This is a genomic window from Marinobacterium marisflavi (genome assembly GCF_982447095.1).
The window spans coordinates 1311333-1426675 of sequence record NZ_OZ457898.1; the positions used below are offsets into that span (position 1 = coordinate 1311333).

At 51.8% G+C, this 115343-nt stretch carries 113 protein-coding genes (2 of these 113 cut by a window edge); 68 read left to right on the top strand and 45 right to left on the bottom strand.

Features of this window, described 5'->3' with window-relative positions:
• Together AC1WNR_RS06510 and AC1WNR_RS06515 are read left to right on the top strand one after the other, a co-directional pair.
• A protein-coding gene (locus AC1WNR_RS06510; protein ID WP_481643705.1) for a xanthine dehydrogenase family protein molybdopterin-binding subunit crosses the window boundary here: on the top strand, positions 1 to 1996 show its 3' portion. The gene continues 206 nt to the left of window position 1, outside the view; only the last 1996 of its 2202 coding nucleotides appear in the window; its start codon lies beyond the left edge, outside the window; the stop codon is at positions 1994 to 1996.
• Between the two features lie 6 nt (positions 1997 to 2002).
• Positions 2003 to 2356, top strand: coding sequence for a hypothetical protein (locus AC1WNR_RS06515; protein ID WP_481643706.1), 354 nt, complete (start codon positions 2003 to 2005; stop codon positions 2354 to 2356).
• Between the two features lie 192 nt (positions 2357 to 2548).
• Here AC1WNR_RS06515 and AC1WNR_RS06520 read toward each other — a convergent pair whose 3' ends face one another.
• From AC1WNR_RS06520 to puuE, 5 genes are read right to left on the bottom strand one after another with little or no spacing between them, the layout of a single operon-like run.
• Positions 2549 to 3739 carry a urate hydroxylase PuuD gene (locus AC1WNR_RS06520; RefSeq protein ID WP_481643707.1) on the bottom strand — a complete coding sequence of 397 codons (1191 nt, stop codon included), beginning with the start codon at positions 3737 to 3739 and terminating at the stop codon, positions 2549 to 2551.
• A 32-nt stretch (positions 3740 to 3771) separates the two neighbouring features.
• Positions 3772 to 4287, bottom strand: coding sequence for an ureidoglycolate lyase (locus AC1WNR_RS06525; protein ID WP_481643708.1), 516 nt, complete (start codon positions 4285 to 4287; stop codon positions 3772 to 3774).
• A gap of 36 nt (positions 4288 to 4323) precedes the next feature.
• Positions 4324 to 5310 (bottom strand): allantoicase, encoded by a 987-nt coding sequence (gene alc, locus AC1WNR_RS06530; RefSeq protein WP_481643709.1) that lies wholly within the window; start codon positions 5308 to 5310, stop codon positions 4324 to 4326.
• A gap of 15 nt (positions 5311 to 5325) precedes the next feature.
• Positions 5326 to 5841, bottom strand: a complete 516-nt coding sequence (gene uraD / locus AC1WNR_RS06535) for a 2-oxo-4-hydroxy-4-carboxy-5-ureidoimidazoline decarboxylase (RefSeq protein ID WP_481643710.1) — start codon at positions 5839 to 5841, stop codon at positions 5326 to 5328.
• A gap of 1 nt (position 5842) precedes the next feature.
• Entirely contained in the window at positions 5843 to 6751 is a 909-nt protein-coding gene (puuE, locus tag AC1WNR_RS06540; protein WP_481643711.1) for an allantoinase PuuE, read from the bottom strand.
• Between the two features lie 243 nt (positions 6752 to 6994).
• Between puuE and uraH the strand changes: the two genes are divergently transcribed.
• The 3 genes from uraH to AC1WNR_RS06555 all read left to right on the top strand — a co-directional run bounded on the left by uraH (position 6995) and on the right by AC1WNR_RS06555 (position 9613).
• Positions 6995 to 7351 (top strand): hydroxyisourate hydrolase, encoded by a 357-nt coding sequence (uraH, locus tag AC1WNR_RS06545; protein WP_481643712.1) that lies wholly within the window; start codon positions 6995 to 6997, stop codon positions 7349 to 7351.
• Between the two features lie 12 nt (positions 7352 to 7363).
• Complete coding sequence (locus AC1WNR_RS06550; protein ID WP_481643713.1) at positions 7364 to 8068, top strand: GntR family transcriptional regulator; 705 nt, start codon at positions 7364 to 7366, stop codon at positions 8066 to 8068.
• Positions 8069 to 8269: 201 nt separating this feature from the next.
• Positions 8270 to 9613, top strand: a complete 1344-nt coding sequence (locus AC1WNR_RS06555) for a uracil-xanthine permease family protein (protein ID WP_481643714.1) — start codon at positions 8270 to 8272, stop codon at positions 9611 to 9613.
• Between the two features lie 95 nt (positions 9614 to 9708).
• Here the strand turns inward: AC1WNR_RS06555 and AC1WNR_RS06560 are convergent, their stop codons facing one another.
• Complete coding sequence (locus AC1WNR_RS06560; RefSeq protein WP_481643715.1) at positions 9709 to 10671, bottom strand: aldo/keto reductase; 963 nt, start codon at positions 10669 to 10671, stop codon at positions 9709 to 9711.
• 16 nt (positions 10672 to 10687) lie between these two features.
• The gene (locus tag AC1WNR_RS06565; RefSeq protein WP_481643716.1) at positions 10688 to 11506 is read right to left on the bottom strand and encodes an amidohydrolase family protein; all 819 of its coding nucleotides are present in this window, start codon (positions 11504 to 11506) and stop codon (positions 10688 to 10690) included.
• 178 nt (positions 11507 to 11684) lie between these two features.
• Here AC1WNR_RS06565 and AC1WNR_RS06570 point away from each other — a divergent pair, with 178 nt between their 5' ends.
• Genes AC1WNR_RS06570 through AC1WNR_RS06580 form a run of 3 tightly spaced genes read left to right on the top strand, consistent with a single transcriptional unit; the run spans position 11685 to position 13225 of the window.
• On the top strand, positions 11685 to 12617 hold the full coding sequence (locus AC1WNR_RS06570) for a PfkB family carbohydrate kinase (protein WP_481643717.1): 933 nt from the start codon (positions 11685 to 11687) through the stop codon (positions 12615 to 12617).
• A 36-nt stretch (positions 12618 to 12653) separates the two neighbouring features.
• Entirely contained in the window at positions 12654 to 12932 is a 279-nt protein-coding gene (locus AC1WNR_RS06575; RefSeq protein ID WP_481643718.1) for a type II toxin-antitoxin system RelE/ParE family toxin, read from the top strand.
• Positions 12932 to 13225: a HigA family addiction module antitoxin gene (locus tag AC1WNR_RS06580; protein WP_481643719.1), complete on the top strand. Its 294-nt coding sequence runs from the start codon at positions 12932 to 12934 to the stop codon at positions 13223 to 13225. Before AC1WNR_RS06575 ends, AC1WNR_RS06580 begins: the two co-directional genes overlap by 1 nt.
• 225 nt (positions 13226 to 13450) lie before the next feature.
• Here AC1WNR_RS06580 and AC1WNR_RS06585 read toward each other — a convergent pair whose 3' ends face one another.
• On the bottom strand, positions 13451 to 13774 hold the full coding sequence (locus AC1WNR_RS06585; RefSeq protein ID WP_481643720.1) for a hypothetical protein: 324 nt from the start codon (positions 13772 to 13774) through the stop codon (positions 13451 to 13453).
• Positions 13775 to 13824: 50 nt separating this feature from the next.
• Between AC1WNR_RS06585 and AC1WNR_RS06590 the strand changes: the two genes are divergently transcribed.
• The 15 genes from AC1WNR_RS06590 to ureG all read left to right on the top strand — a co-directional run bounded on the left by AC1WNR_RS06590 (position 13825) and on the right by ureG (position 25692).
• Complete coding sequence (locus tag AC1WNR_RS06590; protein WP_481643721.1) at positions 13825 to 13959, top strand: hypothetical protein; 135 nt, start codon at positions 13825 to 13827, stop codon at positions 13957 to 13959.
• A 474-nt stretch (positions 13960 to 14433) separates the two neighbouring features.
• The gene (gene urtA, locus AC1WNR_RS06595; RefSeq protein ID WP_481643722.1) at positions 14434 to 15714 is read left to right on the top strand and encodes an urea ABC transporter substrate-binding protein; all 1281 of its coding nucleotides are present in this window, start codon (positions 14434 to 14436) and stop codon (positions 15712 to 15714) included.
• Between the two features lie 85 nt (positions 15715 to 15799).
• A complete protein-coding gene (gene urtB / locus AC1WNR_RS06600; RefSeq protein ID WP_481643723.1) occupies positions 15800 to 17425 on the top strand; it encodes an urea ABC transporter permease subunit UrtB in 1626 nt (541 codons plus the stop codon).
• Positions 17426 to 17428: 3 nt separating this feature from the next.
• Positions 17429 to 18514, top strand: a complete 1086-nt coding sequence (gene urtC, locus AC1WNR_RS06605) for an urea ABC transporter permease subunit UrtC (RefSeq protein ID WP_481643724.1) — start codon at positions 17429 to 17431, stop codon at positions 18512 to 18514.
• Entirely contained in the window at positions 18511 to 19350 is an 840-nt protein-coding gene (gene urtD / locus AC1WNR_RS06610; RefSeq protein WP_481643725.1) for an urea ABC transporter ATP-binding protein UrtD, read from the top strand. Before urtC ends, urtD begins: the two co-directional genes overlap by 4 nt.
• A 22-nt stretch (positions 19351 to 19372) precedes the next feature.
• Positions 19373 to 20068, top strand: coding sequence for an urea ABC transporter ATP-binding subunit UrtE (gene urtE, locus AC1WNR_RS06615; RefSeq protein ID WP_481643726.1), 696 nt, complete (start codon positions 19373 to 19375; stop codon positions 20066 to 20068).
• Positions 20069 to 20076: 8 nt separating this feature from the next.
• Entirely contained in the window at positions 20077 to 20901 is an 825-nt protein-coding gene (locus AC1WNR_RS06620; protein WP_481643727.1) for an urease accessory protein UreD, read from the top strand.
• A 236-nt stretch (positions 20902 to 21137) separates the two neighbouring features.
• Entirely contained in the window at positions 21138 to 21440 is a 303-nt protein-coding gene (gene ureA / locus AC1WNR_RS06625; protein WP_481643728.1) for an urease subunit gamma, read from the top strand.
• Between the two features lie 95 nt (positions 21441 to 21535).
• Complete coding sequence (locus AC1WNR_RS06630; protein WP_481643729.1) at positions 21536 to 21844, top strand: urease subunit beta; 309 nt, start codon at positions 21536 to 21538, stop codon at positions 21842 to 21844.
• Between the two features lie 10 nt (positions 21845 to 21854).
• Positions 21855 to 23558, top strand: coding sequence for an urease subunit alpha (ureC, locus tag AC1WNR_RS06635; protein ID WP_481643730.1), 1704 nt, complete (start codon positions 21855 to 21857; stop codon positions 23556 to 23558).
• 82 nt (positions 23559 to 23640) lie between these two features.
• Positions 23641 to 23787 (top strand): urease accessory protein UreE N-terminal domain-containing protein, encoded by a 147-nt coding sequence (locus AC1WNR_RS06640; RefSeq protein ID WP_481643731.1) that lies wholly within the window; start codon positions 23641 to 23643, stop codon positions 23785 to 23787.
• Between the two features lie 3 nt (positions 23788 to 23790).
• Positions 23791 to 24129, top strand: coding sequence for an urease accessory protein UreE (locus AC1WNR_RS06645; RefSeq protein ID WP_481645370.1), 339 nt, complete (start codon positions 23791 to 23793; stop codon positions 24127 to 24129).
• A 42-nt stretch (positions 24130 to 24171) separates the two neighbouring features.
• Entirely contained in the window at positions 24172 to 24384 is a 213-nt protein-coding gene (locus AC1WNR_RS06650; protein WP_481643732.1) for a hypothetical protein, read from the top strand.
• Complete coding sequence (locus AC1WNR_RS06655) at positions 24374 to 25033, top strand: urease accessory protein UreF (protein ID WP_481643733.1); 660 nt, start codon at positions 24374 to 24376, stop codon at positions 25031 to 25033. Before AC1WNR_RS06650 ends, AC1WNR_RS06655 begins: the two co-directional genes overlap by 11 nt.
• A gap of 35 nt (positions 25034 to 25068) precedes the next feature.
• Positions 25069 to 25692 (top strand): urease accessory protein UreG, encoded by a 624-nt coding sequence (gene ureG / locus AC1WNR_RS06660; protein WP_481643734.1) that lies wholly within the window; start codon positions 25069 to 25071, stop codon positions 25690 to 25692.
• Positions 25693 to 25805: 113 nt separating this feature from the next.
• Here ureG and msrA read toward each other — a convergent pair whose 3' ends face one another.
• The 6 genes from msrA to AC1WNR_RS06690 all read right to left on the bottom strand — a co-directional run bounded on the left by msrA (position 25806) and on the right by AC1WNR_RS06690 (position 32545).
• Positions 25806 to 26300, bottom strand: a complete 495-nt coding sequence (gene msrA, locus AC1WNR_RS06665; RefSeq protein WP_481643735.1) for a peptide-methionine (S)-S-oxide reductase MsrA — start codon at positions 26298 to 26300, stop codon at positions 25806 to 25808.
• Between the two features lie 23 nt (positions 26301 to 26323).
• Positions 26324 to 27223 carry an AEC family transporter gene (locus AC1WNR_RS06670; RefSeq protein WP_481643736.1) on the bottom strand — a complete coding sequence of 300 codons (900 nt, stop codon included), beginning with the start codon at positions 27221 to 27223 and terminating at the stop codon, positions 26324 to 26326.
• Positions 27224 to 27260: 37 nt separating this feature from the next.
• On the bottom strand, positions 27261 to 27461 hold the full coding sequence (locus AC1WNR_RS06675) for a hypothetical protein (protein WP_481643737.1): 201 nt from the start codon (positions 27459 to 27461) through the stop codon (positions 27261 to 27263).
• Between the two features lie 75 nt (positions 27462 to 27536).
• Positions 27537 to 29801 (bottom strand): ATP-dependent DNA helicase, encoded by a 2265-nt coding sequence (locus tag AC1WNR_RS06680; protein ID WP_481643738.1) that lies wholly within the window; start codon positions 29799 to 29801, stop codon positions 27537 to 27539.
• Between the two features lie 12 nt (positions 29802 to 29813).
• Positions 29814 to 31490 carry a VRR-NUC domain-containing protein gene (locus AC1WNR_RS06685; RefSeq protein ID WP_481643739.1) on the bottom strand — a complete coding sequence of 559 codons (1677 nt, stop codon included), beginning with the start codon at positions 31488 to 31490 and terminating at the stop codon, positions 29814 to 29816.
• Positions 31487 to 32545 (bottom strand): alcohol dehydrogenase family protein, encoded by a 1059-nt coding sequence (locus tag AC1WNR_RS06690; RefSeq protein WP_481643740.1) that lies wholly within the window; start codon positions 32543 to 32545, stop codon positions 31487 to 31489. The genes AC1WNR_RS06685 and AC1WNR_RS06690 overlap by 4 nt, the downstream gene beginning before the upstream one ends.
• A gap of 254 nt (positions 32546 to 32799) precedes the next feature.
• Between AC1WNR_RS06690 and AC1WNR_RS06695 the strand changes: the two genes are divergently transcribed.
• The 3 genes from AC1WNR_RS06695 (at position 32800) to eda (ending at position 37196) form a co-directional block, all read left to right on the top strand.
• Complete coding sequence (locus AC1WNR_RS06695; protein ID WP_481643741.1) at positions 32800 to 34467, top strand: formate--tetrahydrofolate ligase; 1668 nt, start codon at positions 32800 to 32802, stop codon at positions 34465 to 34467.
• 246 nt (positions 34468 to 34713) lie between these two features.
• A complete protein-coding gene (edd, locus tag AC1WNR_RS06700; RefSeq protein ID WP_481645371.1) occupies positions 34714 to 36546 on the top strand; it encodes a phosphogluconate dehydratase in 1833 nt (610 codons plus the stop codon).
• A gap of 14 nt (positions 36547 to 36560) precedes the next feature.
• Positions 36561 to 37196 carry a bifunctional 4-hydroxy-2-oxoglutarate aldolase/2-dehydro-3-deoxy-phosphogluconate aldolase gene (gene eda / locus AC1WNR_RS06705; protein ID WP_481643742.1) on the top strand — a complete coding sequence of 212 codons (636 nt, stop codon included), beginning with the start codon at positions 36561 to 36563 and terminating at the stop codon, positions 37194 to 37196.
• Positions 37197 to 37602: 406 nt separating this feature from the next.
• Here eda and ald read toward each other — a convergent pair whose 3' ends face one another.
• The gene (gene ald / locus AC1WNR_RS06710) at positions 37603 to 38712 is read right to left on the bottom strand and encodes an alanine dehydrogenase (RefSeq protein ID WP_481643743.1); all 1110 of its coding nucleotides are present in this window, start codon (positions 38710 to 38712) and stop codon (positions 37603 to 37605) included.
• Between the two features lie 166 nt (positions 38713 to 38878).
• On the opposite strand from ald, the gene AC1WNR_RS06715 reads away from it, so the two are divergent.
• Positions 38879 to 39337, top strand: coding sequence for an Lrp/AsnC family transcriptional regulator (locus AC1WNR_RS06715; RefSeq protein ID WP_481643744.1), 459 nt, complete (start codon positions 38879 to 38881; stop codon positions 39335 to 39337).
• 20 nt (positions 39338 to 39357) lie between these two features.
• On the opposite strand, the gene AC1WNR_RS06720 is transcribed toward AC1WNR_RS06715, so the two are convergent.
• A complete protein-coding gene (locus AC1WNR_RS06720; RefSeq protein ID WP_481643745.1) occupies positions 39358 to 40209 on the bottom strand; it encodes a D-hexose-6-phosphate mutarotase in 852 nt (283 codons plus the stop codon).
• Between the two features lie 257 nt (positions 40210 to 40466).
• Here AC1WNR_RS06720 and zwf point away from each other — a divergent pair, with 257 nt between their 5' ends.
• Complete coding sequence (zwf, locus tag AC1WNR_RS06725; RefSeq protein ID WP_481643746.1) at positions 40467 to 41942, top strand: glucose-6-phosphate dehydrogenase; 1476 nt, start codon at positions 40467 to 40469, stop codon at positions 41940 to 41942.
• 6 nt (positions 41943 to 41948) lie between these two features.
• The gene (pgl, locus tag AC1WNR_RS06730) at positions 41949 to 42644 is read left to right on the top strand and encodes a 6-phosphogluconolactonase (protein ID WP_481643747.1); all 696 of its coding nucleotides are present in this window, start codon (positions 41949 to 41951) and stop codon (positions 42642 to 42644) included.
• An 85-nt stretch (positions 42645 to 42729) separates the two neighbouring features.
• Here pgl and AC1WNR_RS06735 read toward each other — a convergent pair whose 3' ends face one another.
• From AC1WNR_RS06735 to AC1WNR_RS06750, 4 genes are all read right to left on the bottom strand, one after another.
• Positions 42730 to 43341, bottom strand: a complete 612-nt coding sequence (locus AC1WNR_RS06735; RefSeq protein ID WP_481643748.1) for a transglutaminase-like cysteine peptidase — start codon at positions 43339 to 43341, stop codon at positions 42730 to 42732.
• 89 nt (positions 43342 to 43430) lie between these two features.
• Positions 43431 to 43811 (bottom strand): hypothetical protein, encoded by a 381-nt coding sequence (locus AC1WNR_RS06740; protein WP_481643749.1) that lies wholly within the window; start codon positions 43809 to 43811, stop codon positions 43431 to 43433.
• A 513-nt stretch (positions 43812 to 44324) separates the two neighbouring features.
• A complete protein-coding gene (gene folE, locus AC1WNR_RS06745) occupies positions 44325 to 44864 on the bottom strand; it encodes a GTP cyclohydrolase I FolE (RefSeq protein ID WP_481643750.1) in 540 nt (179 codons plus the stop codon).
• Positions 44865 to 44924: 60 nt separating this feature from the next.
• Positions 44925 to 45491, bottom strand: a complete 567-nt coding sequence (locus tag AC1WNR_RS06750) for a Smr/MutS family protein (protein WP_481643751.1) — start codon at positions 45489 to 45491, stop codon at positions 44925 to 44927.
• A 69-nt stretch (positions 45492 to 45560) separates the two neighbouring features.
• Between AC1WNR_RS06750 and prmB the strand changes: the two genes are divergently transcribed.
• From prmB to AC1WNR_RS06790, 8 genes are all read left to right on the top strand, one after another.
• Complete coding sequence (gene prmB / locus AC1WNR_RS06755; protein ID WP_481643752.1) at positions 45561 to 46478, top strand: 50S ribosomal protein L3 N(5)-glutamine methyltransferase; 918 nt, start codon at positions 45561 to 45563, stop codon at positions 46476 to 46478.
• Positions 46479 to 46689: 211 nt separating this feature from the next.
• A complete protein-coding gene (gene aroC / locus AC1WNR_RS06760; RefSeq protein WP_481643753.1) occupies positions 46690 to 47787 on the top strand; it encodes a chorismate synthase in 1098 nt (365 codons plus the stop codon).
• 202 nt (positions 47788 to 47989) lie between these two features.
• The gene (gene nspC, locus AC1WNR_RS06765) at positions 47990 to 49087 is read left to right on the top strand and encodes a carboxynorspermidine decarboxylase (RefSeq protein ID WP_481643754.1); all 1098 of its coding nucleotides are present in this window, start codon (positions 47990 to 47992) and stop codon (positions 49085 to 49087) included.
• Positions 49088 to 49177: 90 nt separating this feature from the next.
• Entirely contained in the window at positions 49178 to 50419 is a 1242-nt protein-coding gene (locus AC1WNR_RS06770; protein ID WP_481643755.1) for a saccharopine dehydrogenase family protein, read from the top strand.
• A gap of 317 nt (positions 50420 to 50736) precedes the next feature.
• On the top strand, positions 50737 to 51714 hold the full coding sequence (locus tag AC1WNR_RS06775) for an extracellular solute-binding protein (protein ID WP_481645372.1): 978 nt from the start codon (positions 50737 to 50739) through the stop codon (positions 51712 to 51714).
• Positions 51715 to 51769: 55 nt separating this feature from the next.
• Positions 51770 to 52888, top strand: a complete 1119-nt coding sequence (locus AC1WNR_RS06780; protein WP_481643756.1) for an ABC transporter ATP-binding protein — start codon at positions 51770 to 51772, stop codon at positions 52886 to 52888.
• Positions 52885 to 53787, top strand: a complete 903-nt coding sequence (locus AC1WNR_RS06785) for an ABC transporter permease subunit (protein ID WP_481643757.1) — start codon at positions 52885 to 52887, stop codon at positions 53785 to 53787. The genes AC1WNR_RS06780 and AC1WNR_RS06785 overlap by 4 nt, the downstream gene beginning before the upstream one ends.
• Positions 53787 to 54590: an ABC transporter permease subunit gene (locus AC1WNR_RS06790; protein WP_481643758.1), complete on the top strand. Its 804-nt coding sequence runs from the start codon at positions 53787 to 53789 to the stop codon at positions 54588 to 54590. The genes AC1WNR_RS06785 and AC1WNR_RS06790 overlap by 1 nt, the downstream gene beginning before the upstream one ends.
• 44 nt (positions 54591 to 54634) lie before the next feature.
• Here AC1WNR_RS06790 and AC1WNR_RS06795 read toward each other — a convergent pair whose 3' ends face one another.
• A complete protein-coding gene (locus AC1WNR_RS06795) occupies positions 54635 to 55060 on the bottom strand; it encodes a hypothetical protein (RefSeq protein ID WP_481643759.1) in 426 nt (141 codons plus the stop codon).
• A 200-nt stretch (positions 55061 to 55260) separates the two neighbouring features.
• Here AC1WNR_RS06795 and AC1WNR_RS06800 point away from each other — a divergent pair, with 200 nt between their 5' ends.
• From AC1WNR_RS06800 to AC1WNR_RS06810, 3 genes are read left to right on the top strand one after another with little or no spacing between them, the layout of a single operon-like run.
• Positions 55261 to 57576 carry a PAS domain-containing protein gene (locus AC1WNR_RS06800; protein ID WP_481643760.1) on the top strand — a complete coding sequence of 772 codons (2316 nt, stop codon included), beginning with the start codon at positions 55261 to 55263 and terminating at the stop codon, positions 57574 to 57576.
• A 6-nt stretch (positions 57577 to 57582) separates the two neighbouring features.
• Positions 57583 to 58167, top strand: a complete 585-nt coding sequence (locus AC1WNR_RS06805) for a sensor histidine kinase (RefSeq protein WP_481643761.1) — start codon at positions 57583 to 57585, stop codon at positions 58165 to 58167.
• 39 nt (positions 58168 to 58206) lie between these two features.
• Positions 58207 to 58968 carry a TSUP family transporter gene (locus AC1WNR_RS06810; protein ID WP_481643762.1) on the top strand — a complete coding sequence of 254 codons (762 nt, stop codon included), beginning with the start codon at positions 58207 to 58209 and terminating at the stop codon, positions 58966 to 58968.
• Here AC1WNR_RS06810 and alr read toward each other — a convergent pair.
• Positions 58965 to 60044, bottom strand: a complete 1080-nt coding sequence (alr, locus tag AC1WNR_RS06815; protein ID WP_481643763.1) for an alanine racemase — start codon at positions 60042 to 60044, stop codon at positions 58965 to 58967. The two genes, AC1WNR_RS06810 and alr, sit on opposite strands and share 4 nt — an antisense overlap.
• A 378-nt stretch (positions 60045 to 60422) precedes the next feature.
• Between alr and AC1WNR_RS06820 the strand changes: the two genes are divergently transcribed.
• The 4 genes from AC1WNR_RS06820 to phaR all read left to right on the top strand — a co-directional run bounded on the left by AC1WNR_RS06820 (position 60423) and on the right by phaR (position 63881).
• A complete protein-coding gene (locus tag AC1WNR_RS06820; RefSeq protein ID WP_481643764.1) occupies positions 60423 to 61772 on the top strand; it encodes a class II 3-deoxy-7-phosphoheptulonate synthase in 1350 nt (449 codons plus the stop codon).
• Between the two features lie 141 nt (positions 61773 to 61913).
• The gene (locus AC1WNR_RS06825) at positions 61914 to 63068 is read left to right on the top strand and encodes an MFS transporter (RefSeq protein ID WP_481643765.1); all 1155 of its coding nucleotides are present in this window, start codon (positions 61914 to 61916) and stop codon (positions 63066 to 63068) included.
• A 73-nt stretch (positions 63069 to 63141) separates the two neighbouring features.
• Positions 63142 to 63399 carry a DUF6489 family protein gene (locus AC1WNR_RS06830; RefSeq protein ID WP_481643766.1) on the top strand — a complete coding sequence of 86 codons (258 nt, stop codon included), beginning with the start codon at positions 63142 to 63144 and terminating at the stop codon, positions 63397 to 63399.
• Between the two features lie 23 nt (positions 63400 to 63422).
• On the top strand, positions 63423 to 63881 hold the full coding sequence (gene phaR, locus AC1WNR_RS06835) for a polyhydroxyalkanoate synthesis repressor PhaR (RefSeq protein WP_481643767.1): 459 nt from the start codon (positions 63423 to 63425) through the stop codon (positions 63879 to 63881).
• A 308-nt stretch (positions 63882 to 64189) separates the two neighbouring features.
• On the opposite strand, the gene AC1WNR_RS06840 is transcribed toward phaR, so the two are convergent.
• The 4 genes from AC1WNR_RS06840 to AC1WNR_RS06855 form a co-directional block, all read right to left on the bottom strand.
• Positions 64190 to 65215 carry an IS110 family RNA-guided transposase gene (locus tag AC1WNR_RS06840; RefSeq protein ID WP_481642805.1) on the bottom strand — a complete coding sequence of 342 codons (1026 nt, stop codon included), beginning with the start codon at positions 65213 to 65215 and terminating at the stop codon, positions 64190 to 64192.
• Positions 65216 to 65297: 82 nt separating this feature from the next.
• Positions 65298 to 66344 (bottom strand): alpha/beta fold hydrolase, encoded by a 1047-nt coding sequence (locus tag AC1WNR_RS06845; protein WP_481643768.1) that lies wholly within the window; start codon positions 66342 to 66344, stop codon positions 65298 to 65300.
• A gap of 23 nt (positions 66345 to 66367) precedes the next feature.
• Positions 66368 to 67204: a poly(R)-hydroxyalkanoic acid synthase subunit PhaE gene (locus AC1WNR_RS06850; RefSeq protein WP_481643769.1), complete on the bottom strand. Its 837-nt coding sequence runs from the start codon at positions 67202 to 67204 to the stop codon at positions 66368 to 66370.
• 41 nt (positions 67205 to 67245) lie between these two features.
• A complete protein-coding gene (locus tag AC1WNR_RS06855) occupies positions 67246 to 68118 on the bottom strand; it encodes a LysR family transcriptional regulator (RefSeq protein ID WP_481643770.1) in 873 nt (290 codons plus the stop codon).
• A 214-nt stretch (positions 68119 to 68332) separates the two neighbouring features.
• Here AC1WNR_RS06855 and AC1WNR_RS06860 point away from each other — a divergent pair, with 214 nt between their 5' ends.
• Positions 68333 to 70336 (top strand): methyl-accepting chemotaxis protein, encoded by a 2004-nt coding sequence (locus AC1WNR_RS06860; protein WP_481643771.1) that lies wholly within the window; start codon positions 68333 to 68335, stop codon positions 70334 to 70336.
• On the opposite strand, the gene AC1WNR_RS06865 is transcribed toward AC1WNR_RS06860, so the two are convergent.
• From AC1WNR_RS06865 to AC1WNR_RS06880, 4 genes are all read right to left on the bottom strand, one after another.
• Positions 70333 to 70695, bottom strand: coding sequence for a hypothetical protein (locus AC1WNR_RS06865; protein WP_481643772.1), 363 nt, complete (start codon positions 70693 to 70695; stop codon positions 70333 to 70335). The genes AC1WNR_RS06860 and AC1WNR_RS06865 overlap by 4 nt on opposite strands.
• On the bottom strand, positions 70695 to 71618 hold the full coding sequence (locus AC1WNR_RS06870; RefSeq protein ID WP_481643773.1) for a p-hydroxyphenylacetate 3-hydroxylase reductase component: 924 nt from the start codon (positions 71616 to 71618) through the stop codon (positions 70695 to 70697). Before AC1WNR_RS06870 ends, AC1WNR_RS06865 begins: the two co-directional genes overlap by 1 nt.
• A 115-nt stretch (positions 71619 to 71733) precedes the next feature.
• Positions 71734 to 72180, bottom strand: coding sequence for a c-type cytochrome (locus AC1WNR_RS06875; RefSeq protein WP_481643774.1), 447 nt, complete (start codon positions 72178 to 72180; stop codon positions 71734 to 71736).
• Entirely contained in the window at positions 72180 to 72659 is a 480-nt protein-coding gene (locus tag AC1WNR_RS06880) for a c-type cytochrome (protein WP_481643775.1), read from the bottom strand. The genes AC1WNR_RS06875 and AC1WNR_RS06880 overlap by 1 nt, the downstream gene beginning before the upstream one ends.
• Before the next feature lie 65 nt (positions 72660 to 72724).
• Here AC1WNR_RS06880 and AC1WNR_RS06885 point away from each other — a divergent pair, with 65 nt between their 5' ends.
• The gene (locus AC1WNR_RS06885; protein ID WP_481643776.1) at positions 72725 to 72913 is read left to right on the top strand and encodes a heavy-metal-associated domain-containing protein; all 189 of its coding nucleotides are present in this window, start codon (positions 72725 to 72727) and stop codon (positions 72911 to 72913) included.
• 80 nt (positions 72914 to 72993) lie between these two features.
• A complete protein-coding gene (locus AC1WNR_RS06890; RefSeq protein WP_481643777.1) occupies positions 72994 to 73533 on the top strand; it encodes an LOG family protein in 540 nt (179 codons plus the stop codon).
• A gap of 50 nt (positions 73534 to 73583) precedes the next feature.
• Here the strand turns inward: AC1WNR_RS06890 and AC1WNR_RS06895 are convergent, their stop codons facing one another.
• Both AC1WNR_RS06895 and AC1WNR_RS06900 read right to left on the bottom strand, forming a co-directional pair.
• A complete protein-coding gene (locus AC1WNR_RS06895) occupies positions 73584 to 74480 on the bottom strand; it encodes a polysaccharide lyase family 20 protein (protein ID WP_481643778.1) in 897 nt (298 codons plus the stop codon).
• Between the two features lie 142 nt (positions 74481 to 74622).
• Complete coding sequence (locus AC1WNR_RS06900) at positions 74623 to 75510, bottom strand: oxygenase MpaB family protein (protein WP_481643779.1); 888 nt, start codon at positions 75508 to 75510, stop codon at positions 74623 to 74625.
• Positions 75511 to 75591: 81 nt separating this feature from the next.
• Between AC1WNR_RS06900 and kynU the strand changes: the two genes are divergently transcribed.
• The 4 genes from kynU to AC1WNR_RS06920 all read left to right on the top strand — a co-directional run bounded on the left by kynU (position 75592) and on the right by AC1WNR_RS06920 (position 80641).
• On the top strand, positions 75592 to 76836 hold the full coding sequence (gene kynU / locus AC1WNR_RS06905; protein ID WP_481643780.1) for a kynureninase: 1245 nt from the start codon (positions 75592 to 75594) through the stop codon (positions 76834 to 76836).
• Positions 76837 to 76987: 151 nt separating this feature from the next.
• A complete protein-coding gene (gene rfbD, locus AC1WNR_RS06910) occupies positions 76988 to 77869 on the top strand; it encodes a dTDP-4-dehydrorhamnose reductase (RefSeq protein WP_481643781.1) in 882 nt (293 codons plus the stop codon).
• Positions 77870 to 77968: 99 nt separating this feature from the next.
• The gene (locus AC1WNR_RS06915) at positions 77969 to 79426 is read left to right on the top strand and encodes a mannose-1-phosphate guanylyltransferase/mannose-6-phosphate isomerase (RefSeq protein WP_481643782.1); all 1458 of its coding nucleotides are present in this window, start codon (positions 77969 to 77971) and stop codon (positions 79424 to 79426) included.
• A 42-nt stretch (positions 79427 to 79468) separates the two neighbouring features.
• Positions 79469 to 80641, top strand: a complete 1173-nt coding sequence (locus AC1WNR_RS06920; protein WP_481643783.1) for a nucleotide sugar dehydrogenase — start codon at positions 79469 to 79471, stop codon at positions 80639 to 80641.
• Between the two features lie 36 nt (positions 80642 to 80677).
• Here AC1WNR_RS06920 and AC1WNR_RS06925 read toward each other — a convergent pair whose 3' ends face one another.
• A complete protein-coding gene (locus AC1WNR_RS06925) occupies positions 80678 to 81562 on the bottom strand; it encodes a DUF6492 family protein (protein WP_481643784.1) in 885 nt (294 codons plus the stop codon).
• 112 nt (positions 81563 to 81674) lie between these two features.
• Between AC1WNR_RS06925 and AC1WNR_RS06930 the strand changes: the two genes are divergently transcribed.
• From AC1WNR_RS06930 to AC1WNR_RS06955, 6 genes are all read left to right on the top strand, one after another.
• Entirely contained in the window at positions 81675 to 82145 is a 471-nt protein-coding gene (locus AC1WNR_RS06930; protein ID WP_481643785.1) for a hypothetical protein, read from the top strand.
• Positions 82138 to 83070 carry a vWA domain-containing protein gene (locus AC1WNR_RS06935; protein ID WP_481643786.1) on the top strand — a complete coding sequence of 311 codons (933 nt, stop codon included), beginning with the start codon at positions 82138 to 82140 and terminating at the stop codon, positions 83068 to 83070. Before AC1WNR_RS06930 ends, AC1WNR_RS06935 begins: the two co-directional genes overlap by 8 nt.
• Positions 83067 to 85904, top strand: a complete 2838-nt coding sequence (locus tag AC1WNR_RS06940) for an SLBB domain-containing protein (RefSeq protein WP_481643787.1) — start codon at positions 83067 to 83069, stop codon at positions 85902 to 85904. The genes AC1WNR_RS06935 and AC1WNR_RS06940 overlap by 4 nt, the downstream gene beginning before the upstream one ends.
• 10 nt (positions 85905 to 85914) lie before the next feature.
• Positions 85915 to 86868 carry a hypothetical protein gene (locus AC1WNR_RS06945; protein WP_481643788.1) on the top strand — a complete coding sequence of 318 codons (954 nt, stop codon included), beginning with the start codon at positions 85915 to 85917 and terminating at the stop codon, positions 86866 to 86868.
• A 31-nt stretch (positions 86869 to 86899) separates the two neighbouring features.
• Positions 86900 to 88141, top strand: coding sequence for an O-antigen ligase family protein (locus AC1WNR_RS06950; protein ID WP_481643789.1), 1242 nt, complete (start codon positions 86900 to 86902; stop codon positions 88139 to 88141).
• A gap of 92 nt (positions 88142 to 88233) precedes the next feature.
• A complete protein-coding gene (locus AC1WNR_RS06955) occupies positions 88234 to 88875 on the top strand; it encodes a GDSL-type esterase/lipase family protein (RefSeq protein WP_481643790.1) in 642 nt (213 codons plus the stop codon).
• Positions 88876 to 89036: 161 nt separating this feature from the next.
• Here AC1WNR_RS06955 and AC1WNR_RS06960 read toward each other — a convergent pair whose 3' ends face one another.
• The 5 genes from AC1WNR_RS06960 to AC1WNR_RS06980 form a co-directional block, all read right to left on the bottom strand.
• A complete protein-coding gene (locus AC1WNR_RS06960) occupies positions 89037 to 89237 on the bottom strand; it encodes a hypothetical protein (protein WP_481645373.1) in 201 nt (66 codons plus the stop codon).
• Between the two features lie 357 nt (positions 89238 to 89594).
• Positions 89595 to 90626 (bottom strand): glycosyltransferase, encoded by a 1032-nt coding sequence (locus tag AC1WNR_RS06965; protein ID WP_481643791.1) that lies wholly within the window; start codon positions 90624 to 90626, stop codon positions 89595 to 89597.
• A gap of 134 nt (positions 90627 to 90760) precedes the next feature.
• A complete protein-coding gene (locus tag AC1WNR_RS06970; RefSeq protein ID WP_481643792.1) occupies positions 90761 to 91771 on the bottom strand; it encodes an NAD-dependent epimerase in 1011 nt (336 codons plus the stop codon).
• A 34-nt stretch (positions 91772 to 91805) separates the two neighbouring features.
• Positions 91806 to 93092, bottom strand: coding sequence for a lipopolysaccharide biosynthesis protein (locus tag AC1WNR_RS06975; protein WP_481643793.1), 1287 nt, complete (start codon positions 93090 to 93092; stop codon positions 91806 to 91808).
• Positions 93079 to 94293, bottom strand: coding sequence for a glycosyltransferase (locus tag AC1WNR_RS06980; RefSeq protein WP_481643794.1), 1215 nt, complete (start codon positions 94291 to 94293; stop codon positions 93079 to 93081). The genes AC1WNR_RS06975 and AC1WNR_RS06980 overlap by 14 nt, the downstream gene beginning before the upstream one ends.
• 242 nt (positions 94294 to 94535) lie before the next feature.
• Here AC1WNR_RS06980 and AC1WNR_RS06985 point away from each other — a divergent pair, with 242 nt between their 5' ends.
• On the top strand, positions 94536 to 95006 hold the full coding sequence (locus AC1WNR_RS06985) for a hypothetical protein (protein WP_481643795.1): 471 nt from the start codon (positions 94536 to 94538) through the stop codon (positions 95004 to 95006).
• Positions 95007 to 95048: 42 nt separating this feature from the next.
• On the opposite strand, the gene AC1WNR_RS06990 is transcribed toward AC1WNR_RS06985, so the two are convergent.
• Positions 95049 to 96197 carry a WecB/TagA/CpsF family glycosyltransferase gene (locus tag AC1WNR_RS06990; RefSeq protein ID WP_481643796.1) on the bottom strand — a complete coding sequence of 383 codons (1149 nt, stop codon included), beginning with the start codon at positions 96195 to 96197 and terminating at the stop codon, positions 95049 to 95051.
• Between the two features lie 17 nt (positions 96198 to 96214).
• Positions 96215 to 96799: an OmpA family protein gene (locus tag AC1WNR_RS06995; RefSeq protein WP_481643797.1), complete on the bottom strand. Its 585-nt coding sequence runs from the start codon at positions 96797 to 96799 to the stop codon at positions 96215 to 96217.
• Positions 96800 to 96908: 109 nt separating this feature from the next.
• On the opposite strand from AC1WNR_RS06995, the gene AC1WNR_RS07000 reads away from it, so the two are divergent.
• Entirely contained in the window at positions 96909 to 97559 is a 651-nt protein-coding gene (locus tag AC1WNR_RS07000) for an LON peptidase substrate-binding domain-containing protein (RefSeq protein ID WP_481643798.1), read from the top strand.
• A gap of 188 nt (positions 97560 to 97747) precedes the next feature.
• Entirely contained in the window at positions 97748 to 99139 is a 1392-nt protein-coding gene (locus tag AC1WNR_RS07005; protein WP_481643799.1) for an MFS transporter, read from the top strand.
• A 143-nt stretch (positions 99140 to 99282) separates the two neighbouring features.
• Here AC1WNR_RS07005 and AC1WNR_RS07010 read toward each other — a convergent pair whose 3' ends face one another.
• The 5 genes from AC1WNR_RS07010 to AC1WNR_RS07030 all read right to left on the bottom strand — a co-directional run bounded on the left by AC1WNR_RS07010 (position 99283) and on the right by AC1WNR_RS07030 (position 105571).
• Complete coding sequence (locus AC1WNR_RS07010) at positions 99283 to 100890, bottom strand: amino acid ABC transporter ATP-binding/permease protein (protein WP_481643800.1); 1608 nt, start codon at positions 100888 to 100890, stop codon at positions 99283 to 99285.
• Positions 100883 to 102580: a thiol reductant ABC exporter subunit CydD gene (cydD, locus tag AC1WNR_RS07015; protein WP_481643801.1), complete on the bottom strand. Its 1698-nt coding sequence runs from the start codon at positions 102578 to 102580 to the stop codon at positions 100883 to 100885. The genes AC1WNR_RS07010 and cydD overlap by 8 nt, the downstream gene beginning before the upstream one ends.
• 142 nt (positions 102581 to 102722) lie before the next feature.
• Positions 102723 to 102833, bottom strand: a complete 111-nt coding sequence (cydX, locus tag AC1WNR_RS07020) for a cytochrome bd-I oxidase subunit CydX (protein ID WP_481643802.1) — start codon at positions 102831 to 102833, stop codon at positions 102723 to 102725.
• 19 nt (positions 102834 to 102852) lie between these two features.
• Positions 102853 to 103989, bottom strand: a complete 1137-nt coding sequence (cydB, locus tag AC1WNR_RS07025) for a cytochrome d ubiquinol oxidase subunit II (RefSeq protein WP_481643803.1) — start codon at positions 103987 to 103989, stop codon at positions 102853 to 102855.
• The gene (locus AC1WNR_RS07030; RefSeq protein WP_481643804.1) at positions 103982 to 105571 is read right to left on the bottom strand and encodes a cytochrome ubiquinol oxidase subunit I; all 1590 of its coding nucleotides are present in this window, start codon (positions 105569 to 105571) and stop codon (positions 103982 to 103984) included. Before AC1WNR_RS07030 ends, cydB begins: the two co-directional genes overlap by 8 nt.
• A 278-nt stretch (positions 105572 to 105849) precedes the next feature.
• On the opposite strand from AC1WNR_RS07030, the gene AC1WNR_RS07035 reads away from it, so the two are divergent.
• From AC1WNR_RS07035 to AC1WNR_RS07070, 8 genes are all read left to right on the top strand, one after another.
• Positions 105850 to 107457, top strand: a complete 1608-nt coding sequence (locus AC1WNR_RS07035) for an ABC transporter substrate-binding protein (RefSeq protein ID WP_481643805.1) — start codon at positions 105850 to 105852, stop codon at positions 107455 to 107457.
• Positions 107458 to 107678: 221 nt separating this feature from the next.
• On the top strand, positions 107679 to 108752 hold the full coding sequence (locus tag AC1WNR_RS07040; protein WP_481643806.1) for a hypothetical protein: 1074 nt from the start codon (positions 107679 to 107681) through the stop codon (positions 108750 to 108752).
• 26 nt (positions 108753 to 108778) lie between these two features.
• On the top strand, positions 108779 to 109015 hold the full coding sequence (locus AC1WNR_RS07045) for a response regulator (RefSeq protein WP_481643807.1): 237 nt from the start codon (positions 108779 to 108781) through the stop codon (positions 109013 to 109015).
• Positions 109016 to 109023: 8 nt separating this feature from the next.
• Entirely contained in the window at positions 109024 to 111198 is a 2175-nt protein-coding gene (locus AC1WNR_RS07050) for an OsmC domain/YcaO domain-containing protein (protein ID WP_481643808.1), read from the top strand.
• A gap of 36 nt (positions 111199 to 111234) precedes the next feature.
• On the top strand, positions 111235 to 112797 hold the full coding sequence (locus AC1WNR_RS07055; RefSeq protein ID WP_481643809.1) for a DNA recombination protein RmuC: 1563 nt from the start codon (positions 111235 to 111237) through the stop codon (positions 112795 to 112797).
• Positions 112794 to 113471, top strand: coding sequence for a pyrophosphohydrolase domain-containing protein (locus AC1WNR_RS07060; protein ID WP_481643810.1), 678 nt, complete (start codon positions 112794 to 112796; stop codon positions 113469 to 113471). Before AC1WNR_RS07055 ends, AC1WNR_RS07060 begins: the two co-directional genes overlap by 4 nt.
• An 81-nt stretch (positions 113472 to 113552) precedes the next feature.
• Positions 113553 to 113921 (top strand): acyl-CoA thioesterase, encoded by a 369-nt coding sequence (locus AC1WNR_RS07065; protein WP_481645374.1) that lies wholly within the window; start codon positions 113553 to 113555, stop codon positions 113919 to 113921.
• A gap of 113 nt (positions 113922 to 114034) precedes the next feature.
• Positions 114035 to 115343 carry the 5' portion of a putative bifunctional diguanylate cyclase/phosphodiesterase gene (locus AC1WNR_RS07070; RefSeq protein WP_481643811.1) on the top strand. It continues 953 nt past the right edge of the window, so only the first 1309 of its 2262 coding nucleotides appear in the window; it begins with the start codon at positions 114035 to 114037; its stop codon lies off the right edge, out of view.

Genomic DNA, 115343 nt, shown 5'->3' on the forward strand with positions numbered 1-115343 from the left:
GCAGGGGGTTATGACCGGTTTGGCGACTATTATCGGTGAGGAGTTGGATGTGAGTCCGCACAGTATGGAGATCGTCCATTGTGAGGTGCACTCAGATTATGCCAACCCCGCCATGGGTATTCAGGCTACCGGCGGTAGTACGTCGATTAACGCGCACTACATGCCTTTGCGCCAGGTGGGTGCTGATACTCGAGCGCTGATACTCGCGGCAGCAGCGAAGGATCTCAATGCTAGCCTCGGCGAACTTAACACTGAGGATGGGCAGGTTCTGTATCAGGGGCAGACCTACCCCTACGGTCGGTTTATCGCTACGGCAAGCGATATGGATCCGGTCACGGATGCGCCCTTGCGCAGGCAGTCGGAGTTCCGCTATATCGGGCAGTTGAGTCGACGCACAGATGCGTTGGCAAAGGTGACGGGTCAAGCTGACTATGGCTTGGATGCGCGTGTAGAAGGTATGCAGTACGCGGTACTGGTGCGCTCGCCTGTGTTTGGCGCGCAGCTGCTGTCGTACGACGATTCAGCGGTGTTGAAGAGACCCGGTGTCACTGCTGTTGTTGCGATCTCGAATGGCGTCGCAATCATTGCCGACAGTTACTGGCACGCGCGCGATGCCGCGAGTCAGCTTAGCGTTCAATGGGAGGATACACCCCGATCGTCGCTAACAAGCGATCAGCAGCGCTCTGAGTTGATAGCCGCTCTTGATTCAGACGATGAGGCAACAGCTGTTGATGAGGGCGATATCCAGTTAGGCTTTGCTGACGCTCGGGCTCAGATAGAGGGCGAATACTGGACCCCGTATTTGGCGCATGCGCCGATGGAGCCGATGAATGCTCTCGTGCGTCTCGGCGATAATGATGCGGAGATCTGGCTAGGCATTCAGTCCGCTCAGGCGGCGCAGAATTTGGTTAGCCGTGTGTCGGGCATCCCGACAGAGAATATTGTGGTTCACAACCTTTTCTTGGGCGGTGGATTTGGGCGCCGAGGCGTAGCTACACATGTGGTTGAGGCGACCGAGATTGCCATGGCTGTCGGCACCCCTATCAAGCTGATGTGGTCGCGTGAGGATGATATCCAGAGTGGTTTCTACCGACCGGCTTCCATTGCTCGAGTGCGAGCCGCTGTTGATGGTAGTGGGGTGATTAGTGCGTGGGACGTCAAACGTGCCGGCGGAGATATCACACCGGGCACCATCAAGAACCTCTTGCCGGCGATCTTCCCATCGCTGCCAACAGGCCTCGCGAATGGGGTCTCTAGCACCGTTGGTTTTCTGTTCAGTAACCTCTCACCCGATAGCAGCAGTGTTGAAGGATTACATGAGAACTACAACCTTACAAACGTACAGGTCAAGAACAGCAGCATAGATCATGGTGTGCCGGTAACCTTCTGGCGCTCGGTAGGGCATTCCAACAACGCCTTTGTCACTGAGTCAGCGATGGATGAGCTAGCTATAGCCGCCGATCTAGACCCAATAGAACTGCGTCTGAAAAACACAGGGGACAACCCACGGCTCAACAACGTCATTCGCATTGCAGGTGAGCGTATGCGGGAGATGCAGCTGCCGGATGGGCATCATTTGGGATTCGCGTCGCATGGCTCTTTCCTGACTGATGTGGCTCAGGTAGCGCAGGTATCAGTAGAGGCTGGCAAAATTCGGGTGCATAAGGTGCTCTGTGTGGTCGACTGTGGGCTGGCGGTAAACCCCGATATCGTCCGCACACAGATGGAGGGCGGTATCATCTTCGGTTTAACCGCTGCTTTGTACGGCGAACTAACGTTGGAGGCAGGGCGGGTCAAACAGTCGAACTTTCACGATTACTCCATGCTCAGGATTGATGAGGCACCTGAAATCGAGGTGATCATTGTTGATAGTAAAACTGAGCCAACTGGAGTCGGTGAGCCGAGTGTGCCGCCTATCGCGCCTGCTGTCGCAAATGCGGTGTTCCGTGCGACGGGTCAGCGTCTGCGTGATCTACCACTAAGGCTGGCGGTGTAAGCGAAAATGCGTTGGCTGTGGTTCGCCTCGCTGTTATTGCCGTCGGTTGCGGTGGCAAAAGAAGCGGTCTATTTAGACTGCTTCTTAGAGGTGGAGTCCAAGGTGACCGCAGTCTATCGAGTTGCGCTCGATGAGGAGGCTGAGAAAGCCTATCTGCAACAAGAGGGGGGGCTCTTCTACTTTATTGATGAGGTTAGTTTTTCACCTGACCAGATCGATATCTTTATCGGGGAATATCTAAAGCGGCGTTTTACTATCGAGCGGGCGAGCCTTAAGTTCAGTCATGAAATAGAGCACAATGTCGGCGTCCACCGGTCCGATGGTGAGTGCTGGCCGATGGAGGTATCAGAAAGATTGTAGGCATGACGCCGCCAGTGTGCTCCAGAATCTTCTCTTAATCCTTTCGATACCTATGACGCCGCTCTCGCACATCCATGTGCTACGCGGCATAAATACATCCGTGTATAAAAAAGGGCGCCATAAGGCGCCCGAAAAGATGAATGAAAACTCCGTTTCAATCACTGCTACTCGCTGTAACAGCCGCTGCGACCGTTACTTGGAGGTTGCATAGAGATCAAACCATGTGCCGATCTTCGCACGCTCTTCGGGTAACATTCCGGTGATATTGCCCAAGGGCATCGCCTGTGTTGCTACCGACTGAGCATGTATCTGAGCGGCATTAAGTATTACGTCTTCACTACTCTCTAGGATCACTCCGGCGGGTGCCGTACTGAACATGTCTGAGGTTGGGTTGGCTGCATGGCAGCTTGCACAACGCTCAACAACAATCGAGGTCACCTGTTCGAGGGTTACTTCCTCTACCGCAGCGCTATTTGCGGCTGGAACTATTGGAGCAGGCTTGGTGACATAGGCCAAAGCGAACATACCCAGTGCCGCCGCAGGCAAGGTCCAGGCCCAGTTCTGGCTCTGGTGGCGGGTGTTGAAGTAGTGACGCACCAGCACGCTCAGCATTGCGATGGCAAACAGTATCGCCCAGTTCCACTCGCTGCCATAAGTGCTAGGGAAGTGGTTGCTGATCATAATGAAGAGCACGGGCAGAGTGAGGTAGTTGTTATGGCGCGAGCGCAGAAGGGCTTTAGCAGGGGCTTCTGGGTCTGGCTCACGTCCCTCGGTAATTGCGGCTACCAACTTACGCTGACCAGGCATGATTACCCGGAACACGTTACCAACCATCATCGTGCCAGTAATCGCACCGATATGGATGTATGCGGCGCGGCCGCTGAATACTTGTGACAAGGCCCAAGCCGCTGCGACCAGCAAAACCAGCAATACAACGCCGAGCAGAGCGGGGCGTTTACCGAGCGCCGAGTCACACAAAAAGTCATAGATGAACCATCCCGCTACCAGCGAGGCGATACTAATTCCGATACCCTGAAGTGGTGTTAGCTCTGAGCCAGGATCCAGCAGGTAGAGCTGCGCGTTAAGGTAGTAGACGACGCCCAGTAGCAGTACACCGGTGAGCCAGGTTGTGTAGGCCTCCCACTTAAACCAGTGCAGGTGATCCGGCATCTTTTCGGGTGCCAGTTTGTACTTCTGCAGGTGGTAGATACCACCGCCATGAATCGCCCAGAGGTCACCAGACAGCCCCTCTTTGGGGTCTTTGCGGTTGAGGTTGTTTTCGAGCCAAACAAAGTAGAATGAGGCGCCGATCCAGGCGATACCCACAATCATATGTACCCAGCGTACAAGAAGGTTAAGCCATTCGGTGTAGTGCGGATCCATGTCTCTTGGTCCCTCTATTATTCGTTATATTTTTAGTTGTTCAGATACTCGCGGCCATCGAGCGTGAAGGTCTCGCCGTCCGCAAAAAAGTGCTCATCACAGTTCGGGCCTTCACCGGTGCGATCCACAATGAGGTAGTCGCTAGCATCTTCGAGTGCCAATATTGGGTGATGCCACACGCCCATGCCGTAATTCACACCCTGATTGCCATTGGAGATAAATGCACGAATCTCGTTAGCATTGGGTGTACCAGCCGGAGGCGCAACAACGATCAGAAACTTTTGGCGCTGCATCGGGATAAACGCCTGGCTGCCCTGAGGGTGCCGCTCCAGCATGTTGATGGCCAGCGGGTACTCCAAGCGGTTGGCGCGAAAGATGCTGATAATCGCCTTATCGTCAGAGCGGCCCAATTCAACATCCGCTAAACGGTGGTAGCGCTCGGTGGATCCGTTGTTGATCATAAAGTGGTTGCTACCTTCGGTTTCAATCACTTGGCCAAAAGGCGCGAAGGCTTCTTTCGTTAAAGGCTCGACTTTTAATAGCTTCATTATCAGTACCTTAAGTTACCTTTATAATAAACCAGCTTAAAACTTAGGTTTGCCGAACAGGCGCAAACGGCTAACTCCACCGTCAGGGTGGATGTTCAGCTTGATGTGGGTAATCACACCAAACTCTGCCTCAGCTTTAAAGCGTTGGATGCTGTCTGCCTTGAGTTTCTGATTCGGCAGAAGCGTGCGCCAGAAGAGTGACTGGGTGGCAATTTGGTCGGCTGTACCACCGCGCACATAGGCCGCCTGAATATCGCAGCTATCAGGGAAGTTACCTTTGAAGTGAGCGGTATCAATCTCGATCTCATCCACCTCACCTGGACAGCCCAGTGCCAGGATAACCCAGTCGTAACCGGGGCGACGACGGCGCGCTGTCTCCCAACCGTCGCCCATATTCACGCCACGACCCGGGTTGATCAGATTCCCCATCTTGCCGAAGTGCTCATCACTACAGCTGATCGCACAACCGCCATTAAGTGCGGAAACTAGGTCGATGGTTTCATTCTCATCGAGGTTCTCCCAGTCGATAAATGGACGGCCGTAAACACGAAAACGCGCAATACCCCCATCAGGGAAAATATTGAGGCGAACGTGGCTCCAGGGCTGGTTGTTATCAACTTCGAACAGGTGCTCTGAGTCACCCTTGAGGTCAACCGAGGGCAGCAGTGGATACCACTGGGTTTTCTCGTCTGGCTCTTTGTCGAGTGAGTAGCAGACATCGACCGACGCTGACGGTGGGTAGTTACCAGTGAAGAAGTTGGTATTGATCTCCAGCGCTTCAATCATGCCAGGAGCACCCAGTTTAACCACAGCGTAGTCGTAACCTTCAAAACGTTTGCGGCGGGATTCCCAGCCATCCATCCATTTGCCAGCCTCGTCGTACACACCCTCTTTCCAGACAGGTGGTTCGGGGTTGAGCATGCGGTTAACTTCAGCAAACCAATCATCGGTTACATAGATCGCGCGCGCACCTAGGCGGGCATCAGCCAGGTTGACCAGGCGGTTGTATTGCTTCGTAGCCATCGGCTAACTCCTATCTCACATATCTGCCAGGCGGAAGCCGGCGATCTTATTAATCTCTGTCAGCGCGCGAGTGAACTCCTGCTCGGGGCTGTTGTGAATACGCTCTTTAAAGCCGGCGAGTATCGCGTGTTTGTTGCTGCCTTTAACCGCCATAATAAATGGGAAGTTAAAGCGCGCCTTATAGGCTTCGTTGAGTTCGGTGAATTCAGCGTACTCTTCGTCAGTTAGCGTATCGATACCGGCACTGGCCTGCTCATTGGTTGACTCGGCCGTCAGATTACCGGCGCGCGCTGCACGGCCCGCAAGGTCAGGGTGGGCGATGATGACACCCAGCTGTTCATCTTTGCTTGCCGCCAGAAACACTGTAGCCATAGCCGCTTGCAGGGTCTCAATGCTGCTATGTTCTTCGGTTAACCCTTTGTCATAGGTGCGCTCAGCGATCCATGGAGAGTGCTCGTAAATCGCACCAAAGGTCTCGACAAAGGCGTCTCGACTAAGCGCCGCTGGCGCGCCAAACTTGAACTGACTCATATTAATTCTCGCTTTTGTGATGCGCGTGCCAGTGTTTGGCAATATCAATGCGGCGCGCAAACCAGACATCATCGTGCTGCTGCACGTACTCGAGGAAGCGTTTGAGGCCTGCAATGCGCCCCGGGCGACCCAGTAGGCGACAATGCATACCGATCGAGAGCATCTTCGGCGCTTCGGCACCCTCCTCATAAAGGGTATCAAAGCTGTCTTTGAGGTATTGGAAGAACTGCTCACCGTTATTGAATCCCTGTACCTGTGCGAAACGCATATCGTTGGTATCCAAAGTGTAAGGGATTACTAGGTGCTGGCCATTTGGGCCATCAACCCAGTAGGGCAGGTCGTCGGCGTAGGAGTCTGAGTCGTAGAGAAAGCCACCTTCCTCCATTACCAGCTGTCGGGTGTTAGGGGAGTCGCGGCCTGTGTACCAACCTAGGGGTCGGTTACCGGTAACACGCTCGAGAATCTCGATCGCCTCGTGCATATCTTTGCGCTCGGATTCGATATCTGCCTCTTGATAACTGATCCACTTGAGCGCGTGAGAACAGATCTCATGGCCAGCCGCAACGAAAGCTTTGGCAACATCGGGGTGGCGTTCCATCGCGGTAGCTACGGCAAAAATGGTGAGTGGAATATCTTTCTGCTGAAACAGCTTTAGCAGACGCCAGACTCCGGCGCGGCTACCGTACTCATAGATAGACTCCATGCTCATATGACGCTGTCCCGGAAAGGCGACTGCCGATGGCATCTCAGAGAGAAAAGCCTCTGACTCGCTGTCACCATGCAGGATACAACGCTCGCCACCCTCCTCGTAGTTGAGGACAAACGAAAGTGCGATGCGAGCATTGTTGGGCCAGCGAGGGTGAGGCGGATTCTTTCCATATCCAATCAGGTCGCGAGGGTAGTCGCTCATGCAGTTAGCTCCGAGAATTGGTGTAAAACTTACTGAATTGTATACAATCTATCGGCGGTGTAAAGCGATTAAATTTTAACCAAACTCGATTATTGGGCACTGCGTAGCACTATATATGTGGGGTTAATCAGTAGGTCACCACTACTTTAGTGCCGTTTTATTGAACATGCGAAATTTTGTCTTGGGTTTTTGTATACAAATTGGTATACATGTTGTTGGTCAAACTAATGACAGAGAGAGAAAATGTCTGGATATCTGACAACTCACGTACTCGATACCGCCGCTGGCTGCCCTGGAGAGGGAATCGAACTGGTTCTTTACAAAGTGGTTGATGGTCAACTCACCGAACTCAAACGTGCAACAACCAACGATGATGGTCGCGTCGATTCTCCGATACTTTCAACGCAGGAGTTTGCCGTAGGCACCTACGAACTGCATTTCTTTGCCGGTGATTACTTCCGTCGAAGCGGTACGCAGCTAGCTGACCCGGCTTTTCTCGATGAAGTTGTTATCCGCTTCGGCATTGCTGATGCACAGGCCCACTACCATGTGCCTCTGCTGATCTCGCCTTATAGCTACTCAACCTACCGCGGCAGTTGAGGACGTAAAACGGTGAACGCCAAAGCTAAGGGTGCGACTCAAGATCAAAAGATCTACGAGCACATCTTTGATGCCATTCTTGAGCAGCGTCTCGCCCCGGGAACGAAGCTTACTGAAGAGGGGCTCGGTGAGGTCTTTGGCGTCTCCCGCACCATCATTCGTCGCACGCTCTCGCGCCTCACCCATGAGGGGGTAGTGGAGCTGATCCCGAACCGCGGCGCCTATGTCGCCAAACCAGACATCGACTCAGCGCGACAGATTCTCGATGCCCGCCGATTAATCGAACTGGCCCTGGTTGAGCGGGTTGCCGAGCGTGGCCCGCAGGTGAAGCGCGAACTCAAGTTGTTGCGATTACTTATTGACGAAGAGCATGCCAGTTCGGCCCGGGCCGATACGGGTACAGCTATTCGGCTCTCGGGCGAGTTCCACCTTGAGCTAGCGCAGCTGGCAAATAACGAGCCCCTTGCCAATTTTTTGCGCTCATTGGTCTCGCAGACCTCATTGATTATCGCCATGTATCAAACCAGCCAGCAGAGCAACTGCGCGATAGATGAGCACAGCAATCTGTTGGATGCGATAGAGCAGGGCGACAAACTAACCGCGCTCAATCTGATGGCTGAACACCTCGATCATATCGAGGCGCGCCTTGCCCTAGTTCAGAACGAGCAGGAGGTCGATCTGGAGAAAGTCTTTGGCCATTTGAAAGTTAAAGGCTGAGTGCTCTGGCTACCGTGGTAGCTGAGCACCAACAAGTGACATTTGAGACAGTTTGATGCACTCTGAAGGTGCGTGAAAACAACGAATTAATGTACTGGTTTTCATTAAATTAATGTAAATCAGTAACTTAAGAGCGTTGGCAACCTTTTTGCCAATAACAATAAGAAGGTCTCCGTCCAGAGAGACCATTTGGAGGTAGCAATGAGCAATCAAATGACTCCCGAACAGATGCGGGATCCCAACTATACACCGCCTTTGCATGTCGCTATCCCTCTGGGGATTCAACATGTACTGGCGATGTTTATCGCAAACGTAACGCCAGCAATCATTATCGCCGGTGCTGCGGGATTCGGATTTGGATCCAACTCACCTGATTTCCCTAATATGATCTACATGATGCAGATGTGTATGCTCCTCGCGGGTGTCACAACACTGCTTCAGACCATTGGTGCTGGCCCTATCGGTGCGCGTCTGCCTATCGTGCAGGGTACCAGTTTCGCGTTCATCCCCATCATGGTGCCTATCGTTGCCGGTGGCGGCGTTGAAGCGATGGCGATGGTTACCGGTGGTGTCCTCGTAGGTGGCCTGTTCCAGGCTGCGCTGGCTCCATTCATTGGTCGTCTGCGTTTCGCATTGCCTCCACTGGTTACCGGTCTGATCATTCTTATGATTGGCCTGTCACTGCTCAAAGTGGGTATTCAGTATGCTGCCGGTGGTGTACCAGCAATTGGTAAACCAGAGTTCGGCTCACTGGCTAACTGGAGCGTTGCGGGTACCGTGGTTGTCGTGACCATGGCGCTGAAGTTCTACGCACGCGGCATGCTTAGCTCTGCTGCAGTGTTGATTGGTTTGATTGCCGGTTACATCCTTGCCTACACCATGGGTATGGTTAACTTTGGCGGCGTAGAGCGTGCAGCCTCGTTTGCAATGCCAAAACTCTTTCCATTCGGTATCGAGTTTGGTGCTGGCGCAATCATCGGTATTGCGCTGATGTCATTCATCTCGGCTATCGAAACAGTGGGTGACGTATCCGGTATCACCAAAGGCGGTGCGGACCGCGAAGCGACTGATAAAGAGATTCAGGGAGCAACTTACGCAGATGGTCTGGGTACTGCGCTGTCATCTCTGGCTGGTGCACTGCCGAACACCTCGTTCTCGCAGAACGTGGGTTTGATCGCGATGACGCGCGTAATGAGCCGTCATGTGGCCACTTACGGCGCAATCTTCCTGATCATCTGTGGCCTGATCCCTAAAGTGGGTGCCGTTATCTCTACAGTGCCTATCGAAGTGCTTGGCGGTGGTGTAATCGTAATGTTCGGTATGATCGCCTCTTCCGGTATGAAGATGCTGGCGGAAGTGAACTGGAATACGCGTAACATGATGATCTTCGCGATCTCACTGTCACTGGGCCTCGGTCTGATGCAGGTGCCAGAAGCGATGCAGCATATGAGCGGTACGATGAAAGCGCTGTTGGGTACAGGTCTGCTACCAGCAGCTGTCTGTGCCATCGTGCTCAACCTGATTGTGCCTGAGTCGAAAGATTAAGGTCGGTACAGTACAAAACGAAAGGGGCCTGCGGGCCCCTTTTTTGTTTCGTGTGGGAGGGATCTTGGCGCAGCCAAGGTCGCGACGCTAAGAGGTTAGCCCGGATTGTAATCCCGGTTGGCTTCAGGATCGGTAGTGTCATACTCCAGCGCCTCAATCTCTGCCCAGAGTTCAGCCGGGATCTCGACGCTGGCCCACTCGATTGTCTGCGCAACTCGACTAGGTGCAGAAACACCAATAATGGTCGAATCTATCCGCTCATCACGCATGGAGAACTGCAAAGCCACAGCTCCCGGAGCGATGCCGTACTTGGCACAGATCCGCTCAATATTGCGCACACCCGCGAGCGCTTCATCATCAGCAGGCGAGTAGGCAATCTGCGGCATCACAGAAGCGCCTTTGGCTAGCACACCGCCAGCGTAGGGCGCGGCATTTAGCACCGCAATTCCGGCAGATTTAGCGTAGTCAAACAGCTCAGTCGCCGAGCGGTTCAGCAGGGTATAGCGGTTATGATTCAGCACCGCATCGAAGGGAAACGCTTGTGTTAGCGGGAGCATCATATCCAGACGTCCCATCGCCAAACCTGTCGCCTGACAGAGCCCCTCCTCTTTGAAGCGCATCAGGGCCTCGATTGCACCGCCGGTATCCCGAATCTCATCCAGACTGCGGGCATGCTCCGGGTCGTGCAGATGCAGCAGTGGGATAGAGTTCAGATTCAGTGCTTTGAGGCTCCGCTCCAGCGAGCGCTTCGCCTGGTCAGCATCAAAGCGATTCGTTTCTGGGTCACGGTCTAGTTTGGTCGCCAGTACGAAACCTTCGGGCAGACCGCCGCGGGCTTTGATAACCTCGCCGATCCGCTCCTCAGAGCGGCCAAAGCCATAGATACGTGAGCTATCCAGAAAGTTTACCGGACTGTCGAAGATGGCGTTGATGGTCGCAAAAGCGCGCTCGTCGTCGACTGAGTAGCCGTAGGTAGCGGGCATGTCGCCAAGTGCTGAGCCGCCGAAGCATAGCGGGGTGACTTCTAAACCGGTTGTTGCGAGTGTTCTCTTCAGCATTGATTTCTCTTTTTAGTTAAAGCTTGTATGCACGACAGGCGTTACCACCGAAGACCTGTCTTTTGTAGTTTGAATCATCGAAGTACCGCTGTGCTAGGTCGTACCAATCGATGTAGTTGCTGGCCAGATTTAGGACCGGCCAATCACTGCCCCAGATTAAACGATCTGTTCCGAAGCTTGAGATCAGATGATCTATATAGGGCGCCAGGTCTTCAGGTTGCCAATTACTCGCCGCCTCAGTAATCAGCCCCGATAGTTTGCAATAGGCCTCGGTGTTCTTGGCCAGAGCGCTCATATCCTCTGCCCAGGCGTCGAATTCTTTATCAGCGATCCGTGGTTTTGCGCCGTGATCAATCACCACGCGCATGCTTGGGTAGCGTGCTAAGAGCGTCTGTAGGTTGCCTAGATGCTTGGGAAATACCAGTGCATCAAAAGTGAGATCAGCGCCGATGAGGGCTCTGAAGGCTGGGTCAAGCTGGGGTTTGAGCATCCAGTCGATATCTTCGATATCCTGGATCATGGGCCTTAATCCAACTAGATGCGGTGATTTGGCAAGTCGCTCAATATCTTCAACGACATTCGGACTCTCAAAATCGACCCAGCCAACCACGCCCTTGATAAAGCTGTTCTGCTCGGCGAGGCCTATTAGAAATTCGGTTTCAGCAGGGGTTGGCGCGGCCTGTACCAGCACTGTTCCATCAATAGCACAGCGCTCAAGCAGCGGGGTAAGATCCGCTGGCCCGTAGTCCCGATAGAGGACGCCTAGTTCCGGTGTTAACCAACCGTAATCGCCGCGCTCGACCTGCCAGAAGTGTTGGTGGGCATCGATTTTCATAGGGACGGAGGCTCCTGCTTTGGTTAGATGCATTGCTACGTGACGGCTACGTACGGCGCGCGGCACAATGGTCGAACAAACATAACTAGCTTGCTATTGACTGACAATCACCTGTTGGGAAATAGCGCAAAAAGATGCACTATTGGGTTGACTGATATTTTCTCGTTTTAGGATATCGATGCCGACTAAGTCCGTAATCTGTCTAGGCGCTGCAGTGTGGGACACTATCCTGCAGGTTTCAGAACTTCCTTCGGGTGGAGGAAAGATTCTACCGAGTCGAGCCGTTCAGCTTCCTTCAGGTATGGCGACAGCTGCAGCTATCGCTATCGCGCGCTTGGGCAAAGAGCAGGGTATTAGTGTCTCTTTGTGGGGGCGTGTCGGCGACGATGTTAATGGTCAAAGCTATTTGCACGGCCTAAACCTGCAGGGCGTTTCAACCGACTTTGTCAGGCTAGTTCAAGGTGGTCAGACGGCATTTTCAACCATTGTTGTTGACGAGCAAGGCGAGCGATTGGTCTTGCCCTATTATGACCCACAACTCGACGCCTCCGTCGATTGGTTGCCGCTCCATCAGCTAAACGAAGCTAGTGCTGTGCATTGCGACATGCGCTGGCCGCAGGGGAGCAAGGCATTACTTAAGGCGGCTAGACGAGCTGGGGTGCCATCAATCTTAGATGCAGACGTCGCCCCGCTAGAGGATCTGCGCGAGCTAATTCCTCTGGCCGATCACCTGCTGTTTTCGCAACCCGCCTTTGAATTGCTAGAACCGATCGGTTCGCTGAGGGATAACCTACGCGCCTTAGCGAAACGAACTGAGGCAGAGGTTGTAGGCGTCACACTCGGCTCAGAGGGTGCACTCATTTGGCAGTGCGAGACTGACGAGATTGAGCATTACCCAGGCTTTGAAATCGATGCTGTGGATACCCTCAACGCTGGTGATGTTTGGCATGGAACCTATACCTTGGGTGTTGTCAGCGGTTGGGATTTGGTTACACGCGTCAGGACCGCAAATCTTGCAGCAGCCATAAAATGCGAGAGTTTTGGTGGGTGGAGTGGGACACCGGATATGAAGACACTCCGTGCCCGCGCCCGGGTGCTCGGTGCGTTATAAGTTGATAGTGTTGCGCAACATGCTACACTTAGCGGCATGATAAAGTCTTTTAAGCATAAAGGCCTTAGGGTTTTCTTCGAGACTGGCAGTAAAAAGGGCATACAGGCCAAACACGCAATCAAGTTGCGTCTCCAACTAGCGGCTCTTGATACTGCTCAAGTCATTGAAGACATGGATATCCCTGGCTATCGGCTTCATCAACTCAAAGGGCTGCGGAAGGACACCTGGTCGATTACGGTCAATGGAAATTGGCGCATAACCTTTGAGTTTGAGAATGGTCATGCTTACATAGTCGATTATGAGGATTATCACTGATGAGAATGCACAATCCCCCCCATCCTGGTGAGTTCATTTACGCTACTTACATGGAGCCATTTGATATCAGTTGTCGCAATTTGGCTAAGCATTTAGATGTCGCCGCGTCCACGCTAAACCGAATTCTCAAAATGCAGAGCGGCATCAGTCCAGAAATGGCAGTTCGCCTTTCTAGAGTGCTTGGACGGACACCGGAAAGTTGGCTGTTAATGCAAGATAACTACGACCTGTGGCAGGTCAAGAAAACACTTAAAATGAGTAAGTTGCAGAAGTTAGATCTGAGTGCTGCTTAATTAGCCATTAATTGTGTTTTCAAAAAGAAGGGAAGCCATGTCGCTTCCCTTCACTGATTCCAGTCTATCTCTGAGGGGATTACTCCTACTCATCAATATGGCAGCCCAAGAAGCGCTTCCGACGCAAGGGTCACTTAGCTGGATACTGGATTCGTCGATGCAGCACTACTTCATAGGATGAGATCTAACGAGCCGCTTTAACGGCTCTCAGCGCTATTGGTCCTGCTAGAAACTGACCAGATTGCTGTGGATTTTTTCGTGCTCGACAAAACCGGCGGTAACTTCGTCGAAATCAACCGATTGGTCGGTGAAGTAGATGAAGGAGTCTACTGCCTGATACAGAAACAGATCAAACCCCGAGATAATATCCAGGCCGGCCTGTTTCGCACAGGTTAAAAACTGGGTGTCGATCGGCACATAGACCGCATCAAAGGCCCAGTTCTGGCCCCCAAAACAATGTGCGGGCAGTGGGTTTCCCGGGGAGTCCTTATGGCCAATAGGTGTACAGTTTACAAGGCCGTCTACATTCAGATCTGTGACGGCCCGCATATCGAGAATCCTACCTCCTACCCGGTGATGGTGATATAGATATAGCGTCTATGCTGCGCTCACTGCCGGGCTATAAAGTGATCTCCATCGCGATCCTACGCGGTGAGTGGGAGCAGAAGCTAAGCGCTAAGGTGCGAGCTGAACAGGCTCTAGAGCGTACTAAAGCCCTCATCGATTCCCTATAGAACCTCTGTAGGAGCGGGTCGGGAAATGCGGCTTTGCCGCACATCCCTGCTACAAGAGCAGCCTCCGCAGACAGGCCTGTCCAAAACAGTGCGCGGGCGCTCGCATCTCTCGGAATTGATTAAAGGTTAACCAGGTTTTCGCTGTTTTCGTTCGAATATTGTTGCGTTGCAGCAATTACCGATCCGTTAATCCATATACCGATCACCCAAAAGGGTGCACAAATGTCGACTACGGCACTTTTTCATGTGCGAAATTGAAGCAAGTCATTCGGTTAGCGCACTTCTTTGGTGCGCAAATAATTGGACTTAATTGGTGTCACAAATGTCTTATTTCGTAAGGTAATAAAAAATAAACTTTATAAAATACTGATTTTAAACAATAAAAAATTAATTTTTCAGATTTTTCAATTTCTGGCACACCGGATGCAATAGGTGAGTCATCGGATAAATTCACATAACAGGAGTAACTTACCGATGATCAAACCTACTATGATGAAAGCTGCTGCACTGGCTCTGGCTGTATCTGCAACTAATATGGCAATCGCTGCTGACACAATTAAAGTCGGCGTTCTGCACTCTCTGTCTGGCACTATGGCGATCTCTGAGACCACTCTGAAAGACACCATGCTGATGCTGATTGAGGATCAGAACAAAAAAGGTGGTCTGCTGGGCAAACAGTTGGAAGCGGTTGTTGTGGACCCTGCATCAAACTGGCCACTGTTCGCCGAAAAGGCGCGTGAATTGATCGAAAAAGAGAAGGTGGATGCCATCTTCGGTGCTTGGACCTCAGTGTCGCGTAAGTCTGTTTTGCCTGTAATCGAAGAGCTCAACTCGCTGATGTTCTACCCAGTGCAATACGAGGGTGAGGAGTCATCTAAAAACGTTTTCTACACCGGTGCTGCGCCAAACCAGCAGGCTATTCCAGCTGTAGAATATCTGATGGATCAGGGTGTTGAACGTTGGGTTCTGGCGGGTACTGACTACGTTTACCCACGTACTACCAACAAAATCCTTGAGGCCTACCTGAAAGACGCAGGCGTTGCCGAAGAAGATATCATGATCAACTACACGCCATTCGGTCACTCTGATTGGCAGTCAATCGTTGCTGATATTAAAAAGTTTGGCGCCGCGGGTAAGAAGACAGCGGTTGTTTCGACTATCAACGGTGATGCCAACGTACCGTTCTACAAAGAGCTCGGCTCTCAGGGCGTAAGCGCTGAGGATATCCCGGTGGTTGCTTTCTCCGTAGGTGAAGAAGAGCTCTCGGGTATGGATACAGCTCCACTGGTAGGCCACTTGGCTGCATGGAACTACTTCATGAGCGTGGACAGCGAAGAGAACGAAGCGTTCATCCAGAAGTGGCACGACTACATCGGCAACGAAGACCGCGTGACCAACGACCCAATGGAAGCACACTACATTGGTTTCAACATGTGGATCGAAGCGGTTGAGAAGGCTGGCACAACTGACCCAGAAGCTGTGCAGGACGCGATCATCGGTGTCTCTGTACCTAACCTAACGGGCGGTCTCTCTACCATGATGCCTAACCACCACATCTCTAAGCCCGTGCTGATCGGTGAGATTCAGGATGACGGCCAGTTCGAGGTGGTCTCTGAAACCAAAGGTTTGGTAGTCGGTGATGCTTGGTCTGACTTCCTGCCAGGCTCTAAGGATCTGATCGCTGACTGGCGTAAGCCGCTGGCCTGCGGTAACTACAACGTAGTTACAGCGAAGTGTTCAGGTCAGAACATGTAATCAGCGCGTTAAAGGCTCCAACCGAGCGCCCGGACCACCGGGCGCTCATCTTCCTTTCCAGGAATACCGAATAAGGATGTTTCCCATGCGCGGAATCACGACCTCTATCGTAAAACTCCTCAGCCTTACACTGCTTCTACTGTCAACAATGTCGGCTTCGCTAACCGCGATGGCGGGCCAAGCACAGTTTGATGCCTATCAGGCGCGCCTTTCCAAGGCGAAATTTGATGAGAAAGCCCAGATTATCCAGAGTTGGATGAGCGAAGATCGCGCCGAGGCGCTATCGCTGATGCAGCTTATGCTTGACTCCCAGCTCTACTACCAGAAAAAAGAGCTGCAACTCTACCGTGTTGAAGATGCCTCGAAAGGTGCCACTGCAGTACGTTTAAGCGACGGCGCGGAGGTGCAGATAGAATCGAAGCGCGATTTCAAGCGCGTGAGCATCAATAACAACCTGCGCGGTACCTTTGGTGGCTGGTTAGCCACCGCAGCGTTAACCGACCCTCACCCTGAAGCGCGCCGAGAGGCAGCGCTTGAGTTGATTGATGCGCCTAGCGAAGCGGTTGTCTCTCAGGTTCGCGAGTTGTCGCTAACCGAAACCGACAGCTCGGTGCTAGCGGCATTCGACATAGTACTGGCCGTTGCGGATCTCTATAGCGAAGAGCAGGGTAAGCCTGCTGCCGCTATTGCGACTCTATCTGGAACACTTGAGCCGGCTGCCCTCGCTGCACTGACTCAGTTCACTGCCAGCGCAACTGATAAAGCGCTGTTGGCGCAGGTCAACAAAGCGATTGATAAGATCAATGATGAAGTTTCGTTTTACGCCGGTGTTGAGACGGTCTACTTCGGCCTGAGTCTTGGCTCAGTCCTGGTGCTGGCTGGTATTGGCCTGGCGATCACCTTCGGTGTAATGGGCGTTATCAATATGGCGCACGGTGAGCTGATTATGATCGGCGCCTACACCACCTATGTGGTACAGCTGTTAATGCCTAACCATATTGAGTACTCGCTGTTTGTCGCTATCCCAGCGGCCTTCGTAGTCTCTGGTCTGGTTGGTATCGCCATAGAACGTGGCGTGATTCGTTTCCTCTACGGTCGTCCGTTGGAGACGCTGCTGGCCACCTTTGGTATCTCTCTGGTGCTACAGCAGGCGGTGCGCTCAATCTTTTCGCCACTCAATCGTAGCGTAGAGACGCCAAGCTGGATGTCTGGGTCGATTGAGATCAATCCCGTGCTGGCACTCACCGAGAGCCGCCTCTACATCATCTTCTTCTGCCTCTTCGTCTTCTTCGCGCTGTCGATGATCATGAAACGCACGCGTCTTGGCCTGCAGGTTCGTGCTGTATCGCAGAACCGTGCAATGGCGCGTGCCATGGGTGTGCGCTCCGAGTGGGTGGATGCCATGACCTTCGGTCTAGGGTCAGGTGTGGCGGGTGTGGCCGGTGTTGCACTGTCACAGCTGACCAACGTGGGTCCTAACCTCGGCCAGGCCTACATCATCGACTCCTTTATGGTCGTGGTGTTCGGCGGTGTCGGTAACCTCTGGGGCACGCTGGTAGCGGGTCTGAGTCTTGGCCTTGCAAACAAGGTGATGGAGCCCTGGGCTGGCGCTGTTCTGGCGAAGATCCTGGTGCTGGTGTTCATCATTCTCTTTATTCAGAAACGTCCGCGCGGTCTCTTCCCGCAGCGTGGCCGTGCAGCGGAGGGTTAATAGATGTTTCTGCTGAATATTCTTAAGAACGATCGCGGAGGCCGCTGGCTGATTTCAGCCTTGGTAGCGCTGATCATTGCAGTACCGCTGCTTAATTCACTGCCGTCAGACTCGGCTCTCCACCTGCCAACTTACTCAATCGCGATTCTGGGTAAGTATTTAACGCTGGCGCTGCTGGCTGTCGCGGTAGATCTGGTGTGGGGTTACCTCGGTATCCTCACCCTAGGTCATGCGGCCTTCTTTGCGCTGGGCGGTTACGCCATGGGGATGTACCTGATGCGTCAGATCGGTGATCGTGGTGTCTACGGTAATCCCGAACTGCCTGACTTTATGGTGTTTCTCAACTGGCAGGAGCTGCCTTGGTTCTGGAGTGGATTCGATAACTTCGGTTTCGCCATGCTAATGGTGGTGTTGGTTCCTGGTATCCTCGCCTTTGTCTTTGGCGCACTAGCATTCCGCTCACGCGTATCGGGCGTCTACCTCTCAATCATTACGCAGGCGCTCACCTTTGCATTGATGCTCGCCTTCTACCGCAACGAGATGGGCTTTGGCGGTAACAACGGTCTGACGGACTTTAAAGATATCCTCGGCTTTAGCCTCTCAGAGGATGCCACCAAGGTGGGGCTGTTTATCGCATCGGCGATAGCGCTGATTGTGGGTTACCTGATTAGCCGCGCAGTCACTGAGAGCCGGGCAGGGCGCGCCTGTGTTGCGGTGCGTGATGCTGAATCACGCGCACGCTTTATGGGCTACCGCGTGGAGAACATCAAACTATGGATCTTTACGTTGTCGGCAATGATTGCCGGTGTTGCGGGCGCACTCTACGTACCGCAGGTGGGCATCATTAATCCCAACGAGTTCTCACCATTGAACTCTATTGAGGTCGTGGTGTGGGTGGCTGTGGGTGGTCGCGCATCACTCTATGGCGCGGTGATTGGCGCACTACTGATCAACTACGCCAAATCCTACTTCACTGTGGAGCTGCCGGATGTCTGGCTCTTTGCTCTCGGTGGTCTGTTTGTTCTGGTAACTCTGTTCTTGCCTAAAGGCGTGACCGGTTTGATGGCCAAGCGAGGAGCTGCAGCATGACAATGGGATTCAATATCAACGAGTTCGCGCAGCGTGACCAGGTGTTCAGCTTTATGCAGCCGAAGTTCAGCGACAAACTCAATGTCGATAAAGAGATTCTGCTCTACCTTGAGGGGCTATCGGTCAGCTTCGATGGCTTCAAGGCGATCAATGATTTAGATCTCTACATACGCGATGGTGAGCTACGCTGCATCATCGGCCCTAACGGCGCTGGAAAAACCACGATGATGGATATCATCACCGGTAAAACTAAACCCGACACAGGCCGTGCTTACTTTGGTCAGACAATTGATCTGCTGAGCCTGGATGAGCCGGCGATCGCTGAGGCGGGGATTGGGCGCAAATTCCAGAAGCCGACCGTCTTTGAGCAGCTCTCGGTATTTGCCAACCTCGAACTTGCGATGGCGCAGTCGCGTGATTTTATCTCCCTGTTCAGAGCGAAGCTGAGTTCCGAGCAGGAGGATCGCATCGATGATGTGATGAAACTGATTGGTCTTGCTGAACACTACGCCAAGCAAGCCGGTTCCCTTTCTCATGGTCAGAAGCAGTGGTTGGAGATCGGTATGTTGCTGATGCAGCAGCCGCGTCTGTTGCTGGTCGACGAACCTGTGGCGGGTATGACGCACCAAGAGATGGATAAAACCGCCGAGCTGCTGATATCGCTGGCGGGTAAACACTCGGTGGTGGTGGTGGAGCACGATATGGAGTTCGTTCGCAATCTCGCTGAGGGCGGGCGTACGGTAACCGTGCTGCATCAGGGAAGTGTGTTAGCTGAGGGGACCATGGACCAGGTTCAGTCGGATGAGCGCGTTAAACAGGTCTACTTGGGCGAATAGCGGTGATTGAGGTAGAGAATAGATGTTAGAACTTAAGTCAGTTAACCAGTTTTACGGCGAGTCTCACACACTCTGGGATCTCGATTTCCATGTGGCCGAGGGCGAGTGCTCGGTGCTGATGGGGCGCAACGGTGTGGGTAAAACCACGCTGCTCGATTGCGTGATGGGCCACAACCCCATCAAAGAAGGGCAAATTCTGTTTCAGGGTGAGGATATCTCTAAGCTCTCAGTGGAGAAGCGACCCTATGTCGGAATTGGCTACGTACCACAGGGACGGCAGATCTTCCCGCTGATGACGGTGGAGGAGAACCTGCAGATTGGTCTGCCGGTGCTACCGCGCGCTAAGCGTAAAATTCCAGACTATATTTTTGATCTCTTTCCTGTGTTAAAAGAGATGCTTAACCGTCGCGGTGGCGACCTCAGTGGTGGTCAGCAGCAACAGTTGGCGATTGCGCGAGCGCTGGTAGTCGATCCGAAGATGCTTATCCTTGACGAACCAACTGAGGGCATCCAGCCCAATATTGTGCAGCAGATCGGTGACATCATCCGCAAGCTCAACGAAGAGTTGGGGCTAACGGTGCTGTTAGTGGAGCAGAAGCTACCCTTTGCGCGCAAAGTGGGTGATAGCTTTACGCTGCTTGACCGCGGTCGCAATGTGGCGAGCGGTGCGATGACCTCGCTGGATGATGCGCTGGTATCGAAATATTTGACGGTGTAGGAGAAAAATTGAACGCTCTAACTCAACGTCAGGGCTGGCTGGCTCAGCTGGAACTTGGCTACCAACTGCGCGGTGAGAAAACCCGTCTGGTGCACTCCAAACGCGAGGGGCCTCTAGCGGTGCAGCGCGCCTTTTATCCTGAAGGGGGTGTGTGCCACACCTACCTGTTGCATCCGCCCGGTGGTGTTGTTGCAGGTGATCAGCTGCACATTGATTTGCGGGTAGAAGCTGACGCCAAGGTCCTGCTAACAACTCCGGGCGCCACTAAGTTCTACCGCTCTACCGGCGCACAGGCTGATCTGACCCAGCAGCTCTATGTAGCTGATGGCGCCTCACTTGAGTGGATGCCGCTGGAGAATATCTTCTTTCCAGAGACCAAGAGCCGCATTCTGACCGAAGTGCATCTGCAGCCGGGCGCTCAGTTTATCGGTTGGGAGATCAACTGTTTGGGTCGCCCCAGCAATGTGGAGCGGTTTGAGCGCGGTCAGATTCACTCCGAGATGCGCATTTTCCGTGACGGTGCCCCTGTGCTTTTTGATCGCTTCGCAACTGATGGTGAATCGATCATCAACTCACCTGTGGGTTTGCGTGGCGTGAGTGGAAACTCAACGCTGATCGCTACCCTCGATGATGCCGAAGTGGTTGAGCAGGTTCAGCGGGTGCTGGACGGTAACAAGCTCGCTGGTGCCACCTTGGTGGATGGTTTGCTGGTGGTGCGCACTATTTCGGAGCAGAGTCATCAGGTTGTTGGGCTGTTTGCAGAGGTTTGGAAGCTGATTCGACCCCATATCAACGGGCGTGACGCCTGTATGCCCCGAATTTGGGCAACCTGATTTGTTACTACACTTAAACGCACCTTGTTGGTGCGTTTTTTATTGCTTTTGCGACTGTTGTGACAGAGTGGGTGCTGCGATTTTCGATATTTTTGCCAAATAGTCCGCTAAATAAACGAAGATCGTGAAAGTTAACTGCAGTAGAGCAAGTTGGTACTCTGCTTGCTCTACAAACTGAAATTACCGAGATCCCATTGTGCCAGTTCGTTGAAGCTGGACATTAGAAGGAGCCACTAATGGAACTCACTCCCAGAGAGAAGGATAAGCTGCTGATCTTTACTGCGGGCCTGTTGGCTGAGCGTCGTAGAGAGCGCGGTTTGAAGCTCAACTACCCGGAAGCGGTTGCGTTTATCAGCGCCGCCATACTGGAGGGCGCCCGTGATGGCCGCACCGTAGCTGATCTAATGGATTACGGTCGTACGCTATTGAAGCGTGAAGATGTGATGGAAGGCGTGCCCGAGATGATCCATGACGTACAGGTTGAGGCGACCTTCCCAGACGGCACCAAGCTGGTCACTGTTCACGAACCTATAGTTTAAAAAATTTTGTAGGAGCGCAGCTCTGCTGCGCGATTTTCAATCTGCAGAAATAGGGTGATCGCGCACCGTAGCTGCGCACCAACAAGGAGATCTAAATGATTCCTGGCGAAATTGTTACCGAACCGGGTGAGATTCACCTAAACGAGGGGCGCGAGACTGAACTGATCTCCGTCTCTAATGTGGGTGACCGTCCGGTCCAGATCGGCTCGCACTACCACTTTTATGAAGTGAATGACTCGCTGATATTCGACAGAGCCGCAGCTCGGGGTTATCGCCTCAATATCGCTGCAGGCACGGCGGTGCGTTTCGAGCCGGGTCAGACGCGTGAGGTTGAGCTGGTTAAGCTGGCTGGCAAGCGCGAGGTTTATGGTTTTCAAGGTCGCGTAAGCGGCAAACTCGACTAGGAGAGCAGGGATGTCACGAATTCAACGCACGGCCTATGCCGAGATGTTTGGCCCGACAACGGGCGACCGCATGCGCCTGGCTGATACCGAGCTCTGGCTGGAGGTTGAGAAGGACCTGACCACCTACGGCGAAGAGGTGAAGTTTGGTGGCGGTAAGGTTATCCGCGACGGTATGGGGCAGTCGCAGGCGATGCGTGCAGAAACACCTGATTTGGTGATAACCAATGCGCTGATCATTGACCACTGGGGCATTATTAAGGCCGATGTAGCGGTCCGCGATGGTCGAATTTTTGCTATCGGCAAAGCTGGAAACCCTGATATTCAGCCCGGTGTCGATATCATTGTAGGCCCAAGCACTGAGGTGATCGCGGGCGAGGGGAGTATCCTCACGGCCGGTGGTATTGATGCTCATATCCACTTTATCTGTCCGCAGCAGGTCGATGAAGCGCTCTGCTCCGGAGTAACCACCATGATTGGCGGCGGTACTGGCCCCGCTACAGGTACAAACGCTACAACCTGTACCCCGGGCGCCTGGAATATTGCACGCATGTTAGCGGCGGCCGACTCGTTGCCGATGAATCTTGGCTTCCTTGGAAAGGGTAACGCGAGCTTGCCAGATCCACTGCGCGAGCAGGTTGAGGCGGGCGCCATAGGTTTGAAACTGCATGAGGACTGGGGTACCACGCCTGCTGCGATCGATAACTGTCTCTCGGTTGCCGAAGAGCACGATATTCAGGTGGCTATCCACACGGATACGCTGAACGAGTCGGGCTTTGTTGAGGCGACCATCGATGCGATTGGTGGCCGGGTGATTCACACCTACCACACCGAGGGTGCCGGTGGTGGTCATGCGCCAGACATCATTAAGGCTGCGGGCCTTAACAACGTGCTGCCATCCTCAACCAACCCAACACGCCCATACACCATCAACACCGTGGATGAGCATCTAGATATGCTGATGGTCTGTCACCATCTGGATCCGAGCATTGCTGAAGATGTCGCTTTTGCGGAGTCGCGTATCCGTCGCGAGACGATTGCGGCCGAGGATATCCTGCATGATCTGGGCGCCTTCTCAATGATCTCGTCAGACTCTCAGGCGATGGGGCGTGTGGGTGAGGTCGTAACGCGTACCTGGCAGACCGCGCATAAAATGAAGGTTCAGCGCGGTGCGCTTGAGGGTGATAACGAGCGTAACGACAACGGTCGTATCAAACGCTATATCGCCAAATACACTATCAACCCTGCTATCGCTCATGGCATCTCGCACGAGGTAGGTTCCATTGAGGTAGGTAAGCTGGCTGATCTAGTGCTGTGGAAGCCGGCCTTCTTCGGCACCAAGCCTAGCCTGGTGCTCAAGGGCGGCATGATTGCCACAGCACCCATGGGTGACCCTAATGCCTCTATCCCAACGCCGCAGCCGGTGCACTACCGTCCTATGTTTGGCAGCTTCGGCAAAGCGGTGCACAGCACCAGTATGATCTTCCTCTCGCAAGCCGCCGAGAAGGCGGGCGTGGCGGAACAGCTCGGTTTGCAGTCGCTGATTGGCGTGGTGAAGGGTTGCCGCACAGCAACCAAAGATAAGATGGTGCATAACGATTGGCAGCCCGATATCGAGGTGGATCCACAGACCTATGAGGTTACCGCGGATGGCATGGCGTTGACCTGTGAGCCGGCTGAAGTACTGCCGATGGCACAGCGGTACTTCTTATTTTAGAAGCAGCGCAGGGTATTGGATTCCCCTGCATCGGTCTAGGCGGCCCGCGATGAGTTTAGGGGCGGTCTGAAGGGAAATTTTGATGATCAAATTGAATAAGAAACTACCGGCGGGTTCTGCGCAGACTGAGCTGAAGCTTGAGCTCAGTATCGATCAGCGGATTCGCTCGCGACTGCGCGTGACGCTGTCCGATGGTCAGGACGCTGGACTGGATCTTGCTCGCGGTTAGATTCTGCGTGGCTGGCAGATTCTCTCAAATGAGGAGGGCGTGTTGGTTGAGGTTGTTGCTGCAGCGGAGCCGCTGTCGGTTGTGCGCACTGCTGATGCACTGCTCAAGTCACGTGTCTGCTACCACCTGGGTAATCGCCATGTGCCGCTGGAGATCAATGACGACTACGTCAGCTACCAGCATGACCATGTGCTCGACGATATGGTTAAAGGGCTGGGTGCTGAAGTGAGTTTTGAATCCCTCGCGTTTGAGCCGGAGGCGGGCGCTTATGGTGGCAGCTCGCATGGGCATTCACATGGCCACTCACATGGTCATTCACACGGCCATTCGCACGATCACTAACTGAATTTATAAAATATTAATTTCATACACTTAGGATTAGATATGAAAACAATTACTACACTATCTCTACTCGCTTTATCACCGGCTGTACTGGCCCATACAGGTGATCATTCGGCTACGGTTTTGGCTTTGGCTCACGCTTTTGGTTCAGTAGACCACCTGGCTGCAGCGCTTGCTGTGATGGCTAGTGTTGCAGCGGTCATCGCTGTAGCTAGCAAGGTTAAAACGAAGCGCGCGCTGCACCGTGCTAAGTGATCTGCGCCTCTTTCAGCTAATCAGCCCATCACTGCCGGTTGGTGCCTTCACCTATTCGCAGGGGCTCGAGCTAGCGGTTGAGCAGGGTTGGGTAGACTCCCAAGCTGCATTTCAAGGTTGGCTAGATGGACAACTGATGCAGTCTCTGGCGACACTGGAGCTGCCGCTGCTAGATCGTATGCTGGATGCTATCGAAGCTGAGAACTCGGCCGAGTTGCTTACTCTGGCACAGCATCTCTTGGCTTGGCGCGAAACCAAAGAGCTTAGACTCGAGGAGTCTCAACGGGGAGCTGCACTCGCGCGGCTGCTACCACAACTCGAGATTGAGTTGGATGCTGAGCAGCTTCAGGCGTGCAAGCTTACTCAGCTTGCGGGCATCGCTATCGCTGCTCACCAATGGCAGATCGAGCGCGACAAGCTGTTTGCCGGCTACCTGTGGAGCTGGCTCGAGAATGCCGTGATGGCCGGCGTGAAACTGATCCCCCTAGGGCAGACCCAGGGGCAGCAGACTCTCAAAGCGATGGCGCTGCGAGTTGAAGAGGCGGTGGCTAGCGCAAAACAGGTAACTGAGCCGGGCAGCGTCACTCCGGCATTGGCAATTGCTAGCAGTCGCCACGAAACCCAATACACACGACTCTTCCGTTCATAACGGCGGGTCTGATTGTTCTGTTAAGGAGATAACAGATGAGCGAATACAAATCCCCACTGCGCATTGGTGTCGGTGGCCCCGTAGGTTCAGGTAAAACCGCACTGCTTGAAGCGCTGTGTAAGACCATGCGTGATGACTACAACCTGGCAGTCGTAACCAACGATATCTACACCCAGGAGGATGCCAAAATCCTTACGCGCGCCGAGGCGCTAGCGCCTGATCGCATTATTGGTGTGGAGACTGGCGGCTGTCCTCACACCGCCATTCGTGAAGATGCTTCAATGAACCTGGCTGCAGTCGAAGAGCTGGCACAGCGCCACAAAACGCTGGACCTTGTGTTTGTTGAGTCGGGCGGTGATAACCTCAGTGCCACCTTTAGCCCAGAGCTGGCTGATCTGACGATCTATGTGATCGATGTAGCAGAGGGTGAGAAGATTCCGCGTAAGGGTGGCCCGGGTATCACTAAGTCAGATCTATTGGTGATCAACAAGATCGATTTGGCGCCGTATGTTGGAGCGGATCTCTCTGTGATGGAGTCAGACACCAACCGAATGCGCCCGGAGAAGCCTTGGGTGTTCACCAACCTCAAAGAGCGTCAGGGCCTCAACGAAATCATCGATTTCATCGTCCACCACGGGATGCTTGAAAAGGCGTCTTGAACCGCCGCCGTAGGAGCGATGTACGTCGTTGCCGTATTGCGCGACCGTTTTGCGATATCTAACGGGTAAGGTCGGGAAATAGCACTTCGCGCTACATCTCTCCTACGTGGTTTTTAGAGAGTCCAGTCGGGTCTTGGGAAGTGACAGGTGTAGCCCATCGGGTAGCGCTCTAGGTAGTCCTGGTGTTCGGGCTCAGCATCCCAGAAAGGAGCGGCTGTGCTCACTTTAGTCACCACCTTACCGGGCCATTTGCCTGATGCATCAATGTCTGCGATAGTCTGCAGTGCTGTTTGGCGTTGTTCATCGCTAAGCGTGAAGATGTGAGAGCGGTAGGACGAACCAATGTCGTTGCCCTGACGATCCACAGTCGTTGGGTCGTGAATCTTAAAGAAGAATTCGAGCATCTGGCGGTAGGAGATAGTGGCTGGGTCAAAAACTATCTCTATCGCCTCAGCGTGGCCGGGATGATTGCGGTAGGTGGGATGATCATTCTCACCCCCGGTGTATCCTACGCGAGTGTCGATAACCCCAGGCAGCTTGCGTATCAGATCTTGCATTCCCCAGAAGCAACCTCCAGCGAGGATTGCTGTTTCATTTGCTGTGCTCATAGTTCACTTGTCCTTTTATATTCCTAGGCTAACCAGGCTAGGGAGATCAGCGACAGTGCGCTGGTCCAGATAACCACTGGAGCAATTACGTCGGTGCGCACGCCATGGAGCAGTGCCAACGAGAAGGCCATTGCGCCTGATGGGCCTGCTGCATTCAGTACAAACCGGTCAGCCCAGTTGTTGCCGGGCGCAAGAGCGCTTAGTGCGACAAACACCAACGCCGGAAACAGAAAGAGTTTCATCGCGGTAATGCCAACCACAGGTACGCTCGGTTTTGCGGCTTGTCCAGATAGAATGACGCCTAAAGCAAAGAGCGTGAGCGGTGCTGCAGCGGCACCCGCAAAGCGCGCAGCCGTCATGATCGGTTCGGGCACCGAGATACCTACCAAATTTAACAGCACGGCCAAAAAAATCCCGATCAGAATAGGGTTGGAGGTCAACTTCTTGAGCGACGTTAGAGGTGACTCTTTGCCCGCCATCATCTCTGTGGTGATGATAAAGAAGCCAAAAACGATGGAGGAGTCGAGTGCGACAATTGCGGTGATCGGTAGCGCACCCGTCTCGCCGTAGATCAGCACCGATATGGGCCAGATGTAGAGCAGCGAGTTCACGAAAACCACTGCCATGCCGAGCAACCAGGACTCCAGATGGTCACGCTTAAATAGATAGCGCGCGACGGCGTAGCCCAGCAGAAAACCGATCACCTCGCACAGAAGATAGATTGCCAGGGCACCGAAGCGAATTGTGCCGAAGTCGAGGCTGCTCAACAGGGCAAAGATCAGGGGTGGCTGGAGGGTCAGGAAGGCAACTCGGTTGACGGTGCGTGCTTCATCAGCGCTGAAGGTTTTGCGCCGACCCATCAAAAAGCCGATCGCTAGAATCGCAAAGACGGGGAGTATGTTGTGCGTGAGTACCTGGAGCATGGTTGGAGGAGGGCTCCTAATCCGGGGGTCTTGTCAGCTACTCTTGATACCATACCGCCATACGCAGCAGATTAGTTAGTTTTTCCTGAGTAATATTTGTCCCACCATTCAAAAAGTTAGTTACAGCGACCGCAGCGACCACCATATCTTTCTCGAACGTGAAGACGGGGTGCATGGGGTCCACCACCGCGTAGATAACCCAACGACCTTGTTTATTTTGTTTAAGACAGTGACTCACTATCTAACTCCTCCCCGCTACTATGTTTCAGAATAGCAAAAGATCCTGAGTTCGCTGGGTAATAGAGCTTTAGATTTAGATTAATTGAGGCTCGGGCCACCACCCGGGTAGTAGAGAGCGAATCTCAGGTCGACTGAAGCGTGGGTCGATCAGCAGCAGCTCACCTGCATCTTGCTGGGTGCGAATCAATCGACCGGCGGCCTGCACCACCTTCTGCATTCCCGGGTAGAGGTAGGTGTACTCATAGCCCTGTCCAAAACGCTCGTCGAAGCGCTGGCGCATTAGCTGGTGCAGACTATCGAACGGCGGCAAACCAAGAGTTGCAACGGTAACGCCGATCAAACGATCCCCAGCCAAGTCGACCCCTTCGGCGAACAGGCCGCCTAGTACTGCCATTCCCAATAGCTGGCTATCCTCGGTAAAGGCATCGAGGTAGGCCTGACGCTCCGGCTGACGCATACCGGAGGTCTGCAGATGCAGCGCTATGTTGGGCGAGCGCAGGGCCACGGCCTCAGCTATCTGCTGTAAGTAGCTGAAGCTAGAGGCGAAGAAGAGGTGATTACCGGGACGAGTCTCGAACTGTTCGATGAGTAGTTCGGCTATTGGGGCGACTGAACGGTTGCGCACCTGAAAGCGCGTATCTATGCGGCTGCAGAGTTTGACGCGTAGCTGCTCCTGCAAAAAAGGTGAGGGTAGTGAGCCTTGCGCGCACTCTGTATCCAATCCGAGGAGTTGTTGGTAGTAGTCGAACGGTTTGAGCGTCGCAGAGAAGAGCGTGACTGAGTGCAGGTCAGCCCAGCGTGGTGCCAGAAATATAGATGGATCGAGATTGAGAATAGCGAGTTCGCCGGCACCACGCCTAGGCTTGGCACGTCGCACCACCGAGTGATCGCCGAATACCTCGGCTAATTTGAGATAAGCGGAAGCGCTAAAGAGCATCTGCTGCAGCTCTAGCTGGTCCGGCTGTTCGGCCAGCAATTCGCTGATCTCCGTGCAGAGGCTCTGCAGTGCGTATTCGAGCTTTTCAGGTGGTGCCTCATCAAACACCGGCTCTTTGCTGGAGGCCATGTCTAAACCTTTGCAGGCTTCCTGCCAGCCTCGCTGCACGCCATCCAGGGCTTTCTTCAGCTTTACCCGTTTGGTGTCAAAGCGAAACTGCGATTGCTGCAGTTCGACTGAGTAGAGGTCGCGACAGCGTGACACCAGATTGTGAGACTCGTCGACTAGCGCAATCGCTCGCCACTCATCTTGTTGTAGATAGGCACTGAGCAAGGCCGTCGGTGCAAGGTACTGGTTAATATCCGCCACAACGACATCGGCCCAGCGCGCCATCTCCTGTCCAAAAAAGTAGGGGCAGATCTGATGCTGCGCAGCAACCGCACGCAGCCCTTCGACATCCAGGTTTGTGTCGCTCAGCGCAAACGCGGCTTCACGCGCGTCCGGTAGTTTATCGAAGAAACCTTTGGCGAGCGGGCAACTCTCGCCTTGGCAGAGCTTGTCCGGCTCAATGCAACCCGCCTCTTTGGAACTGAGCTCAACCACCCTGAGTGGAACTGCGTTAGCATCGCGCAGTTGCTCGATCCCCTCGAGCCCAATCGCTCGGGCGGTGTTGCGAGTGGTGAGGTAGAGCAGACGATCGATATCACTACTAACCATCGCGCGCAAAGCGGGGAATAGAGTGCCCAGTGTCTTGCCGGATCCAGTCGGCGCCTCAAGCAATAATTGACGTTCGGTCCGCACCGCTTTGAAAACGGACTCGGCTAAATCACGCTGGCCTTTACGAAACTCAGAGTAGGGGAAGCTTAATTGCTCAAGTGCCGTGTCTCGCTCCTTTCGAGCGGCTAAGCGCAGCTTATGCCATTGAATGTAGTGCGCTACCAACAACTCAAGCTCAGTGAGCAGCTCTTGCGCTTGGGCTGTCTCATTCAGTTCAGTCACCTCATCTTTGGCGACCTCAAGATAGGTTAGGCGCAGGTTGATGCTGCCCCACTCCTGCTGCTGACATAGAATGGCTGCATAGCAGCGCAACTGCGCCCAGTGCAGAGCCCGCTGCCCCGCTGACTGGCGCTCAAGGTCTCCGCGGTGCGTTTTGATCTCCTCGACTAAGCGCTTGGAGATATCCACGCCATCTGCGCGCCCGCGCAGCAGTAATCCATCTATCGCTATTTCCAGTGGGTACTCAGGCGTATAACCGGCCGGGCGTTTACGTTGTAAGCGTTGATGCCCCTCTATGCCCTCGGCAGCAGTGGGCGCGGGTGTGTACCGTAGATCGATATCACCGGTGCGTGCGGCAAATTCGCACAGCGAACGGATCGAGATGCGGTTGGCACGTTTAGTCACTCGCTTCGCTTCCTATTCACCCGCTTCGCTCCAAGTCACCCAGCAGACTGAGCAGGGGATTTGATGCTCCACAAAGTAGTCGAGCCAGAGTTTCTGATTGTCTTGCAGCCTATCGCCGGGACCTTTGACCTCAATCAATTTGTAGCGCTGCGCCTCGATGTCGAACTGGATCAGGTCGGGGAAGCCACTGCGATGCGTGCGGATATCACTCAGCAGGCGCTCGAAGATCAGACGCAGGTGCTCCGCTGGAATCAGTTTGAGAGCCAGTGCAAGGAGCTCGGGCGTTATGACCGACCAGTGAATAAAGGCGTTGGTAATCCCGCGCTTCTGTTCGAACCGTTCAAGGATCTGCTCAGCATAGCGGCCGTTATCCAGCACGGCCCAAGCGGCATCGAGCTGTTCACGGCGCTTCTCTTTGAATGCGGAGCGGTATAGATCCGCAGGGTGCGACTGGAAGGGGTGGAAAAATGCCCCCGGAACCGGGGCATAGAGCGCATCCCAGAAGAGCAGACCAAAGAGCGAGTTGATCAGGCAGTTCTCTACGTAGGCAATGGGTGCTGTAGGTGTGCCAAGGGCTTCAGCAGTCCCTAGCTCGACGCACTGTTCGGGACGCGGGATACTGATCTTAAACTCTTCGGGAGAGCGCAGCTTGGGAGCAGGTTTAGCGTCTCCAAGCTTCTTCGAAACACGCGTTTCAACACGCGCGATTGAGAGCTGATGTATCGGTGTAAGTGAACGCGGCGTTGCAAGTTCCAGACGTTGCTTCACTGCCTCGGGTGAGGCGTGTTTCTCCATCACCCTAAGTTCACGGATCAGCGCGTCTCCGAGCCCCGATGTGCGGTACAGCTTCAGCGCTGTTTCACTATCACCCGCGCGCTCTGCCTCCTGGCCAAGGCTGAAGATCAAGCGCGCATAGCGTCCACCGATCCAGTCATTGATGGGTTGGACGGCGCGCGCGAGTTCGATCCGCTCACCGAGTGGCAAGGACTCGCTTAGCTCATAGAGAGCATTGAGCGCGAGGTACTGGTCTACCTCTTCACGTTGATTAAATGCGCGGCTTGATTCAGTGAGTTCGACCGGCTCGTAATTGAAATAGCCCAGCTCAGTAACGACAAACTCGCTCCAGCTCTGGCGTAAATTACCGAAAAACATCAGTCGTAGACGATCGAAGAGCGGCTGGCAGGTCAGGGCGGCGCTGGGCGCATCACTATCTAGCCAATGTGCCAAGCTCATTGAGGGTAGCTCGTGAGTCGCTAATGACTCTTTGATGCGTGCTTTGGATGCGCTCTTGGGGAGTGGTTTAGTGATGCAACGGTTGTGAACGCCAAGCAACTCTTCACGGTTCAACAGGTCGGCGAGTTGGTCGCTACTCACCAGGGGTTCAAGCTCAACCAGTTCAAGTGACTCGAGCACCTGCAACAGGATAGGTACGGGCGTATTGATCTCTGCGTAGTGCTGCAGTTGATGTGCGCGGTAAAGCGTCTGTGTACGCATTACCATACGCACCAGAAGAGCTTGGACATCGGTTGGCGCCCCCAAGAGACCGTCGAGTGACTTGAGTTCATCCGCTGTCAGCAGGTCTGCGTGCAACTGGCGCACCCAACTTATCAGTGTTCGCGCGTTCTCTAGATAGTAAAGCGGGTTATCCAGCGATGCGGCTACCGGGGGATTACCTCGAATATCTGTCATTGGCTGCGTTTGACTCGCAAGACTATTTTGCCGATGTGCGCTTTCTTCAGGAAGCTTTTCTGCGCCTGCTCAATCTCTTCAAGCTCAAAGGTTTGCCCAACCAGTGGTTTGATCTCACACGACTCGATTCGTTTGACCAAGTTGGGAAACACCTCAGCATCAATAATCGTTCCACCAAAAAAGCTCAGGTCTTTGAGGTAGAGCGTGCGCACATCCAGCTCGACGATGGGTCCGCCAATGGCGCCTGAGACAGCGTAACGTCCACGAGGTTTGAGAACCTCGAGCAACTGAGGGAAAGTGCTGCCGGCAACAAGATCGATTACCACTGTCACACTGTTTTGGCCCAGCGTCTCAAGTAGATCGGCACCGCGGTCTACACAACGGTCAGCGCCTATTGCGATAAGCTGTTCTGCTTTAGCGCTCTGCGTCTGAGCAATGACGGTCGCGCCACGCGCTTTCGCCAGCTGCACGGCAGCAGAACCAACGCCTCCTGAGGCGCCAGTTACCAGTACGGTATCTTCGGGTCCAACTGAAGCGCGAGTCAGCAGGTTTTCTGCAGTGGAATAAGAGCAGGGGAAGGAGGCGAGTTCGATATCGCTCATATCTGAGTCAACGCGGTGGGCATAGCGAGATGCAACTTTGGTGTAGTCGGCAAAACCACCATCGCACTCCGAACCCAAGTACCAGGGGCTCTCCAGTGGTTTGCCTGCGGCCTCGTGCATACTCGGCTCGACGATTACACGCTCGCCGATACGAGAAGTATCTACCCCCTCTCCGACAGCGACAATCTCACCACAGATATCAGCGCCCTGTATGCGTGGAAGTTGCAGCGCAGAACCACCCCAGCCGGCATCATCGCTAGAGCCTTGGTTTTTTGAGTACCAGCCGATGCGCGTATTAATATCGGTGTTGTTAACCGCGGCAGCGCTAACGCGGATGAGCACCTCCTGTCTGTCCGGTGTCGGTATGCAAATCTCGGAGCGGATTGCGAGCATCTCATAGCCGCCGTGTCCTATCAGTTGAACACCGCGCATCACTTTAGGCAGAGTAGTCAAATTTCCTCCTCGAGAATCCAGGCTCTGCGATGCGGGTGGGTGCCTGCTTCGCATTAAGCCGTTGAAGGGTAAAGATACCTTGTAAACCTGAGTTTGTAATACCGCAAACCTGAGATTGCTTTCCCCTAACGACACTTTTTTGCCTAGCTCGCCCAATGACCCTGACTGTGGCTTGACCCGACTGGAGCGCTGAGCGATTAATGCACTTTCGTTTATTCGTACAATGCATAATTATAAAGAGTAAGGTAAACAAGATGAGTGATATCTCCATAGCGCGCGCCGCAACGCTTAAGCCGATACAAGAGGTAGGCGCGGGCCTCGGCATACCGCAAGAGCAACTGCTGCCCTATGGCCATGACAAGGCGAAGATTCGCAGCGAGTTTATACGTTCGCTTGAGGATAAGGAGCAGGGTAATCTCATACTCGTTACAGCGATGTCTCCGACACCGGCTGGAGAGGGCAAAACAACGACCTCTGTGGGCTTGGGTGATGCACTCAATCTAATTGGAAAGAAGACCATTATCTGCCTGCGCGAACCCAGTCTTGGACCTTGCTTCGGTATGAAGGGTGGTGCGGCCGGCGGCGGTCAGGCGCAAGTCGTTCCGATGGAGGATATCAACCTTCATTTCACCGGCGATTTTCACGCAATATCGGTCGCCAACAATTTGCTCTCGGCGATGATCGACAACCAGCTCCAGTGGGATAACCCGACGGGTATCGACCCGCGTCGCATCACGTGGCGCCGAGTGGTGGATATGAACGATCGAGCACTGCGCGATATCCTGATTGGCTTGGGTGGCACGCCCAACGGTATACCGCGCGAGGGTGGCTTCGACATCACCGTTGCGTCTGAGGTGATGGCGATCCTCTGTTTGGCAGAGTCCTATAAGGATCTGACACAACGTCTGGGTAACATTATCGTCGGTTACACCCGTGCCGGTGAGCCCGTCCATGCTCGCGATATCAAAGCGGAGGGGGCAATGACAGCGGTACTTAAAGACGCTTTTCTGCCTAACCTTGTGCAGACGCTGGAGAACAATCCGGCTTTCATCCACGGTGGCCCCTTCGCCAACATAGCGCATGGGTGTAACTCGGTAATTGCTACCAAAACGGCGCTTAAGCTTGCCGATTACGTCGTTACTGAGGCGGGTTTTGGAGCCGATCTGGGCGCTGAGAAGTTCTTCAATATAAAGTGTCGCAAAGCGGGCCTAAGTCCCAAGGCTGCCGTGATGGTAGCCACTGTTCGAGCGCTGAAGATGCATGGTGGCGTTGCTAAGGATGCACTGGGCGAAGAGAACGTAGAGGCGGTCACTAAAGGCTGTGAAAACCTGGGACGCCATATCCGTAACATGGGGCAGTTTGGTGTTCCCGTCGTTATCGCGCTGAACCATTTCCACACCGACACTGAGCCAGAGCAGGCCGCTGTAGTGGAATACTGCAAGCAGTTTAATGTCGAATGTATTCTTGCTACGCATTGGCGAGACGGCGGTGCCGGAGCGGTTGAACTAGCGGAGAAGGTTGTTGCCATTGCAGAGTCAGGGGCAGCTCAGTTTCGTACCCTCTACGATGAAGGCGTCGATCTATGGGAAAAAGCCCGTCACGTCGCACGTACTCTCTACGACGCCGACGACCTGATTGCCGATAAAAAGGTGCGGGCGCAGTTCAAGTCTCTGCAAGAGGCGGGCTTTGGTCACTTCCCGGTCTGTATGGCTAAGACACAGTACTCCTTCTCAACGGATCCTCAGTTAATGGGAGCACCCAGTCACCACGTAGTGCCTGTGCGTGAAGTGCGCTTAGCGGCTGGTGCGGAATTTATCGTAGTGATCTGTGGCGACATCATGACGATGCCGGGTCTACCTAGAAAGCCGGCTGCCGAGAGTATTTATCTGAATGAAGCGGGTGAGATAGAGGGGCTGTTCTAGATCCAATCCCAGTCGAGCGACGGTTTTTACGTAAAGACGTCAAAATGTCATTATCAAGTGGGTGCTTTGGCACCCATTTTTTTACCCATTCAAGAAGGAGGGTGATTCAATACTGAAACACGATGTTTCTAAAAATACGTAATTATCTATAAATTCCTGTTGTTCGATTCGGTAATGATCGTTAATATGTAACTAAATTACGGAATATTTAAACACGCTTGTCGTGAGTCAGAGGAATTTAGAGTGATTAACGCCAGAATAGCTGAGATTACCGCCCGTATTCAGGAGCGTAGCCGCGATACTCGCGGTGACTACGTTGCGCGTATGGAAGCTGCACGTAACTCGAAGGTTCAGCGCTCAGTACTATCTTGTGGCAACTTGGCTCACGGCTTCGCTGCTTGCGGCGCTGAAGAGAAAAACTCTCTGAAGATGATGGACGCCGCCAACATCGCCATCATCAGCTCTTACAACGACATGCTCTCGGCGCACCAGCCGTTTGAAAGCTTTCCTGCTCTGATCAAAGAGGCTGTCAAAGGTATGGGCTCTACTGCGCAGTTTGCTGGCGGTGTGCCGGCAATGTGTGACGGTGTGACTCAAGGGCAGCCGGGTATGGATCTGAGTCTGTTCAGCCGTGACACCATCGCGATGGCGACTGCGGTTGGCATGTCGCACAACATGTTCGACGGTGCGCTGGCGCTAGGTGTCTGTGACAAGATTGTTCCGGGTCTGTTGATGGGTGCGCTGAGCTTCGGTCATCTGCCTTGGGTCTTTGTTCCAGCTGGCCCTATGCCGAGTGGTCTGCCAAACAAAGAGAAGGCGCGTATCCGTCAGGAGTATGCCGAAGGTAAGGTTGGCCGCGATGCACTGCTACAGTGTGAGATGGACTCTTACCACGGCGCAGGCACCTGTACCTTCTACGGCACAGCAAACTCGAATCAGCTGCTGATGGAGGCGATGGGTCTACATCTGCCAGGTTCTTCGTTTATCAATCCGAATACACCGCTACGTGACGAGCTAACTAAAGCTGCTGCTGAGCAGGTGTGTCGTATTACTGATCTCGGCTCTGACTACCGCCCGCTCTACAAAGTGATTGACGAGAAATCGATTGTTAACGGTATCGTTGCACTGCTTGCAACAGGCGGTTCAACTAACCACACCATGCATTTGGTTGCGATGGCACGCGCTGCCGGTGTGATTGTGAACTGGGATGACTTCTCTGAGCTGTCAGACATCGTACCCCTGCTGACACGTATCTACCCGAACGGCAGTGCTGACATTAATCACTTCCAGGCAGCAGGCGGCATGTCTCTGCTGTTCCGTGAGCTTTTATCTGCGGGTCTGATTCACGAGGACGTGTTGACTATCAAAGGCGAAGGGTTAGCCGATTATACGACCGAGCCATTCCTTGAGGCTGGTAAGTTGGTGTGGCGTGAGGGCCCAGAGGCGTCTCTGGATCCTGAAGTGGTAGCGACTGTCGCTCAGCCGTTCTCTAACAACGGTGGTCTGCGTCTTCTCAAGGGTAACCTCGGTCGCTCAGTGATCAAAGTTTCGGCCGTTAGGGAAGATAATCGTGTCATCGAAGGTCCTGCCGTTGTTGTACACGACCAGAACGATATCCAGAAGCGCTTTGATGCGGGTGACCTGCATCGCGACTGTGTTGTGGTTGTGCGCTTCCAGGGTCCAGCCGCTATGGGTATGCCAGAGTTGCATAAGCTGACACCGCTACTGGGTTCGCTGTTGGACAAAGGTTTCAAAGTCGGTCTGGTTACAGATGGTCGTATGTCGGGCGCTTCGGGCAAGGTGCCTGCCGCGATTCACCTGACACCAGAGGCACTTAATGGCGGTATGATCGCTAAGGTGCAAGAGGGTGACATCATCCGTTTGGATGTGAATACCGGCGAATTGATCTTGAAGGTGAGCGATGAGGAGCTAGCTGCGCGCGAAGCTGCTACCGCTGATCTTAAACCCTACCATTGGGGTATGGGGCGCGAAATGTTTGGCGCAGCACGTCAGATGGCGGGCGGTGCAGAGCAGGGCGCAAGTTTCCTATTTGGCTACGAAGCCGGCCCACAGGGCTAACACCAGGAGTTGATATGAGTACTCAAGCTGAAGTTTTGTTAACCACTTCACCGGTTATGCCGGTCCTGGTTATTGAGCGCGTTGAAGACGCTGTGCCAATTGCTGAGGCGCTGAAGGCCGGTGGTCTTAAAGTGCTGGAAGTGACTCTACGTACTGAGTCTGCGTTGGATGTGATCCGTGAGATCGCGGCCAATGTTGACGATGTCATCGTGGGTGCTGGCACCGTGACTAAACCTGAAGAGTTTCAGTTGGTTGAAGAGGCGGGCGGTCAGTTCGCTATCAGCCCGGGCGCTACTGATGCGCTGTTCCAGGCGGGTCTCGAGTCAAACATGCCGTACCTGCCAGCCGTTAGCACGGTTGCCGAGATGATGCGCGGCATGGAGTTTGGTTTCGAGTGCTTCAAGTTCTTCCCAGCCGAAGCTAACGGCGGGGCACCAACGCTTAAAGCGTTCGCAGGTCCGTTCCCGAATGTACGCTTCTGCCCCACAGGTGGTATCGGTGCGAATAACTTCACTGACTACCTCAAGCTACCTAACGTAAGCGTAGTGGGTGGCTCTTGGGTCGTACCTAAAGATCTGATCGATGCAAAAGATTGGGCTGGCATCACCGCTTTAGCAAAAGACGCCGTAGCCAAGGCGAACGCACTCTAACCGAGAGCAGCGTCGCCAAATCAGTTCTCGTTTCCAATGGTCGTGGAAACACGAGCGGGCAACCGCTCATTTTCAGCCGCCCCGTAAAACGGGCGGTTTTTTTATGTACATGGACGTACTGTATCCCGGCAGTGCAGGAGCACACTGCCGGGGTTCGTGGGCTTTGTTAAGATTTAAGGTAGGAGAGAGCGGCGACGTAGGAAAGGCAGTAAACGGCAGGTCTCAACCTAACCGCAGGATCACACTGCCGGGGTTCGTAGGCTTCGCACAGCTTGCAGGTAGGCGAGAGCGGCGTCATAGAATACCGAAAATCGAGGTAAAAGCGACCTAGCGCAAAGCGCTATTTCGCGACCGGTCGCGCAATAAGCTTCGCTTACTGCGCTCATACACTGGTTCCAGCTAGTTCTTAAGCTGAAAGGCGAGCCTCTTCTAGCCCCAGTCCAAACGCCGCCCGGACTTCAGGGCAGACCAGTTTGTAGTCTGCAACACTCAATCCCTGCGCCAGTCCAGCGTCAGCCTTCATGGCAGTCACAGGATCTTTCGCCAGACGCTCCACATAGGGGAGGGTTGCGGCGACTAGTGCTTCAGTTGATGTGCGAGCTACTGCGCCGGGCATATTGGCGACACAGTAGTGCAAGACACCATCAACAACATAGGTTGGATCGGTGTGGGTGGTCGGTTTGCTGGTTTCGAAACAGCCACCCTGATCAATCGCCACGTCGACCAATACTGAGCCTGGACGCATTTGGCTAAGCTGTTCGCGCCGCACCAATTTAGGTGCCTTTGCCCCTGGGATCAGGACTGCGCCAATTACCACATCGGAATCGAGCACAAGCTGATCTACGAGGCTCGAAACTGCTGCTTGAGTTTTGATTCGGCCGTTAAACAGCTGGTCGATCTGCGCCAATCGATCAAGCTTGGCATCCACAATGGTGACATCAGCACCCAGACCAACGGCAATGCGCGCAGCCTCGGTACCGACAACGCCGCCGCCTAATACGAGTACTTTTGCTGGCGCAACACCTGGCACACCGCCCATCAACTTTCCGCAGCCGCCGCGGTGTAGCATCAGGCTTTCCGCAGCGACCTGGCTTGCCATACGCCCGGCAACCTGACTCATGGGGGCTAGCAGTGGAAGCTGAGCTGCACTGTTCCGTACTGTTTCGTAAGCGATCGCTCGACAGCCAGTCGCTACGAGGCTGTCTGTTAAATCACGATCTGCCGCAAGGTGCAGATAGGTGAATAGCGTGTGGTGCGGCTTCAGCATCGCAACTTCTGATGGCTGAGGCTCTTTAACCTTCACGATCATCTCGCCCGCTTCGAAGATCTCTTTGGCGGTTGGTTTTAGTGATGCGCCTGCTGCTAAGTAATCCTGATCGGTGTAGCCAATCGCCTCGCCAGCGCCGGCTTGGATAAAGAGTTCATGGCCCTGGCTGACTAGGGTGCTGACAGCCGCAGGCGTGAGGCCGACGCGTTTCTCGGCGACTTTAATTTCGGTTGGGACTGCAATTTTCATAGGTGCTCTCCAGTAAAACTTCGTGCTGATTAATCCTGTTTAGGCGTTAATAAACTAAATTCAGTGTCCCATAACCTTGCTGCATGAACTGCGCTATATTAGGTATTATCTCAATACTCATTGCATGAATAATGCGTATAAATGTAATTTTACGAGGAATGTGTGCATGGATATGGACGCCAAGGACTGGGAGATACTGCGGGCACTGCAGCGTGACGGCCGTGCAAGCGCGGCGGATATCGCTGAACGTATTCATCTGAGCCCCTCATCGGTGAGCCGTCGTATTGCCCGGCTTGAGCAGGAGAGGGTGGTAAAGGGATACCGGGCAGAGGTAGATCAGCAGAAGGTCGGCTATGAGTTAACAGTGATGGTGGAGATTTCGCTGGATAGTCAGTCAGATGAGGCCTTCAGTGCATTCGAAGCTGCGGTCGCGAAGATCCCATCAGTGCATGCCTGTTACCTAATGAGCGGCGAGATGGATTATCTTTTGCGGGTGGTAGCCCGCAACATAGAGGACTTTGAGCGGATACATCGTCGCGTGCTATCGAGCTTACCGCATGTCGATAGGATGCACTCCGCCTTTACGTTGCGCGAGGTTATCGCCCGAGCGGAGTTCAGTAGCTGAGAGTGATCTAAAACAACGATTTATTGTGTGGTGAGGCGCTGCATTAGGGTGTGGCTTTGGCCGGGTTCTAGGTTGATTCTCGCCTCTAGGGCATTGGCCGCCTCAACGCAGATGTAACTACGATAGTTTTCGGCGCCGAGATCCGCCATACCTGCAGCGATCTCTTCACCTGCATTCCATACCACTGTGGTGCCACTACCTTGCTTGGCGATATCCGTCGTGGCGCCGGTTCCGGTATCGATTAGATCAAGCTGTTCGCTGGTGTCGTAATAGACACGATCTGTTGGGTTGGTAAGGTATACGGCTTCGCGACTCTCTAATGCCTGCTCGTAGTCCAGCAGCTTGTCTGCGTACCTCACACCCGCTAGGCCATGTAGTGACGCGTTTTCCAAATCACTGACCGGGAGATAGGTGTGCAGGGCTTCGGTCAGTTCGACTGCTTGTTCGCCGACATTACGAGAGATAAGGCGCATCTCGAGTGAGTGCTTTGTCAACTCGATCTGATATTCGGCTTCGAGCGGGTAGTCAGTGTCGGTGCTGCTGAATCCCAGGCGCAGCATTGCTGACTCCGGTGTTGAACTCTGCTCGAGCAGTTGCCAACTGGAAGTACGGGCGAAGCCGTGCGCTGGACGGATTGAGTCTGTGCCATGAGGGCCAAACCATGGCCAGCAGATTGGAACCCCGCCACGAATGGGTTGATTCGGTTCAAACAGTGTTTTCGGGCTCATCCAGAGACGTTCCTCGCCTGATTGCTTGTAGCTAATCAGATGAGCCCCTTGCAGCGTAAGCAGTGCCCGAGAATGGCCGAATTCAAGTTCTACGGTCTCGAGTGGACTGCTGGCTAACCGGTCTAATATTGCACTGCTGTTCATGGTTTCGGCCCTGTAAGTATTAAAATTACATTATATTGATTTGGGTGCTTTGTGGTTTGTTTTTTTCTAAAACGATTAAGTTATTTTATAAGTTATTGATATAAAACGTGTTAATCCGAATAAAGATCCAGTTTACGATATCGGTCTAGAACTAGCCTTCAGTTACCGAGTGTTATAAAATTTAGTAAGTTTTTTACGTACCTGGCTTGCCTCGAGACATGAGTCTGGCACTGGGTAGCAACTATAGGAGTTTGACCATGTCCCACGAGATGCACAAGGCCTGTGATTTTGTGCTGTTCGGCGCGAAGGGCGATCTGGCGATGCGTAAGCTGTTTCCAGCATTGTACCAGCTTGATGTCGCTGCGCTGCTTAATCCTGATAGTCGTATTGTCGGTGTAGCCCGTGCGGATTGGTCACAAGATGAGTTTGTCGCGCAGGTTGAAGCGACGCTGCAGCGCTTCTTGAAAGAGGGCGAGTTGACCGAAGAGGCCTGGACGCGTTTCAGTGCGCGGTTAGACTACGTCAAAGTCGATATGACTGCGCCGGATGACTTTAAAAAGCTGGGCAAGGCGATTGACCAGTCTAAGCGTGTGATGGTGAATTATCTCGCAACGCCGCCCTCGGTGTTTGGCGATATCTGTAAAAACCTCAGCTACGCCGAGCTGATCAACGACGAGACGCGCATTGTGCTTGAGAAGCCGATCGGTCACGATCTCGAAAGCTCAAAAGTGATTAACGACACTGTCGCGGCTTACTTCAACGAGAACCGCATTTACCGTATCGACCACTACCTCGGTAAGGATACGGTGCAGAACCTGCTAGCGTTGCGTTTTGCCAATAACCTATTCAACTCGCAGTGGAACAACCACGCCATTGATCATGTACAGATTACGGTTGCGGAAACTGTGGGCCTCGAGGGCCGTTACAGCTACTACGACAAAGTGGGTCAGATGCGCGATATGGTACAGAACCACCTGCTGCAGCTGCTCTGTATGGTCGCGATGAACCCGCCCAGCAAACTGGATGCGGACTCAGTACGCGACGAGAAAGTGCGTGTACTTAAAGCGCTGCACCCAATTGATAGCACTAACGTACATAAGCGCGCCGTGCGTGGTCAGTACGCCGCGGGTTCTATCGATGGCAAAGCCGTGGTGGGTTACAGCGAAGAGGATGGCGGCGGTCAGTCGCAGTCCAATACAGAAACCTTCGTGTCGCTGCGTGTCAACGTCGATAACTGGCGTTGGGCGGGTGTGCCTTTCTACCTACGTACCGGTAAGCGCATGCCTGAGAAGATGACCGAGATTGTGGTTGTCTACAAGAACAACCCGCACTACATCTTTGATAAGAAACAGCAGGGTATGGTCTCTAACCGTCTGGTGATTCGTCTGCAGCCCGACGAGGGCATCCGTCTGCATGTGGTTATGAAGCAGTTGGGTATGACCGAGGGGCTTAACCTGCAGAACCGTGCGTTGAATCTGGACTTCACCAGCGATGATCCGAATCACCGCACGCCGGATGCTTATGAGCGTCTGTTGCTTGAGTCGATGGTCGGTGATCAGTCGCTGTTCGTTCGTCGCGACGAGATCGAAGCCTCTTGGACTTGGTGTGATCAGTTGATCGACGCTTGGGAGGAGACTGGTGATGAGGTGAAACATTACAACGCCGGTACCTGGGGCCCAATCGGTTCGATTGCGTTGATAGAGCGCGATGGCCGCTCTTGGCACGAGGAGTAATCTACGATGGTCAACAAACTCAATTTTGAAACGCGCAGTGAGCTGGAAAGCGCACTAACGGACCGTATTGTTGCGTTGCTTGATGCGGGTATTAAAGAGCGTGGTGTCGGTTGTTTAGTTGTTTCAGGCGGTCGTACACCGGCTGGCTTGTTTCAGCGCCTGTCACATCAGGACTTGGACTGGAGCAAGGTGATTGTGACCCTTGCTGATGAGCGCTGGGTGCCTGCTGACCATGATGACTCCAACGCGCGCTCGGTGGAGACCCATCTGCTGCAGTACAACGCAGTCAAAGCTAAGTTCATTCCACATGTTACTGCTGCTGCGACGCCGCAAGAGGGGCAGGCTGAGCTGGAAGAGACACTCAAGCAACTGCCTGAACATATTGACGCCGTCATTTTGGGCATGGGCGAAGATGGGCATACAGCATCTTTCTTCCCTAATGCACCTGAACTTGCGGCTGCGATCGATCCTAACCAGTCTCAAGCCTGTTTGGCTGTGACTCCGCCTGTTGCGCCACATCCTCGTATGACTTTGACGTTGCCGCGCCTGCTCGCCAGTAAACAGATCTTCCTGCATCTGTGCGGTGAGGGTAAGACTCCAGTGTTGGAAGAGGCGATGGGTGAGGGTGCGGCTGAGGATATGCCAGTGCGCACGGTGCTGCGCCAAGAACAGACGCCAGTAGATATTTTTTGGGCGCCTTAATCTAGGGTGCTGATGGCGCTAGCCATTTCGCGATGGGTGCGCAATAAGCTTTGCTTACGCGCTCCTACATTCGACAGCGGGAAAATCAGCGGTTGGTCAGATCCATCCGCTTAAGAAACTCGGTCCAGGTCTTATGCTGCTTGCTACTACCTAGGTAGCGGCCGCGGTCTTGGGTTTTCTGTGACCAGATCCCCTCGCGGTTGAAACTGTAGATTGGAACTAGATCCAAACGCTCCGTTGTCGGAAGCACTTCATTCTTCATGTTATCTAGTACCAGCGGGGAAGAGCTATTCTCAGGCTGGTAGGTCAGCACCATATGGGCTTCGCCGGCAGAGGGCACATTGGTATACATCATCTGCAGCTTTGACTCGTCGACGCCAAGATTGCGTAGAACAAAATATTTGGTAATGGCGAAATCTTCACAGTCTCCGCCATCGTTCAAAAGAGACTCTTTCGGGGTCGCCCAGTAATCGGCCTTACCGTATTTCTTATCGTCATTGGTGTAAGTGAGAAGATTGAGGACCGAGTTCACTGCATCAACACGCGCCTGCTCATCACTGTTGCGATGCGTCTGCAGTAGCTCGTCTATAGAGCTTGGGGCAGCCACCGCCTCTACTGGAGCGCTAGTCGCAAGAGCGCCGGTTGTAAAAGAGAGAGCCAGCATCGGTACGGCGATCGTTCGCAGAATATTTCGCACGTTGAGCTCCCTTTCCTCTCTCTAATCTTAGACCTTCATAATGCCTAGAGAAGGCGTAACGGCCATTTCCGGTGAATAGAACCTGTCGATTAATTGCTCGCGAGCATCTGTGTACCAGTGCCCTGAAGTGGTGCAACCACCGATGCCAGCACTATAAGGTAATTCTGCTGTGCGCTTGTTGAACAGATTTCAACAAAACTAGCGTTCTGGACTTTACGCAGGCCGAGCTTAACGCCCTGTTCAAACTCAGCTGTAAGCCCGTTACGTGCGGCCAAATTTTGAAGTTCGCGCTCGAGTGACGCGTTGTTTGCAGCAGTCTGTGAAGCTGTGCAGTGGTTATGGATAGTCGAGGCCATGCCAGCTAGGATTGCGAATTCAGAGCGCTCATCTGCCTGTGCCTGCAGGCTGAGTGCGGCCAGCGTCAGTACGCTAGCTGAAAGAATCGACTTAAGAACTGCTTTAACTGTCATAACTTCCTCTCTACATCCCTGTGCTTTTCTTATCTTTGTTGAACCCTCAGCTGCCGTGCTTCAGGTCTGCGAGCCGTTTAAGGCTGTCTGGCGATATGCTTATCGTTTGACGGAGTTAAAGCTATCACAGGGTATTTAGAGAGGGAATACCTAAGCTAAAGTCGAAAGGATACTAAAAATCAATAAGTTAGAAGGATTTTGCATTCGCATAATGCGAAGCAAAATGCGAACAAGTCTGGCGCAGAGTGATTTAAGTCAATGAAATATAAGGGGGTAAAGGTAATTAGGTGCACAAAACAATACTTGTGTCGCATCTGTCAGCAATGTTCTCAAATGCAAATTGCAATGAGTTGAATTTTTCTCATAGAGTAATTTAGATATCTGTTACTCTTTAGTGACATTTGTGGCTTTTGGGTGCTCGAGTGGGAGGCTTTGCCTAGTACGAACAGTAAAAAAGCCCCAAGCGAGACTTAGGGCTTCGTTGTGTGTCAGGCTTTTGTGTCGCGATCTGGATCAATTCACCAGCGAAAGGAACTCTGCGCGTGTGGCTGGATTTGAGCGGAAGGTACCTAGCATCATTGAGGTCTTCATCATGGCGTTCTGCTTCTCAACACCGCGCATCATCATACACATGTGCTGAGCCTCAATGACGACCCCTACGCCGAGCGCACCGGTTACTTCCTGCAGCGCTTCAGCAACCTCTTTAGTCATGTTCTCTTGAATTTGCAGGCGACGTGCGTACATATCGACGATGCGTGCAATCTTTGATAAACCAATAACCTTACCCTGCGGGATGTAGGCGACATGAGCCTTGCCGATGAAAGGCAGCATATGGTGCTCGCACATCGAGTAGATCTCGATGTTTTTGACCAAAACCATCTCAGAGTTATCTGAATCGAACAGTGCGTTATTAACAACCTCTTCGAGCGTCTGCTCGTAGCCTTTCGTCAGAAACTTCATCGCTTTGGCTGCGCGCTTGGGCGTGTCTCTGAGGCCGTCGCGTTGCAGATCTTCACCGATGGCGCTGATGATGGTTTCGTAGGCTTTTTCCACTGCTGGATTCCTCAAGGTGATTTTCGCGCACCTTACGCCAAAGCGGCTGCTAGGTAAAGATTAACGCGGATCCGACTGACGTTTTAGCAGCACATAAAGCGCGCCGCTGCCGCCATCCTGGGGTTGGGCGGAACAGAAAGCGAGTACCCCGTCTATCTGTTGTAGCCAGTCAGTTACAAAGGATTTAAGCAGCGCCGGTTTACCCGGGTCTGTGTAGGCTTTGCCGTGTACCACCAGAAGCCCCCGCAGCCCGCGACGCTTTGCATCACCAATAAAGCCGTGAAGCTCTTCGCGGGCTGCATCTACTGAGTAGCCATGTAGATCCACCCCTGCATCCCAACCTAGGTGGCCGGCTTGCATGCGCTTTAGCAGCTTCTGTTGCACGCCGGGAAGGGCGAAGAGGACGCGCTCTTCGGCACTCATTTCACGTGTCAGTGTGGAGTTGAGACCATCAACGATCAGCTCGTTCTGCTCCTGAGCTTTCTCGCGACGGTATGAGGCGGACTCGTCGTTACGACGCGCCTGTCCGGTGTGAGCACGCTCCTGCTCTAAAGGTTGGACGTCACTCAGCGCTTCGCGGAAGGCTTGTAGCTCAGAGATGTAGTCGCTTCTGCTCTTATCACTCATAGGGAAACTGGGTAAACTTAGCGGCCATTAAGGCTTCAGATACGTAAGCCGTCAATTATCGGACGATAGATGAACACAGATCAACCTAAATTGGGGCATCAGCTCCACACGGTGCGCGACTATCTGCGCTGGACACTCAGCGAGATGCAACGCCATCATGTCTACTTTGGCCATGGCCATGTCGATGCCTGGAATGAGGCGTTACAACTGGTATTCAACGCGGTGGATCTACCTTGGGATAGCTCGCTCGAGCTGCTGGATGGCCGTTTAATAGATGAAGAGAAGGTGCGTCTCGAGTCTTTTGTTTATCAGCGCTGCCTAGAGCGTCGACCGCTGCCCTACATCACCGGCGAAGCCTGGTTTATGGGACTACCTTTCAATGTGGACGAGCGTGTTCTGATTCCGCGTTCGCCGACCGCGCAGTTAATTGAGACGGGATTCCAGCCTTGGCTCGGTGATGTGGATGTAGAGCGTGTGCTGGATCTCTGCACCGGCAGCGGCTGTATAGGTATCGCCTGTGCAGCGGTATTTGATCAGGCCGAGGTGGATCTGGTGGATCTATCGACTGAGGCCTTAGATGTTGCTCAAACCAATATCGAACGACATGAGCTGAGTGATCGCGTTAGGACTGTCCAGAGCGATCTGTTCAATAATCTGGAAGGCGAGGTCTATGACCTGATCATCACTAATCCACCTTATGTTGACCAGGATGATTTAGACTCGATGCCTGCGGAATATCAGCACGAGCCTGAGCTAGCGCTGGGGTCGGGTCCGGATGGTCTGGATATCACTCGCCGTATACTGCGCGAGGCGGGTCGCCACCTCAGTGAGCAGGGGCTGTTGGTGTGTGAGGTGGGTAACTCTGAAGTTCATCTGATGCAGGCCTATCCTGAACTGCCATTGATTTGGGTAGAGCTGGAAGAGGGTGGTAATGGGGTGTTCGTTATAGATGCGCCGTCACTGCGTGCGCATGCGGATGATCTGTAATAGGTTTTAGTCGCGTCGTTCGCTGCGGTCACAACCCTTCTACAGGGGATTATGGGTCGCGTCGTTCGCTTCGCTCACAACCCTCCTGCAAGATCGGTTTTGTGGGAGGGATCCAGCGGAGCTAGGTCGCGACTCATAAATTAGGTACAATTCGCGCCGCAAGCATCGCGATAGATCGCGGCGACAACTTTTAGTTAAGGAAAGCGTTTTAATGTCCGGTAATAGCTACGGCAAACTGTTCACCCTCAGCACTTTTGGCGAGAGCCACGGCCCCGCTTTGGGCTGTGTTATTGATGGTTGTCCTCCGGGCATAGAGATTTCCGAAGCGGATCTTCAAGTTGACCTAGATCGTCGCAAGCCGGGAACCTCACGCCATACGACTCAGCGTCGTGAGCCGGATGAGGTACGCATTCTTGGTGGTGTGTTTGAGGGTAAAACCACCGGCACATCTATCGGTCTTTTAATCGAGAACACCGATCAGCGCTCCAAAGACTACTCGAACATTAAAGATAGTTTCCGTCCCGCCCACGCTGACTACACCTACCATCACAAGTACGGTATTCGTGACTACCGTGGTGGCGGCCGCTCGTCCGCGCGCGAGACTGCTATGCGTGTCGCAGCCGGTGCTATCGCCAAGAAGGTACTGGCGGCTGAAGGTATACAGATTCGCGGTTACCTATCTCAGTTGGGCCCGATCGCTATTGATCCAAGTCGTTTCGATTGGGATCAGGTTGATCAGAATCCGTTCTTTTCGCCGGATGCTCAGGCTGCAGAAGAGATGGCCGAATACATGGATGCGCTTCGTAAAGAGGGTAACTCAGTCGGTGCGAAGATCTCTGTGGTCGCTTCAGGCGTGCCCGTAGGCCTCGGTGAACCAATCTTTGATCGCCTCGATGCTGATCTGGCGCACTCACTGATGAGCATCAATGCCGTGAAAGGTGTTGAGATTGGTGATGGCTTTGCCTGTGTTGCTCAGAAAGGCACTGAGCACCGCGATGAGATGACGCCTGACGGTTTCCTTTCGAACCACGCTGGTGGTGTTTTGGGTGGTATCTCAAGCGGACAGGATATTATCGCCCATATCGCACTTAAGCCGACTTCAAGCATGCGCCTGCCCGGGCGTTCGATTGATGTGCATGGCAATCCGATCGAAGTGGTCACCAAAGGTCGTCATGATCCCTGTGTTGGTATTCGTGCAACCCCGATCGCTGAGGCGATGATGGCGTTGACGCTGGTGGACCACCTGCTGCGTCACCGCGCGCAGAATGCCAACGTTAAGGTGGATACCCCGGTACTGGGGCAGCTCTGATGCTGTGAGAGGGATCGGCGCGTAGCGCCGGTCGCGACATCCGCTTTGCGGATATACCTCCTACAACTGTATATGGTCGGGAGATAGCGCTTTGCGCTACATCCCTATTACAGAGATTTTCTTGCAAAAATAGCCCCGTTGGCTCAGTTCCTGTAAAATCTTGCGCTTTATTTTCAGCCTGTCTGACGAGTGCGAGATAGCGATGTTGAAAACCCCTTATTATCTGGTCGATAAAAGCAAACTGCTCAAGAACCTTGAGAAGATTGCCTATGTGCGTGAGCACTCAGGCGCCAAGTCTTTGTTGGCTCTTAAGTGCTTTGCGACCTGGTCGGTGTTTGATCTGATGTCTGAGTACATGGATGGCACCACCTCTTCATCGCTCTACGAGGTGAAGCTTGGTTACCAAAAGTTTGGTGGCGAGACCCACGCTTACTCGGTGGCTTACGCTGATGATGAGATTGATGAGGTGATCGCCAACTCGGATAAGATCATCTTCAACACCATCAACCAGCTTGAGCGTTTTGACGCCCAGAGTGCCAATACAACGCGTGGTCTGCGGGTTAATCCGTTGGTGAGCACCTCGGAATTCATTATTGCCGATCCGGCCCGCCCCTTCAGTCGTCTTGGCGAATGGGATCCTGAGCGTATTGAAACGGTGCTCGAAAAGATCTCGGGCTTTATGTTTCACAACAACTGTGAAAACTCAGACTTCGATCGCTTCGATGAGATGCTGACGCTTATAGAACAGAAGTTCGGCCATCTGATTGAGAAGATGAACTGGATCAGTCTCGGTGGTGGTATTCACTTTACCGGAGAGGGCTATCCGCTAGACAAATTCTGCGCGCGCCTGAAACGTTTCTCTGAACGCTTCGGTGTTCAGGTTTATCTGGAGCCAGGTGAGGCGGCCATCACCAAGAGTACAACGTTGGAAGTCACCGTGCTGGATACGCTTTACAACGGCAAGCACCTGGCGATTGTCGATAGTTCAATCGAAGCGCACATGCTGGATCTACTCATCTACCGTGAGGACGCGCGCATGACACCCTGCGATGGTGAGCACCGTTTCCAGATCTGCGGTAAGTCCTGTCTGGCTGGAGATATTTTCGGTGAATTCAATTTTGAGCAACCGCTCAAAGCGGGAGACCGTATCTCGATAGAGGATGCCGGTGGCTACACCATGGTGAAGAAAAATTGGTTCAATGGCGTGAAGATGCCGTCGATTGCAGTAAAACAGTTGGACGGTAGTGTCGAGCTGGTACGTGAATTTGGTTACGACGATTTCGTTGGGAATTTGTCGTAGCACACCCGTAGGAGCGCAGTTTGGCTGCGCGATTTTTCGGTTATCGCGCAGCTAAGCTGCGCTCCAACAGATTGAAGAGTGGATCGATCAATGCGAAAGAATGTACTAATTATTGGCGGCGGCGGTGTCGCCCAGGTGGTGGCGCATAAATGCGCCCAACACAATGATATTCTCGGTGATATCGTAATCGCTTCGCGCACCAAGTCGAAGTGTGATGCGATCATCGAGAGCGTCCGCGAAAAGGGTGCTATGAAAGTAGAGGGCAAGCTGACTGCCTACGCTCTGGACGCTATGGATACCGCAGCAACCGCGGCTCTGATTCGTGAAACGAATTCCGAGATCGTGCTAAACGTTGGCTCTGCCTTCGTTAACATGTCTGTTCTAGAAGCTTGTATTGAAACCGGTGCGGCTTACCTGGATACAGCGATCCACGAAGATCCACTGAAGATCTGTGAAGAGCCGCCTTGGTATGGCAACTACGAATGGAAACGTCGTGAGCGCTGTAAAGAGACGGGTACGACAGCGATTCTGGGCTGTGGCTTCGACCCAGGCGTGGTAAATGCCTACGCCGCACTGGCTAAAAACGAGTACTTCGACACTCTCGAGTCGGTTGATATTATCGATATCAATGCCGGCGACCATGGCCACTGGTTTGCGACAAACTTCGACCCAGAGATCAACTTCCGCGAATTCACAGGCCGCGTCTACTCGTGGCAGAACAACCAGTGGCAGACCAACCAGATGTTTGAGATCAGCCGTACTGACGACCTGCCGGTTGTAGGTGAGCGCACTTCTTACATGACCGGTCACGATGAGATCCACTCGCTCTCGGCAAACCTGGGCTGTCCGAATGTACGCTTCTGGATGGGCTTTGGTGAGCGTTACATCACTGTCTTCACTGTGCTGAAGAACCTCGGCCTGCTCTCCGAGCAGCCTATCAAAACCGCTGAGGGTCAGGATGTTGTGCCACTTAAAGTGGTTAAAGCCTGTCTGCCAGATCCTGCTTCGCTGGCGCCTAACTACACCGGTAAAACTTGTATCGGTGATCAGGTTAAGGGCACCAAAGATGGTAAAGAGCGTGAGGTCTTTATCTACAACGTGGCAGATCATAAAGATGCATACAACGAAGTGGGCAGTCAGGGTATCTCCTACACTGCCGGTGTTCCCCCTGTTGCTGCAGCGCTGCTGATCGCAACCGGTGAGTGGGACTGCAAGTCCATGGTGAATGTTGAGGAGTTGGATCCGCGTCCATTCCTGAACCACCTGAACCACATGGGTCTGCCTACTTGGATCCGTGATGAGAATGGCGAGCGTCCGCTGGATTTCTCTTAAACGCTAGATAGGGGTCGCCACCTTTTTGAGGGGGCTCCTACAGTAGGAGTGGGCGCCGCACGCAGCCCGCTCCTCTGCTGCAAAAATTCTCTTCACCAACAGATAATTTTTCTGGTTTTTTGTCAACTTTTTATCCATAGTTCGCCAAATGTGCAGTGGCGCATTTTTAACTCTCTGGAGACAGAAAAACTATGAAAAATCGGGTTTCAGGTGTGACTCTCCTGGCGGCTGCAGTGGCGGTTGCTGGAGCTTCTTATGTATCGGCTGAGCAGACTGTTAACGTCTACAACTGATCTGATTACATTGCTGAAGAGACGATCGCTAAGTTTGAAGCCGAGACCGGCATCAACGTAGTGTATGACGTCTACGACTCCAATGAAGTACTGGAAGCAAAGTTGCTAGCCGGTAAGAGCGGTTACGACGTCGCGTTCCCAACAGCGCGCCCCTTTGCCGACCGTCACATCAAGGCGGGTCTCTACCAGTCGTATGATCTTGGCAAACTTAGCGGTTACACTAATCTCGATTCGAATATTCTGCGCACGCTATCTGACATCGATCCCAAGAACGATATGTTGATCCCCTATATGTGGGGTACCACCGGCATCGGTATCAATGTCGATAAGGTGAAGGACGTGTTGGGCGAAGATGCTAAGCTCGACAGCTGGAACCTGCTGTATAATCCAGAAACTACGGCTAAGTTAGCAGCCTGTGGTGTATCTCTGATGGATGATCCAACAGAAGTGTTTGTGGCTGCGCGTGTCTACGCGGGTGCCGAGCCAAACGACTACTCAAAGGATGGTACCCAGGCGGCTGTTGATGTAGTAACGGCGGTGCGCCCGAATATTCGCTATTTCCACAGCTCGCAGTACATTAACGACCTGGCGAACGGTGATCTCTGCGTCGCTCACGGTTACAGCGGTGACATTCTGCAGGCGCGTGACCGTGCGGCAGAAGCCGATAACGGTGTGAACATCGCCTACGTCGTGCCGAGCGAAGGCGCGGTTGTCTGGACAGATGTTGCCGTGCTGTTAGCAGATGCGCCGCACCCGGCCGAAGCCCATGCGTTTGTTAACTATCTGCTGCGCCCTGAGGTAATTGCCGAAATTACCAACTATGTGGCCTACGCCAATGCCAACGCTGCCGCTGAGTCATTGGTGGATGAGGAGATCCGTGCGGACGCGGGTATCTATCCACCGGCTGAAACCCGCGCGAAGTTCATTACGCTGCAGACACCGAGTGATCGAGAAACGCGTAATGTGACTCGTGCCTGGACACGCGTTAAAACCGGTCAGTAACACCGAACGGGGAGCCCATCGGGCTCCTCTATATCTTCACTAGTCGATCACATACATGACCTATACAGCTCCCAATTCATTTGTCGATGAAGAACCAATTGTCCGTATCGAGGGTGTGACTAAAACCTTTGGTAGCACCTATGCGGTTGATGATGTCAGTTTGCAGATTTTTCGCGGTGAGTTTTTTTCGCTGCTTGGCTCTTCTGGCTGTGGCAAAACAACGCTGCTGCGAATGCTGGCGGGTTTTGAGACACCGACAGCGGGGCGCATCTATATAGATGGCAAAGACATTACGGATGTACCGCCGTATCGTCGGCCGATCAATATGATGTTTCAGTCCTATGCGCTGTTTCCGCATATGAGTGTGGTCGACAACATCGCCTTCGGCCTCAAGCAGGAGGGGATGCCAAAAGAGTCGATTAAAGAGCGAGTCGAGGAGATGTTGGACCTGGTGCAGATCTCTGCCCTGGGTGCGCGTAAGCCGCATCAGCTCTCGGGAGGTCAACGTCAGCGTGTGGCCCTAGCTCGTTCGCTGGCAAAACACCCGCGTATCCTGCTGCTGGATGAGCCTCTGGGTGCACTGGATAAGAAGCTGCGTGAACGTACGCAGTTTGAGTTGGTAAATATTCAGGAGCGTTTGGGTATCACCTTTATCGTGGTGACTCATGATCAGGAAGAGGCGATGACCATGTCCAGCCGTGTCGCTCTGATGCGTGAAGGACGTATTGAACAGATTGATACACCGCGGATGATCTATGAATTTCCGCGCTCGCGTTACGCGGCCTCATTCTTCGGCTCGATTAACCTCTTTGCCGGCGTCGTTGAGTCACAGGATGATGAGTGTATCAACATCCATAGTGACGAGGCGGGCGGGGTGCTGCGCGTCAACTATTCGCACCCAATAGCTATTGGCAGTGACGTAACGGTTGCTGTGCGTCCAGAGAAGTTGCGTCTGCTCCCTGAGTCGAGCGGGCAGCCGAACAGCGTGGAGGGGGTTATTGAGGAGATCGCCTACCTCGGTGATGTTTCCATTTATCACGTGGATCTGGGCTCGGGTAAGCGCATTCAATTTACTCAACCGAACACTCAAGCGCTGGCAGAACAGCCGCTCGACTGGGGTCAAAGAGTAACGCTGAGTTGGCAGCCACAAGCGGCTGGAGTTCTTACCGAATGAGCGGGCTGAGTTCAAAAGTGAACTGGGGACGCTTCGGTATAGCCGCGCTTCCCTGGTTTTGGCTCGGCCTCTTTTTTGTTTTGCCATTTCTGTTTGTATTGAAGATCAGCCTGGCAGAGCCGCAGTTGGCGCAGCCGCCCTATATGGATCTTATTCGCGAGTTCGAAGATGGCATCATGACGCTGGTTATTAATTTTGGTAACTACCAGCTTCTGCTTGAAGATTCATTGTATATCAATGCGTTGCTTGGATCTATTAAAGTAGCGGCCATCTCTACACTGCTGGCTATTCTGGTGGGATACCCGATGGCCTACGGTATTGCGCGTGCACCGACGCACTGGCGTCTGCCGTTACTTATGCTGATCATCCTGCCTTTCTGGACCAGTTTCCTCATACGCGTTTACGCCTGGATCGGTATCCTCAAGAACAACGGTTTGCTGAATCAGTTTCTCATGTGGACGGGGCTGATTGATGCACCGATCGATATTCTTTACACGCAGACGGCGGTCTACATCGGTATTGTCTACTCCTACTTGCCGTTTATTGTGTTACCGCTCTATGCCACTCTCGTGCGACTGGATCAGTCGCTGTTGGAGGCGGCGGCTGACCTGGGTTGTCCGCCTATTAAGCAGTTTCTGCTGATCACGTTACCGCTGTCGCTACCCGGCCTTATTGCAGGGTCTATGCTGGTGTTTATCCCAGTGATGGGTGAATTTGTTATCCCAGACCTTCTGGGCGGACCGAACACCTTGATGATTGGCAAGTTGATGTGGACGGAGTTCTTTGCCAATAAAGACTGGCCGCTGGCATCGGCTTTGGCAGCTGTGCTGTTGGTCGTTTTGATCATACCCTTTGTGTTGCTGCGCCACATGGAGCAACGCTCTGAGGAGGTGGAGTGATGTTTAAGCGCTCGCCCTTCCTCTTCAGTGCACTGGTGCTGGGGTACGCCTTCCTCTATGGCCCGATTCTCAGTCTAATCATCTACTCGTTTAACGAGAGCCGCCTGGTAACCGTCTGGGCGGGTTTCAGTACCAAGTGGTATGGCGAGTTGTTACAGAATGATCAAGTCCTTGAAGCGGCGTGGTTGAGCATCAAAATTGGTGCGATGAATGCCAGTATTGCAACGATGCTCGGAACCCTGACCGCGATAGTTTTGGTTCGATTTAGGCGCAGCAAAATGCGCTCGTCTTTGGATGCCCTGGTAGCAGCTCCTCTGGTTATGCCTGAGGTGATAATTGGTCTTTCTTTACTACTGCTGTTTATATCAATGGAGCAGTTAATCGGTTGGCCAAACGGCCGTGGCACGACTACTATCACGCTGGCGCACGCAACATTCTCCATGGCCTACGTAACGGTTGTCGTCCGCAGCCGTCTAGCACATATGGATCAGTCTCTCGAGGAGGCTGCGATGGACCTGGGGGCGCACCCGTTCAAGGTGTTTTTCCTTATCACCTTGCCAATCATATCGCCGGCACTGCTGGCGGGTTGGCTTCTTGCTTTCACTCTATCTATGGATGATCTCATCGTCGCAAGCTTTGTGTCAGGACCCGGCTCAACGACCCTGCCTATGGTGGTCTACTCGAGTGTGCGTTTAGGGGTTAGTCCTGAGATCAATGCATTAGCGACCATAATGGTGGGTATCGTGAGTATCGCCGTGTTGGTTGCTGGCCGGATCATATATCTGCAGGAGAAACGCGGCTAATCTGTGCTGACGCCATAGCTTTGTAGTAAAACAGTTACCCTGCTTCAGGCGGGCGCTGCGGCGAAACTATCCTGTGTCATCAACGTAATGGCCGGCCAGGAGTGGGTGCCATCGGCGTAGACTGTGAATGAGAACATCTGTCTGTCGTTACCAGGATTTGGCAACTCAGTATCACGCAACTGATGAAGGTAGCCTGCGAGCATTTGCGGCAGCGCTGTTCGTACTTTGGCTGAGGCCGTCGGCCAGAGGGCGCGGCTTATCATCTGTTCATCAACCGTCTTGGACTCAAGGCGGGCCCGATGTAAGTGGTGAGAGCAGATCTCTACTAGGTGAATAACCCGTGTACGCGTATCGATTATCTGACAACAGCCGTAATTGCCGACGGTGGGGGCCGGGTGGTTAAACGTACGCCAACGATTTACCGATAATTGAGACATCCCGTTCACCTCGAATAGAAGGGCTGTTTTCATAACATATGTTACTTCCATGTAACATAAACGGTAATTTAGCCCTGAATGTCCCAACTGTCTATTCGAAATTATTCATACAGCCGCCGCGCTGTTTGTTGGTATGCATATTGCATATAGCATATAGCACATAAGCGTTAATATAACTCGCTGTTTGTTAATTAACAAACCCAAACACGACTCAAAAGAGATATGTTCGCCCCGTGAAATCTGCTCTCAAACACACTGCTCTTATTCTGCTAGCCAATCTACTGTGCTGGCCCCTGTTGGCTAAGGCAGACCAGAATGTACTGATCCTATCAAGTGTAAACAGACTTGTTCCCTGGCAGGGTAGTCTGGAGCGTGGAGTTCTCGAACGGGCTCAAGAGATAAGGTTTAACGCGCCCCGTACGGAGCACGCCGAGCTCTACTTTGCGTCCGTGGATTGGTTTCGCAAAGTGCCAGAGCGGAGTCTCGAGGAGATAGCCGAGGATGTAATCGATGACTTCGAAGGGCTGGCCTTCGACAAGGTGATTGTGATTGGTCAGCCGGCATCTCATGTTTTTGAACTTGCACAGCAAGGGTTGGGCAATCCTGCAGCAGAGTATGTGGATACCCAATGGCGCTCCAGCTATGGTCTGGATAGTGAGGTGTTACGCCAGCCTGAACGTGTGTATCAGTCCTTGAGAGAGATTTATCCCTCGATACAGCGGCTAATCTATTTGGGGAATAATACTCATAGTTATCAAGATGAGGTCAGCTTTGATACAAGGTCAGACATTGAATTCGTAGCGCGCAGCGAGTTTGATAGCCACGATGAGTGGGATGCGCTGCTATCTGAGGTTGGTACGGGTGACCTGCTACTGATTGACTCTAGCCTGATGCGCATCGGTACTGATTTACACTTTCCCTACCAGACTGTGGCGGAGGTCGGCGCGACCACTGATGTGCCGATACTGGTAACCCAGTCTCCGATGCTGGAGTTAGACGGGGTTTTGGGTGGCCTTGTACTCGACAGCTACCAGCTCGGCCGTGCGCTTGCTGATATTGCGGAGGGCCAGACGCCTGATCTGAGTCTTCTACGCCAACATGTTTATAACTATTCTGAGCTTGAGCGCTTTGGACTGAATGTTGCGGGGTTGACCGGCGGTGCTGAAATACGCGGTGAGCCTGTTGTTGCGATTTCGACTGAGCAGCTCCAAGGTTATGTTGCGTTGGGTCTAATCCTTTTAGGCGCTTTTATACTTGCCTGGCTTTGTCGCGAACGCTCTCGTAATCGCAAACTGTCAGAGGCTTACGCACAGAATAGAGAATTCTATGCTGAGTTAAAGCAACGTGAGCGCAATGCGGGCCTCGCCTTGGATGCAGCCCAGATAGCCTATTATGCCTACGATCACAGTACAGGCGTGTTTCAACCGGATCAGCGCTTTAAGCGGCTCTATGGTGCGGGTGAAGAGGCTGGCTTTGACTTTTCAGATTTGGAGCAGCAGATACATCCCGAAGATCGAGCAAGGGTGATCGCGTTTCGAGAGCAGGCCTATGAGCAGCTCAATTTGGACGAAGAGTTTAGCGTCAACTACCGTATCCGGCCGAACGGTGGTCAAGAATACGTCTGGCTAAAGGCCTTTGCTCGCCAGTATAAAATTGATGATCAGTATCGGACGCTCGGTTGTATCTTCAGTATCGATGCTGAGATGCGAGCGCAACTAAGATACGAGCAGGTCTATCAGCATCTAAAAGCCGCTTGCCAGATGTGCGGGCTCTATCTCCTTGAGACGAACCTAGATTCGGGTGAGGTTCGCCACATTATCAGTCCGATCCAAGATCAGAAGCTTAATTTCACGAATCAATCGTTTATTCGTTGCGTCGATCCGTCGTATCGACACGCAGTAATAGAGGCTCAAAACAAACTCGGTGTTGCGGTGGAGTTTCCGCTGCTTTGTCCGGATTGGGACGCGCCTCGCTGGACACTAGACCAAGTTGTACAGCGCTGGATTGACGACAATGGACAGCAGCACATTATTATTTTAAGTCAGGATATCGATGAGTCTCACCGCGCCAAGCAAGCTGTGGCTGATGCGAGAAATGAAGCTCAACGTGCGCTGCTCGATCTGGAGAGAACCACTGCACAGGGGGGTATCGCACTGATGCGACACGACCTTGCCACTGACCTTCTGAGTGTCAATGACGTGTTCCGTCGTCTGTTTGATTTCCCTCAAGCTGAATACCCAAGCATTAGCTTTGCTGATTTTTGCAACCGTTTCCCGGCCAAGAGCCGGGAACAGCAGACTGCCAAGGCAGTTCAAGCGCGCTTTGACGGTGAATTAAATATTGCTGCTGCGTACTTTGAGCTTCGCGATGGCAGTAAAAGCTGGGTACGTGTGCAGCTCAAAACAGTCTTCACCGAAGGGGAGCCCACTCTTGTTGTCGGTAGCTTTGTGGATATCAGCGAGTTGCAAAAACTCTCTGGCAAGCTTAAGAAGATTGCAGGGCAGCGCCAAGCTGCTCTGGAGAGTCTGGAGCGCCGCCAGCAAGCGTAGCAGCAGATGTTTGCAGTTATCGGGCATGAGCTGCGCACACCAGCTGCTACGCTGAGTATGTTGCTGGACTCGCAGCGAGCTGAGCTAACTGACGAGGAGTTTAGGGCGCTGCCCTACGCCAAGGACATCGACGCCACGGCAAAGCATCTGATGGATGTGTTGGATGATTTACGAGCGGTTGTTGAGCCCCAGAGTATCAATTTCCGTACACGCAATAATGCCACTCCGCTGGATGTGGTTGAGGGGTGCCTAACGCCCCTTCGTGATCGACTGAAAACAGCTAATCTCCGGGTGCAGATTAATTCGGTTCAGGGAGCTGCTGAGCCGTTTTCATTTGATGCCAAAGGTATGCGACAGATCATCACCAACCTAGTTAAGAATGCTGCGATTCACTCCGGCGCATCAGAGTTGAAGCTGGGTCTGCTGCTCGAGCTTAATGATGAAGCCCAAAAGCAGTTGCGGGTTGAGCTGGAGGACAACGGTAAGGGTATTCCTCGGGAGCAGTGGGAATCGATCTTTGAGCCGTTTGCGCGGGGTCTGAGTTTTCACTGCGGTTTTAGCTACAGCCTAGCGAAATTTTCTTGCCCATGACTTACACTGCGCCACTGAATTAGAACGGAGAGTGGTGCTGTGGCAGAGTTGCTGTGGTGGGAGTATCTGGCCATTGGCCTGATTTTTATCTGGAGCGGTTTTGTTCGCACCGGTTTAGGATTTGGTGGCGCTGTCCTCGCGTTGCCCTTTTTACTGCTCGTTATTGATGACCCACTGATCTTTCTTCCGATTATCTCTGTGCATCTTTTGGTGTTCTCAAGCTGGATCGCCGTGCGTGGTCATCGTAAAAATGGCGGTCAGAGCACCGTAGATTGGGCTTATCTGCGCAAATCTCTCAAAGTGATGATCATTCCTAAGATCATTGGGGTTTTGGGTCTGCTCACACTCTCTAGTGAAGTGATGTCTGCGATCATTTTGCTGATCGTGAGCGTCTACTCTGTAGGATATATCCTCAACCGACCCTTCCGCAGTTCGCGGCCGTGGATGGATAACATCTTCCTGATGCTCGGCGGTTATGTCAGCGGTACTTCTCTGATTGCAGCGCCGTTGGTTATTTCAGTATTCAGCACCCATGTGGCGCGCGAGAAGCTGCGCGATACGCTGTTCGTACTCTGGTTTATTCTGGTGACCATTAAGATGGCCTCCTTTGTCATTGCAGGGGTCGACCTGCAACTTGAAGCGCAACTCTGGCTATTCCCTTGTGCGTTGATCGGCCATTTCCTCGGGCAGATGCTGCACAACTATTTGCAACAGACCGATCCGATTAAGTTTTACCGGATACTCGGGACGGTACTGCTACTGATTTCGGTTGTCGGTATCACCAGAACCTTTTTGGCTTAGTCGCTATAGACTTTGTGCACTCGGCGGGTAATGCCGGTGAAGAGTGTGTAAGGGATGGTGTTGGCCCAGGGTGCGAGTTCCCCGGCGAGCAGCTGGCGACCGAAGAGCTCTACCGGTGTGCCAATGTTCGCCGCTGGGATATCGGTAAGATCAACGGTAATCATATCCATTGAGACACGACCGACTAGTTTTGTTCGCATTCCGCCAACCACAACCGGCGCGCCTGAACGAATTTGGCGCGGGTAGCCGTCGGCATAACCGATTGCTACGGTACCGATGCGTGTGGGTCTGTCTGCTGTCCAGCTTGCCCCATATCCGACTGACTCCCCAGCAGATATCGTCCGCACGGCGATCACTTCCGATTTGAGCGTCATCGCGGGCAGTAGGCGATCTGCATCTTCCTGTGGAGCCTCATACGGCGAGGCTCCGTAGAGCATCAAGCCGGGGCGAATCCAGTCGCTGTTCACGGTTGGCCAGCCGAGTATGGCCGCCGAGTTTGATAGACTGGTGGCGAATTGGGTGTTGCCGGCCAAGCGTTCGAAGAGGCGGCGCTGCTCAATAGTGGTACCAGCGGCGAGGTCATCAGCACAGGAAAAGTGTCCCATCAGTGTAATATTGCGTACGCACTTCAGGGCGCCAAGACGGCTTAAAGCCGTTTTCGTCTGAGACGGGGACAAGCCCAGTCGGTGCATACCGATATCTATCTTTACCCAGATATCGAACGTGCCTACTCCGTTGTATGCGGCGAGTGCTTCGATTTGTGAGTGTGTGTGTACCACGCAGCTCAGCGCGTGCTCACTGATAAGTGGGAGTTCGTTTGCGTCGAAAAAACCTTCAAGCAGTAGAATAGGCTTGCGGATGCCCGCTTCTCTCAGTTCAATCGCCTCCTCAATAGCAGCAACTGCAAAGCCGTCGGCTTCGGCTTCAAGCCCTTGCGCAACTTTAACTGCACCATGACCATAGGCATCGGCTTTGATCACAGCGAGGGCTTGGCTGTTGGGCGCGAGACTCTTCGCTAACTGGTAATTCTGGCGAATGGCGCTCAGGTCGATCTGGGCTGTTGTGGGGCGGGCCATTGAGGTCTCCGAGGCGTTGCTGTTGACGGGAAGAATAACGGTTAAAACACTGTAGTGCGAGTGCAATAGGGCGATCTATTTGTGCTCTCGACTCTGTACGAGCGGTGTAGCGCGCAGCGCTATTTCGCGATCGATCTATAGTCGAGCACTGGTCTTTGAGTACCGTGCTCGTCCAGATAAAGTGAGCCGCCACCCCCAGACTGAAGAACCGACCTATTCATTTAGCTCCTATCTGTTGAAAATACTCATTTAAAAAATCGCCTCTTAACAGAGAATTTTACGGAAATTCAGCAAATTAGCGCTCTGAGCACTCGCATTGGTTGAGAGCTTTCTATACTTTTGGACTCCTGATTTGCCTGAACTCTGTAAGGATTATTGATGTCGCACTGGTCACTTGATAGCTGGCGCAATCGCCCGGTTAAACAACTCCCAACTTACCCCGATTCTCAAGCCTTAGCTGACGTTGAGCGTCAGCTCAGCGCACTGCCGCCGTTAGTGTTCGCTGGCGAGATTCGTTCGCTTAAATCCGAGTTGGCTCGCGTTGCGCGGGGCGAAGCCTTTTTACTGCAGGGCGGAGATTGTGCCGAGAGTTTTGCCGAGTTCAGTGCAGATAAGATTCGTGACACCTTCAAGCTGCTGATGCAGATGGCTGTAGTGATGGCGTTCTCGGGTAGTTGCCCTGTTGTTAAAGTTGGGCGTATTGCAGGTCAGTTCGCAAAACCACGCTCGGCCGATACCGAGACGGTGGATGGTGTGGAGCTGCCCAGTTACCGTGGCGATAACATCAACTCGGTAGAGTTCACCGCCGAGGCGCGCGTGCCGGACCCACAGCGTATGTTGGCAGCTTATCACCAGTCATCGTCAACCCTAAACTTGCTGCGTGCCTTTTCGCGCGGGGGCTTTGCTGATCTGCATCGTGTACATCAGTGGAACCTGGGTTTTGTGTCGCAGTCGCCCGCTCATCAGAAGTATGAAGCGCTCGGTGAGCAGATTGATCAAGCGTTGGCGTTCATGGCGGCCTGTGGTTTGACGTCTGAGAACACACCGCAGCTCTCGGAGACCACGCTTTATACGTCCCACGAGGCACTGTTACTACCTTACGAAGAGGCGTTGACTCGTCAAGATAGCCTGACTGGTGGCTGGTACGACTGTTCCGCACATATGCTCTGGATTGGCGACCGTACCCGTCAGCCAGATCATGCGCATGTCGAGTTTCTACGTGGCGTGCAGAACCCAATCGGTATTAAAGTGGGGCCTACTACTGATGCAGATGATCTGCGTCGACTGTTAGATATTCTTAATCCGATGAATGAGCTGGGTCGCATCAATCTGATTGCCCGCATGGGCGCTGAAAAGATCGGTGACTACCTGCCGCAGCTAGTCGGTTTGGTGCGCGATATGGGGTCGCAGGTGGCCTGGAGCAGTGACCCGATGCACGGCAATACGGTGAAGGCGAGCAGTGGTTACAAAACCCGTTCGGTCGAAGCAATTCTTAGCGAGGTGAAATCCTTCTTCGAGATCCATCAGGCTGAGGGAACTCACGCCGGTGGTGTGCACTTTGAGATGACCGGTAACCATGTTACCGAGTGTGTCGGCGGTGCTTATCAGATTACCGAAGCGGCGCTTGCGGAGCGTTATGTGACTCAGTGTGATCCACGTTTGAACGCAGACCAGTCGCTCGAATTGGCCTTTCTAATTGCAGATACGCTCAAGGCAGCACGTAAATAAGATGCGAAAAGCGACGCGTTATGCGTCGCATTTTGCAAGTATTGTAAGGGTCTAAACAGTCGCTTACGGCGTCTTAGTTGACTTAACGGGTGTTGTGCGACAAATTCGGGCTTCAATTTTCGCTGCGACTGGACTCCTCAAATGCTCTTCACCCGTTTGGCGACTTTCTATTTTTTCTTCTTTTCGCTGCTCGGGCTGGTCGTACCCTTTTTCTCTCCCTATCTCGAGTCGATCGGCATGACCGCCGTGCAGATCGGCTACCTCTTGGGAGCTTTTCATCTTTCGAGGCTCTACGCTCCCGGAATCTGGGGCTACATCGGTGATCGTTTCGGTCACCGTTTGTTGATAGTGCGTCTGGGTGCTCTTGGTGGGCTGCTGAGTGTGATGCTGATACCGGGCCAGACAGAGTTTCTGGCGCTCTGGCTCTGTATGTTGCTCTACTCGTTTTTCTGGAACGCGATCCTGCCGCAGTTTGAGGTGATTACGCTGCAGCATCTGGCCAAGCGCTCGAACGAGTATGGGCGTGTGCGGCTCTGGGGCTCGGTCGGGTTCATTATTGCAGTACTAGTGGGCGGTGAGCTGTTTATCGGTGAGGGTGTCTCAGATGTGCCCTACAGCTTTGTGGCTGCGATGGTGCTGATTCTGCTGGCCTCGTTTTGGGTGCCAGACTCAAAAGTAGAGCGGGGTCGAGAGCGTCCGGCTTCGGGCTTGATCCGTGCGACGATGAAACGCCCCGAAGTGATTCGCTTCTTCCTGATGATCTTTCTTGTGCAGATGGCTCATGGGCCGTACAACGGCTTTTACACGCTGCTATTACAGCGGTTTGAGTATGATGGCACGGCAATCGGCTGGCTCTGGTCGTTGGGTGTCATTGCCGAAATCGTTCTCTTTGGTGTGTTGCACAAGCTCTGGAATCGCTTTGGCTTCGAGCAGGTGCTGATCGCCTCGATCATGCTCGGAATCCTGCGTTGGCTACTGTTGGCCTTTATGCCGGATCATCTCTGGGCACTGGTCGTTGCACAACTGCTTCATGCTGCAAGTTTTGCTGTGGTGCTAGCCAGCGGCATACGTTTTGTGCAGGAGATTTTTCCGGCAGGCAGTGAGGGGCGAGGACAGGCGTTACACTCTACCCTAGGCTTCGGTTTAGGCGGGGTTGTGGGGAGCGTTGCTGCGGGTTATCTCTGGCAAGATCTGGGGAGTGAGCTGGCCTATATCTTTGCTGCAGGCGCGAGTTTTATCGCGCTTCTACTCGTTTGGCGCGTGCAAATTCTTGGAAAAGCGCAGCAAAATAGTTAAAACGGCTCTGTTGCGCTGCAAAATAATTGGTGTATTCTGCGTAGAGAGTTAGTCGAAAAGGCGAGATGTCCTGATGAAGATTTCAATCGATATCGACCTCACCCCTGAAGAGTTTCGTCGCACAATGGGACTGCCCGATGTGACAGAGCTGCAAAAAGAGGTGGTGGAGCAGTTTCGTAAACAGATGGTCGCAGGCGCTGAGGGGTATGACCCGATGTCACTGATGCAGCCCTACCTGAACTCTGGCCTCAATTCGATGGAGGCGATGCAGAAGTCATTCTTCAATGTGATGATGCAACAGACCGGCAAGACCGGCGATAAAGATAAATAAGAACTCCACAAAGGAGCAGTGCAGTGCGCATTCTTCGCAAATACAGCAACCGCAGACTCTACGATACCTCACGCAGCTGTTACGTCACTCTTGAAGACGTTAAAGAGCTGGTGTTAAGCGGTGAAGCTTTTCAGGTTCAAGACTCCAAGACAGGTCAGGATTTGACCCGTAACATTCTGCTGCAGATTATCGCAGAGCAGGAGGCGGAGGGGCATGGAACTTTGTTGACCAACCAGGTTCTGCAACAACTCATTCGTTTCTACGGCGATCCGATGCAAGGGATGATGAGCCAGTATCTGGAACAGAGTATCGCTGCCTTTCTTGACCATCAGGACCGCATGCGCGATCAGATGAAGACGATGATGGGTGCAGCCAATCCGTTGAATATGATGTCACGCATGGCCGATCAGAACATGGCGATGTGGAGTATGTTTACGCCTAACGGCCAGTCGGCTGAGGATGAGGAGAAGAAGCCCGAGTAGTTCGGGTCGCGAACATGCCTTCGGCAGATCGCTTATATGGACCCACCCGTTTGTTGCAAGACCGTTTTGACTCGATAGAAGTAGATTGCACGCTTATATCCGGCCTCTCAGTTTGGGCGTATCCACCCGGGCCATTATGAGATGTGCTCTTGCTGTTCTTATCTCCTACCCGGCTTCTTGGTGAGCCACAGGGATCTTCAGATTTTCAGCAAGTCGATCTTATCTGTCGTGTCTTAACGTTCTGCGCAACTCTTTGGTTGGGTTTAACTCTATTTATCCTGCCTTGGGCAGGCTCCGTACTACGTTGGTTACAACGCTTTGTAATCTCTTTCGTTTACTAAGCAGCTCCAGGCGATACGGGCTAGCTTGTTTGCGATCGCTACCACGATCTTGTTTACGTGCTTGCCTGAAGCCCTCAAGCCTTGTGCCCACAAGCCAAGTCGGCTGCTTTCGGGGCATTTCTCTAGTGAGCGGTATGCAGCCCTCGCGCCGTGTACCAGTTGCTTGCGCAACTGTCGATTTCCTCGTTTACTGATCCCCAGTAACACGTCTTTACCACCGCTTGAGTGCTGGGCGGGCACCAAGCCTAACGAGGCGGCTAGGTCGCGACTGCCCCGGTATGATTGACCATTCCCCGCATACGCAACCAGCAAGGTCGATATGACTGGGCCTACACCAGGTATCGTCATCAACCGTTTACAGCGCGCATCAGACCTAGCGATCTTTTCGATCCGTGAGGTGTAGTAATCAACTCGATCATCACAGCGTAGCCACTCCTCTCTCAGATCAGCAATGATCTCTCTTAAGCTATAACTTAACCCGTTTGAAGCGTCCTCAAGTATCAACGCGACCTCGTAGCGAGTTGCAGCATGTCCGCGCTTTACTACGATGCCCTGTTCTGCAAGCAGTCCTCTTATCCGGTTGCCGGTGCGGGTTCGGTTGTTAACCGAGTCTTCGCGGACTCGGTGCAAAGCCTGTAGGTCAAGCTGTTCAGTTGTTTTGACGGCTACTACCGGTGCCTGCTCTCGGGACGCTGCCTCCGCAATCGCTGCGGCATCCCGTTTATCATTTTTATTAACCCGCACGTACGCCTTTACGTAGCCAGGCGGGATGATCTTCACATGATGGCCATACTGCTCGAACAACTTGGCCCAATAGTGAGCACCACCGCACGCCTCAATACCAATAATGCATTTGGGTTGTTTAGCTATAAACTTAGCGACCTCTGCGCGCTTGAGCTGACGCGAAAACGTCTGTTTACCACTGCTCGTCATACCGTGAGCTTGAAAAACACTCTTCGCCAGATCGATACCAATAATGCTAGTCTTATTCATGTGGACCCCCTTCTTGGATGCCGTACTTGATTGATCTTTCAAAACCAATCTTGGCACAGAGTGGGTGGGTCCATCACATTTCCTACTTCAAAAATTCTGTGATCGCCTTTACCAGTTGGCTGCGGGTGCGGCTGCTGATAAAGGCGCCAATATGCCCGCCTTTGAGTTCCAACTCTTCGTAGCTCTCGCATTGAGCCGCTAGTGATTTTAGCCCCTTGCTGGAAGCGGACGGCACTAGGTGGTCGCTGCTACCGTAAGCATTAAGAATAGGCTGTTTGAGCTCCGACAAATCTATCCTGCGTCCCGCAATCTCCAAACTTCTGTTCATCAGACCGTTCTGCTGAAAAAAGCCTTGAGCGAACTCCACTGCACCTCGTCCCGCTAGATCTGGGCTATCGTTCAGCCAATGCTCCATGCGCATGAAGGTGCGAGCCTGCTCTGGCTCAGCCAGATTCTGCGCTAGATTGAGTTGCTTGTGCAGCCCAAGAGCCAGAGGCTTGAGGCTGGCGTAAAGTTGATTCAGCAAGCCGCCAGAGATGTTGCCCTGCGCTTTTACCAGTGTGGCGATATCCACTCTGCGAACCATCTGTGCCAAGGTGAAGTTCTCTACCTCGGTGTCGATCGGTGTCACCAATGTGATCAGCTTACGAACATTCTCGGGTTCGAGTTGGGCGTAACAGAGTGAAAAGACACCGCCTTGGCAGACCCCGAGTAGGTCGATGCGAGGTTGGTCCGAGTGCGTTTTAACCGCCTCTACAGCGCTGTGGAGGTAGTCGCAGATGTAGTCATCTAGACCGAGGTTACGGTCTGTAGCGCTGGGGTAGCCCCAATCGATCAGATAGACTGGATAACCGGCTGATAGCAAGTCGCGTATCAGTGAACGTTTGGGCTCAAGATCAAGGATATAGGGGCGATTCACCAGCGCGTAGCAGATAAGAAGTGGCAGCTTGGTCTTAGCGTTACTCTTCGTCTTTTGCGGCGCATAGTAGCGCAACTGCATCGCGTCAACTGTTAGCAGCGTTTCGCCCTCGAGTGAGTCTGGCACGACTCGGTTGAGAGTGCTTAGGGTCTCCAAAGCTTTGGAGAGCATTTGCTGGTGCGCACTAAGCTGCTCAGTGAAGCTTTTCATTGGGGCTTAGGACTCTTCATAAATCAGTCTTGAGCTGCCTTGAGGGCTTGTAGTTCTACCTCAAGCTTGCGAATTCGGCGGCGCTGCTGATCAAACTCCTCGATCAACTTATCGACCTGCGAGCGTGAAGGCAGCCCGAGCTGTTCTGCAAATTGGTCGATAAGTGCTTGCCAACCTAATTGCAAACGCGCCAGGCTATTGACCAGAGCCGCCTGTGCAGCTTGTAGCTCGTCGGAGTTGAAGCCGTCTCGATAGCTCTTGTCGTAGCAGTCGACCCAGAGATCCAAGAGGGCATCGTTCTCTAACCCCTCGGTCGCCAAATTACGGAAACGATCGATAGCGCTGTTGCTGATTTGGTCGAGCTCCTCGCTGAGCGTGCTGCTTGCCTGACTCCAATCCAACAAGGCTTCTATAAATGCCCTGAGTTGAGCGAACCGCGGATGTGTCAGTTGCGCGAGGCTCTGTTTTAGTTGGGCAACTTGTTCGGCGCTCAGTACTAACTGCGACTGTTTGAGTGTAAACAGGAGGTCAAGAAATTGATGTGGTTGCGTTGCTTGTTCAAGGACGTGAGAGACGTTGAACTGATGCAGATCGGCGCGCAACCGGTCTATCAGATCCTCGATAGGTGCCCCGCGCGCTTGGCTGCGCGTCAGGTCTGCCAGCAGTTCAACCAGTTCGGCCGAGTAACCACTCAGTTTTTTAACTAAATCAGCGTGTTGCGGCGAGATCGATTCGGCCTCTGAGTGGAATTTGGAGATCCACTGTTGCCACTGCGCTAACTGGCTGCTGAAGGCGGCATCCGGGCTGTTCTCCAGTTGTTTAATCCAGTTCTGAAACTGTTCGAGGAGTGGGTTGGTCACGCAGGGCTCAGTCTGTACTTTTATTGAGCCTTTAGTGTGTGCTATGTGGTCGACTGTTTCAATAGCCGCAGCAGTTCACGGGCCGCGTTCGAGAGGGTGCGTTCGCGGTGGTAGATATATCCCAGCGGACGTTCAACGGGTTGGCTGCCGGTATTGAGTCGCACCAGTTGCTCGTCGATTAGCGTCTCAGGCAGTAGTGACCAGCCGAGGCCCGAGCGCACCATCATGCGAATGGTGTCCATGTAGTTGGTAGATATGCCCAGATTTGGCTCGAGCCCCAGGGTTGCCAGCTGTTTGTGCACGATCTGATAGGTGAAGGTATCTGCTCCGGGCAGAATGGCTGGGTAGGCGTTGATCTGATCGAACTCGACGTTGTCGCGCTCCGCCAAGGGGTGGTCTGCGGCAATACAGTAGTGCAGACGATCGATCCAGACAGTTTCGGCGACGATGCGAGGATCGCTCTCCGGCGATAGGGTAATCAGTGCCAGTTCGATATCGCCATGCACGACCGCCTCATAGGCGACCTCCGACTCGTAGAAGCGCAAGTCCATCTCTACCTGGGGATAGCGTTTGACGAAAGCCCGCAGTGTTTCAGGCAGGCGGTGTAGGCTGATGTGATGACTGGCAGCCAAAGAGAGCCTGCCGGTTACCTCGCCAGATAGGTTGTTCAGTGTGCGGCGAGCATCCTCAAATTGGGTGAGGATGCCCTCCGCTTGCGGCAGCAGAGTTCGGCCTGCTTCCGTCAGATTGATACCGCGCCCAATTCGGTCAAATAGTCGGGTATCGAGCTGCGACTCGAGCTGGGCGATGCGCTTGCTGATCGCTGACTGAGTCACAAACAGATGCTGGGCAGCGATAGAGAAACTGCCGGTGCGTGCGACTTCGACGAAGGCTTGAAGTGTGGCTGTATCCATGGGAGTACTAGCTGATAAATTATCCTGAGTGTCTGATAGAACGGTTCTCAGAGCAAGCGTTAACTTGGCATTTGTGGCTTTTGAGAAACTTAAGACAGAGTCTAGTAAGTTATTTTAAACCTATGATTGTAAATATCTTAAATCTGACAAGCGTAGTCGGATTTTGTTGCTATGCTGGAGGGTAACTCCCCAAAAGAAGTAGGTTGGGCTCAAGATGAAGTTGACGATCAGTCGCAAGATCAGCGTGGCGCTGGTTTTTCTCTCTTGTGTCATTCTGGCCACCGGTCTGGTTGGTCTCTCTGGCATCGGTTCACTCAGTAATCAACTGCGTTTCTTGACGGGTCCCGCTTGGGATACCGCTGATGGTGCGATGGAGGGGACCATCGAACTTCAGGCAGAGGTAATAGCATTGCAAAACACTCTGCGCAGCCGCATCAGTTTTGATAAGGGGCGCGCTGCCATGGAGGCGGCTTCTGAGGGGGCTGATGAAGCCCTGGGACGGATGGCAAATTCAGGTCTACTAGAGAGAGCACAAACATCAGAACTTACGGCTCAGTTAGATGTCTTCCGCACGCTAGCGAAGGAAGTTAGCAGTGAGTTCGAGACGCTAGAATCTAATCGCCTTAGTGCAGAGAAGCGCGCATTTATCATCGACTCGCAACTGATGGCGCTTGAGGATGGTGTTGAGTCTGGGATGGATGACGATGCCTTGGTCAACAACTCTCTGCAAGATATCCAGAGCATGTGGGACGTTGCTGACGCCATTATGGAGACGCGTATCGGTCTGCTACGCGGACTGCAAGCGTTGAGCCAGATTCTTGGCGGTGCCAATATCGAGGAGCTATCGCCAGTTGTTGCCAGTGGTATGGCGCAGGCGCAAGAGGAGGGTGAGGCACTTGTCTCACTCAAGTCGGTACTGCGGGCGCGCGGTATTGACGTGGATATCGTTGATAAGATTGCAGCTGATATCGAGTTATTGGTGGCTGATACACAGGCGACTCTAGATGCTTACAAACAGTTCACAGCAAGTGAAGTTCGCATGACGACATCGCTTGATGCTTTGTTGGACTATATCGGCGAGATTGAAGAGGTCGCTGATGGCAAGGTTGAGGGGCAGTTAGAGGTCGCTGAGTCGGCAATTTTCTGGGCGAATACGCTGGTTGCTATCGCAATTTTGATTGGACTGTTGTTTGCCGCACTCTGTGCATGGCTCGGCAAGCGCATGGTGGTAACGCCGATACGTGCGGTTGCAGCGAAACTCACCGAGATCTCCAAAGCAGGCGGTGACCTGACCCAGAGGCTGGATTTCAAATCTCAAGACGAGATTGGTGATCTGGCGGCTGGATTCAACGGTTTTTTAGCAAAAACGCGCGATATTATCCTGCAAGTTAAGAGCTCTGCCGACGAGGTCATAAATGAATCTAGTGGATTGGTAAACGTTATCGCTGAGGCAAATTCCGGAGCTCAAAATCAGAAATCTCAAACAGAACAGGTCGCATCGGCTGTCACTGAAATGGTTGCCACGGTATCAGAGGTTTCCAGTTACGCGCAGTCAGCCGCAGAGGTGTCGCGTTCCGCTGGCGAGCGGGCTGAGTCGGGTAAAGGCTTGATGCACCAGACCTCAGATCAGATCCATCGTCTGGCCGAGGATATGCAATCTGCCAGTGACACTATTGATGAGGTTAAAGCCAGTACTGAAAGCATCGGAACGGTATTGGATGTTATTCAAACCATCGCAGAACAGACAAATCTGCTCGCGCTGAACGCGGCAATCGAGGCTGCGCGCGCCGGAGAGCATGGGCGTGGTTTTGCGGTGGTTGCCGATGAGGTGCGTACGTTGGCGAGCCGGACACAGGACTCTACTGAAGAGATTCAGCGGATGATTGAGAAGCTCCAGCATGCGGCTAATTCAGCGGTAACAGTGATTCAAAAATCACAAGAGGCGAGTAATGCCACGTCAGATAAGGCGCGACTGACCGGTGAAGCGATTCAGGAGATTGTTGATGCCGTTCATGAGATTGACGGAATTAACCAGCAGATTGCGGCCTCCACGACACAGCAGGAGGCAGCGTCGAACTTAATTGGTCAGAGTGCCGAGGAGATTCATGTGATTGCAGACGATACTGCAGGTAAAGCGATGTCAGCGCAGCAGTCGCTGCAAGAGCTACAAGCGCAAGCCGAGCGGATGCGCTCTGTAGTCTCTCAGTTTGTCGTTTAGAGCGGACGTAGCTTGTTATAAAACGGCCGGCAGGCATCGAGTGGTTGCGCTAGCGGGGTAGTGCCCGACTCGCGCACCGTTACACTGGTTACCTCGGGTAGTGTAAAACCGATCTCTAGCTCGCAATTGCCTTTGAGTTGTGCCAGCCCTGAACTGTTCTCCTCACGATAGATCCAAACCTCTTTGCCATCCTTGCGGATTTTACGAGTAGGCTGGCCCAAGCGGCTCTCTAGCGAGCTAATGTCCAAACGCAGCAGCGGTTCGCTGATCATATCGGTTGTGAGCGGTAACTCGGTTCGAGTCGCACAACCTGCGATAACTAGAGCTGATGCCGCGACGGCTACAAAAGATACTCTCATCAGTTGATCAGCCCTTTCAGGACTTTACTGAAGGTGGCGATTTCGTCGTCGCTAAACTTGGCGAAAACACGCTCTTGCTCCTCGCTGGCTAGATGCCACAGAGCGTCGGACTTCTCATGTCCTTGTACACTGATGCTGAAGATGCCATTCGCTTCGCTGATTAGCCCCTTGCGCTCCAGAACCTCTACAGCCAAACGCACGTCCTGCTCGGGCATCGCTACCGCATCTACGAGCTGTTTAGCGTCGAGGGATTGATGCTCAGTGAGGATCATCAACATGCGTGCTTCGCTGGTCTGTAGACCGGTCGACATCTGCAGCGGCAGGTAGTCTGCTTGGTAAGAGCGCATCGCCTGTAGCATCAGGTAGTAGAGGTTGGTATTTAGGCGTCCAGGCGTTTTTGAGTCGCCATCTGATGGCTTGCTTTGGCTGCTTTCGGCTGTGAGGCGCGAGTAGGGCATGACGATGGAGTAACCGCCCTGGTGGTAGCAGAGCGGTGCACGACCCTCAGCTTCAAACTGTTCCACTCTACCGATCAGAACAATGTGGTCGCCGGCGTCAACGAGTTGGTGAACTGAACACTCAAATACGGCAGCGCAGTCTGCAAGCACCGCTGCACCGCCAAGGCCCTCACGGAAATTAACACCTTCGAATTTGTTATCACTTGGACGGGCAAACTGATTCGATAGGTCCATTTGATCGGCTGCAAGGATGTTCACCGCGAAGTGGCTGGCCCGGTTAAACGCATCGAGGTTATTCGAGCGTTTATCTAAGCTCCAGAGGATCAGAGGTGGATCGAGCGAGACCGAGTTGAATGAGTTAGCTGTCAGACCGACATTTTCGCCCTCGGGTGTCACGGTGGTAATCACGGTAATACCGGTTGCAAAGTTGCCTAAAGCACGACGAAAAGCTTGGGAATCAAACACGGTAACGTAGCTCTCTTTATCGGTTATAAAAACGGTGCGCAGGATAACATATGACAGCTCTTTTGACCCGTTTCAGAGTCTAGGAATCCGTGCTGTCACCTGAAAACTGCGTGTACTATTCTCTGTAGTCGTCGTGGCATGCCTTACAAGAGGCGGCGAGCTCTGAAAATGCCTCGCGAGCCAGATCTTCATCACCCTCATTGGCTGCGCGCAGCAGGGCAGTAGAGGCGTTAGCACTGTCTTGGCCAAGGCTGGAGAATGTATCAAACTCTTCCCAGATAATATCCAATGCTTCTGAGGGTTTTGGGTTACTCCGCTCGGGGAAATAGCTATCTAGTTTGCTGAACCAGAGATTTAGTGTCTGAGCTTCGCCCGCGATAGTGGCAAAGTCAGCGCTGCGTACCGCGCCCTTGAGTGTTTTCATCGACTTTTTGGCGGCTTTGAATCCGTCCATGCGCTCTTTGACGATGCCGGTGGCGCCAGTGTGGGCCAGCGCGGTCGTGGCGATCGCTGTACTGAGAGCGAGGGTAAGAGCAGTAATCAGTTTTGGCTTAGTAGGCATTAGGACTCCTCACTGAAACGGTTGTGCGCGTCGATAATCTCTTGTGGCCAGGTCGACTTAATATAGGCTAGTACGGACCAGATCTGATCGTCGTTCATCTGTTCGCCAAAAGCTCGCATCGTAGTGCGGTAGTCATCACCCGCAATAGCGGCGATGCCACCTTTGATGATGGTAAATAACTGCTGGTCGGGGTGGTGCCAGGTATGCCCGCTCTGATCATGCGGTGGTGCTGGAAGGTAGCCTGCACTGTCGCGCTCACGCCAGTTGGGCTGACCTTCCAGGTTGGCGCCGTGGCAGGCGAGGCAATAGCGATCGTAGAGGGCTTTGCCATCGGTTACAGCAACAGCATCTTTGTACGGTATGGCGTTCCACCTAGAGTCGGTAACAAGTTCTGGCTCGGGTTGTAAATTTAACCAGATACCATAACTAACGCCTGATATGAGTATCGCAACGCCAAGCCACTGTTTAGTTGTGATCAAAATCGATTATCCTCTGATAACGAGTCGTGGAATATATACTACCAAACATAGTTTGAGGAACTGACATGCAGCTTAAGATCGAAGATATGTCCTGTGGTGGGTGCGTGAGTAATATCACCGAAGCGCTAGAGGCGTTGGACTCGAACGTAACGGTTGTAGCGGATCTAGAGAGCCGGTCAGTCGAGGTTAGCAGTACTGCCTCCGAAGCGCAGATTCGAGAGGCGCTTGAGAATGCCGGCTATCCCGCCTCCTGATTGTAGTTGCATTTTGCGATGCAAATTGCGGTGCTGTTTGCGATTATAGAATGAGTTTAGAGCGTTAGAGAGGTGCTGAAATGTCCAGCGTAGCGGTGTTTCTGGGGGCGCGTGATGCAAAACGCGAACTGTTTAAAGAGCGCGTTTACCAGCTTGGCCGGGTCATTGCTGAGGCGGGCGTGGAGTTGATTTACGGCGGTTCCAATACCGGCTTAATGCGCAATCTAGCCGATGCGGCTTTAGCCGCTGGGGGCACCGTTCGTGGAGTAACGGTGGGCGCTCTGGCCGATAAGGAAGCGCCACATGCTAGGCTGAGCGAGCTCTTCTGTGTGGATACCATGCATGAGCGTAAAGCTAAGATGGCCGAGATGGCCGATGCCTTTATCGTTTACCCGGGCGGCGTTGGTACGCTCGAGGAGTTTTTCGAGGTCTACACCTGGGCGCGACTCGGATTTCACTCTAAGCCGATTGGGCTCCTGAATATCGATGGTTACTACGACCCGTTGCTGGAGTTGCTAGACCGCTCAGTTGCAGAGGGTTTTATGGATCAAGCAGGGCGAGATCTGCTGATCTGTGAATCTGAGCCGCAGACGCTGTTGATGCGTTTGAAACTTAGCTAGCCCTGGGTCAAAACGCATAATCTCCAAGCGATGCCCCCAGGTTCTAAGTGCTAGTTTTTGGCAAGGGTTGCAATCAGACCATAAGGGTCTCGGTCTTGGATCATTTCAACACTGTCGAAGAGAAGTGTACGTTCTGTGATGTCGGGTTCGGTGCCGCTGTAGCCCCACTCTGGAGCATAAACGCCGGCCTTCAGGTACGGCCCTGTCAAATCGCGATGGGCATTTGGACCGAAGTCTTCGACTATTTTCTCGCCGTTTACCCAAATTCTAGTTATTCCATCGCTTTCCGGAGACCAGCGAGTGTGTATCACCCAATCGGTCCATACACCTTTCTCTACTTTGAGTTCTGCGAGGGGAACTATCGACTCAACATGTCCCGGGGTATCCGCAGTGGAAATCAGACGGTTGTCAAAAGCTTTCTGTACTTGCCAGTTGTCGTTGGTAATAGTGATTTCCAAAGGTGGCATACGACCCACTTCGCCAACAAAAAAGTCACGGGAACCATGCCACTGCATTGCCACTACTTTGACCTCTGAATCCTTCCAATTAGAAGGTACGAAGACCGATGCTTTGTACCAGCTATCCTCTTTCAGTGGGTTAGACAAAATTCTCAATTCGCTTCGGTAGTTTCCTTTAACGCGAGAGTCACTGGGCTTAAGAGAAAACTTTCCAACTTCTCCACGATTACCCTCTGGGTCCTCTACCCTGTTAAATGAGTGGTCGCAACAGGTTTGCAACACATACTCGTTGATGTGGCCTAACAGCGCCCAGCTTGAGGTGCCCGGGCGCTCTGATGCATCAAAGCCAATCTTCAATTGCGTGCCGGTCGAGTACTGCGCCAAATGGGTGCCGAGTATGTATATGGTCATAACACCAGCAAGAAGAAGGGCTAGGCCCACCAAAGAAAAGCGTCGGATTTGTAATCGAAATATTTTTCTAATCAGCATGCCTTGATTCCCGTATCGAGCTTCGACTATTCAATATTTTTGTACGGGAGAAGTTAGCAGGGATTGTGCCAATTTTACCGGCAAGTGATGTGTGTCTCCTCAATTGTCCGTAACGTCGATGAAGAAGAGAGCGCGGGCTCCCCTAAAACCGCGGGCGTCGCTGCCAAAAAGGGGGAATCCCCATCCGGTGACAGGCGAGGGTAGAAACGCCGTTGCGTAGCGACCAGCGCAGCGTGGGAGCCAAACCCACTAACGCAGCCCGCGCGAGTGCGCGCTGAGGTCGGCTGAGCGGGGCTGGATTCATCTGAATAGCCCAATCCGGAAGTAGGTCAAAGCCTGCGATTGTTATACATCTGCCCATCGGCTTGGTAAACGCCGAGGGTGTTGGTGCCTTAAACAGCGCCTGCATTACGGCCGCGGTGCGTTGGTTATAGCGAAGTTCGCGGCGCATCAAGTGCAAATAAGCTTCTACCTCTACCACTGAGTCAGGAACAGTTTCGGCACCGAGTTTGCGTGCAACGAGGGTGACCTCAGAGAAGTAGGCGTCTTGGGTTTTTCGGCTTAAATTTGGATTTTTGTAGCGTAAGTAGCCGCGCATAAACGAGTACACCTCGCACACGTGTACCCAGGTTAGAAGCTCGGGGTCCTCGGCGCTGTAGCGAGTACCGTCGGGTGCGACTCCACTAACTTGAGCGTGTATCCTTCGGACGCGCTCAATTAGACGCTCGGCTTCGTTGGTAGGCGCGAAGGTCGTCGCTGCGACGAACTGACTGGTGCGGCGCAAGCGCCCAAGCATATCTTCGCGAAAGTTGGAGTGATCCCAAACACCGGCTAGCGCCAGAGGGTGCAGCATCTGTAACATCAAAGCGCTGATGCCGCCGCAGAGCATGGCCGGAAAGTCGCTATGAATCCGCCAGCAGACCGCATCGGGGCCGAACAGGCCGGGATCGCCCGTAGGCTCAGAGTAGTTAACATCCCCAAGCGATAGACCGGTAAGTTGAAGAATCTGCTTCTCTATCTGACGGCGCATTTTCAGCTAGCTCTTGAAACCTTAACGCTCAAAGGTACAAGCTAGCGGGGTAGGAGTTCAATGAGTCCGCTGAGAATTTCAATGCAAACAATTTCAGGTATAGACGTGTTAGATGCAGAACAGTTAGATGCCGCCGACCCATTGCGGGCAATGCGTGAAAGGTTCGATTTGCCGGAGGGGGTTATCTACCTCAACGGCAATTCACTCGGCCCCCTTCCTAAAGCGACGAAACAGCGTATGGCTAAGGTGGTTGAGCAGGAGTGGGGTACGGGTCTGATCAGGAGTTGGAACACCGCGGGTTGGGTGGATTTGCCGCAGCGTCTGGGTGCAATGATAGCTCCGCTGATTGGCGCTGAGTCTGATGAGGTGATCGTTGCTGACTCAACCTCAGTCAATCTGTTTAAGCTGATTCACGCGGGACTCAAGCTTAACCCGGGTCGATCGAAGGTCGTGACAGAATTGGGGAACTTTCCGACCGATCTCTATGTGCTGCAGGGTGTTCAACGAGATGCCTCAATCGACCTCAGTGCGGTGCCGCGTGATCGGATTATTAGTGAAATTGATGACCAGACAGCGCTGGTGGTGCTGACACATGTGCACTACAAGAGCGGTGAGATGTTTGATCTTGAAGCATTGACTGCTAAGGCGCACAGCGCTGGAGCGCTGATTCTATGGGATCTGAGTCATAGTACGGGCGCAGTGCCGGTTGATTTAGACGCTGCAGGAGCCGACCTCGCTGTAGGTTGCGGCTACAAATACCTCAACGGTGGTCCGGGCGCTCCAAGTTTTCTCTACGTGGCTAAACGTCATCAAGCGCGATTCGAGCAACCCTTGACGGGTTGGTTTGGCCACGCGGTCCCCTTTGCTATGTCTGATCAGTTCGAGCCGGCTGAAGGTATGACCCGTGCCCTATGTGGTACGCCACCTGTGCTCGGGTGCGTCGCGCTGGAGGAGGGTGTACGGCTGGCACGCGAAGTGGATATGGCAGCGGTGCGCCGAAAATCGATTGAGTTGAGTGAGTTTTTTATCGAGCAAGTCGAGGCTCGATTGATTGGGTGCGGCTTTGAGCTTGCGTCACCCCGCGCGCCGGAACTGCGTGGTAGTCAGGTAAGCCTGAAGCATGCAGAGGCCTATCCGATTATGCAGTCGCTGATTGAGCGCGGGGTGATAGGCGATTTTCGCGCACCGGATATCCTGCGTTTTGGCTTTGCACCGCTTTACACCCGTTTCGTTGATGTAGCTCAGGCTGTATTGGTACTGGAACAGGTTATGATTTCACAGAGTTGGCGGGACCCGAGGTTTCAGGTGCGCGGCCGAGTTACCTAAGACAGCACGTGAAACAGCACCTAGGACGCACCGAGGGCGATTTTGCCCCTAAAACTGGTATGGTTTTTACGGCTGTGTTATCTAGTTGCTCAGTTGAAATGAAACCATAACAGAAAGCGAAATAAAAAGCAGAGCAATAAGGAGAGCTTGCATGCGCATCTTGATTACCGGATCAGGCGGTCAGATAGGCCAGAATCTGGTTAAATTTGGCGATCACTACGGCCATGAAATTCTATCGGCTGATTCCAGTGATGTGGATGTGCGAGACCTCAGTGCACTGCAGCGCGTGTTTGTGACCTACAAACCTGAGTTGGTTATCAACGCTGCGGCTTACACGAATATGGATGAGGCGGAATCCAAGCCTGAGCTGGCCTATGAGATTAATGAGGTTGGTCCTCGTCACTTGGCCGAAACCTGTGCTGACCTAAAGATTCCGATGATTCAGATCTCTAATGTCGAGATCTTTGACGGCAGCAGTGAGCACCCGTATTTAGAAGAGGATATCGCTAATCCGACCTCCGTCTTCGGATCCAGTCGACTGGCCGGCGAGGTAGCGATACGGCGTACTCTGGAGAAGCATCTGATTCTGCGTGTCGGTTGGCTATTTTGCACCAGCAACAAGAACTTTGTGAAAGAGGTTGTTAACGCAGCGCAGAACGACGCACCGATCTACATCCACGATGGCCTAACGGGTAATCCTACCTGTGCAGCTTGCCTGGCACGGGCAATCTACAAAATCATCGGCCAATATGCGGATGAGAAGACCCTCCCCTGGGGTACTTACCACTACGCCCATGACCCAGCTATAGGCCGTGTTGAGTTCGCAGAACGCATCCTGCAGCATGCGCAGAAACTGGGCAAAGCACCGGCTGAGGCAACGATTCACAGTATTCGCCGACCCGCACAAACCCCGAAAGCACGCCGCCCAGCTAACTCAGAGCTGGCTACGTCGAAGTTTAAAGCGACCTTCGGTATTGAGCCCAAGGATTGGCATGAGTGCTTGGATGCTACGCTGGAGCGGTTGAGCTCCTAAATCTATCGTTTAAAGCTTAAATTTATGAATTGGCCTATATCTTGCTGCTCACGGGGTTAGATGTAGGCTTTTTTGCGTGTAAACTTTGAGGATAACGCGATGAAACGATTAGAGGCTGCTGAAAGCGCTATGTTACCGTTTAAAAAGGAGATTTCGGTGATCAAAACTGTTGTTATGGCCGGTGGATCTGGCTCAAGGTTGTGGCCGCTCTCTCGTTCACTTTATCCAAAACAGTTCCTGCCTCTGGCAGATAACCAGACAATGCTGCAGGCGACGCTAAGTCGAGTTCAAGATATCACCGGGCAGAACCCGATGTTGATTTGTAACGAAGAACACCGATTCATCGCCGCTGAGCAAGTGCGTCAGATGGGCGTCAGCGCGCAGATTCTTCTCGAGCCGGTGGGACGCAATACCGCACCAGCTATTGCCTTGGCAGCATTGCAGTCAATTACTTCAGAAGAAGATACGCTACTTCTGGTTCTCGCAGCTGACCACGTTATACCTGACATCGAAGCTTTTCATGCAGCTGTCGAAGCAGCAACACCGCTTGCAGAGAGCGGAAAGTTGGTCACATTCGGCATAGTCGCGACAGGTCCTGAGACGGGTTACGGTTACATTAGACGCGGCGGTAAAACCGGTGAAGGTTACGCTGTAGATAAGTTTGTAGAGAAGCCTGATTTGGAGACCGCACAGTCTTACGTGGATTCTGGTGATTACTACTGGAACTCCGGTATGTTCCTCATGCGCGCGTCTCGCTACATCGAAGAGTTAGGTAAATACCGCCCCGATATTCTAGAAGCCTGTACGAAGTCTCTCGAAACTCTCTCACCCGATATGGACTTCGTTCGTATTGACGAGGCGGCATTCCGAACATGCCCTGATGAGTCCGTTGATTATGCAGTCATGGAGAAGACCGATAGTGCTGTCGTTGTTCCGCTAGATGCTGGTTGGAGTGATGTTGGGGCTTGGTCGTCTTTGTGGGAGGTGACTAACAAAGACTCTGATGGGAATGCCGTGCGAGGTGATGTGTTGACCCACAAGACGAAGGATTGTCTGGTTCACTCAACAGAGAAGCTTGTTGCGACTGTGGGTCTCAAAGATGTCGTCATTGTTGAGACGAAAGACGCGGTCTTGGTCGCGGACAAGAACCAAGTGCAGGATGTGAAAAAAATTGTAGAGCGCCTCAAGGCTGAGGGTCGCTCTGAGTATCAGTTGCATCGCGAGGTTTACCGTCCTTGGGGTAAATACGATTCAATCGACAACGGTGAACGTTACCAAGTGAAGCGAATCACTGTGAAGCCGGGTGCCAAGCTCTCGGTACAGATGCATCACCATCGTGCCGAGCACTGGATTGTAGTTTCGGGTACAGCCAAAGTGCGCCGTGACGAGGATGAGATGCTAGTCACAGAAAATGAGTCGGTTTACTTACCTGTCGGCTCAGTACACTCGCTCTATAATCCCGGCAAAATACCGCTCGAGCTAATTGAGGTGCAGTCCGGCGCTTATCTAGGTGAGGACGATATTGTGCGGTATGAGGATCTGTACGGGCGCTCTTAACCGGTCTTAAACTTCTTTGATACCCCTATTGCGAGCGCTCTTATGACGAAAATAGCTGTAGCTGGTTTGGGCTACGTAGGTTTATCTAACGCCGTGCTTCTAGCGCAGCACAATACTGTCGTAGCCATAGATTTGGATGCCCAAAGAGTTGAGGCGGTTAATAACCGCGAGGCTCCTATTGAAGATTCTGAGCTTGAAAGGTATCTGGCCAGCGTTAATCTAGACCTCAAAGCGACAATCGATCCGCAAATAGCATATTCAGCTGCTGACTTTGTGATTGTTGCCACGCCAACCGATTATGATCCCATCACTAATTTTTTCGACACTCGGTCAGTCGAATCAGTGATCAGCGATGTCATAAGGATCAATCCAGAGGCAACGATAGTCATCAAGTCGACAATTCCTGTTGGCTACACGCAAAGTCTACGCGGCAAGTTTGACTCTCAAAATATTATTTTTTCGCCCGAGTTTTTGCGGGAGGGTAAAGCACTTTATGACAACCTTCACCCTTCACGAATAGTTGTAGGTGAAAGTTCGGAGCGCGCTAAAAAGTTTGCTGCTTTGCTTGAGAAGGGCGCGCTAAAGAAGAATATTGATATCCTTTTTACTGGTAGTACCGAAGCTGAAGCGATAAAGCTTTTCGCTAACACCTACCTCGCAATGCGAGTAGCTTACTTCAACGAGCTTGACTCGTACGCTCTGTCGCACGGGTTAGATACACAGCAGATAATTGAAGGTGTTGGTTTGGATCCACGTATTGGTAATCATTACAATAATCCGAGCTTTGGTTACGGTGGTTACTGTCTACCGAAAGATACCAAACAGCTGCTGGCGAATTACTCCGACGTGCCGAGCAATCTCATCAGTGCAATCGTGCAGTCCAACACTACTCGAAAGGACTTCATCGCAGACGCGATACTTCAGCAGCAGCCGACGATTGTTGGGATCTACAGGCTAGTCATGAAGTCAGGATCTGATAACTTTCGTGCGTCTGCAATTCAGGGAGTAATGAAACGCCTGAAAGCTAAGGGCGTTGTTGTTGTGGTTTATGAACCGGTGTTAGAGGATGACCTCTTTTTCAACTCTATTGTCTATCGTGATCTAGAGGCCTTTAAAGCCGATGCGGATCTTATTATATGTAATCGACTAGATGAGTGCCTACAAGACGTAAGCGAAAAAATCTTTACACGTGATATCTTTAACAAAGATAGTTAGTCTCTATATGAATTCTAGAGCGATACGCGGCTAATGTTACCTCACCGCTCTGAGTGCCTCATTCAAGCGGGTCGTCGAAGAGTCTAAAAAGTATTGCTCCTTTTCATGGCTCATCGACAGGTTGGACTGTATCAGAATCGCAATATCAGTTGGTGCTAAATGTCGTTCGCCGCTGCTCAGTGCAGTCATATCCTCTTCAGTCCATACGCAATAGCAGTCGTAAGCCTCTGTTGTAAAGTGCTGATGTCTATTTCCCATGACGCGATCAATGAACTGACCGTACAAGATATACTCTGAGAACCACAGTTTGTGACCGACAGCATAGTACCAACTAGAATTACTCGTCTTTTCGATGTGTTTCAATAAGTCGCGTAAATGGTCATTTCTCCAGGTCGTTAATGGGCCGATGTAGTCAGCGCCGGAGTATTCTGGTTTCAAGCCAAGCAATTCGCTTGCAATTTGGTGCCATCTGAGATGCTCACCTGTGCTTTTAGCGCCTGGTCGGCGATTGAGACGTCCTTGAGAGTTCTTGAGCAACCTGTTCGGGTTAAGGTCGCTGATGAATTGAATGTCAGAGTCTACATGCATTATCAAGGCAGCATCGGTTGCGAAGCACGAACTCATCTTTGTCAGCTGCTGCATAATCCAACCTCGAATTGGCCAGCCTCTCGAGTCAATCCACCATTTGTTTGTAAACGGAAGCTGCCTGTATTTTGATGGAAGTATGCTCTCAGTGCTTAAAATCCGTCGGCGAGGCGAGGCGAGGCTAGCAAATTTATCAAGATCACGTTTCGGCACTACCACAATGTTTTCGTACTCATCCGCGATATGCTGATCCACGCTCGCGCAAAGGCGGCGACAACGTTCAAAATCCGGTCCGTATGAGCATGTGAATAGGGCGATATCCTGATTAAGTTGCATAAATAATCCTCCTGCTTGTAGTCAGAGTTAAGCATTTTGCGTGCCACTGTTTGTAAAAGTTGGCTTGCTTTTTGCTTCTCATATTGCAAGAGAAATCGGTTAGGGGGCTGGTGTGAGCCAAGATAGGGATAACGCGGGTCAGATTTTCGCTGAGTACACAATCAGCCGCATACCCTATAACGTTCGTTCGAGCTTGAGTGAGAGTCAACTTGGCGCAATTAGAGAAGCGTTAATTGCTCAGCAGAGCAGCGCGAAACATAGTCTGGATGTACGTTTGCGCATTCCTCTGTTTTTTCGCGCGTACTATCTCGTTCTTTTTGGTGGTCGGGATCAACGTAAGTTTGTAGCTAAGCTAGAGCTTGAAAGAATAAATAGACTTCCAAAGGTGCTGGTTCGAAGTTTTTATTTGATAGCGGTCACGCTTGTTTCTGCAGGAGCAGTTGCTTCGATTCTATTGGCTATTTATTTGGCTAAAAGCTTTTTGGGCTTTGACTTCTTCCCGGTTCATCTTAGCGAAATCATCGGCGTCGATGTTTATGGGTACGCTAAACAGTTTTTTAGTTCATGGAGTTCGAATGAATAGGCTTCGTAATTTATTACTGCTGACCGTTTTTGGTTTATCCGGCTGTGGTTCAATGGAGCAGCTCATTACCGTGCCTAGGGAACCGGATAATGCCAATGTTCTTCCATATCAGACCGGGCTACATCAACGCTCGGTTCACACCTTTGATCCGGTTCGGATGGAGGAGAAAATTGTTGAGAGACATATTTACCCCAGAGTTGAAAACGTCTATTTGCTTTTAGATCAAACACCCTCCATGTCCCTTGAGTATAGGGGAGTGTCTCAATATAAATACGCTAGAGAGATAACGCGTCGTCTTCTTCGAACACTTCCAGAGAAAACTTTCACTGAGTATCTGTACCTATTGGATGATAGACCTCTCGAAGGCCAATCTGAGGAGTTAGATCGAGCTCAGATTCTATCGAATCTGAACATAAAACATGGAATTGCAGGGATCGGGGCCAGTAATTTAGCGCAGGCGATCGATAAGATCACCGAAAAACTCGCTTTGCATGATAGTCGCTCAGCCGTCGTGGTGATAACTCAATGGGATCAAATTTCCGATGAAGTAAATGAAGCGGTTATGCGGTTACGACAGAGTCAGCATTTGAAGGCGGGTTTTGTAGTTAAGAGTGGTATTGAAAATTGGACCAGCATGAACGACCAAGGTGTTTGTTTTTATGTGGTTGGGGTTGGAAATCGCATGTCGCGCACCGTATTGGACGGTCCAGAGTCCTGCGGCTTCTCGACATCTGCAGATAAAGTAGCCCAGCCGAGGGACATGGCTCATTTTGTTGAGCGAGCGTTTTATCTCGATCCAGCGGATAGCGATGGAGATGGAATATACGATTATCTGGACCTATGCCCGACGACTCTTGCAGGCAAAATAGTGGGCTATGACGGCTGTGACCGCTTTAACACTGTGGATGGAGTGAGCAGTAAATGAAGTCTTTGATATCTACATTATGTTTAGTTATGTGTCTGGTCGGGATCTACCCTTCTGCTGTGGCTGAAGACCGGCTTGGGGTCCGTGAGCAGGACGAGATGCAACGGAAGTTAGCTATGGAAGCTGCCCCGAATGGTAATGATCAACCGCTCTTACCAGTTGGAACAATTGGAGTATCCAAACAAGTAGCAGTTGCGATCCCAGAAGAGCCATCGACGATTGAGAGAAACGTAGCCGAAGCGCTTGAACCTGTAACGCTTGATGAGGTGATCCAGCGGCAAACAGTACAACATACGCTTGATCAGTTCGGTTACGATATCTTCTCTGTACTCACCACTACTTTTGCTCCAGTCGAGAGTATACCGGTGCCACTCGATTATGTAGTCGGACCCGGAGACACGTTTGTTGTGCAATTGTTCAGCGCTTCGGATGTTCAATATACCTTAGTGGTGAGTCGCGAGGGAAAACTGTTGGTTCCTGAGGTCGGCGCGTTACAAGTTGCCGGGCTAACATTTGCGGAGGCAAAAACACTCATTACCGAGTCAGTTAATTCAATCCGTATTGGCGTAAAAACCCTCGTCACGTTAGCAGAGCTGCACACCATTCAAATTATGATTGTAGGGGAAGTGACTCAGCCAGGAGCATATACCGTCAGCGGTTTATCATCGTTGCTAAATGCGCTAATAAGTTCTGGAGGAGTTAAGCGCTCCGGCTCTTTGAGGAACATCCAAGTGAAGCGAGGCGGGCAGGTGGTAGCTGACTTCGATCTTTACGAACTGCTGCTCAATGGTATCGATACTGGCAATGTATATCTGCGGCATGGAGACATTGTTTTTGTGCCACCCGTTAGTCAGACAATAAGCATTGCTGGTGAAGTCCAGCGTCCCGCGATATACGAGCTAAAAAATGAACAAACGATCGAAGATGCCATCAAGCTCTCCGGCGGTTTGCTGGCTACGGCTGCGAAGAATAAGACCCAAATAGAGAGAATTACTGATCAAGGGAGTTACACCTTAATTCAAGTTGATCTTGCAGCTATGGGCGCATCTCAACGCCTTAAGAATGGCGATCTTATTCGCGTGCTTCCAGTTTTAGATAAAATGGATGAAGTGGTACTCCTGAGCGGTCATGTCCTCACCCCCGGCGCCTACCAGTGGCGTAAAGGTATGCGGGTTAGTGACTTAGTGGCTTCGAAAGAGTTCTTGCGCTTGGGGGCCGAGTTCAATGTAGGCGTCATTGAGCGTGAAAATCGGGATACGAAAAGAAGTGAGGTTCTATTTTTCAATTTAGGGGATGCTCTTAACAATCACGGTACCGCGAATGATATAGAACTATCGCCTCGTGATCATGTCCATGTGTTCGATACCCACTCAGATCGGGCCACTCAGCTCGCAGATACCGTCAAAAAACTGAAGAACCAAGAGACGGGCAGCGTTCGTGCATCCGTGGTTTCATTGAAAGGGTATTTCAAGCATGGGGGGGAGTACCCGTACGAAGCGGGAGATCGGGTACTGGATCTGATTGGCTATTCGGGTGGTCTGCGATCAGGTACGGATCTCAACTATTCAATTCTTGCGCGAACAGATTTTCGAACGGGGAGAGTAGAACTCATCCGATTAGAGTTGGCGAAAGCACTCGACAACGAGGGTGGGGATCACAACCCCCGTTTGGAACCTTACGATCGCGTTTATCTTTTCGACAGTAAATCAAACCGAAGCGAGCTGTTGAAGGAGGAAGTCGCTCAGCTTCGGCGGCAAACACCCTACGGGCAATTAGCACCGGTTGTTGAGGCGAAAGGTGACGTTAATCTTGAAGGTGTTTATCCATTGACTCCTGGAATGCGGATCGAAGATCTAATCGTTGCGAGCGGTGGGTTAAAAGAGGAAGCATATGGCTCCGCTGCGACGCTATCACGTCAGTCATTGCTAGACGGAGAGTACAGCCGCACAGATCTTCGAGATGTCAGCTTGATGCAGAGCAATAGCGATCTCGACGACAGATCGACAATTTTACAACCCTACGACCAGTTAATTGTTCGACGGAAGCCTGAATGGATAGATACACCTAAATACGTCACCGTAGAAGGGGAGGTTATTCATCCCGGGCGTTATCGTGTCGACAAACGTGAAACACTTTGCGGGCTGATGACCCGAATTGGAGGATTTACCGAAGATGCTTACCTATTTGGTACAGCCTTTTTTCGAGAGTCTGTTCGCCAACGTGAGCAACGTGCACTTGATCGTCTTATGGAGCAAATGGATGACCTATTAGCCGAAGTGCATATGTCGCCCGGATTTAATAAAGCAGAGAAGCTACCGTCTAACCAGGGTACTAACGATACCTTCCAAGTGATTAAGCAGCTCAAGCCTGCGAAAGCCCTTGGCCGTCTTGTGATCGATATGGAGAGCGCAGTGGTTGAGTGCTCTGAAACGGCCGATTTGGTTCTTGAGGATGGGGATCGAATTGTCGTACCGAAATACCTTGATGAGGTTTCCGTGGCAGGGCAAGTTTACTTCCCGACGTCGCACAAATTCCAGAGTGATCGGGCGGCGCTTGATTACATCAATCTTAGCGGCGGAACAAAAGAGTTAGCTCAGCGAGAGCATGCTTACGTAGTTCAAGCGAACGGTGAGGTTATGACTGTGCGGTCCCGAGCGAGTACATGGGGGTGGTTAGGATCCCCATCTAATGTAAACGTGACTCCAGGATCCACTATTGTTGTACCTCTGAGCGTCGATCGGATCAACGGTCGTGAGTTTACCCAGTCTTGGCTAGATATGTTTTACAAGCTGACCGTATCTATGGCCAGTATCGATTTTTTGTTTACCCAGTGAGATCTTTTCGATGAAAGAAGAGCAAACAATGCCGCCAATTCATCTGGATCAGGAAGTGGATCTGCTTGAGTACCTGAGCGCAATATTAGGGGCTAAGTATCGTATTCTAATTGCTGCGGTTTTTGCTGCGGGCGCGGTATTTGGGTTATCGAAATTAGTGGATGACAAATACACAGCTGAGGTCCTCGCTGCGTTCAATATTAATGAAACTACGGTAAAACCGAAAAACTATGGCGGTGACGATGCTGTTGGTCTACTAGAGTACGACTTTATTTTTGCATCAACGCCACTAAATGAGGTAGAGAGACAGTTCTCGAAGCTAAGTTCATATGAGTTTCTAAAGTCATTTCTTGATGAGCAAAATCTTTACCCGATAATTTTCGCAGACAAGTGGGATGCTGCCACGGAGAGTTGGCTCGATGGCTTCTCCCCTGACGACCGTATGGCCGTGAAACTGTTCAAAGATGAATATCTGAAACTCTCCTATGATGACGAGACTGGACTGTTGCGGATGTTCATGACGACCTTATCTCCAGAGCTCTCGGCATCGTTAATCAATAAACTGGCCGTCGCTTTTAATCAGTACGTGAAATCCAAAGCAGTCGAAAATGTCAGGGCTCGCAGAACATACCTCGAGGAGCGGTTGGAAACGGTTAAAAATCTCGAAGTACAGCGTTCAATCTATCGACTGCTTGAGGCCCAGCTATCAGTTGAATCTCTCATTTTTGCGCGTGATAACTATCCTCTAGAGATACTTACCCCAGCGATACCACCACTTTTTAAATCATCTCCAGGCAGAAAAAAATGGACGATCTTCACTTTTATCGGTGTGGTTTTTGGAAGTATTTTCCTCGTGATTGCTTTAGTTCTATTCAGGAAGCTGAAAAAGGCTATTGAGGAGTACAAACAACAGGCTCAACCTATTGAATACTCGAGCGCTGACAGCGAGTGGGTTGACCCCTAGTGGTCAAAAGCAGCGCGGGGATCCTTGGAAAATGACCATATCTCTTCGTGCAATAGTTGCAGGGATGATCGGTATAGTTTTCTATGCTGCGTTTAAGGGAGGGTATTACTTTCTTGCTAATCGGCTACAAGAGATTGGAGTTCTGCTTTCGATTGTACTGTTTTTCGGGGCAGCAGTGATCGCTGCGTTGAATGTCCAAGCGAAAAACCTAAACTGGAGCTTTTGGTTTTTTAGCACACTTTTGTTTATTGGCTACACATTTATCTTTCCAGCCTACCTGTTCTCTACCCAGATTGGAGTATCAATGCTCCCAAGCTTAGCTGCTTCACGCGAGTTTTTGATTGTTTTTATTGGCCCTGCGATCTATTTTATTGGGCGTTTAGGTTTCGATGTAGACGAGCTGCTGCGTATCGTTATGATTGCTTTGGGTTTGATCGTAATCTCTTACATCTTTCATTATTTCAGAATCGACTTAGCGGCAGCAAACAACTCTTCTGATCCTGTTATAAAAGCGATGGTCACTAATGATTCACGGGGGTACAGGCTTAAGCCACCAAGTGTGGCCCTCTTTCTAGTGACGATAATTTCAGCCTATCTCGCCCTTAGAGAAAAACAGAAACAGTTAGCGATATTTTGGCGTTTTACCTTTTTGATGGCAATCTACTCGTGGATCATTCTTCAGGCGAGGGCTCCTACTGCGATGCTGTTATTAGGGACCCTCATCTACCACTTCTGTTTTGCGAGAAAGCCAAGGCTAGGGTTACTCTTTCTTGGATTGGCTTTTTTAGTACCCATTTATCCTATTCTCATTGATCAATATTTTCAGATGAGCGCGAATGCAGATGGAGGTGTAAGGTATAACTCGTATTTGATCGCTTTCGAGGTTATTAGGGAGCACCCGATATTTGGACTCGGACAGTCGAGTAACTTTACTAAAAGTGAGGGTGACCTCTTCGGCAAACATTTTTACAGCTCAGATTTAGGCTTGGTTGGCGTTGCCTTCAAGTTTGGTATCCTTGGTGCGCTGTTCTACATTTTCTTCGTAATCTATGGGCTGGTTAGAGCAGTGACAACTAACTGGTTGATTGTAAAGAGAACAGGAGCTGCGAATATATTTCTCGTTGCTTCAATAATAAAACTTGCTACGGACCTACTGAACTCTGTGCTCTCTTACCACTATGTCCAAGTACATGGTGTAGCGCACCTTTCGACAGTCATAGCGGTAACAGCTTTATACCGAATCAAATATAGAACAGCCGTTAACGACAGTTGAACGCTCTCGTGATGTAAGATCGAAATTCAATCACAATGAAGAACAAATCGCTAGCGTTTATCGCTTTATCATTTTTTCTGTATGGCTTCATAGTGGGTAAGTATGAAGCTTTTCCCTACAATATGATTAAGTCCTTGAAGATTTTTGTAGGTGGTCAATCGGAAGTGCCTAATAGATATCAAACGGAAACTTCCCGTTTGTTCAAACATTTTAATCCGAAAGCTGATATTGCTTTTATAGGCGATAGTATTACCAACGGAGGTAGATGGAGCGAGTTTTTTCCAGACCTCAGCGTAGTGAATAGAGGGGTCGATGGGGATAAGTCTTCAGATGTTCTCATGCGTCTTGATTCAATCATTTCTAGTAATCCTACTAGCGCCTTTCTGATGGTGGGCATAAACGACATACGCCAAAATGTCCCTGTAAGAATAATTTTGGAGAATTTTGCCTTAATCGTTGATGTTTTGACGGCTTCAAATATAGAAGTGATAGTGCAACAAACAATACAGTGCGATGTGGAAGTGTGTGGCCCCAACAGTGTCGATGCTGTGAATGAATTGAATAAGGGATTGGAGGCTCTTGCAAGAAAAAAAGGAGTGTCGTTGCTTGAATTAGGGAAATTAACAAACAACACTGGTCTTGGTTCTAGGTTTACCTATGACGGCTTCCATCTCTCGGCAGATGGTTATATTTACTGGGTGCAGAAGATAAGTTCTCAGATTGGCTGTTGCTGATGTATTGACTGGTTTCGCATTTTTGAGCAGCCATAGATGATAGTTATTCCAATCTAGGCAGCGCAGCAAACCTGCGATTACTATCGCTGCTTCGTAAACACATCCTAGTGGATAACGGGTCAGTTGGTGTAGAAATTTCTAATAACTTTGTCTCTACCACGCTAGCTGCGACTATGGAAGATATCCGACTTCTCTACTGATTTATCAACAAATGATAACGCGCCGATTACGGCATTTTCTCCGATTTCTATGTTACCGACGATAACGGTACCAGGATAGATCGTCACGTTGTTCCTGATGCTAGGGTATTTATCGTTTTTTGCTCCCAAGGTAACGTTCTGGTAAATCGTGCAATTACTCATTACCACTGAACCGCAGCCGAATGTTATTCCAAAAGGGTGGGGAAGAACGAGTCCGCAATCAATTTTGGTGCTTCTACAGAGGTCAATCGAATGATACGAAAATAGAAGTGTTCTGCAGAACCATGAGAGAAAACCCTGGGTGCTGAGCGCAATTCTAATTAATATGACTGCACGTATAGGAGGCGACTTAAAAAAATGTTTTACGATGCTGGATTTGCTTGTTTTGCGTTGAAAATAGCGCTCAGCATCAGTTTGTATTAGGTTCCAAGTTTTCAATTCATTTCTCCAAAATTATTTACGCTTTATGGATGACAACAGACAATACATCGGGGATATATTGACACTATCGGACGCTTTCTATTTAGCGCCATCCCGCTCCATTACAGCAGCATAGATCTGATGAAGATTTGCTTTCCCAAATTTCAGTTTTATTCTTTCCTGTAGGAAAAGTTGCTTCTGCTGATAGTCAGGCTCTTCAGAGCTTGAAAGGGTAGTCTCCAATAATCGTTCAAGCGAGCCGTTCTCCCAGATGAATTGGGGCAGATCATCTACAAGGTAACGATTTTCAGGAGTATTACCTACGATGGTTGGTATGTTATACGTGATGGCATCGATTATTGCATTCGACGTCCCTTCAACTAAGGATGCGTGAATAAAACAGCCTGAAGTCTTGTATAACTCAACCAACGCGTCTCGCGGTATAGAACCAAGAAAGCTGATATTACATTTGCTGATTTTTGCAGCTTCCTGACATTTTCTGAAATAGTCTTTATTGGCATGCGAGCCAGCTATTTGGATGTTGTAGTTAGCGCTGCTTAACGCGTTAATTACCTCTAAAATCTGCTTGTGTGGCTCTACATTACTGACGATGAGTATCTTATTCTTATCGCGGAGAGTTAAGGGTCTATCCTCGTCCGTTAACGGTATGGTGTTGAGGACTAACTGTATATTCATTCCCCGCTCTTTCATTACATTGAATAGGCGGGGTGTATTAGTGAATAGGCCATCTAGTTTTTTAAGTGCGTGTAAAAATGTGGGATTAAAGAAGTCAAGATTGTACTCTCGCAGAGAAAAGTAAACTTTATGGCCTTTTATCTTTAGAAAGTAGGCTAGCCAAATAAAAACAGAATTGTAAAATATGAAGACCTTATCCTGAGTATTTGAATACTCACGATATAGCTTATACATGCATACAGCTCTGTGTATTTTGTTTTTGATGCCCGGTCCTATGATATCAAAGGCTTGTTGTGAACCGTGCTCATCAATAGAGATGTTGCGAGATAGGTCGATTAGACTAACGGCTTCACTAAACTCATTTTTGAGTTCCGCCATTTGTCTTTCTGCGCCGCCGTAAGGCAGACGTGGTGCAATCAGCACTATTTTGGTCATACATTTTCCTTTCACGGTCTTGTACATCTATAACCGTCGCAAGCTCACCGAGTGGTATGAGGTGTTGAGTTCATAGGGAAGAGAACTCGACTTGTCATAATAAGCGCCGATATAATTTCCGACTCTTTTGGCTCTTAAATATCCTGATAAGAGCGGTACCAATCTACAAACTCTTTTATTCCGTGCTCAATGCTGGTTTTCGGACGGTATCCCACATCCCGCTCCAGATCATCGATATCCGCGTAGGTAATCGGCACATCTCCTGACTGCATCGGTAGAAAATTCTCATTCGCCTTTACGCCAGTAGCCGTCTCGATAGCGGTTATGAACCTGCGTAAGGTCACCGGATTGTTATTGCCTATGTTGTAAACTTTGTACGGGGCAATGGCATTAGAAGTTGTACTTGCTGTTGGTTCTGGTATACGCTCGGCTACGCGCAGTATGCCCTCCACAATATCATCGATATAGGTAAAATCGCGCTGCATATCACCGTTGTTGTAAACATCGATAGGTTTACCTTCGATTATCGCTTTCGTAAATTTGAAGTAGGCCATATCCGGGCGCCCCATGGGACCATATACCGTGAAGAATCTGAGGCCGGTTGTCGGTAGGCCGAAGAGGTGGCTGTAGGTGTGCGCCATCAGTTCATTAGATTTTTTGGTAGCAGCATAGAGGCTGATTGGGTTGTCTACAAAGTCTGTCGTGCTGAATGGCTGCTTTGTGTTCATGCCGTAGACTGAGCTTGAGCTTGCGTATACAAGGTGTTTAACCTTTGTATCGCGGCAGCACTCTAATATGTTAAAGAATCCAACTATATTCGCCTCAATGTAAACAGATGGATTTTCGATGGAATATCGTACGCCGGCTTGGGCTGCTAAATTTATCACGACTTCAAAATTATACTCATTGAATAGTGACGTTAAGCTCTCTTTGTTTGATATGTCCATCTGATGAAACTTGAAGCTTCCGGATGATGTGTTTTTAGCTAACTCATTAATCTTTTCTAAGCGGCTTTGCTTCAATTCAATATCGTAATATTCGTTCATACTGTCAATGCCGACAATATTTTTGCCTCGATTGATTAGAGCAGTTGTAAGGTGGTAGCCGATGAATCCAGCAGCTCCAGTTACCAGTATATTTTTCATGATTATGTGCCTGTATATAATTTGTGATTCTGTTTCATGACTCGTGTAAGTCATTAGCTCTAGTCGAACTTTTCGAAGTTCGTTTCAATACGTAGATAGCAATAAAGGTATATCCAACTATATTAGTGATCGATAAGCCTATAACGGAGATCAATGGATCGTTTTGACTTATACCCACATATAGCGCTAAAAGCTTTAAGGAAAGAAATATAACTTCGTGAATAAGCATGAATCTTTGAAGATTTAATACCGGTATCGTAGCCGCGGTTGGCCGGCTTACCAAAACGCACAGCAGCCAGGGAGCGATCCATTGCCCATAGATGCCGGAAGACTGCCACTCTTCGCCAAAAACAATTCCAAAGATCTCTGGTCCGGCTATAGCCACAGTGCCAAAGGGCGCAATTCCAAGGAGAAATAGGCTGCGATGCGCCTTTTTTAGCATGGGCGCTATGTCTAATCCTTGTTGGTACCGATTAGTTATTTCTGCGTAAAATACATCACCAAAGCTCTTTCCGAGCAGAGTTACCGGTACCAAAAGCATATTAAACGCTAAGGCAAAGTAACCGACGGTACTCGTTCCGAAAAAGGAAGAGAGCACAATCACCGGCGCGCTGAAAGCGACAGAATTAAGCACAGTATGAGGTGCTCGATAAAGTGGAAACTGACGATACTTGTAGATTAGACTTTTGTATGTCAATTCACATCTCTGAATAGTGAATATAGATTTGGATTTTATCGTCAGGTAAATAGTTTGAAATAGTATGCCAAGCGAATAGAGTACAATTAAAACGGCGGCTTTTGGATTGTAAAATCCGAAAATTGTTTGGGAAGTGCCTATAGAGCTCGTTCTAACAGTTTGTGATATCGCTAATCTCTTGAAGCTCTTATTTCTTATGCCCCATTGCTCTAATATAAAGTATGTGCCAGTAATCAGGATAGTAATGGGAATTAAAACCGATACGCCTTCCAATTTCTCAAGATTGAAATAGCCTAGAATATCGGATTCAAAGATATATAATAATCCAGCTACGGCGGTAGAAAGTATTAAGCAGATCGCGAAGGAAATCTCTGCTAGTTTTTTTGCTTCAGAATCTGTTTTCGCTAGCACTATAGCCACAGGCAACGTCAATGAAATCGCCGGAGTAATTGTATAGACGATGGAAGAGAATACACTCAAATAGCCGTATTCTTCAGGGCCATATATCCTGGTGATTATGGGTGTAAATAGCAGCGTGATCAGGTTTGCGAATGCAGTTCCTGACAGCAGGATAAGTACATTTTTAAGAAATGGTTTATTTCTCAGCTTTTCAATGAGCTTCATCGGGAGCCTTCACATCGGGCTGGATAGTATTGAGTGTCAGATCTATCTCCGAGATCATATTTCCTAATACACGGCTCCAAGTATATTTTTCTCGGATGATTTCGCGTGATCGATCTCTAATGGTTGTCCATTGCTCGCCGTTATCTAGAAGTTCTTCTATGGACGCTAACGTATCGTCTACGCTGTCCGCAATTGCCATATGTTTCATGTGGAGTACCTCGAGACCCTCGGCACCTATAGTGGTGGTCACAATCGGGAGTCCGCGGCACATAGTGTTCAACACTTTCACTTTTATCCCCGAGCCGAATCGCAGTGGGGCGATAAACAGGCGCGAAGCTTTGAAGTGCGGCTCCAGATCATCTACAAAGCCCAATAGTTCGACGTCGTTAAGGTCGCTGGTGATCGCGATCAACCGCGGATCTGGTTTGCCGCCCGCAATTTTGAAGCTAATACCCGGACGCTCAGCTTTAATGGCAGGCCATATCTGTTGCAGAAACCAAATCAGACCGTCCACATTCGCCTCCCAGTTTAGTGTTCCGACGTAGAACAGCTGCTCCTGAGTATCCGCGAAATTGAGCTCATCTAGTGCCAGTTGGCTGTCGTCACCGAGGTGGAAGGTCTCTCTAAACTTGCTTCGATCACAGCCTAGCTGGCTTAGATTATCGATGTCATTTGGCGCAGCGAAAACCAGGTCAGCCCGGTTACACGCGCTCTTCTCATAGCCTTTTACGCGGCGGGCTTCCAAAGCCGCAGCGGTGCGCATGGCTAAACCCTCTCCACTGGTGGCATAGCGTTCCCACATTAGGTAGGTCGCATTATGAGTGTGCAGAATAACTTTGCCTTTGAAATTGGCAGGTAAGTACTGAAATGACTCGTAGTGGTCTAAAAAAATGATGTCAAACTGATCGGCATCCGCCGCGATCTGATCTAACAGCGCATGCGAGCGTGACCGATAGACGTTTAGCGGAATACCGGCCATATAACTCTTGATTAGATTCTTCGCGGATCGTTCTCTCTCAACCGTTTCGCAGTAGAACTTCTTGAGCTCAACGGCACTCTTGAACTGGTCAAACTCGTCGTATCCATACTTAATAGGCGCGGCTAAACTCACTTTATAGTGCTGAGTCAGTGCCTTGAGCATGTTCCAGCTTTTGATACGACCGCCGCTGGTGGCCGGAAATGGTAATTCGATTGTTACCATTAAAAGTTTCTTCATATTTTCACTAGTTTGTACATTATTTGGTACGAAATCTGCTTGCTACATAGCTGAGCTTGTCTGAAAGGTTTAGCAAGTGGTATGCCAGAAATTCGAACTGGATGCTTTAGAGGGAGATAAATTTGAAAACGCTCTACAGATTGTTGTTCATTTGTGGTTATCTGACGATGGTAGGTCCTCCCAGGGCGGCGACTCTTTATCGAACTGAGAGGCAGTCGAATGGAGAGATGAGCAAACAACCGTTGTTTGTGATGATTATTCTAGAGTTATTTCTTCGCGGCGCTATGTTACTAGGGCTCTTTGTAGCTCTTGAAATTTTTATCGGTAAGCATTACTACGAGTTGTATCGCCTCGATACTCTGGGAATGCTTTTGTTGGGTTTCGGTACACTCCATACCTTTATTTCATATGTATTTCTCTCTTTGCTCCAACCCCAGTTGGGTGCCGTTGGATACAGGCTGTATCGCTTACTTCGAAACTTTTGCTACGCGCCCTGGCCGGCAGTAGCCACAGTTGGGAGTATGTTAGTTTGGCAATGGGCTCGAAAAGCGGAACCATTTTCAGGTGATTACATTTGGCAACTGTCTGGAGCGGTTTATCTCGTGATGATCATCGCGAGTGTCTTAGAAGTCCTACTGGTCTCTCGTCGACCGCTTGGGCTAGATGACGCATTAGATTTAAAGAAGATTGTGCGATGATCTATGCGGATCATTGTCAAGAATCTATTTTGATGCCGGCTGTCAATTTGACAGTAGAGAATATGCTCCGGTGTGGCCTATCAGTCTTTTTTGATCCTTGCTAAGACCCGATATTTCAATTGGTCCTGCGTGGTGTCGGTGTTTCTGAACCATGATCAAAGTAGCGATTACGGCAGTGTCGAAGAAGGAAACTTCTGAAAAGTTGAACTCTATCTTTCGGCACAAAATCATGTTTGGCGCCAGCTTTTCTAGCCGAGATTTGAAATCCGGAACATCGATGCGACCTTTGACTGTTATAACTAACTTTCCCTTTTCAAAATGAGAACAAAAATCGTACGGCGGATGCTCGGCACGGTCTGCATCTTTAAGTAGACGGCGAGTTGGACGAATATCCTTGATATAGCTGATTAGAAACTTGCTACCGTCGCTCCAATAACGCTTCAAAAGTTGATGCTCTTCCCAAATGCGCCAAACCCACTCTAATCCCGTCCTTTGCATCCACTCTGGTGCACGTGCGACTGTTCCGGCAACGAAGTTCACGACGGCTCCTAGGTGGCTGATCACCGGTGCATTCAGTTGTTGGCGGTTGTGGTCAATCCATTGCTGTCCCCGTTTCGCCCCTAGGGCGACAAGTACTATATCTGGCTCGGATTCATTGATCTGGTCAATTACATGCTGAGGGCTCATCTCCTCAATAGTTCCGAAGCCTGGGCTGTAAAAACCCACGACCTCCATTGCGGACTCATCTTGTGTAACCTTTTTAAATGCTTCGGCGGCAACACCATCTGGTCCACCGAAGAACACAACTCTAAGCGGGCGATCATGTTGTCGGTATTCACTTCTTAATCGATCAAATACCGATGATCCAGCTACTCGCTCGTTAAGCGGTATTCCCAAGGCTTTTGCTGCCCAAACTATCGGCATTCCATCTGCAATAACCCAATCTGAGTCGATTACTGTTTTGCGAAATAATGCATCTCTTTGAGCTGCAACAACAAAGTTTAGGTTTGGCGTGGTCAGAAAACACTTCTTTCGAGTGGTAATACATGTAAGTAGATGATTGTAGGTCTCATCCTCTGTCGTAGCGTCAAATGGGAGACCCATTACGTACCAAAGGTCGCGGTTCAGATCCCTTACCAGAGCGTTTTTGGTTTGAGGTAATAGAGTGTTTGAACGGCTGGCTATAGTCATCTTAGAGATCTCAAAAATCAATTAATGGCTCTGATGGTTACGCGACGGTTGGTCTGGCGGCCATCGTCACTGGTGTTGCTCGCAACAGGAGTGCTCTCACCGAGCCCACGCAGTGCGGTTTGGGTAATAGGTACGCCCATCTGGAGCATCTGCATTTGAGTTGACTTTGCACGTCGGTCTGAAAGGCCGATGTTGTAAACGTCGCTATGATTACTATCGGTATGACCGGTAATCAGGAAGACAGGCATTGTTTGAGGTGGAAAGTTCAGCAGAAAGCTCTGTAGCCTCTCTATGTCTTCGCTACGAACAATTTCACTGTCGTTATCGAAATAGAGAACGACCTCTGGCGTCGAAAGTTCTCCGACAGTAGGAGAGTCCGCATCCGTCTGCTCGAGTTGCTTGAAGAATTTAGGTGAAGGGGCGTTGTCGATTGAATGAGAAAAATAGATCTTCTCGAAAGTCCTATCCGAAGTCTTTATGCCACTTACACAACCGGTCAACAGCACTAGTGCCATTGAACAGGCGAGTAGCATAGTTGCTCTACTCTGAGTCATATTTCTATTTAACATCTTCATTTCGACCCACTCAGGGTTTATTTTCATTTCACACTCAGCAAGGACCGTGCCAGTCGTATTGAAAACTGTGCTCCACACTTTCCGGCAAAGCGTACTAGGCTATAAAAACAAGCCATGTAGAGAGGAGCAGCGACGCGTGCCCCAAATCTGTATTTTTCCCATCCCAGGTTGTGTCACTTTTCCGGGTATGATCTTCCCGCTGCACGTCTTCGAGCCGCGCTATCGCGATATGATTCAACACTGCTTGAAAACAGACACGCCAGTGGCGATATGCCACACCCGCAAGGAGATCAGTCCGGCCAAGCCCATGACTGATATGAAAACGGCGTTAGCATCCAATCAGGCGACCTATCAGCCCTACGATGTGTTTAGCGCGGGTCGCTGCGAACTACTGCAGACACTCGATGATGGTCGGCTCTACCTGAACGTGCATATCGAACAGCGCTTCAAACTCGGTAAGCCGGTGCAGATGTTGCCGTATCAGGTGTATGACTGTTTTCCGTTTCTCGACCATAAGGCGACTCCAGAGGAGGAGGTGGATAACTTGCTGCTGAAAGAGAAGATTCTGCATCGCTTAGAAGCATTGGCGCATGCGGATCCGCAGTCGCGTGAAGCCCTAGCCGATGTGATGGCCTCGGATGAGTGGCAAAAGATGGGTGGAACTGAGTTTAGTTTCAGGCTTTTCTCGCTGATTCAGTTCGCCCCCGAGCTGTTGCAGCAGGTATTGGAGATGGATTCGGCGCACCAGCGCCTCAGCAAGACGCTGGAGTGGTTAAATCTGAACTAAGCTTAAGCTGGCACCTGCTCACTGGTCTGAGAATCCGGCGCATCAGCCGACATAATATAGTGGATACTAATAGCTCATTTAACACTGGCACCTCAGTAGTTGAGCTAGGTCATTAAGTTGGAATTTTTCTGAGTTCCTAAGCGCTAGCCGTTATACTGTCGCTACTTTAGCACTGACTAGGATCAACATTGGACGCCACCGCCCGTTACTATCGACGCTATGCTGATGCGCGCTTGCGTGCACTGGTGTTTATCAGTGTCTCCATTCTGCTGTTTCCTCTATCGATAGCCGCATCCTTGGTGGCGATTCCGTCTATCGCCGACGATCTAGAGGTGAGTGCGGTACTTGCGAGCTGGATTCCTGCGGCATTCGTTTTGAGCAGTCTGGTGTGTCAGCTCCCCGGTGGGCGTGTCGCTGACCTAGTCGGTCTCAAACGCGCATTTGTCTGGTCAAACGTCTTCTTCGTTATCGGTGGTATTGGAGGCGCACTCTCGCCGACGATTGAGGTGCTGTTGGCCTCAAGAGTGCTGCAGGGCGCTGCGGGTGCAGTACTTGCGAGTACCGGTATGGCGATACTTTCGCGTGTATACGAATCCAAGGGGAGAGGGCAGGCACTGGGCTGGATGACCTCGGCTGTTTATCTGGGAATGACGTCAGGACCGCTTGTTGGTGGGTGGTTGGTCGATATGTTTGGCTGGCGCGCAGTGTTCTTTGTGCCGGCACCTGTCGCTTTAGGCGTGGTGCTTTGTGCTAAAAAAGTGCTTCCAGGTGAGTGGATATCCTCAGAGCGTCACCGGGTGGATTGGGTCGGTTCATTAATTTTTGCACTAGCGCTGGCAGCGCTGTTTGTCGGTGCGACACACTTAGCCGATCTCTCTGGAGCAGCGATTTTTGCGAGTGGTGGGATGTTGTTGTATCTCTTCGTGCGCTGGAATAACAAGGCAAATTTTCCGCTAGTGCGCCTGGACCTGTTGTTGCAGAACACGCGATTTATTCGCTCGGTGACGGCCGCGCTGTTTATGTACGGCAGCCAATACGGCATAGTCTTGATGATGGCGCTGTACCTGCAGTACAACCGCGGGTTATCACCGACAGAAGCAGGCCAGTTGATGATGCTTCAAGCGCTGATGATGACCGTCTGTGCACCCATCGCCGGCAGACTCTCGGACCGTCTTGGGCGCCGAATTCTGGCAACCACCGGGTCGATTGCGATCTCGGTGGGGCTTATGCTGTTAACGCAGATGGATGGTCAGATGCCGCTTTGGATGATTGGCGTTGCTATTATGATAATTGGTACCGGGCACGGACTCTTCTCTACGCCCAATAACTCCTCGGCGCTCGCAGCTATCCCATCTGCTCGTGTCGGCATCGGCTCAGCGATTATTAGTCTCGCGCGCCAAAGCGGGCAGTTGATGGGTACTGCAGTCATCAGTTTGCTGCTGGCTATCTACTTTGACGGCGCTGCGATTACTGCTGAAGACTCCAAGCAGTTTGAAACCGTTGCCCACCTCGCGCTTTATGTCTCTTTGGGCTTTGCGCTCTGTGCGGCTTGGTTCTCCTGGAAACGGGATCCGGTTTGAGTCTGAGGGCCCATCGAGTAGGCGCGATCTCCGCGAAGCGGATGTTCGCGACTCGTACTTCGGGTCGCGCAATACGCTTTGCGTTATACGGACCGGGATGTCCTGTATGCTGTTTTTGCAGGAGCAAAAAACGCTCAGCGCTTCTACAAGGTGATCAACGACTCTTCAGTGGTTCGCAGTTCAAGATCATGAGAAACGATAACTACAAGCCGATCCCTCCAAACCCGACGCAGTTGTTCCATCAGCTCGCGCTGTAGCTCTAAATCCATTCCAGCAAAGGGTTCATCCAACAGAATCACCTCGGTCTGCTGCAGTAGCAATCGTGCTAACCCCAGACGTTTTATTTCGCCGCCTGAGGGTTCCCATTCACCTTTGCCAATCCAGGTATCGAGGCCTTGAGGCAGCGCCTTAGCCCATTCGGCTAGCTGTACCGTCTCAAGTGCCTGCCTGAGTTGCTCGTCGCTGTGCTGGCCTTTGAGGTCGAGGTTATGTCGCAGGGTAGAGCGTAAGATCTGCACCTGTTGCGGCATGTAGCCCACACTTTGTGGGCCCGCGCAGGCAAAGGCGATCGATCCGGTCTCTGTATTTAGCTCACCCGCGAGTAACCGCAATAGACTAGTCTTGCCTCGACCGCTTTCGCCACCGAGCCAGTAGAGACCTGTGCGTTCTAGCGACAGACGGAGATTGGTGAGTACTTGGCCTGAGTTTGCGCCATAGCTGAAGCTGAGGTTACTGATCTCTAAGCCGTTGTTCTGAGCTGTTGCAAACAGGCGATTATCACGCTGCGTTACGCTGAGATTTGAGAGCTTATCGAGGCGTGCGAGGGCGCGTTTTCCAAGCAATAAATAGCCCAGCGCGGCATTCGCACCCGCTACGACTTCATTGGTACCCAGCGCTAATAAGAGCAGCATAAATACCAGTGCCCCATCTATCTGATCAGTTTGATACGCATCGATTGCGAGACTGAGTGTCACTCCGAGGAAGATAAGACCGCACATCTGGGCGAGCAGTAGCATCAACTGCTGGCGCTTTAGTGCCGTCAGTTCGAACTGGTCTGCGTTGCGCGCTTCATCGCGAACAGTCTCGCCTTGGGCTGCAAGTTGTTGTGAAAGGGTTAGTAGCCTCAGGCTCGAGAACAGCGCGCTAGTTCGGCTCCATAAGTTGCTTCTACTCAGCTGCAGTTCGGTTTCAGGTGCTAACAGCGTGCGCGCGTACAGCCAAGGTATGCCGAGGATACTGATTAGCAGTAGCGGGATGGTGACTAGCGCTAAGGTGGGTACAAATAGAGCGCTAACCAGCACAAAACCCAGAGCCGAGAGCAGGGCTGTCATCGCGGGCACCAGCGCATGGAGGTGGATACCCTCGACGTTGGTGATGTCTTGCAACATCTGGCTTGCACTCTGATGGCGGTTCATCAATGCGCTAACGCCCTGTTGCGAAGCCAAACGATCAAAAATCTGTGTGCGCAGTTTGGCAATTAGCCGGAAGGTGGTTTCATGATTGGCCAACCGCTCACCGTAGCGCCCGGCGGTGCGGGCTATTGATAGGCCGCGAACGATTGCACCCGGGGTGAAGAAGTTAAATGCGTGCGCTGCAGCCGCTGTAAGCCCCGCCAGCGCCGCTGCACTGATAAACCAGCCAGAGACCGCCAGCAGTGCGGTGCCCGCAAAAGCAGTGACCACAGATAGCGTAATGCCGACAAGCAGAACTGTGCGCTCCTCTATTAACAGCCGCCAGTAGAGCTTATGCATGCTCAGCCACCTCCGCTGTATCGGCGTTGCGGGTCTTCTCGAGAGTCAGACGGTGCGTGAATTCAAACGACGAAGCACTGCGGTGACTTACCATAATGAGCATGCCACCACGGTCAGTGTGGTACTTCAGGCTTTGCATAAAACGCTCGGCCGTCTCTTGATCGAGGTTGGCGATCGGCTCATCCAGTAACAGGAGTTTGGGCTGATGCAGCAGTGCTCGAGCAATAGCCAAACGCTGGATCTGGCCGCCTGATAGAAAGTCACCCGCATCAGAGATGAAGTAATCGAGTCCGACCGTTCGAATAACATCCTCTAGCTGCGCTTGTTTGAGTGCACTCCAGAGGGCGTCGTCGGTGAATGAGCGTCCAAGTGTAAGGTTTTCGCGCAAGCTGCCGTAGATCAGCTCAGCCTGTTGGCTGATATAACCCACTTGTTGCTGCCAACGGGCGTTATCGTAGGTGATTAAACGAGCACCATCCGCTTGAATTATGCCGTCAACAGGCAGTCGAAGGCCTGCCAATGTATCCAGCAGGGTTGTTTTGCCTGTTCCTGATGGGGCCTCAATCAGTAGCGATTCACCTGACTTCAGTGCAAAACTGACTGGCTGATGCACGGGTGAGTGGGTGCCACAACTGAGCTCAGTGCAGCGCAGCTCTGCCTTTAGCTCTGTGGCCGTGCTCTGCTCAGTATCAGGTATCTCGTCTGAGAGTTGATCGAGGTGTTGCAGACGCTCGGCAAGTGCACTTGCATTAGACTTGGCGTGGTAGAGTGCGCCCAGCTTGCGTAGCGGCAGGTAGTACTCGGGCGCCAGCATCAACAGGAAGGCTCCCTGTGCGAAACTTATATCGGCACTCCAGGCCCCTAGTGAATATTTGTCGAGGAAGAAGAGACCAAGGTAAACCGCTACAAGAGCCACGCTGATAGCGGCGAAAAACTCCAGCAGTGTGCCCGACAAAAATGCCAAGCGCAGCACTTTCATGGTGCTCTTTCTGAAGCTATCCGATTGAGAATAAAGTCTTTTAGATTCGATACTTATGCAGTTTTGTTGCTGTAATAAATTCAGGTTTGCCAGGCGGTCCTCAAGTAGATGACCCAGACGATTTAGCGCTTCCAGATTTGCGCGTGACGCTGCTGCAGCACGTTTGCCTATCAGTACCATAAAGAGCGGAATCAGCGGTGTGGTTAGCAGCAGGAGCAGAGGCACAAGCCAGTTCACCGAGGCACTCGCGATCAGAATCAGCACCGGCGTAAAAACGGCCATCTTCTTTTGAATCTGGTAATCAGCGAAATAGTCTTTGAGCTTGTCGGTTTCCAGCGTTAGAAGGTTGGCCAGCTCTGAGGGTTTAAATCCAGGAAAGAGGCTGACACCCAGTTTGAAACAGCGATCGAGGATATGCTGGCGCAGTCTGTCACGCGCATAGACGCTGGAGTGCAGATTGATCAGATTTTGGAAATAGGAGGCCAGCGCTTTAGCAAGAAGAGCAAGAAACAGCAGAGCAACGCTCGCGTTTAGGCCCAGACCCAGTGAAGCCCCATTGAGTGTGATACCGATAAGATTCGCTGTTCCCCACGCGAAGGCGATGGTCATCAAGGTCTGTACAACGCCGAGTGAGGTCGAAAAGCGCAGCTCTGACCTACGCAGATGCTGGTCGAGTATCGCGGTAGGGTTGGGTTTACGTGCTCTGGCCAAGCGGTACTCTCTTGTTGGTTTGTAAACGAAATTAAGGGAGCCGAGGCTCCCTTGGGTAATACACTACGCCATCAAAGGCTGTCTCGGTCGGATAATAGCGCTTGGCGCTACAACCCTCCTACAGTGAGCGGCATCGGGTACGTCAATCGTCTGCGCAACCGATCTCTTCGTCGAGATTCTCTAGCCACATAGCGTTGATAATACCGAAGCTGCAGGCCAAGAGCACGCCCAGTATCCAAGCGAAATACCACATAGTTCTCTCCCTCCGTTAATCAGTAGTTAGACAGGCTGTTCTGCTCGATGAACTCTGGCTCAATTCGGCGCCACATTTTGTAGTAGCCCCAGAAGGTGTAAGTCAGAATAATCGGCGCGAATACCAGCGCTACCCAGAACATGATCTCGAGGGTTAGCTCACTCGAGGTGGCATCCCAGAGGGTAAGGGCGCTCGCAAGGTCGCTCGACGAAGGCATCACAAACGGGAAGAGTGTGAAGCCCGTCATCAGAATGATTGCAGCAATCGTCAGAGAGCTCAGTACGAAGGCGAAGCCGGACTTGCCAGCGCGTGCTACCAGACTGGTGAGCAGAGGCAGTGCCACTGAAGCCAGTACCAGCGCCCAGAGAATGGGGTAAGTGGTGTAGTTACCAAACCAGTTCTCCGTCTGTATTACAGTCTTGCTCAGCGGGTTCGATGCCGCATCGCCAATCACCTCAGAGCTAATCGCATAGCCTGAGATACCGAAGTAGAGCCAGGCGCCGGCAACCACCAGCAGTAGCGTCAGCACTGGGCCAAGTAGCGTAGCGACTGCCTGCGCACGCCACTGTACCTGTCCACCAGCACGCATCTGCAACCAGGTAGCGCCCTGCAGTGCCAGCATGGCTACGCTCGCCAGGCCACAGACAATCGCAAACGGATTGAGCAGTGCCCAAAAGGAGCCTGTGTAGATTGGGCGCGTGAACTCATCAAAGTGGAATGGCACACCGAGGAAGAGGTTGCCGAACGCCACGCCGAATACCAGCGATGGAACAAAGGAGCCAAGCGCCAGGGCGTAGTCCCAGGTAGTACGCCACTGCACCGAATCTTTCTTTGACCGGTACTCAAAGCCGACTGGACGGAAAAAGAGGGCAAAGAGCACCAACAGCATCGCCCAGTAGAAACCGGAGAAGGCGGTGGCGTAAACCAGCGGCCAGGCCGCAAAGATGGCACCGCCAGCAGTGATCAGCCACACCTGGTTGCCGTCCCAGTGGGGACCGATGGTGTTGATAATCACACGACGCTCGGTATCGGTTTTACCCAGCACGGGAATCATCATTGCCGTGCCGAGGTCCATGCCGTCGGCGATGGCAAAGCCGATCAGCAGCACGCCAACTAGCAGCCACCAGATGAGGCGTAGGGATTCGTAATCAAACATAACTGTGCACCTCTCCTTGAGTTTGGGGCTTAGCGTCCTGTTCAAAGTGGTAACGGCCAGTCTGCAACGCGCTTGGGCCCTTGCGGATATATTTCACCATCAGGTAGACCTCAATCACGAGGAACAGCGTGTAGAGACCGATAAAGCCTGCAAGTGACATCCACAAGTCAGTCACTGTTAGGTGAGAGGTGGCGACGTAGGTGGGTAGAATCTCACCGATCGCCCAAGGCTGACGGCCAAACTCAGCTACGAACCAGCCCATCTCTGAGGCGATCCACGGAAGGGGCAGCGAGTACAGAGCAAAGTACTGCAACCAGCGGGTTTTGTGCTCTACGCGCTTGGTGGTGAACCAGAACGCCAGTACAAACAGCAGCAGCATTGTAAAGCCGGCCCCAACCATTACACGGAAGGTCCAGAACATTGGCGCAACAGTTGGAATGGTATCTTTGGCAGCCTGCTTGATCTGCTCTTCAGTTGCATCAACCACATCTGGGGTGTAGCGCTTAAGCAGCAGACCATAACCCAAGTCCTGTACGACGCGCTCAAACAGCATGCGGTTCTCAGGGGTATCCTCATCGCCGCGCAGCTTGGTCAGCAAGGCATAAGCTTTGATACCGTTGCGAATACGGGCCTCAGCGCGCTCAACCAGATCAGCGATACCGATCACCTCTTCATCCAGCGAGCGAGTAGCAATCAGGCCGAGTGCGCCGGGAATCTTGATGGCGTAGTCGGTATGCTGCGTCTCTTCGTTAGGTAGGCCAACCAGAGTAAAGGCCGCTGGTGCAGGGTGAGTTTCCCATTCGGCCTCAATAGCGGCCAGTTTTACCTTCTGTACTTCACCCACTTCGTAGCCGGACTCATCGCCCAGTACGATAACCGACAGCGCTGAGGCCAGGCCGAAGGCGGACGCGATAGCAAAGGAGCGTCGTGCAAAGCAGATATCGCGACCGCGCAACATAAAGTAGGAGCTGACTGCTAGCACGAAGATGGCGCCGGTAACGTACCCTGCAGAGACTGTGTGAACAAACTTAACCTGCGCTACAGGGTTAAGGATCACATCAGCGAAGCTCTCCATCTCCATACGCATGGTTTCATAGTTGAAGTAGGCGCCCACTGGGTTCTGCATCCAGCCGTTGGCAATCAGAATCCACAGTGCAGAGAAGTTAGAGCCTATAGCAACAGCCCAGGTAACGCCCAGGTGCTGCACTTTGCTCAGACGATCCCAGCCAAAGAAAAAGAGGCCGATCATGGTGGACTCGAGGAAGAAAGCCACAAGACCCTCAATCGCCAGCGGTGCGCCGAAGACATCACCGACGTAGTGCGAGTAGTAGGCCCAGTTGGTGCCGAACTGGAACTCCATCGTCAGACCGGTGGTGACACCGAGGGCAAAGTTGATACCAAAGAGTTTGCCCCAGAACTTCGTCATATCGCGGTAGACCTGTTTGCCGGTCATCACATAGACCGACTCCATGATCGCCAGCATGAACGAGAGCCCAAGCGTCAGTGGAACGAAGAGAAAGTGGTACATCGCGGTAATGGCAAATTGCCAGCGCGATAGTTCCACAACTGAATCAGAGATCATTGAGGCTGCCCCTCCTACAGAAATATTGCAGTGCACAATTGTCTTTGGAGAGGCTAGTCGAATCGCTCGAGATGTTAATTGATATAGGACAATTTCAGTCCATTATTTTCCGGGTCGGACGTTTCTTCCCTGACCTGGCTGGAGACTAAGAGGGTTTGCGAAACAGAGCAGTTGGTCTGCTGCACTTGCTTTACTGATTTAAATCATCAAATAGTCTCACAGGCAAGACAATCGTAGTTTCTAAACTATGCTTCTAGGGTATTGATTGGAATCTAACTATGCGTCTGAAGCTTCTGATTTTTCTCACTCTTCTGCAAGCGCAGTTCGCTGGGGCCGACAACCACTTGGTCCTGCAGCTCAAATGGAAACCGCAGTTTCAGTTTGCCGGATATTATGTCGCTCAGGAGTTAGGCTATTACAGAGAGGCCGGTCTTGCCGTAGAGATTCGTCCGGGAGGTCCCGGCAGGAATAGCCTAACTGAAGTGCTTGAGGGACGGGCTGATTTTGGTGTTTCATCCAGTAACCTTGTGGCAGAACGCGTGAAGGGAGCACCGGTTAAAGCGTTGGCAGCGATTTTCCAAACCTCACCGGCGCGGTTTATTGCGCTAAAAAGTTCGGGTATCGAACGTGCTGAACAGCTGCGAGAAAAGCGGGTGATGCTGTTACCGAATAATGCCAGCTTTGAGTTGGTGGCGATGCTCAATCAACTTAACTTGCTTGAGCAGGTCGAGCGTATCGATACCAGCTTTAACATTGATTCACTGATTAATGGTGAAACTGACGCTTTTAACGGCTACGCAACTAACGAGCCTTATTCACTGCAAGAGCTGGGTGAAGAGTACAATCTTATCGATCCGGCCGACTACGGCATCCGCTTCTACGCCGACGTGCTATTCACTACCGATCAATTAGCACAAGAGCGGCCGGCAGACGTACGTGCTTTCACTCAAGCTAGTCTGCGGGGGTGGGAATATGCGTTGCAGTATCCCAGCGAAGCCATAGAGATCGTCTCGCGCTTCGCACCCGAGAAGTCACTCTCGCATTTACGCTATGAAGCGCTGTTGATGCACTCTCACATGTCCAAGGACTTAGTCCCCATCGGTTATATGAATACCGAGCGCTGGATGTCTATCAAATCTTATCTTGCCAGTATCGGTGAGATTCCGTCTGACGCAGTGCTTGAATTAGATCAGTTTATTTTCCCGATCGATCCGGTTGAATTCGACTGGAAACAACATGGCTGGATCGTTATAACTGGCGCACTGCTGCTGTCGCTGCTGCTCGCCTGGGCGATCTGGGCGCACCGGCAAAAAGAGATTGTTGAAGAGAAGCTAGAGTCTACCTTCAACCTTGCAACGCACGATACGCTCACCGGGTTAGCGAATCGTTATCTCTTTATCGACCGTTTTAGGCAGGTACTGGCGCACAAGGAGCGCGAGGCGTTAACTCCGTTGCTGGCCTTTATCGATATCGATAAGTTTAAAGCAGTCAACGATACACGGGGTCATCACGAGGGTGACGCTCTGCTTAAAGCTCTGGCAGCAGAGATGCTTGATGAAACTCGCCCCTCTGACACCTTAGCTCGAATCGGCGGTGATGAGTTTGCTCTGTTAGTCGATAACACTCACCCGGACTCCGAAGAGGTTATCTGCCAACGGTTACATGAGGCAGTGGAACGCGTAGTGGAGAGCTTTGCGCTGCAAGAGCTGCGGGTTAACGCCTCTATTGGTGTCCTAATTCTCGATGCAAATCTGCCCGATGATCCGGAGGCGTTACTGGCGCTGGCCGATCGCGAGATGTATGCAGCGAAGTGCAGTCAGAGTGAGAAAGTCAGGATCGCCAGGCTATCACAAATGCGCGGCTTCCTTTATGAGGTCTCAGGCTAAAAGCAGCTTGTCTGCACCTCAATTTCCTCTCCTTTATCGTTCTATCTAGGGCTATTTTGTGTTTCGCATATCTTATTTTGCGTCGCAATTTGCAACGCAAAACGATAACTCTTCGAGCAATTGTGCCTGTCTGTAGTTTGCCGGCCCTTGATCTAGGGCTTCAAGTGAATCGGTGATAAACTTCTGTCCAATAAGAGTTGACCGAAATATAGGCAAAACGCGTGCAAAATATTGAATTGCAGTCGAAAGAGCACAGCATTCTTCGTCGTGTGGCGTTGTCTAGTTTCGTATCGGGGGCTGGATATAGTCTTTTCTTGGCGTTCAATCAGTTGGGTTGGTTTTTTCAGTTTTCAGAACTGCTTCGCCAGGAGCAAGGTCTGCTCCCTCTGCTGATCTTAGTCTGCTTGGTATGCGGTACCCTAATCCTATCTTTGCGTCGCCCCTCACACCTAACTCTTCGAGTGCTGATATCTGTTCCGGTTCTGCTTCTACTTGCTGGCACTGCTCAGGCTGGCGCGATTACTTTGACGTTTTTTCCTGTCGCTCTACTGGTGCTCGTTCTTGCTGTACCGAAGCGTTTTCGGCTACCGAGCGGTGTTCTGTTGTGGGGACTGTTCGCCGGCGCAAGTTTCATTCCAGCACAAGAGCTGGATTGGCCACTGCACATGCGAATGTTGGCATTCAATGCGGTCGTTATCTGGCCTCTCATTACGCTGATTGACATCGGTAATCTGGTAGAGGTTCGCAAGAAGCTCGCGCTTGAACGGTTGCTTCTATCGGCCGCATGGGCGAGCGTCGCTATTCTTGTTTTGGACCCCGTCGCTCTGCACGGTCTCGTTGGTATCGCACTGACCTTTGGAACCTGGTGGTGGCTTCGAAGTATCGAAGAGGTCAGTAGAAGACCGAAGCTATGGATGGTCGCGCTGACGATCATAATGTATTTCAATAACCTGTATAACGCCGGCCAGTTGCCCGCGCAGTCGCTGGCTATCTACTTGGTTTTCAGTTTTGTGCTCTTCTCTCCACTACGTGCTACTGCACTGGGAGCCATCTACACACTATTGGTGCTCTACGGTCCTCTGCATTTCGAGACTGATTTGATTATCCCATTAGCGCTGAGAAATATTAGTGCTGCGATACTACTTTTACTCGGCCTCTATGCCCTGGTGGCCAGTAGAGAGTTTGGAGCCGAACAGCGCTTTGAGAAGCTGGCTGTCGGAAGTGGGGTTACTAACCTGTTGATCAGTGTAGTCATCGTTGCCCAGCGTCCAATAGTCGTGAAGCACTGGAACTGATCCAGGCTGGCGTCGGCATCGATCTGGTGCTTACAGATATTTACATGCCCAAGATGGACGGTTACGAGCTCTGCCGGCATCTGCGCGAGCTAGGGTTCAGCCGCGTTATTCTTGGGGTAACAGCAGCAACTGTTGGGCGGGAAGCCCAACGCCTTGTGGAGGCGGGTGCCGATGCTTGTTTGAACAAGCCGCTCTCGGTCGCTGCAATTGAGTTGGCGTATCAACGCGCCGTAAAGGTGTTAAATGACCCTAACCGTTTATAGAAAACAGAATGGAAATTAAAGTAAATTACCTGGATAACTTACGCCTCGAAGCTAAGTTTGATGATTTCACTGTCATTGCAGACCAGCCGGTACGATACAAAGGTGATGGCTCTGCACCCGGACCGTTCGATTACTTTCTCGCTTCATCGGCACTCTGTGCCGGCTATTTCGTCAAGGTCTACTGTGAGGCGCGAGGCATCTCCACTGACAACATACGACTGTCGCAAAACAATATCGTCGATCCAGAGAATCGCTACAAACAGACCTTTAAGATTAACGTCGAGCTACCCGAAGATATCAGCGACAAAGACCGTACGGGGATTATTCGCTCGATTGAGCGTTGCACGGTTAAAAAGGTGGTGCAAGAGGGGCCTGACTTCCAAATTGAACTGGTTGAAAGCCTAGACGATGATGCGCAAGCGTTGCTCAATGTCGCAGGCGAGGGTGAGACTTATATCGAAGGCAAGGATGCGCCACTCGAACAGACCATCGCTAAAATGACTGAGATTTTGGCGAGCCTCGGAATGAAGATCGAGGTCGCTTCATGGCGCAACATCGTGCCACATGTCTGGTCACTGCATATCCGCGATGCTGCTTCGCCAATGTGTTTTACCAACGGCAAAGGGGCAACGAAAGAGGCTGCACTCGCCTCGGCTCTCGGAGAGTTTCTTGAACGCCTCTCGTGTAACTTTTTCTATAACGATCAGTACTTTGGCGCTGAGATTGCCGAGTCTGAGTTCGTTCATCGCCCTGACGAGCGCTGGTTTGAATTGACTGAAGATGACAGTCTGCCTGAGGGTCTTTTGGATGAGTACGCTCTGGCGATCTATAATCCAGATGATGAGCTTTGTGGCTCAAATCTGATTGATACCAATTCGGGGAACGAAGAGCGGGGGATCTGTGCTCTACCGTTTTCGCGTCTGTCGGACGGAGAGACGGTCTACTTCCCATCAAACCTGATCGAGAATCTCTTCTTAAGCAACGGTATGAGTGCCGGTAATACGCTTGAGGAGGCTCAGGTTCAGTGTCTCTCTGAGATTTTTGAGCGTGCAGTAAAACGTGAAATCCTGGAGCAAGAGTTAGCACTACCCGATGTGCCGGATGAGGTGCTAGCGCGCTGGCCTGGCATTGTTGAAGGGATAAGAGCGCTAGAGGAGCAGGGCTTTCCCATTCTGGTTAAAGACGCATCACTAGGCGGTCAGTTCCCAGTCGCCTGTGTAACCTTAATGAACCCTAAAACGGGCGGTGTGTTTGCCTCCTTTGGTGCTCATCCAAGCCTGCATGTAGCTATTGAGCGCAGTTTGACGGAGTTGCTTCAGGGGCGAAGTTTTGAGGGGCTGAATGACCTTCCGGCGCCCACCTTTAATTCGCTGGAAGTAACCGAGCCAAACAACTTTGTGGAGCACTTCATCGATTCAAGTGGCCTCGTGAGCTGGCGTTTCTTCAGTGATCGGCCGGATTTTGAATTCGTTGACTGGGATTTTGCAGGTTCCAATGTTGAAGAGGCCGCGACGCTATTTGGTATCCTCGCGGACCTGGGCAAAGAGGTGTATCAAGCCGTTTATGACGATCTGGGTGTGCCGGCCGTCCGAATTCTGGTACCTGACTACTCTGAGGTTTATCCGGTTGAAGACCTGATTTGGGACAACACCAATAAAGCACTGGAGTTCCGGGAAGGGATACTCTGCCTGCATCAACTCTGCGACGAGGATCTGCAAGAGTTGCTGGAGCGTCTAGAGCAGAGTCAGTTGGATAACTACACCGATATTCGCACACTCATCGGCATAGAGTTTGATGAGAACACTCACTGGGGACAGTTAACGATACTCGAGCTTAAGCTGCTGATTTGTCTTGCATTAGGGCAGTTGGAGAGCGCTCAAGAGCTGGTCGAGACTTTCCTGCAGTACAATGATAACACCGTTGATCGCGGTCTTTTCTATCGAGCCCTGAGCGCTGCCCTCGAGGTTGAGCTGAGTGAAGATATGGAACAAGGGGACTATCAGCGCAATTTTGGCCGAATGTTTGGTGACCAGCGCATGGCTCAGGTTTACGGTGCGATTAGCGGTGAGATTCGCTTCCCAGGGCTTGAGCCGGTCGGGATGGAGCTTGAGGGGCTAGACCGGCACCAACGTCTGCTTCAGAGTTACAAAAAGCTGCACAGCTGGCGTGCTTCACAGGCTTGATAGCCTAAACATTGAGAGTGGGACTGAGTTAAAACCATGTCTGTTGAATTGATACTGCTGTTGATTATCGGGTTACTCTTAGGAGGCGCGGTTGGGTTCCTCTGGCAGGGGCGTAAACTGACACCGCTCAGCGCAGAGGTAGAACGTGCCACGAGCCAACTGGCCGCTGTTGAGACCGAGATCGAGCGGTTGAAAGGAGAGGCACAAGAGCAGCAGCGACGTGCACATGAGTTAGAAATCGACCGCTCAACGCTTACAGCTCACCTGGAGCAGGTTCAGAGCCAACTCCAGAGTCGAACGCAAGAGCTGGAACAGCTGCGCGAACGCTACACAGCTCTCAGTCATGAGCACAGTGTGCAGCAGACACGTCTGCAGGAGAAAGAGCAGCAGTTTGAGCGTGAACGGGCACAGATCAAGGCAAGCCGCGAAGAGCTGACCAAAGAGTTCGAAAATGTCGCGAATAAAATCTTTGAAGAGAAGGGTAAGACCTTCGCGACCACCAGCCAAATCAGCCTGGATGCACTGCTGAAGCCGTTTAAAGAGCAGCTGGAGGGGTTCCAGAAGCGCACCAATGAGATCCACGAATCGAGTACGCGCGATAGCGCCAAGCTCAACGCCGAGATCCTCAAGGTGATGGAGATGGCTCAGAACATGAGCCGTGATGCCACTAACCTGACCAGCGCGCTCAAAGGTGACTCGCAGCAGCGCGGAGCTTGGGGTGAGGCTCAGCTTCGTCGCACGCTCGAGATGAGTGGTCTGGTAGAGGATGCCCACTACGAGACGCAGTCCTCGTTTAAAGATCTAGAGGGCAAAAGCAAACAGACCGATTACCTTATTAAGCTGCCAGATGGCAAACATATCATTATCGACTCAAAGGTCTCGCTGAATGCCTATGATCGTGTGGTTAGCGCAGAGTCCGCGGACGAGGCCGATGCCGCGATGAAGCAGCATGTTGCAGCGGTAAAAGGCCATATCGACGATCTGGCCTCAAAGGATTACACCAATGTTGTTGGGATGCGCAGTCCAAGCTTTGTGCTTATGTTTATGCCTATCGAGCCAGCCTACATTGAAGCGCTGAAGTCGAATAGGGATCTGTTTGACTACGGCTATCGCAAAGGCATCGTGTTGGTGTCGCACACCACACTGATACCGATCCTGCGCACCGTCTCGAACCTGTGGATGATCGAGCGCTCCAATGCCGAGGCGCGAGAAATTAGTGAGAAGGCGGGGGATATTTTTAATACCGTGAGCACCCTAGCTGAGCGTCTGTCCAAGCTTGGAAACACCCTAAACACTGCGGGAAATCATTATAATGACACGGTCACAGCGCTTGCCGGTAAGCAGGGGTTGTACGGTAAAGTAGAGCGATTCAAAACACTCTCTACCAAGGTAACGAAAGCCCTGCCTGATATTGAGCATCGACATATCGATTTTGAAGATCATAAGCTGCAACTAATAGTTGAAGAGCTGCCGTCTGAAGAGCACTCTCAAGACGAAGTCTTGCCCGAGGGTTCACTGCTGGTAGCCCCTAGCTCAGACGAAACCGCTGATAGCGAAAACCTAGATATCCCACAGAATTCAGAAGAGAGCAAAGCATGACACTGCCCACTTACGCCACCCCACTTAAACGTCTGGCTGATGAGATCGTTGCCTGGAATGCTGCGGCTGGGAAGTTTCCTGGCGAGCGTGCAGCTACGTTGGAGGAGTTGCTGAATCAAGAGGCGCGAGTCGTTGAGGAGCTCAAAGAGCTGATCCATGCGATGGCCGAGAGCGACCTGACCGAAACCCTCGACGCCGTCTGCGATATTTTTGTAACGGCCAGTTATTACCTAGCGCTGGCAAAGAACATGCAAGTCAGCATTGAATCCTGCGTGGTGCCGCCTGAAGAGATTGAGACGATACAGGCTCAGCTAGCCGAATTAGCAGAGCAGGCTGAAAACCTGCCCGAGCGTAGCGTTGCGCAGATGTTGGACAACCCGTTAATCGTCAAAAGCCTAGAGGTCTCTCTGGCGCTAGTGCGGGATCTGCCGGTCGACTTTATCGGCGCGCAGCAGGCAGTCAACGACAACAACGCCTCGAAATATGTCGCCAGCGAAGCGGTGGCGCAGGAGTCCGTTGCGCACTATGCCGCGAAGGGAGAAGAGGTGGTTGCTCACGCGTCGAGTTATCTGGGTAAACCGGTCTTCGTACTCAAACGCACTTCAGACGACAAAATCATGAAACCTGTGGGCTTCGTCTCTGTCGAGCTTGCACCGTTTATCTACGCAAACTAAGCACCAGGACGGAGAAAGAGCGTGAGCCAAACAGAGAGCAGCGTGCCGGGGCGTGGGCGCTTAACTATTCGTACACTGGCGATGCCGGCAGATACTAACCCGTCCGGGGATATCTTTGGTGGCTGGGTGCTGTCGCAAATGGACCTTGCAGCAGGTATTTGTGCGGGTCAGCGCGCGCAACGTCGCGTTGTTACTGTTGCGGTAGAGAGTATGAGCTTCATCCGACCGGTTAAGGTCGGTGATGTTTTGGGTGTTTATACCGAGGTTGAGAAAGTGGGGCGCACATCACTCGATATCCATGTTGAGGCTTGGGTACGCCGCGGTCGCATCGGTGAGCGCGAGAAGGTGACTGAGGCTACTTTTCGCTTCGTGGCGGTTGACGACAACGGCAAGTCAACACCTGTACCCAGCTTGGAAGATCTTCCACCCTATGTTGCATCAGATCTCTAGTCATACGCACGTTGGCTGCTGGGCATAAGCTTCGCAAGACACTTTAGAAAGCAAATTAAATGAGACTCTACTAGACTTAAACCTGTATCAGTACCCTGCAGGTTAACTAACGTATGAAAGCTCCGCAGCAGCCGGCCGACACTCATTTTCCGCTCTCCGAGGATGAGTATCATATGCAGGTCTACGCTGCAATTCCCCTCTCGCTGATCCCGACTATCCTTCTGTTGGCTTATCAGCAGTGGACGTTAGCGGCCTGCTTTTTGGTTGGTGTCGGCCTGTTTTCAGCCTCGGCTCGGATTAGCCTTAAAAATGGCTCCATACTTCGCTCCCAGTCACTCTATCTGGCAGGTGGTACAATCATCTTGATTCCCACTTTTGCGCTGGCAATACCGGTTGACTCATCGGCCTCGGTTATTGCTCTGATGCCTTTGATAGTGGGGATTTATATGTATCAGGGTCTTTTTCGCTGGTTAAACATAGCGCTGTCGATCCTCTGTTTCCTGACTGCATTCTTGTCGCAACATCTGCTTGAGTTCGAAGTTTCACTGCTAGATAGCCAGTATCAGTCAGCTTTTTCCCGGGTCATGTTCGTTGTATTTGCGCTTTTCTTGCTGGTAGTCATTACACGCGTTACAACGGACCTTCGCCGGGCAAATGGCCGTCTAACCGTTTCAAACCGCCACGCCGCGCAGGAGCGTGAGAGGTATCAGACACTTTTTGATAATGCTCCTGAGGCCTATTTCATCCTGTCGGCAAAGAATGGTGGGATAGTCGAGTGTAATCATGGTGCAGAGCGAATGTTGCATGGCACCAGAGAGCAGTTGATGGGTAAGTTACCCTTCGAGCTCTCTCCATCTAATCAACCCTCAGGCGAACCATCAGATGAAGCTGCGCGTGCCATCACCAAACAGATTGTACGAGAGGGTGAACTCACGTTTGAGTGGGTACACCAGCGGATAGATGGAGAACCCTTCTGGGTCGAGGTTGAGATTCGTGAGGGCGTCTACCAAGGTGATAAGGTGTTCTTCTCGACCTGGCGTCAGATTAATAAACGTAAGCGGCTTGAATCTGAGTTGATCAAACTGGCCAATGAGGATCAACTCACCGGTCTGCTCAATCGTCACTCTTTAAAAACAGCATTTGCGCGACTGTTGGCTCACGCTCAGCGAAACTCCGCTGGGGTCGCTCTATTTTATATTGACCTCGATAAGTTTAAATATGTAAACGATAGTTACGGCCACCGAACTGGCGACCATCTGCTGCAAACTGCGGCACAGCGTTTTCGCACAGCTGTCCGGCGCGATGACCTTGCGGCTCGGTTAGGTGGTGACGAGTTTGTTTTGGCATTTGAGGGCAGTTTGTCGATTCACGAACTCGAAGATCTGGCGCACAAGGTAACTCAGCAGTTTGCCAAACCGCTCA

Bases quoted from the DNA above. Each gene is read 5' to 3' on its own strand.
- AC1WNR_RS06825 (WP_481643765.1), top strand. From the start codon at position 61,914: ATGCTCTTCACCCGTTTGGCGACTTTCTATTTTTTCTTCTTTTCGCTG.
- AC1WNR_RS06975 (WP_481643793.1), bottom strand. From the start codon at position 93,092: ATGAAGCTCATTGAAAAGCTGAGAAATAAACCATTTCTTAAAAATGTA.
- AC1WNR_RS06780 (WP_481643756.1), top strand. From the start codon at position 51,770: ATGACCTATACAGCTCCCAATTCATTTGTCGATGAAGAACCAATTGTC.
- AC1WNR_RS06965 (WP_481643791.1), bottom strand. From the start codon at position 90,626: ATGACCAAAATAGTGCTGATTGCACCACGTCTGCCTTACGGCGGCGCA.
- AC1WNR_RS07065 (WP_481645374.1), top strand. From the start codon at position 113,553: ATGCCGGCAGATACTAACCCGTCCGGGGATATCTTTGGTGGCTGGGTG.
- AC1WNR_RS06525 (WP_481643708.1), bottom strand. From the start codon at position 4,287: ATGAAGCTATTAAAAGTCGAGCCTTTAACGAAAGAAGCCTTCGCGCCT.
- AC1WNR_RS07050 (WP_481643808.1), top strand. From the start codon at position 109,024: ATGGAAATTAAAGTAAATTACCTGGATAACTTACGCCTCGAAGCTAAG.
- AC1WNR_RS07055 (WP_481643809.1), top strand. From the start codon at position 111,235: ATGTCTGTTGAATTGATACTGCTGTTGATTATCGGGTTACTCTTAGGA.
- AC1WNR_RS06785 (WP_481643757.1), top strand. From the start codon at position 52,885: ATGAGCGGGCTGAGTTCAAAAGTGAACTGGGGACGCTTCGGTATAGCC.
- aroC (WP_481643753.1), top strand. From the start codon at position 46,690: ATGTCCGGTAATAGCTACGGCAAACTGTTCACCCTCAGCACTTTTGGC.
- AC1WNR_RS07030 (WP_481643804.1), bottom strand. From the start codon at position 105,571: ATGATCTCTGATTCAGTTGTGGAACTATCGCGCTGGCAATTTGCCATT.
- AC1WNR_RS06960 (WP_481645373.1), bottom strand. From the start codon at position 89,237: ATGAGTAATTGCACGATTTACCAGAACGTTACCTTGGGAGCAAAAAAC.
- AC1WNR_RS06935 (WP_481643786.1), top strand. From the start codon at position 82,138: ATGAATAGGCTTCGTAATTTATTACTGCTGACCGTTTTTGGTTTATCC.
- pgl (WP_481643747.1), top strand. From the start codon at position 41,949: ATGGTCAACAAACTCAATTTTGAAACGCGCAGTGAGCTGGAAAGCGCA.
- AC1WNR_RS06830 (WP_481643766.1), top strand. From the start codon at position 63,142: ATGAAGATTTCAATCGATATCGACCTCACCCCTGAAGAGTTTCGTCGC.
- AC1WNR_RS06770 (WP_481643755.1), top strand. From the start codon at position 49,178: ATGCGAAAGAATGTACTAATTATTGGCGGCGGCGGTGTCGCCCAGGTG.
- AC1WNR_RS06685 (WP_481643739.1), bottom strand. From the start codon at position 31,490: ATGACAGATATTCGAGGTAATCCCCCGGTAGCCGCATCGCTGGATAAC.
- rfbD (WP_481643781.1), top strand. From the start codon at position 76,988: ATGCGCATCTTGATTACCGGATCAGGCGGTCAGATAGGCCAGAATCTG.
- AC1WNR_RS06985 (WP_481643795.1), top strand. From the start codon at position 94,536: ATGAGCAAACAACCGTTGTTTGTGATGATTATTCTAGAGTTATTTCTT.
- AC1WNR_RS06990 (WP_481643796.1), bottom strand. From the start codon at position 96,197: ATGACTATAGCCAGCCGTTCAAACACTCTATTACCTCAAACCAAAAAC.
- AC1WNR_RS06820 (WP_481643764.1), top strand. From the start codon at position 60,423: ATGTCGCACTGGTCACTTGATAGCTGGCGCAATCGCCCGGTTAAACAA.
- AC1WNR_RS06860 (WP_481643771.1), top strand. From the start codon at position 68,333: ATGAAGTTGACGATCAGTCGCAAGATCAGCGTGGCGCTGGTTTTTCTC.
- AC1WNR_RS06555 (WP_481643714.1), top strand. From the start codon at position 8,270: ATGAGCAATCAAATGACTCCCGAACAGATGCGGGATCCCAACTATACA.
- AC1WNR_RS06940 (WP_481643787.1), top strand. From the start codon at position 83,067: ATGAAGTCTTTGATATCTACATTATGTTTAGTTATGTGTCTGGTCGGG.
- AC1WNR_RS06885 (WP_481643776.1), top strand. From the start codon at position 72,725: ATGCAGCTTAAGATCGAAGATATGTCCTGTGGTGGGTGCGTGAGTAAT.
- AC1WNR_RS07010 (WP_481643800.1), bottom strand. From the start codon at position 100,890: ATGCATAAGCTCTACTGGCGGCTGTTAATAGAGGAGCGCACAGTTCTG.
- uraD (WP_481643710.1), bottom strand. From the start codon at position 5,841: ATGAGTCAGTTCAAGTTTGGCGCGCCAGCGGCGCTTAGTCGAGACGCC.
- AC1WNR_RS06580 (WP_481643719.1), top strand. From the start codon at position 12,932: ATGAGAATGCACAATCCCCCCCATCCTGGTGAGTTCATTTACGCTACT.
- prmB (WP_481643752.1), top strand. From the start codon at position 45,561: ATGAACACAGATCAACCTAAATTGGGGCATCAGCTCCACACGGTGCGC.
- AC1WNR_RS06970 (WP_481643792.1), bottom strand. From the start codon at position 91,771: ATGAAAAATATACTGGTAACTGGAGCTGCTGGATTCATCGGCTACCAC.
- AC1WNR_RS07060 (WP_481643810.1), top strand. From the start codon at position 112,794: ATGACACTGCCCACTTACGCCACCCCACTTAAACGTCTGGCTGATGAG.
- ald (WP_481643743.1), bottom strand. From the start codon at position 38,712: ATGAAAATTGCAGTCCCAACCGAAATTAAAGTCGCCGAGAAACGCGTC.
- ureG (WP_481643734.1), top strand. From the start codon at position 25,069: ATGAGCGAATACAAATCCCCACTGCGCATTGGTGTCGGTGGCCCCGTA.
- kynU (WP_481643780.1), top strand. From the start codon at position 75,592: ATGCAAACAATTTCAGGTATAGACGTGTTAGATGCAGAACAGTTAGAT.
- AC1WNR_RS06515 (WP_481643706.1), top strand. From the start codon at position 2,003: ATGCGTTGGCTGTGGTTCGCCTCGCTGTTATTGCCGTCGGTTGCGGTG.
- AC1WNR_RS06650 (WP_481643732.1), top strand. From the start codon at position 24,172: ATGAAAACAATTACTACACTATCTCTACTCGCTTTATCACCGGCTGTA.
- alc (WP_481643709.1), bottom strand. From the start codon at position 5,310: ATGGCTACGAAGCAATACAACCGCCTGGTCAACCTGGCTGATGCCCGC.
- cydB (WP_481643803.1), bottom strand. From the start codon at position 103,989: ATGTTTGATTACGAATCCCTACGCCTCATCTGGTGGCTGCTAGTTGGC.
- zwf (WP_481643746.1), top strand. From the start codon at position 40,467: ATGTCCCACGAGATGCACAAGGCCTGTGATTTTGTGCTGTTCGGCGCG.
- AC1WNR_RS06865 (WP_481643772.1), bottom strand. From the start codon at position 70,695: ATGAGAGTATCTTTTGTAGCCGTCGCGGCATCAGCTCTAGTTATCGCA.
- AC1WNR_RS06890 (WP_481643777.1), top strand. From the start codon at position 72,994: ATGTCCAGCGTAGCGGTGTTTCTGGGGGCGCGTGATGCAAAACGCGAA.
- uraH (WP_481643712.1), top strand. From the start codon at position 6,995: ATGTCTGGATATCTGACAACTCACGTACTCGATACCGCCGCTGGCTGC.
- AC1WNR_RS06560 (WP_481643715.1), bottom strand. From the start codon at position 10,671: ATGCTGAAGAGAACACTCGCAACAACCGGTTTAGAAGTCACCCCGCTA.
- AC1WNR_RS06950 (WP_481643789.1), top strand. From the start codon at position 86,900: ATGACCATATCTCTTCGTGCAATAGTTGCAGGGATGATCGGTATAGTT.
- AC1WNR_RS06590 (WP_481643721.1), top strand. From the start codon at position 13,825: ATGCTGCGCTCACTGCCGGGCTATAAAGTGATCTCCATCGCGATCCTA.
- AC1WNR_RS06750 (WP_481643751.1), bottom strand. From the start codon at position 45,491: ATGAGTGATAAGAGCAGAAGCGACTACATCTCTGAGCTACAAGCCTTC.
- AC1WNR_RS06915 (WP_481643782.1), top strand. From the start codon at position 77,969: ATGAAACGATTAGAGGCTGCTGAAAGCGCTATGTTACCGTTTAAAAAG.
- urtC (WP_481643724.1), top strand. From the start codon at position 17,429: ATGTTTCTGCTGAATATTCTTAAGAACGATCGCGGAGGCCGCTGGCTG.
- AC1WNR_RS06980 (WP_481643794.1), bottom strand. From the start codon at position 94,293: ATGGTAACAATCGAATTACCATTTCCGGCCACCAGCGGCGGTCGTATC.
- AC1WNR_RS07035 (WP_481643805.1), top strand. From the start codon at position 105,850: ATGCGTCTGAAGCTTCTGATTTTTCTCACTCTTCTGCAAGCGCAGTTC.
- ureA (WP_481643728.1), top strand. From the start codon at position 21,138: ATGGAACTCACTCCCAGAGAGAAGGATAAGCTGCTGATCTTTACTGCG.
- nspC (WP_481643754.1), top strand. From the start codon at position 47,990: ATGTTGAAAACCCCTTATTATCTGGTCGATAAAAGCAAACTGCTCAAG.
- AC1WNR_RS06920 (WP_481643783.1), top strand. From the start codon at position 79,469: ATGACGAAAATAGCTGTAGCTGGTTTGGGCTACGTAGGTTTATCTAAC.
- AC1WNR_RS06845 (WP_481643768.1), bottom strand. From the start codon at position 66,344: ATGAAAAGCTTCACTGAGCAGCTTAGTGCGCACCAGCAAATGCTCTCC.
- puuE (WP_481643711.1), bottom strand. From the start codon at position 6,751: ATGAGCGACTACCCTCGCGACCTGATTGGATATGGAAAGAATCCGCCT.
- AC1WNR_RS06840 (WP_481642805.1), bottom strand. From the start codon at position 65,215: ATGAATAAGACTAGCATTATTGGTATCGATCTGGCGAAGAGTGTTTTT.
- alr (WP_481643763.1), bottom strand. From the start codon at position 60,044: ATGGCCCGCCCCACAACAGCCCAGATCGACCTGAGCGCCATTCGCCAG.
- AC1WNR_RS06895 (WP_481643778.1), bottom strand. From the start codon at position 74,480: ATGCTGATTAGAAAAATATTTCGATTACAAATCCGACGCTTTTCTTTG.
- AC1WNR_RS06925 (WP_481643784.1), bottom strand. From the start codon at position 81,562: ATGCAACTTAATCAGGATATCGCCCTATTCACATGCTCATACGGACCG.
- urtE (WP_481643726.1), top strand. From the start codon at position 19,373: ATGTTAGAACTTAAGTCAGTTAACCAGTTTTACGGCGAGTCTCACACA.
- AC1WNR_RS06670 (WP_481643736.1), bottom strand. From the start codon at position 27,223: ATGCTCCAGGTACTCACGCACAACATACTCCCCGTCTTTGCGATTCTA.
- AC1WNR_RS06805 (WP_481643761.1), top strand. From the start codon at position 57,583: ATGTTTGCAGTTATCGGGCATGAGCTGCGCACACCAGCTGCTACGCTG.
- AC1WNR_RS06520 (WP_481643707.1), bottom strand. From the start codon at position 3,739: ATGGATCCGCACTACACCGAATGGCTTAACCTTCTTGTACGCTGGGTA.
- AC1WNR_RS06945 (WP_481643788.1), top strand. From the start codon at position 85,915: ATGAAAGAAGAGCAAACAATGCCGCCAATTCATCTGGATCAGGAAGTG.
- AC1WNR_RS06715 (WP_481643744.1), top strand. From the start codon at position 38,879: ATGGATATGGACGCCAAGGACTGGGAGATACTGCGGGCACTGCAGCGT.
- AC1WNR_RS06995 (WP_481643797.1), bottom strand. From the start codon at position 96,799: ATGAAAATAAACCCTGAGTGGGTCGAAATGAAGATGTTAAATAGAAAT.
- urtA (WP_481643722.1), top strand. From the start codon at position 14,434: ATGATCAAACCTACTATGATGAAAGCTGCTGCACTGGCTCTGGCTGTA.
- AC1WNR_RS06900 (WP_481643779.1), bottom strand. From the start codon at position 75,510: ATGCGCCGTCAGATAGAGAAGCAGATTCTTCAACTTACCGGTCTATCG.
- AC1WNR_RS06585 (WP_481643720.1), bottom strand. From the start codon at position 13,774: ATGCGGGCCGTCACAGATCTGAATGTAGACGGCCTTGTAAACTGTACA.
- msrA (WP_481643735.1), bottom strand. From the start codon at position 26,300: ATGAGCACAGCAAATGAAACAGCAATCCTCGCTGGAGGTTGCTTCTGG.
- AC1WNR_RS06875 (WP_481643774.1), bottom strand. From the start codon at position 72,180: ATGCCTACTAAGCCAAAACTGATTACTGCTCTTACCCTCGCTCTCAGT.
- urtB (WP_481643723.1), top strand. From the start codon at position 15,800: ATGCGCGGAATCACGACCTCTATCGTAAAACTCCTCAGCCTTACACTG.
- AC1WNR_RS06855 (WP_481643770.1), bottom strand. From the start codon at position 68,118: ATGGATACAGCCACACTTCAAGCCTTCGTCGAAGTCGCACGCACCGGC.
- AC1WNR_RS06640 (WP_481643731.1), top strand. From the start codon at position 23,641: ATGATCAAATTGAATAAGAAACTACCGGCGGGTTCTGCGCAGACTGAG.
- AC1WNR_RS06570 (WP_481643717.1), top strand. From the start codon at position 11,685: ATGCCGACTAAGTCCGTAATCTGTCTAGGCGCTGCAGTGTGGGACACT.
- eda (WP_481643742.1), top strand. From the start codon at position 36,561: ATGAGTACTCAAGCTGAAGTTTTGTTAACCACTTCACCGGTTATGCCG.
- urtD (WP_481643725.1), top strand. From the start codon at position 18,511: ATGACAATGGGATTCAATATCAACGAGTTCGCGCAGCGTGACCAGGTG.
- AC1WNR_RS06565 (WP_481643716.1), bottom strand. From the start codon at position 11,506: ATGAAAATCGATGCCCACCAACACTTCTGGCAGGTCGAGCGCGGCGAT.
- AC1WNR_RS06740 (WP_481643749.1), bottom strand. From the start codon at position 43,811: ATGACAGTTAAAGCAGTTCTTAAGTCGATTCTTTCAGCTAGCGTACTG.
- AC1WNR_RS06630 (WP_481643729.1), top strand. From the start codon at position 21,536: ATGATTCCTGGCGAAATTGTTACCGAACCGGGTGAGATTCACCTAAAC.
- AC1WNR_RS06790 (WP_481643758.1), top strand. From the start codon at position 53,787: ATGTTTAAGCGCTCGCCCTTCCTCTTCAGTGCACTGGTGCTGGGGTAC.
- cydX (WP_481643802.1), bottom strand. From the start codon at position 102,833: ATGTGGTATTTCGCTTGGATACTGGGCGTGCTCTTGGCCTGCAGCTTC.
- AC1WNR_RS06720 (WP_481643745.1), bottom strand. From the start codon at position 40,209: ATGAACAGCAGTGCAATATTAGACCGGTTAGCCAGCAGTCCACTCGAG.
- AC1WNR_RS06695 (WP_481643741.1), top strand. From the start codon at position 32,800: ATGAGTGATATCTCCATAGCGCGCGCCGCAACGCTTAAGCCGATACAA.
- AC1WNR_RS06575 (WP_481643718.1), top strand. From the start codon at position 12,654: ATGATAAAGTCTTTTAAGCATAAAGGCCTTAGGGTTTTCTTCGAGACT.
- AC1WNR_RS06795 (WP_481643759.1), bottom strand. From the start codon at position 55,060: ATGAAAACAGCCCTTCTATTCGAGGTGAACGGGATGTCTCAATTATCG.
- ureC (WP_481643730.1), top strand. From the start codon at position 21,855: ATGTCACGAATTCAACGCACGGCCTATGCCGAGATGTTTGGCCCGACA.